This is a genomic window from Brevibacterium sp. LE-L, from assembly GCF_050214925.1.
Classification (GTDB): Bacteria; Actinomycetota; Actinomycetes; order Actinomycetales; family Brevibacteriaceae; genus Brevibacterium.
The window spans coordinates 804,927-918,788 of record NZ_CP189759.1 but is presented as its reverse complement, the minus strand read 5'-3'; the positions used below and the strand labels follow the sequence as shown (position 1 = coordinate 918,788).

Sequence of the window (113,862 nt, the reverse complement as noted above, 5' to 3'; positions counted from 1 at the left end):
GAGCAGCCCGGCCTTGTCGCCGAAGTGATAGGTCGGCGCGGCATTCGAGACACCCGCCCGCTTCGCCAGAGCCCGCATGCTGAGTTTGGCGACGCCGTCCTCGGCGATCGCCGAGGCGGTCTGTGCCAGCAGCGTCCGCCTCAGATCCCCATGATGATAAGTCACACTTCGATCGTACCCGAGCAAACTTTCCATTGAAAAGATATTTTTCGGCGCTGTGTTCCGTCACCGGCCGCGAGGTCGGGCGAAACCGGCGCCGGCAGAAGCGGAGGACGCGTCACCGCCCTGAGTGCCGTTCCTGCACGGTCCGCGCAATCCATGACAGAGCCCCGGCGAGCAGCAGGGCCAGAGCACACAGCAGGAACGTCGACGACGATCCGAGATAGGTGAAGCCGAGCCCGCCGACCACTCCGGCGATGGCGAGACCGATGTCGAAGTTCATGTTCCACGCGACGCTGGCACGACTCGGCGTGCTCACCGAGGAGAAGGCCATGACAAGGCTCGCCGACTGCATGGTGCCCAATCCCAGACCGATGATGAGCATCGCGATGAACAGCGTCCCACCATAGAGGATCACGGCGCAGACCAGACCGATCGCGGCCAAGACGAGGCCGAGGATGTTGAGCGCGAAGGGCGGGAAGCTGTCGGCCACGTTGCCGGCGACGAAGCGTCCGATCACCGCCGAGACCTGCATGCCCGCAATGAACACGGCCGCTGCAGACACCTCGTCGCCCGGCCCGAAGCCGACGATGATGCCGAAGACGATCATCCCGACAAGGAACGGCGAGAGCATGAGGACGAGGCCGAGTGCACCACCGGCCCGGCGTCCGGCCCAGCGCAGGTTCCGCTTCTCGTTGCGCCCGGATCGGACCTCGACGGCGCCACCGCCATTGTCCGAGGTGCCGGCTTCGCCCTGCCCCCGCCGAGGGGCCCGCCCGGGAACGAACTTCAGCACCGTCGGGACGGCCAGGAGCAGACAGACGCAGACGATGATGCGGAACACCGAGATCGGGATCGTCTCCACCAGCCACAGTCCCAGCGGAGCACCGACGGCGGCGGCCAGGGAGGTGATTCCACCGAAGAAGCCGAGCGCCTTGCCGATCCGTCCCGGCGTCGTCGTGGCCGGCACCGCAGCATTGGCGAGGACGACGAAGAGACCGAACCCGATGCCTCCGCAGAGACCGGCGAGGACCAGCGCCGGCAGTGCCGGGCTGACGAACAGCCCGAGGAGCTGGCCGAGGAACTGCAAGACGATCGCGAACAGCAGCGAACCCTTGAAGCCGAACACACGACCGGCCCACGGTGCGAAGGACTGGACGGCGATGACGCCGATCATCATCGTCGTGAGCACGGATCCGCCGGTGACCGTCGACAGTCCGCTGGCTGCTGCGATCGTCACCGTCGTCGAATAGGTGAAGAAGAAGGCCGAGAAGCCGAACATCGCCGTCCACACCAAGCCCAGCAATGCCGGCGTGTAGGTCCGCTGGTGATGATGTTCAGGGCTCATAGTCCGAGGTTACGACATCTGAGCCTCCCCTGCTGTACGCACAGACATGTCGACCGGCGAGCCTGCTATCAGCAGAGACGCCTCAACCGGCGAGCCTGCCGGCGGCCAACAGCGCGGGGATCACCTCGTTGCGGGTCAGGGGCGCGAACTGGCGGTCCGCGGTGTCGGCCGGCAGCGGGGAGATGGGAAACCATCCGGCCTCGGCGATCTCGGCCAGGTGCGCGATGTTCTCGACATCGAGTCCGTCCGGCAGACCGTCGTAGCAGAACACATCGCCGATGACCCGATGATCGGCCTCGTTCGCGGCAGCGGCGGTGAATGTGCCCAAGGGCTGCAGCCGAGCTGAGCGCAGATCGAGTCCGAGCTCCTCGGCGATCTCTCTGACGATGGTGTCCTCGGCGGACTCCCCCGTCTCGGGCTTCCCACCGGGCAGCATGAACGCTGTGGTGCCCGCCTTGCGGACCATGAGCAGTTCCTCCCGCTCCGGGTGGAGGAGGACGAGCGCGGAGACGCGGATATCGTTCATTCCGACCACACCCCGGAGGTGCCTCGGCGGTGGGAGTCGAGCAGGTGGGTGTCGACCATGCCCACGGCCTCCATAAGGGCGTACATCGTGGTGGGGCCGACGAATCGGAACCCCTTCTTCTTCAGTGCCTTCGACAGTGCCGCGGATTCCGGCCCGGTGGTCGGGACTTCAGCGACGGTGCGCGGGCGCGGCGTCTGTGCCGGTCTGAACGACCAGAGGAACGCGTCGAGTCCGCCGTCTTCGCGCAGTTCGATGACGCGCGCGGCATTGCTGATGCAGGCTTCGATCTTCCCGCGGTGACGGATGATGCCGGCATCGCCGAGCAGCGCATCGATCTTCGCCTCACCGAAGGCCGCCACGGTCTCGGAGTCGAAACCGGCGAAGACCTCGCGGAAGCGTTCCCGCTTCTTGAGAATCGTCAGCCACGACAGTCCGGCCTGGAATCCTTCGAGGCTCATCCGCTCGAACAGTCCCGCTTCGTCGTGGATGGGCAGCCCCCACTCGGTGTCGTAGTAGCTCAGGAGCAGCGGATCGCCGTACGCCCACGGGGAGCGGGCCAGCCCGTCCTCACCGACGACCGCTCCCCCGCTGGCGGCTGACTGTGGTTCTTCGTCCATGAGGCAACCGTATCGCGACCGACTGACGCGGCTGCCCGGAGGACCGGATCGCGAATGTCAGACCGCTCGACTAGGGTGCGGCCATGACCTCTGTGCTGTTCCTCGGATTCGGCGCCATCGGCCGCCACATCGCCCAACTCCTCACCCCCGAGATCACCGCCGGCACGCTGACTGTGACCGCCCTGGTCTCGGACATGGCCAAGCACGCCGATCGCCCCCATCACGGCGCCGAGGTGGTCGACCTCGCCACGCTCACCGCCGACCTCGGCGAACCGAGCCCGCCACCGACAGCATCGCCCATCCCGTCACCGTCGCCGTCGCCGTCACCGAGGATGTTCGACGACTTCGACATCATCGTCGAATGCGCCGGGGTCCCTGCCGCCGCCCGGTTCGGTCCCGCTGTCATCGCCGCGGGCAAGCCGCTCGTGCTCACGAGCGTCGGTGCCCTCGCCGAGGCCGCAACCCGCGCGGCGCTGCTCGCCGGGCCCGGTCGCCTGCACGTGACGAATGGAGCCATCGGCGGACTCGATGTGCTCGAAGCCGCGGCACAGGCCGGTGGACTCGACACGGTCGAGATCACCACGTCAAAGGAGGCGACAGGGCTCATCCGACCGTGGATGTCCGAGACCGAGGCCGACCGGCTCCGCGCTCTTCGCCCTCAAGACGGTCCCGTGAGCGTCTTCGCTGGCAACCCCGCCGAGGCGATCGTGAAGTTCCCTGCCAACGTCAACATCGCGGTCGCCTTGGCATGGGCCATCCGCGGCCTGCCGGGAGCCTCTGCGCACACCGGAGGCGGCCTGCCCACCGGTGCCGACTCCGGGATCGAGGTCTCTCTGCTCGCGGACTCTCTCCAGCGGGTGCGGGTCGAACTCCTCGCCGTCGCCGGCCAGACCCAATCGGCGCACCAGGTTCGGGCGGCAGGATCGGCCGGCGAGTTCGCCTTCGACATCCGTTCGACCCCGAGCCCGGAGAACCCGGCCACCAGTGGTCTCACCGCCCTGTCGGTCACCCGCACCCTGCGCCGCGCGATCCGCGCATAAGCGCTCATCCACCGCTCGGCCGCCTCGGCGAAGGTCAGCCGCTGACCCGCTCGGCCGCCTCGGTGAGGCAATGACAACGCCCGGGACCATCGACCCATAGGTCGGTGTTCCCGGGCGTTGATCTCCGCGTGAGGACATCAGACTTCACTGAGGACCTCAGCGCCGGTGTCAGTCCTCGCCGGTGGCGATGTTCTCCTGCAGCTGGAGGAATTCGACGTGACGTTCGTACTGGTCGAGCACGTCATCGATGATCTGCTCCTTCGAGAAGCCCATGATGTCGTAGCCCTGACCGGTGCCGCCGTCGAGGTAGACCTCCATGCGGTAATAGTCCTCGCCGGAACCGCGGGGGACCATACCGCCGAAGGAGGGCACGCTGACCTTGTGCGGCCAGACCTGGTAGCGGAAGGGGTACTCCCCTTCCCCGTCGACCTCGAACTGGATGAGTTCGCCGTCTTCGACGAAGATGCCTTCGTTGTCGACGCGGCCGCAGCGGGAACTGATGCCTCGGCCTTCCATCTCTTCGGCCACCTCGGTGAGGGTCGGGGTGAGCACCTTCCGTTCGAACTCACGGGCACGAGCCTCGTTCGGGAAGGACAGGACACGGCCCAGCTGACGCTGCCAGGTCTCGTGGCCGGGACCGCGGGAGCGGCGGGCCAGAGAAGCGGGCAGGCTCGTGTCGATGCTGTCGACCCGGTGTGCTTCGACCCGCAGCGCCTTGTACAGACCGATCATCACGAGGATGACGACGAAGGCGAAGGGCAGGCCCATGATCACCGTCGCATTCTGCAACGCTCCGATCCCGCCGACGAGCAGCATCGACACCGTCAGGGCGCCGGTGGACAGTGCCCAGAAGATGCGCAGACCGGCACGACCGTCCTCCTGCGGGTTGCGCAGATTGGACGACAGATTCGCCATCACCAGGGCAGCGGAGTCCGCAGTGGTGACGTAGAACAGCAGGGCCGTGATCGTCGCCAGACCGGCGATGAAGGTGAAGGCCGGGTAGCGGGAGAGCAGATCGTAGAAGCCGCCCTCGGGGTTGAGAATGACCGACTCGCCGAACTTCTTGTCACCGCTGCGGATGACGTCCAGCGCCGAGTTTCCGTAGATCGAGATCCACATGAAGATGTAGATGAACGGAATCGTCAGGGTGCCGAGCACGAACTGGCGGATGGTTCGTCCGCGCGAGATGCGAGCGAGGAAGAGGCCGACGAACGAGGCGAAGGCGATCCACCAGGCCCAGAAGAACAGGGTCCAGTCGGTCATCCACGTGCCGGTGTCCTCAAAGGCGAAGGTCTGTCCGGCCATGTTCGGGAACAGGCGGATGAAGTCGGTGACGTTGAGGACGAGCGCATTGAGCAGGTACTGGGTGTTGCCGGCCACGAGCACCCACAGGCTCAGCCCGATCGCGAGGACGACGTTGAGAATGGACAGGAACTTGATGCCCTTGTCCACACCCGACACGGCAGAGAGAGTTGCGACGCCGACGCCGACGACGACGATGCCGACCTGAGTGGCGGTGCCGATCGGAATCCCGAAGACCGTGTTGAGACCGACGTTGACCATGACGACGCCGATGCCCAACGAGGTGGCCACACCGAAGATCGTGCCCAGCAGAGCAGCGAGGTCGACGGTCTCGCCCAGTGCACCTTGGACCCGTTTGCCGAAGATCGGGGCCAGCGCCGAACGGATCGCCAGCGGCATGTTCATCCGGTAGGCGAAATAGGCCAACGCCATACCCATGAGCGCGTAGAGACCCCAACCGCTCAGTCCGTAGTGGAACAGCGCCCACACGGTGGATTCGCGAGCGGCGTCGACCGTTTCGGCTTCGGTGCTCGGCGGAGTCAGATACATCGTGACCGGTTCGGCCACGGCGAAGAACATGAGGTCGGTGCTGATACCGGCGGCGAAGAGCATCGACGCCCAGGCCACAAGACCGAACTCGGGCTTCGAGTGCTCGGGACCGAGCTTCGTATTGCCGTAGCGGGAGGCGGCGAGGTAGATGACGAAGACGAGCACGGCGAGAACGAGGAGGACGTAGAACCATCCGAACCAGTCGGAGGTCCAGCCGACGACGGCGCCGAGAACCGCCTCGGCATTCGCGGGGGCGATAAGCGCCCAGAGGGTGATCGCCAGGGTGCCGAGGGCTGCGGCGATGAATACCCGCTTATTCACCGGCGGCAGCGAGGGCTTCGCACCGCCCTTCGTCTCTCCCTTCGAGTCACCCGGCGGGGTGTCGAGTGATGCTGACATGTGTGAGCTCCTTATCCGGACGCGGTCGCGTCGTGTCATCGGACCCGGTCGAACAGCATGCTCAACCGAGCGTGATCAACGATTGTTGCGTAATGGAAAGTTCCGTCCTTGCCCGCTCCCTATGACTGGAGATGGCCAACATCGGAGGTTACCACAGAGACACATACGGTCACTTCCCAGGGTGGTCACAGCCGACTTACAGGTCGGCGGATCACACTCCGCCGCGGGCCGGTGCGAGTCAGAGGGAGACGAGGAGGAGTGCGGCGGCCATCACCACCCCAGCGCCGAGGAACGTGATGACGGTGTAGCCGAGGATGTCGCGCATCTTCAGCCCGGCGATCGCGAGCACCGGCAGCGCCCAGAACGGCTGCAGCATGTTCGTCCACTGGTCGCCGTAGGACACGGCCATGATCGCGATCGAGGGATCGACACCGAGCTGGTTGGCCGCATCGAGCATGATCGGCCCCTGCACGGCGAACTGCCCGCCGCCCGAGGGGACGAAGAAGTTGACGAGACCAGCCGAGAGCAGGGCGAGGACACCGAAGGTGGTGGTGTTCGAGATCGAGACGAAGGCAGCGGAGAACACGGCGATGAGGCCCGTGGTCGACATGATGCCGAGGATGCCGGCGTAGAGCGGGAACTGCAGCAGGATCTCGCCGACGTTCGAGGCGGCTCCCTTCGTCAGGTGGATGAGTTCGAAGGGGTTCTTCACCAGCAGCAGGATGAGCGCGAGGAAGGACCAGTTGACGATGTCGAGGGTCAGTCCCCCACCCTGAGCGAAGTGGATGGCGAGGTAGACGACGAGAGCGAGCCCGACGACGAGGGTGAGGATCCTCGAAGCATCGATGCGGTCGGCCGGGGTGACGACCTCATCGTCGGCCTCGGACTGCTCCTCCGACGTCACCGAGGCGGGCAGTTCGTAGACCGGAGCACCGGACTTCGGGGCGATGAGGAAGAAGAGGAAACCGCAGACGACGATGACCCCGAGGATGGCGAGCAGATTCCAACCGGCGAAGATCGTCTCGGACACGGGGACCGTCTGCCCGCCGAGGGAGTCGGAGAGGAAGGAGTCCGAGGTGGCCGCAGTCAGCGGACCCGAACCCGAATAGCCCATGTGCCAGACGACGAAGCCGGAGTAGCCGGCGGCGACGAGCAGCGGGAAGTGGACCTTGATGCCGCGCTCACGCGACTGCACCGCGATCTCGCGGGCCAGCAGGGCGCCGACGACGAGACCGAGGCCCCAAGTGATGAGGCTGGCGAGGGCAGCGACCACGAAGACGAAGATGTAGGAGAAGGTGGCGTTGCCGGGCACCCGCGCCAGCCATGCCAGCAGCTTCCGGACGGGACCGGTGTTGGCGAGGATGTGACCGAGCAGGAGGATCAGACACATCTGCGTCATGAACTCGAGCAGACCGGCCAGGCCCTCACCCCAGCCGGTGACGACTTCCACCGGGCCGGCGTCGGTGAAGATGAGCGCGAGGACCGCGACGATGAGGCTGAGAACGATGGCGAAGGTCAGTGCCGACGGTATCCATTGTTCGAGGAATCGGTTGATCGGCCGCATGATCCCCTTCGAAGCTGCGGCATTGACCTGAGTTGACGGCTTCGGTGCCGACATGGGGAGACCTCCCGCTGAGAGTTAGCTGTGTGCAGTCTCAGCATACAATCAGGGCGCTGTCCCACGGAACGGAACAGCGCCCTGACGGAAATCAGCACTCAATCGTGACCGGATTCGTCGGTCACCGACGACTGTCTCTCCGTCGGTGACCGGCTCCTGGCCAGTGGCTGTCAGCCAGCCAATGACCCTCGGCGGCCCGAGTCAGCGATCAGTGCTGCTTGTACACGAGCTGCTTGTTGACGAACTCGTCCATGGCCAGCGGCCCCAGCTCACGGCCGACACCGGAGCGCTTCACGCCGCCGAAGGGCAGGAATTCGCGTGAGCCTTCGGGAGCGTTGAGGAAGACCATGCCCGAATCGATCTGAGCGCCGACGCGCTCGGCCCGCTCGACATCGCCGGAGAACACCGCAGCACCGAGGCCGAACGGGGTGTCGTTGGCCAGTTCCACAGCCTCTTCCTCACTGCCGACCCGGTAGACGATGACGGCGGGGCCGAAGAGCTCCTCATAGTACCCGCGCATCCCCTTCTTCACATCGGTGAGGACGACGGGTTCGACGTAGGCTCCGCCGCCGTCGTAGCGCTTGCCGCCGGCAAGGAGGGTCGCACCCTGGCTGACGGTGTCCTGAACCTGCTCGACGAAACGGTCGGCCGCGGCCACCGAGGACAGCGGGGACAGGCGGGAGCCCTCCTCACCAGGGGTGGCGGGGGTGGACTTCTTGGCCTCCTCGGTGATGGAGGCGACGAAGTCGTCGTAGAGGTCGTCCATGACGATCATCCGCTTCGGCGAGTTGCAGGCCTGCCCGGTGTTGCCCATGCGGGTGCGGAAGAAGGTCTTCGCCGACGCCTGGACGTCGGCGGAGTCGAGGAGGATGTAGGGATCGGACCCACCGAGTTCGAGGACGACCTTCTTGAGGTTCTTGCCCGCCTCGGCGGCGACGGCGGCACCGGCGCGTTCGGACCCGGTCAAGGACACGCCGTGGTTGCGCGGATCAGGCAGGATGATCTCGGCGACCTGCTCGTTGCTCGCATAGATGTTGATGTAAGCACCTTCGGGCAGACCCGCCTCGATGAAGATCTCCTCCATGATCTGAGCCGAACGCGGGCACTGCGGAGCGTGCTTGAGCAGGATCGTGTTACCCAGAGCCAGGTTGGGGGCGGCGAACCGGGCGACCTGGTAGTAGGGGAAGTTCCACGGCATGATGCCCAGCAGCGAGCCCACGGGCTTGCGGCGGATCATCGCGGTGGCGTTCTCGGGCCCACGCAGAGGCTCATCGGCCATGAACGCCTCGGCGTTGTCGGCGAAGTACTTGTAGATCATCGAGCTCAGCTGGACTTCGCCCTTGCCCTCGGGAAGGGCCTTGCCCATCTCGAGTCGGATGACCTCGGCGAGCTCCTCGGCGCGTTCGGCGTAGATCTCCGAGACCCTGGTGAGGATGGCCGCACGCTCGGAGACCGGGGTCCGCCCCCAGTCGGTGAAGGCCGTGGCCGAACGATCGAGTGCGGCGAGGATCTCGGAATCGGAGTTGGTGGCGAACTCTTCGGCGACTTCGCCGGTCGCCGGGTTGGTCACGCGGTACATGGTGCTGGTCATGACTGTCCTCGTTTCACTTCGATGTGGGGGTCTGTGTCACCTCCCACGCTATGGCCGAATGCCGGCGGCGGCAACGCAGATCTCACCTCCTGGGAGGATTCCCAGGCAAGTCTCCGCGGCCGCCGCCGGTCTCATCCTCAGTCCTGACCTCCGTGGGTCCGGTCTCCTCGGCTCGAAGTGACTCGGCGCGGGCCGACCCCGGCCGAGGGTGACTCAGCCCGAGGACGGCTCAGCCCGAGGTCGGACTCAGCCAGCGACGCCGGTGAGTTCGTTCGTCGCATGGGGCAGCTTCTCGCTGGCCATCACCTCTCCGTCGTCGAGATCGACGATGTGGATCACCTGCTCGGCCGGATCGCTGACGTAGGCGACCTCGTCCTGGACGAAGAGAGTCGGGCGGGCCTTCTGCCATTCGACCGGTTCCTCCCATGCGTCGATGACCGGGTACTCCTCCGTCACCGAGGCGGTCGCCGGGTCGATGATCTTGAGCGTGCCGTCCGTGGTCAGAACGACACCCTCTCCCTCGGGTCCGCGGTCGAGGGAGCGGAAGCTGTAGGAGGCACCGAGGTCGACGAGCGAGAGAGTGTTCTCCTTCGTGTCCGTCACGCTCACCCGCTCCGGACGTTCGAGTTCGGCATCCTCGTCGACCTTGTAGTCGCCGAGGACGTACCTGGAGTCCTCGTCGCCGGCCTGGTTGCCGATGCGGCCGAAGTCGTCGGGGGCGTCGAGCTTCTCGAACTTCCCATCTTTGAACAGCAGGATTCCGTCTTCGCAGCCGAGGGCGATGACTTCGCCCTTCGCCGAGGCTTCGCCGTGGACGCCCGGGCACTCTTCGCTGCGAGCGATCTCCTTACCGGACTTGTCGATGACCTTCGCACCTGCGCGCTCGTCCTCGGTGCCTATCGTGTGCAGAGTCTTCCCGCCGGAGAGCCTCACCGCGACTCCGTGATGGGGCTCTTCGGCTTCGAGGACTTCCGGAGTCGGTTCATCCTCGGCGAAGTCGTCCGTGTCGAAGGTCTGAATCTTGCCGTCGCCGTCACCGAAGAGCACGGTCGACCCGTCGTGGCTGACGACGTGGCCGGGCAGCTCGGTGTCGAAGACGGTGTCGGTGAGGACGGGGTCGGCAGCGTAGCTGTGGGTGTGGTCGCCGTGCGGCTGAGTCCACACGCCGGCGTCGAAGAGGCGGAAGCCTTCGGCCACGGAGACCATGAGGTGGCGGTCATCGCCGACCGGGTTGAGCCGGTTGAACCCTTCGAGCTTCGTATCGGCGATGACGTCGAGGGTCGTCGCGTCGAGGGTCATGATCCCGCCGTCGTAGGTGGTCACGAGGCGAGGCTGGGCCGCGGCGACTTCCTGGGCGTGACCGTCGTCGGACTTCGCTGTGTCTTTGCCGTCGCCACTCGATGCCCCGCCGGAGGACTTCTCGTCCTGACCGACAGCGTCGTAGTCGGTTGTGTCATCGCCGGGCTGACATCCGCCCATCAGCAGCGCCGAGGCGACCACCGCCGTTCCGAGCAACATCTGAGATCGTTTCATCATCCGCAATCACTTTCTAGTGAGAATCAGTATCAATAGCATGTCGATACTAACCCGATCGCGGGCGGATGCGCGAAATGGGAACACTCCGACGACGCTCATCGGCCTCGGGCACGGCTATGTCCTGGGTCACTGCTACGGTAAGACCATGGCCAGTGTGACTGAACTCGTGAAGCGCTATTACACCACCGTCGACGCCGGAGACGCGGACGCCACCTCGGCGCTGTTCTCTGCCGACGCCAGCTATGACCGCCCCGGCTACCCGACGCTGGTCGGGCAGCAGATCGCGGATTTCTACCACGGTGAGCGGGTCATCGAATCCGGCTCTCACTCACTGCAGGAGATCCTTGTCGAGGGCGATCGCGCGTCCAGCCGCGGCGTCTTCAACGGTCACCTCAAGGACGGTTCGGAGACCTCGGTGGGCTTCGCCGATTTCTTCCTCTTCGACACCGACGGCCTCATCGCCGAACGCACCACGTACTTCTACCAGCCGGCCGTCTGAGACGGCGCCCCTCCGCCTGCGACTTCACAAGACAGACGTTGCCGTCGGGCCCGTCGTTCGGCGCCGAGCCCGTTCGCGGCTGTGACCGTGGCGGAGCAGACGGTCAGACTCACTGGCCGCGCGCGTCGAGGACCGCGCGCTGAATGCGATCGCGGACCGCAGCGGCCTGCGGTGTCGGGGTCGGCCTGTATGCCTGCTCCACCTGCTCGAAGACCTCGCCCATGGCCGCCGGATCGACGTCGACGGGCAGGTCCTCGATCGCGGCGAAGGCCGGACCGATGTGGTCCATGAACCCGCGGATGCCGGATGCTCCCCCGCCGAAGTGCATGCCCTCGAACTGACCGACGGCGGCCCAGCGCAGACCCAGCGAATTCTTTATCACCGTGTCGAGGTCGGGAGCGGAGATCACGCCGTTCTGGACAAGAGAGATCGCTTCCCTCATCAGCGCGTTCTGCAGACGGTTGCCGACGAAGCCGCGGATCTCCCGGCTCAGCACCACCGGCTCGCGCCCACAGCTGCGGTAGAACTCGACCGTCGCCTCGATCGTGTCCGCGGACGTCGCCGGTGCGGGCACCACCTCGACGAGCGGCATGAGATGCGGCGGATTGAACGGGTGGCCGACGATGACCCGGGCGGCCGCGTCTGCCTCGAGGTGTTCGGCGATGAAGGATGCGGGGATCGTCGACGATGACGTCGCGAGCACGGCTGCGGCGGGGGCCGACTCGGCGATCTGGGCGAACAGCTTCGGCTTGGCCTCGGGGTTCTCCGGACCGGATTCCTGCACGAACATCACGCCTGCCACGGCGTCCTCGACGGTGCCGGCGACCTCGACGGTGCCGACCTGCGAGGCCAGCTCATTGAGTGCGGAAGCCGCTGAGGTGACCTCGGCTTGGAGGTCGGCGACCACCTCGGCGAGGTCATCACGCGGGTCGAAGACCCGGACCGTGAACCCGCTGCGGGCGAAGAGGTAGGCGAAGGATCGGCCGATGGTTCCGGCACCGATGACAGCGACTGACGAACTCATGCATCCAGGCTATACCCGCCCGCCGCGCCGCACCTGCTCACCCGAGATGCCGCCGTCGCTGTGCCCGAAACGTTGCCTGAAGCGCTCACCTGCGGGTGGGCTTCGGTGGCACAATGTCACCATGACAGCGAACGCAGAACTGAGAACAGTGGACTCGGAGATCATCGCTTTGGCCGAGGACGAATACGCCGCCGCAGCCGAGACCGCGCGCATCGAGGTGCGCGAGATCCACACCGCCGACGAGGCGGCCAAGGCGTCGCTGCTGCTCGACGAGGTGTGGAACGTCGACGAGACCGGCACCAACGTGTTCGAGCCCAGCCTCATCATCGCCTTCGCCCACGCCGGAAACTATGTCTCTGCCGCCTACAGCGCCGATGACCCCGAGGAGATGATCGGCGTGACCATCGGCTTCTTCGGCCAGCCGCTGGGCACCGTCATGCATTCGCATATCGCCGGTGTCCGCCATCAGGTCATCGGGCGGGGCGCCGGTTCAGCGATGAAGCTCCACCAGCGCCTGTGGTGCCTCAACCTCGGCATCACGGAGATGACCTGGACCTTCGACCCGCTCGTGGCCCGCAACGCCTACTTCAACTTCCAGCGTCTGGGCGTGAGCATGGTCGAATACCTCGAGGACTTCTACGGGCAGATGCGCGATGGGGTGAACTCGGGACAGGCCAGCGACCGGATGATGGTCTCGTGGCCGCTCGACCGACCCGCACGGGTGGCGACGGCTGATCCCGGTTCGGCTTTCCCCTGCCTGCGCGCCGACGAGGACGGGGAGCCCCTGCTCAGCGAGGTGCCGAAGGAGACCGAGTTCGTCTCGCTCGACTTCCCCTCGGACATCGAGGATCTGCGCGGACAGGACGCGGACCTGGCCAGCCGGTGGCGCCTCGCGCTGCGGACCGCGCTGACCGCGCTCGTCGCCGACGGCTGGGTCGTCGACACCTGCCTCAAGGGCGGAACATACCTGCTCCACCACCCCTGAGGCACCCACGGCGCCCGCCCCTCCCCCAGCTGCTGGCTGGTTGCCACTCGCCGCCACTGGCTGGTTGCTGCCACTCGCCGCCGCGGGCTGGCCGTTCACCGAAAAACGGGTTGGCTGCCGAAAAACGCCTGCACGCAGGCGGGTGTCGGCAGCCAACCCGTTTTTCGACGCCTGCCGCGTAGCACGGGGCGTGTGGGCGGGGCAGCCGACGGCTCGGGCCGTCGCTGCTGTCGCGGCTAATGTCGCCGCTGCTGCTGGTGTTGCATGCCGTCGAGGCAGCGTTTGATTTCGGCGAAGACCTTCGGACGGAACAGGTCGCCGAATGTCAGATTGAAGACTCGGTAGCCGGCATTGAGCAGATTCATGTTTCGCTGATGGTTTGCCTTCGCTGCCGCATCGGGACCATCGGGATGCAGGTAATACTTGCCCACTCCATGCACCTCGACGACGACCGGAAGAGTCTCGTGCTGGAAATCGTTGCGAGCGATGAAAGCTCCGGCCGCAGTTCGGACGTCGACCTGTGGGACCATTCCCGTGATGCCGTGCTCGTGGAACCGAACCGCACACAGCGCTTCAGATGCCGCCTCGAAGAGTTCGCTCGAAATCTCCAGCGCCAGCCGCGCTCGTCGCACTCCGCGCGAACCGTTCATCAGCAGCCGCCGGATCTCCTCCCGGGTCATGCCATGATCCCTCAGCGCCTGTGAGATCAGGGGAACAGACACCTCGAGAGAATGGTCGAGAGCGATATCAGCGAGGGTGCGCCTCAGACTGGTGACCGGATAGCTGTTTCGCAGCGCGACCTCATCAGCGGGCACCGCGCGGGAGTAGACAAACAGGCCGGGATAGCTGCGGGTAGGTGCTCGCCTCGACACCTCCACCCGCTCGGCCCCGATGATGGTCGGGTCGAGACCGTGGATGAGCCCTGCCGAGATATGCGAGAAGACGTCGCCTCGAAGCAGTGAGTCGCGCCGACAGGCGATCTGAAGTCGGAGTCTCTCCGCGTCATCCCGGATATCCCCGTGGAACCTTGGGAAAGTGATCCCCTGCTCGGTGGAGAACTGCTCGAGCACTGCATGATGGGGCTTCTCACACGCGCTCAGAACCACGAACCACCCTCGACGAGCACGGTAGAGGCAGCAATCGACAGCCTCAGCGAGATGCGACCGAGGCATATCGAGGTCATCGAGCTGCTTCCTCGTCAGCACTTTGTACATGAGATAAGTATTGCGTCAAACTCCATCTAACGCAATCAAACATCATCATTACACACATACTCGCACAGCCTCACACACCCACCACCCAGCTCCACCACCAGCCCTCGGTCGGCGAAAAACTGGCTGACCGCCGAAAAACGCGGGCGCACAACTGTTTTTCGGCCATGCACCCGCGTTTCGACGAGCGGAGTCTTAGTTCTCTTCCCAGTTCTTGCGCAGCAGCTTCTTGTCGAGCTTGCCCACCGAGGTGCGCGGCATCTCCTCGACGACGTTGACCTCGTCAGGCATCTGCCACTTGGCGAAACGCGAACTCAGCGTTTCGATGATCAAGTCCCGGGTCACCTCGGCGCCGGGGTTGGGAACGACGTACGCGATCGGACGCTCGTCCCATTTCTCATCGGGAACACCGATGACGGCGGCCTCACTGACGTTCGGGTTGTCGAGGATCGCGTTCTCCATGTCGATCGACGAGATCCACTCGCCTCCGGACTTGATGACGTCCTTGAGGCGGTCGGTGATCTTGAGGTAGCCGAACTCGTCGATGGTGCCGACGTCGCCAGAGCGCCACCATCCGTCGAGGAAGCGGTCGGCGTTGTCGGGCAGCTGATAGTACGACTCGGTGATCCACGGACCGCGCATGACGATCTCTCCCATGGATTTCCCGTCCCGCGGCAGCTCGTTGCCTTCGGGGTCGACGGTCTTCATCTCGACGCCGATGATCGGCAGACCCTGCGAGCGCTTGAGGTCCCAGCGGGCCTCTTCGTCGAGTTCCATGCCGGGCTTGAGCGCCCAGTTCGTCGTCACCAGCGGCGTGGTCTCGGTGGCACCGTAGCCGTGGATGACGTCGGCGCCGGTGATCTCCTTGAACCCGCGCATCATCGACAGCGGCGGCTCGGAGGATCCGGAGACGAGGCGGACACCGCTGAGATCAGGGGCCTGCGGCAGCTTCTTCATCATCTGGAGCATCGGACCGAAGATCGCCGGAGCGCCATTGGCCAGGGTCACCTTCTCATCGATGAAGGCCTGACCGATGGCACCGAACTCCTCGGCGGCGAACTTGCCCGGCAGCACGAGTTTGGCACCGGCGGCCACCGCGTTCTGGGGGAAGCCCCAGGACAGGACGTGGAACATCGGGGTGATCGGCATGACGCAGTCGTCGAAGGTCGCGTTCAACGCGGCCAGACCGCCCATGGTGTGCAGGTAGATCGACCGGTGGGAGTAGTACACGCCCTTGGGTCGGCCCGTGGTCCCGGTCGTGTATCCGGCGTAGGCCGCGGTCTTCTCGTCGATGACCGGCCAGTCATAGGTCTCGGGCTTGTCGCCGATGAGATCTTCATAGAAGACGACGTTGTCCAGGCTCGTCTCGATCTCGCTCGCAGGCTTGTCGGTCATCACGACCCACCCCTTGACGTCGAGTTTCGGGGCCAGGGACTCGGCGACCGTCAGGAGCGTTTCGTCGACGAAGATCCAGTCGGACTTCGAATGGCTGACGACGTAGGCGAGGTCTTCGGGTGCCAGGCGCAGGTTGAGCTGCAGCATGGTTGCGGCCACGCCGGGCACGGAGAAGTAGAGCTCGAGGTGGCGGCGGGAGTTCCAGTCGAGGACACCGACCATGGACCCGGCACCGACGCCGAGTTCGCCGAGGCCGTGCGCGAGCTGCGCCATGCGCTTGAACTCGTCGGCGTAGTTCGACCGTCCCCACGATCCGTCCGAGCGGCGGTAGACGACCTCGGAGTTGCCGAAGACGGTGGCCGCATGGCGGATGAGGTTGGTGGTGTTGAGCTGGTAGCTGTCGCCCTGGGTGGACGCGATTCCTGTCAGCATGAGACTCCTTCGTTCGCGCTCTGGTCCTGCCGTGGCCCGAGGGCCGCAGCAGAGGAATGGGGTGATCACCGCTTTCAGCGGCGGGTGATCCTACCGTCGACCGCCGGGTGCCCGGTGGGCGGTCATCACCGTCAGACTATCCGTGTCGGGACAGTGGGCAACGGTTCGGACAGGAACGTTATCAAGCGGTGATGGACCCGTCCGCCCGCCGAGGCGCGGCTGTCATTCGCCGGTGAACTTCGGCGCCCGTTTGCCGACGAATGCGGCGACGCCTTCGCTGAAGTCCCTGCTCGCGCGCAGTCCCGCCTGGCCGTCGACCTCACGGTCGAAGGCGTCGTCGAGGGATGTCAGACTCGACTCGTTGATCGCCTGCTTCGAAGCGGCCAGCGCCTGTGGTGCGCCTTGAGCGAACTGGGCCGCGAGTTCCTTGGCCCGGTTGAGCTGTTCACCGGCGGAGGCAACCTCGCTGGCCAGCCCCCAAGCGTAGGCGTCGGCGGCGTGGAGCTTCTCCGCCGTCAGTGCCATCCGCAGCGCGCGGTGACGACCCGCCGAGGCGGCCACGAGAGCCGTGGCTCCGCCGTCGGGCATGAGACCGATCTTCGTGAACGGGAGCATGAGGTAGGATTCCTCGCTCATCACCACGTAGTCGCATGCCAAGGCCAGGGAGCAGCCGATGCCGGCCGCGGGCCCCGAGACCGCTGCGAGCGTGGGGATCGGTGCGTCGATGATCGAACGGATGATGTCGTTCGCTCCGGCGAGGTCGATGCTGGCATCCGTCACGGCCTCACCGCGCAGGTCGGCACCGGAGCTGAAGGCCCGGTCGCTGCCGGTGAGGACGAGGGCCCGAGAGTTCGCGGCCGCCTCGGCGACGGCTGCGCCGATGGCTTGGAACGTCTCCTGATTGAGTGCGTTGAGGCTCTCCGGGCGGTTGATGGTCACGGTCGTGACATCGCCGCTGACCTCGGTGAGAACACTGGTGGACAATGCGTCTCCTTTGTACGTATCCGGTGGTGGATCGTGTGCTTCGTGCAGCTGTCGGGGATGGCGGGGCTTCTACAGTCACACGTCCGCGAGGGGCGCATGAGCGTCATCCGCCACTTTAACGTACGTTAAGTTGATCTGCGTCACATGTCCGCGACGAATCTCCGGTGCCATGTCGGCGCGCCTCAGTTGAGCGTCGCGTCCAGCTGGGCAGGAGTGAGTTCGCGATCGGCGAAGACGAGGCGGACGGCCGCCGGGTCCGGGTTGCCTGCGTCCGGTGCCCGGTGGACCAGCTCGAGCCCGAGCTTGCGAGCCACCACCTCCGACGCGGTGTTGTGTTCGAGCAGATACGCCACGATCGGCAGCTCGGCGTCGATGTTCGTGGCCGCCGCGATCGCATCGCGTGAGACCGCAGTGGCCAGCCCCTGCCCCTGAGCTTCGGGCCGGAACCGGTATCCGAGGTTCCAGAACGCTCCGGTCGCGCGGCGGGAGGCGCCGGGTCCGGGCACACCGCGCAGCGAGCATCCGCAATGGCCGAGGATCTGCCCGCCGGACGTCCGCCTGACCATCCACGGTCCGATCCCGTCGAGCTCCCACTGCGAGTCGAGTCGGACGAGGATCGCCTCGGCTTCCTCCCGCTCCGTCATCCGCCCGCTGGGCAGGTGCCCCCACACCCGCGGGTCGGCGTCGATGGCGAAGAACTGCTCGAGATCGTCCGCGCTCGGCCGGTCGAGCACATAGTCGGGTGCTTGTCCCATCAGGACCGACTTCCCATTACGACCGACTTCCCATCAGCTCGGGCTTCCCATCAGGTCTAACTGTCTGTCAGCCCTTCAGCCCAACGCGGCTTCGAGGTCGGCCCACAGGTCTTCGAGGTTCTCGATGCCCACGCTCAGCCGGATGAGCCCCTCGGGCACGGTGACGGGTTCGGAAGGGTGCCGCCGACGGCGTTCGATGAGGGACTCCACCCCGCCCAGGGATGTCGCCGGGGTCCACAGTCGGACCGCCTCGGCGATGGCGGTGGCCTTCTCTGCGGTGTCGACGGTGAAGGCGATGATCGCACCGAACCCGCTCATCTGCTCACTCGCGCGGGCATGTCCGGGATCGTCGAGCAGCCCCGGATAGCGGGTCTCGACGACGCCCGCGTGGGCGGTGAGGCGTTCGGCGATGGCCTGAGCGTTGGCCTGGGCGCGGTCGAGACGCACGGCCAAGGTGCGCAGTCCGCGCAGAGCCAGCCAGACTTCGAAGGGCCCGGCGATCGCCCCGCGCATCGAGCGTTCGGTGTGCAGCCGCTCCCGCAGTTCGACACTGCTGGTCAGGGCCGCGCCGAGGACGACATCGGAGTGCCCGGCGAGGTACTTCGTCACCGAATGGACGACGATATCGGCGCCCAGGTCGAGCGGAGTCTGCAGCAGCGGTGTGGCGAAGGTGTTGTCGACGGTGACGAGGAACCCGCGATCACGCGCGGCCGCGATCAGCGCCGGCACGTCGGCGACTTCGAGCATCGGGTTCGTCGGCGATTCGATCCACAGCATCCCGGGCCCGGACTCGGACCCGACGCGGCCCTCCCCCGCCGAGGCGGCCGCCGCATCCGCTGCCGCCGACGTTCGCGTCGACGCTTCGTCGAGGGCGGCGATGACCGCCTCGGTGTCGGCGATGTCGACGGTGACGAGGTCGAAGCCCTGACGGTGAGCGATCTGCTCGGCCGAGGCGAGCGCTCCCTGATAGCTGTGCGTCGGGATGACGAGGGTGCCGCCGGCCGGAACCAGGCTGATGACCGCGGAGATCGCGGCAAGCCCGGAGCCGAAGACGAGCCCGGGCAGAGCGGAGTGTTCGAGCGAACCGAGTGCCTCTTCGAACGGTGACCAAGCCGGGGTGTCGAAGCGAGCGTAGGCATAGGGTGAGGCGTCGATGTCCCCGGTGCTGACGAAGGTCGAGGACAGGTCGATCGGCGGGTTCACCGAAGCACCGTCGGTGCGCGGGGGCCGCCCGGTTTCGACGACGAGGGTGTCCGGGGCGAACTTCGGGCTGGCAGCGGTTTCGGGTTCTCGGGATGTCATGTGCCCAATATATGCCCACCGCATGACCAGAAACGCAGGTGGTGCCGCGACCGTGCTTCACCGCGCCGCCTCGCCGCGGCCTGCGCGATTCCACTCAGCCGAGGCTGCTGACCATGTGTTCGAGGAGGAGCCGCGCCCCGGCGGTCTGACGTCTGGTCGGTGACCACACGGCGTGGAGTTCGCGGGAGAGGTCGACGTTGTCTTCGACCGGCAGCGGCAGCAGTCGCCCGGCCCGGAAGTCATCGCGCAGCGCCAGCTCGGACAGCACCGCCGGTGCGATCGCGGTGGCAGCGGCGATGCGCAGCGCCGAGTTCGAGCCGTATTCCCCGGCCATCCTCACTCCGCCCACGGAGTCCAATGCCGAGTCGATGACCTCCCTCGTCCCCGAGCCGACCTCACGGACGAGCAGGGGAACCTCCGCGAGCGCCTTGGCGGTGATCGGCTTCGTCCAGGCTCCGGCGAACTGCGGGGCACAGGCGATCATGAGGCGGTCACGGCCGACGACCGCGGTGTTGAGCCCCGTCGGCCGGGACACGGATTCGATGAGCCCGAGGTCGCAGGTCTGCTGGCGCACCCGGTCGATGACGGTCGCCGAGTTCTCCACGGACAGTCCGATGTCGATCTGCGGGTGCGCGGCGCGGAATGTCGTGAGGTGGTGGGGCATGAGGTATTCGGCCACCGTCAGTGAGGCGCTGACCTTGACGGTGCCGGCGCGGGCGTCCTGGATGGCTCGCGCTCCGGCGTAGAGGGTGTCATAGGCTTCGATGACCTTCGAAGCCCATTCGGCGACGGCCCGCCCCTCGACGGTGAGTTCGGTCCCGCGCGGCGAACGCCGCAGCAGCGGCACCTTGAGATCGCGTTCGAGATTGCGCAGGCTGCGCGAAGCGTTCGGCTGCGCGAGGTCGAGCTGGGCCGCGGCCTGACCGATCGACCGCGCATTGCCGCTGAGCGCAACCAGCAGGCCGAGGGCCTGGAGTTCGGGCCAGTCCTTCATCTCCGCGAGATCATGCATACCCCCATCATGCCATATCGATTTCATATGGGTTGCTTCGAAATCCCCGTCTACCGGGCCCGGAACAACGTTGACACACTGAAGTCATGAATCGAATTGCATCCCTCTTGCCCGGTCTCGCCGTCGCCGCTGCGGCCACGGCAGTCGCGTGGCCGATCTCCATGCTCCTGCCCGTACTCTCCCCACTGCTCGTCGCCATCGTGCTCGGCATCCTGCTGGGCAACCTCGTGCCCAACCTGCCCGAGACATTCATGCCCGGGCTCAACTTCGCCGCGAAGCCGCTGCTGCGTCTGGGCATCGTCGCCCTCGGTGCACAGGTCGTACTCGGTGACATTCTCGATCTCGGCTGGCTCGCCCTCGTCCTCGCCGCCGTCATCGTCGCCGCAGGCATCCTCTCCGCCCTGGCACTGGCGAAGCCGCTCAAGGTCGACCGCCCGCTGGCGGTGCTCATCGGCAGCGGGTTCGGCATCTGCGGCGCCGCGGCCGTCGCCGGCATCGAGTCGACGCTGAAGTCGAAGAAGGAGGATGTGGCCGCCGCCATCGGCCTCGTCGTCCTCTTCGGCACCCTGATGATCGCGATCGTGCCGTCCCTGTCGACGGCGATGGGCCTGTCCCCGGAGACCGCCGGCATGTGGGGCGGAGCCGCCACCCATGAAGTCGCTCAGGTCGTCGCGATCGGCGGCATCATCGGGCCCGCCGCGCTCGAGATCGCCGTCCTCGTCAAGCTCGCCCGCGTCATCATGCTCGCCCCCACCGTCGCAGTGTTCAGCTACGCCGTGCGCCGCAGCGAGGCGAAGGCGATGACCACCGGCACCGAGGCGGCCCCCGGATCGGGTGCGACCACCACGGCAGGTGCCCGCTCGGGATCGACCGACAGCGGTGCGGGTTCGGGCTCGACGACGACCACCGCGGAGAAGGCTCCGGCGCCGACCAAGCGTCCGCCGATCGTGCCGCTCTTCGTTGTCGGCTTCCTCGTCATGGCGGCCCTGCGCACCTTCGGCCTGCTGCCCGAATTCGCGGTCACCGGTCTCAACTGGGTGCAGACGGTGTGTCTGGCCATGGCGATGTTCGCCCTCGGCCGTGGAGTCCAGTGGCGTTCGCTGAAGAACCTCGGCGCCCGCCCGCTGGCTCTGGCCGCACTGGTGACGATCGTCGTCGCCCTCCTCGCCCTCGGCGGAGCCGTCCTGCTCACCTGAGTCGGGCGCCCCGTCTCACACAGCGCATCCCCATCTCGGGCCGCCGGCACCCGCCGGCGGCCCGCTGTTTGTGCCGTTATTCGGGATTTTTCGAGCGGTCGGACACACGGATCCTTTACCGGTCGGTAACGCTGGTAGTGTCTCTCAGCAAATCGCCCAGCGATGCTCAGTGTCGCTTCAGCCTTTGCGAGGACTTCATGCTCATACAGATCATCGCTCTGCTCATCTTCGTCGCGCTCTTCGCCATCGGCGCGGTCCGCGGCGTGCAGATCGGCGTGCTCATGCTCGTCGGCGCTGCCGGAACCGGACTGCTGCTCACCGACATGGTCGTCGAGGACATCATCGCCGAGTTCCCGCTCGACATCATGGTCCTCCTCGCCGGAGTGACCTACTTCTTCGCCATCGCCCAGGAGAACGGCACCGTCGATCGGATCATCGATTGGGCACTGGAGCGCGTCGGCTCCTCGGCAGTGCTCCTGCCGGCGGTCTTCTTCGTCATCACCGGCTGCATTGCCGCCATGGGTGCCCCGCTGGCGGGCCTCGTGATGATGCCCGTGGGCATGCAGGTCGCCCGCAAATACGGAGTCGACTACGCGCTCATGGGCCTAGCGATCTGCTTCGCCATCGGCGCCGGCGGCTTCGCCCCGACCAGCCTCTACGGCATCGTCACCTACAGCACCGCGCGCGGGGCCGGCATCGACCTCTCCCCCTATGTGCTCTTCGGCATCGCCGTCGTCACCTACCTCATCATGCTCGTCGTCGCCTACTTCATGTACGGACGGTCGCTGTTCGGCCGGAACTCCGCGGCAGCCGTCGCGAGCCGGGCGGGAGCCGGGTCGACCGAAGCCGGCGCTGACGGCTCCGATGACACTGATTCTGCCGGGACCGGTTCTGCCGGGACGGATGCGAGCTCACGGATCTCTCGCGGCTCCGCCTCGGCGACGAAGGTGGCCTTCGGTGAGGACGACGAGGACGAGGCGCTCTTCGGCTCCTCGAGCTCGGAGCACACCGGCGACTCCGCACCGTTCACGTTCGTGCAGATCCTCACCGTCATCTTCATGATCGGGCTCATCGGCACCGTCGTCGTGCTCGCAGCGATCGGCAAGGATCCGGACATCGGTCTGCTGTGCTTCATGTTCGGAGCGATCCTCTCCCTCGTCGACCCGAAGACCGGCAAGGCCGCGCTGCCGAAGATCGACTGGTCGACCGTGCTGCTCGTCGGCGGCATCATCACCTTCGTCGGCGTGCTGCAGAATATGGGTGCCGTCGACCTCCTCGGTCAGGGTGCCGAAGCGATCGGTTCGCCGCTCATCGCCGCTTTCGTCCTCTGCGTCGTCGGCGGACTCGTGTCCGCGTTCGCGTCGACCACGGGTATCCTCGCCGCCCTGGTGCCGCTGGCCCTGCCGCTCATCGCCGCGGGCGGGGTGCCCGGGTGGGCGCTCATCGCGGCGTTGGGTGTGTGCTCGGCCGTCGTCGACGTCTCGCCGTTCTCGACGCTGGGCGCCACGGTCGTCGCGACCGCCCCCGTCGAGGACAAGCCGCGCCTGACGCGCATCCTCGTGAAGTTCGGCATGTCGATGGTGATCATCGGGCCGGTCGCGCTCGTCGGCGGCCTGGTTGTGCCCGCGATGATCTTCTGAGGCCGAGCGCCTTTCCGCTCACTGTGAAGCGCGCGGGTCCGCCCCGACAATCAGGCTGAGCGCCGAAAAACGGGCTGGCGCCACAACCTGCCGCCGAAAAACGGGTTGAGCGCCGAGGAACGGGAGTCTGCGTGCGTGCCTCGGCACTCCACCCGTTTTTCGGCGATGGCGGCTGGCTGGCACCCTGGCAGCTCGCGGGGCAGACCCGCAGCGAGCTCAGCTCAACCGTTTACGCAGCAGCACGAACTCGAGGTCGTCGACCTTCGGCACCCCGAAGCGTTCGTCGCCGTACGGGAAGGGCTCGACTTCTCCCGTGCGTTCATAGCCGCGCCGTTCGTAGTAGGCGATGAGCTCTTCGCGTCTGTTGATCACGCTCATCGACATCGCGTGTGCGTTCCACCGTTCGACCACCCATGCCTCGGCGAGGTCGATCAGCGCCGACCCCACTCCCTTGCCCTGCCCGAGCGGGGACACCGCGAGCACCCCGAGATAAGCCTCCCCGTCTGCGGGTTCGCGCACGTACACGCTGGCCACTGCCCGGCCTTGGGCGTCGCGGACGAGCAGGATCGCGGAGTCCGCCTCGGCGAGCATGGCCTCAGCCATCGGAGCGTCGAGGCGCTGTCCGTCGAGCAGGTCGGCCTCGGTCGTCCACCCCTGCTTCGACCCCTCACCGCGGTAGGCCGAGGAGACGAGTTCGACATAGTCGGCGATGTCGGCGGCGGTGAGTTCGGCGACTTCGAACCCGGCCTCGCCCAGGTTCAGACGGTGCGCATCGACCGTGGTCGCCGAGGGGTGTGAGGACATGCGGGTGACTCCTAAGTGAGATGACGGACAGCGGCAGTCGGCGCTCGACCGCTGCCGGATACTGCACCAGGCTAGTGCCTGCCGCGCTGACAGAACTATAGTGTCAGCTGTCAGGACAATGACATTCGCGCAGTGCCACCGGCACGGACATTCGGGAGGAATGACCATGGACATCGAAATCTCCGGAGAGACCTTCACCATCGCCGAGGATGCTGCGGCCCACCGTTTCACCATCGCCCATGCCGGCAAGGTCATCGGCGCAGCCGATTACGTCGACCGTAAGGCCGGCCCTGACGACACCGCCGAAGGCACCGTGCGCACCTTCACCCACACGAATGTGTCCCCCGAATGGGGTGGACGCGGCCTGGCCGGCCAGCTCGTGCGCTATGCGCTCGAGACCAGCGCCGAGGCGGGGCTGAAGTTCCGCACCACGTGCTCCTACGTACAGAATTTCCTGCAGAAGAACACAGAGTTCGACAAGTACGTCGCCTGAGTTTCAGTTCGCACTCCGTCGACCGGTGGTCGGTCGTCGACTGATCATCAGTCCTGCGTTCGCTCGTCAGCCGGGACTCGGCGCACCGAATGAGGGACACCCTGCCGAGGCACCTCTGCCCAGAAGCTCCTTGCCGACCCCGAGGAGGAGGTCACAAGCGCATATCGACCCACTGCTTGACGCCGCTGCGGCGTTCGGCACCTGCCGTGAAGAGGCTCGGCACCGCGGAGAGCGCGACCGACGATCCCAGGATCCTCTCCGTGGGGACGGTGGGAAGCAGGGCGACCGCCGCGGCCATGTCGTTCGGGTGCTCATAGATGAAGGAACCACTGATCCGCAGCTGCTTCTGGACGATGTCGAAACTCGAAGCGCCGAGGTGGTGGTGGTCCTCCCCGACGAGCGTGACGGTCGCGAAGGGCATGAGGTGGTCGACGACGGATGCCAGAGCCTCGGGCACCCCTGCCGCGTCGATGACCGCATCGGGGGCGGGGCTGGTGCCCGGCTCAAAGGGGCGGGCACCGAGCTCGACGGCGAGGGCTCGTCGTTCGGCCTGCGGTTCGCTGATATAGGGGCGATGTCCCTGGCCGCCGAGGATCATGGTCGCCAGCAGACCCTGCGACCCGGCCCCGAGGATGAGAGGCGTCTGCGAAGACGTCAGCCCCGCTCGCCGGATCGCCGCGGCGGCGACCGTCAGCGGTTCGGCGCACACAGCGCGTTCGATCGGCACGTCGTCAGGGATCCTGTGGCAGAAGTCGCTGGGATGGTCGATGACCTCGGCGAGGAACCCGGGTTGGGTGAGCACGCCCGCGCTGAGCCGGTGCGTGCACGCCGAGGTGGTGCCGAGCCGACAGTAGCGGCAGCTGCCGCAGGTGATATTGGGTTCGAGCACCACCCGGTCTCCGACGGTCCACTCGTCGTCTCCGAGCCCCACTTCGGTGACGACGCCGATGCCTTCATGGCCGAGCCTCCACGGGAGTTCCGGCGGCGTGCGGCCGCCTGAGGCCAAAGCGTGGTCGGTGCCGCAGATGCCCACTGCGAGCATCTGTATCCGCAGATGCCTGTCGGCCACGCGGCCTCGTGGTCTCGGGCTGATGAGGAGTTCGACTTGGCCGGCAGCGGTGATCTCGGCCGATCGCATCCGGCCATCCTGCGGGACGGGTCGTTGAGCAGCATGTTCGGCCAAGTGCGCAGTCCCGTGTTCGGCACCTCTGCGCATCAGACCGTTTCGGGCTTGAGCGCGACTGTCGCGGCAGAGGCACTGCTGCGTTCGGCCCTGCGTTCGACCTGCCACTGCCGGACGAGGTAGAGCGCGATTCCGATCGAGACGAGGCAGCCACCGGCAAGGTAGGCGCCGACGAGGTACCAGGTGCCTCCGCCGAGGCCGACGAGGAATGTGGCGATGAACGGAGTGAAGCCGCCGGCGATCGCACTGGCCAGCTGGTAGCCGACGCCGGCACCGCTGTAGCGGAATTCAGGGCTGAACATTTCGGCGAACAGCGGCTGTTGGACACTGACGACCGCGTCGTGGGCGATGTTGATCAGCAGGACCGCGAAGATGACGATTGCCACCAGATTGCCGCTCTCAAGAGCGAAGAAGAAGGGGATCGCGCTGACGAGGCCGACGATTCCGCCGGTGAGGTAGACGCGAAGGCGACCGAACTTGTCGGAGAGATAGGCGAACGCCGGGATCGTCACGATTCCCAGGCCGCCGACGACGAGGGTGACGTTGAGCATGACGCTGCGGTCGAAGCCGAGCTCATCGGTCGAATACGACAGTGCGAAGGTCGTGACGATGTACATGGTCAGCAGCTCGATGAAGCGCAGCCCCACGATCTGGAAGATCTGCGCCGGGTAGCGCTTGAATGCTTCGAGGATCGGCAGTTTCGCCACCTTGTCCTCGTCGGCGTTCTTCACTCGTTCGAGGTATTCGTCTGATTCCTGGACCCCGGCACGGATCCAGAGTCCGACGAGGACGAGCACTGCGCTGAAGAAGAAGGGAATCCGCCAACCCCAGGCCAGGAACGCCTCCGGGGAGAAGTTGCTGCTCAGAAGTGCCACCAGTCCAGTGGCCAAGAGGAGTCCGACGGAATAGCCGATCTGCACACCGCTGGAGAAGAAGGCACGCAGCTTCGGCGGCGCACTCTCCACCGCCATCAGAGCAGCTCCGCCCCATTCTCCGCCGACGGCGATGCCTTGGACGCAGCGCAGAAGCACGAGCATGGCCGGCGCCAACCAGCCGACAGTTCCGTAGGTGGGCAGGACGCCGATGAGTGCGGTCGCCACGCCCATGATCGTCATCGTCCAGATGAGCATCGACTTGCGGCCGATCCGGTCGCCGAAGTGCCCGAAGATGATGCCTCCCAGCGGCCGGAAGACGAAACCGACGCCGAAGGTCGCGAAAGCGGCGAGCGTGCCCGCATGGGAACTGTAGTCCGGGAAGAAGAGTTCGCCGAAGACCAGCGCGGCGACGATTCCGTAGAGGAGGAAGTCATACCATTCGACGACCGCCCCGATGAACGACCCCGCAGCCGCTCGTCTCGCCTGCTTGAGCTCGTCCGGTCCAGATGCTGTCCGGGCGTCTGCACTCGTCATGTCATTCCCCTTCGAATGGTGGGTCCTCTTCTGTCGGCGCACCGTCTGGATGTCGCCTCTGTCACAGTGCACAGTAGCACTTTGTTCGCTGTTCGTACACATGTGCATTATGCGCACACCACTGGCCGGACGGGATGCTTCTGAGGGCCGTACCGGTTGCCCTGGCCCCGGCAGATACCCTGGAGAGGTGAAATCAGAGTCGAATTCCAATCCGCAGCCCGCGTCCGGGGACCATTACGTGAAATCGGTGGAGAAGACGCTGGCCGTCCTCCTGGCGTTCAACACCGACAGTCCGCATCTTTCCGTCACTCAGGTGGCGAAGGCGACGAGTCTGACCCGAGCCGCGGCACGGCGCTTCCTCCTCACCCTCACCGACTTGGGGTATCTCAGTTCGGATGGACCGACCTTCTCCCTCACCCCGCGGGTACTCGACATCGGTGCCGGGTTCCTCGCCGGCCTGGATCTGCCGAAGATCGCCCAGCCGCATCTCAATCAGCTCGCTCACGAACTCGACGAGTCGGCGACACTGAGCATTCTCGACGGCGATGACATCGTCTACATCGCCCGTGCCGCCGCCCCGCGCCTCCACGCCGTGACCGTCAACCTGGGCAACCGTCTGCCGGCCTGGGCCACGTCGATGGGTCGCATGCTCATCGCCGAGCTGCCCGAAACCTTCCAACAGGAGTTCCTCGAGCGAGTCGAAATCTCGCCATTCACTGACCACACCGTCTCGTCTGCGGCCGAGCTCGGCAAGGAACTGCACCGCATCCGAGCCCAGGGATGGTGCCTGGTGTCCCAGGAGCTCGATGACGGACTGCGAGGATTGGCAGTCCCGGTCCGTCGGGGTCAGAATACTCTGGCCGCGCTCAACGTCTCCCTGCACACCTCACATCTTCGCGGTCTCTCGATCGAAGACGACCTGGTACCGCACCTGCAGCGGATCGCGGTGTCAATCGCCGAGGACTTCGGCGGTCGGGCGGACTGATCCGGCGCCGACGACGCCCTGCACACGAAGGTGCCCCGCACTCATCGGTGCGGGGCACATCGGGTCCACGCCGAGCGGTCAAGGACCTCAGATCAGGGAAGTCGGCCCCGCCTCGGCAGTCGGCAGGATCATCGGTGGCCCCTCCCTCGGCGAGTTCAGGTGCGGCGGCGAGTTCAGGCCCCTCTGCGGACTCAGGCGCGGCGGCGGGCGAGGACGTCGTTGACCGCTGAGAGGTCGGCGGACTTCGTGGTCCGGATCGCCTTACGGCCGTGCTCGAGCGGAGAGTCCTCACGGGCCGAGTCACTGAGTTCCGGACGGTAGCCGAGTTCCGCGGCGAACTGTGCGGCGATCTCCTCACGGCTGCGCGCTTCAGTCTCGTACGAGCTCGCATCGGCTGCGGTGGCTTTCGGCACCGCATGCTCAGCTTCCGGAGCGTCGACATAGCTGGGCACCGGCAGAGGCGTCGGCGACCAGCCGTCGCGTGACTTCAACCGCTGCATGAACGGATCTTCGACCTTCGGGGCGGCAGCGTCGAGTGACGCGTGCACGTCTTCATCGGCAGCGGTGCCCGCCGAGGCATCAGTGCCTTCTGCCTCGAGGTCTGCACCGAGAATGTTCGACGAGTCCGCATCAACGGAGCCTTGGGCCGGCTCGCCCCCGCCTGCCTCTGCGGCGGATGTCTCAGCTGTCGTCGTGTGCTCCTCTTCGCCCTTCGGAGCTTCCTCCGTGGTGCTGTCATCGACGATCGGAATCGGTCCGGTGAGCAGGACCTGGCGTGTCGTGTGGCCTTCGCTGGCTTCCTTGCGGATGCGCACGAGTGGAATCTCGCCGGTGTCGGCTTCTTCGCGAGACTTCTTCGCCTCGGTGCTGCGGTTCGCCTTCGCTTCTGCGCTGCGGGCCATGGCAGCACGAGCCTGTGCGGCCTTCGTCGTTCCGCTCGCACCCTGCGCCGCAGCGGCGATCCGAGCGGCGGTTCCGCTCGAGACCGGTGCCGCGGGGGCGCTGCCGGCGGCGGTTCTGTCTGAGGGCGCCACCGCGGTGGCGCTGCGCTGTTCCTTCACGTTCACGGTCGGGGCCTTCGCCTCCGAAGTGGACCGCGCGGAGGTCGACCGCGCGGAGGTCGACCGCGCGGAGGCGGACCGATCCGAAGTGGCCTGCGCCGAGGTGGCCCGCGTAGGTGCGGTGCTCGACTTCGGTGCAACGGGCTTCAGTCCGCGGAGGCGCTTCTTCACCTCGAATTTGCGCAGGTTGAGGGTGCGCACGATGAGCAGGGAGACGACGGCGAGGCCGAGGAAGACGCCGGCCAAAGCGATGTGCACGACCGAGAAGAGAGCGAGGACTCCGGACACGAGGATGCCGAGCATCGAGGCCAAGAAGACCAGCGCGAAGCCCTTCACCATCGTGTTCAGCGACTTCAGGGACTCGCGCAGAGTCGTTGCTTGCTCAGTCATCGCATGTTCCTCGTCGGTTCCGCTGCTGGGATGGGAAATCTGTGGACCGTTCTCTGATCGGGTGGACTCGACCTCGCCGAGGCGACCGCCCCGATCCGTGTCCGCCGCGCCATCGCGTGGTGCGCCGCCTCGGGGGCCCTGGCCGGTGACCGGTCGCGATCCGGACGATGCCGTGGAACCCGTCGCCGAGGTGCGCGGCGAGTGAGCCTGTGGGGTGCGTCCCGCCCCGGTCTGCTGCCGGCCCGCCTGGGAGCTGTCGTTGAACACTGCGTGGACGGCGGGGTGGAGCAGGCGCACGTTGTCGGCTCCGACTCCGGCGCCACCACCGGATGCGGCCCCACCGTGTCCGGCGGGGCCACGATCGGCAGACAACGCCGAGTGGGTCTCGCCGACCGCGACAGGTAGGACGTTGAGCTGGGAGTGTTCGGCCGCCTCGGGGATGGTGTGGCTCTGTCCATGGCCGTCGATGACGGCGAAGGCAGGAGTCGAGGCCGAGAGGCTCAGGGTCGGTGCGTCCTCGCCCGGGGAGACCTCCGGGCTCGGGACCGACGGCGTTCTGCGGGGTTTGTCGTGGAAGACCTGGGTGCGTTCCGAGTGGTCGTGCCCCGGGTTCGGAGTCTCGGCTGCGACGACGGCCGCGTTGTCGGGAACCGTGTCGATTTCGGCGCGCGAAAGTTCCGTCGCGGACTTCCGAATCATTGCGGGCACAGCAACGGCGAAGACCACGACGATGGCGATGACGACGATGATGCTGGTGTCCACACTGCCACCCTAAGTTGCACGCATCGACGAAGACGTGAAGGCACTAGGTGTGTCGGTCAAACGGGCACGAAGTTCACGCAATTCTCAGGCTGGGGCGGCAGAGATTCGCTCACTGCGGTGCGGTTCCGCTCGTCCCGTGCCGGTAAGCGGCGAGCAGGCCCTGCGGGACCTCCTCGGCGAGGAGAGCGAAGGTGCGGTGGTCGCACCACTGCCCGTCGATGTGCATATAGCGTTCGCGCAGCCCTTCGTCGCGCAGACCGAGCTTGTCGACCACACGCAGGCTCGCGGTGTTCTCCGGGCGGATGTTGATCTCGATGCGGTGGAGGCCGAGGGTGAAGAAGCAGTGGTCGGCGGCCATCGCCACGGCGACCGGGGTGATGCCGCGGCCGGAGACTCGCGAATCGATCCAGTAGCCGATCTGGCCGGACAGGATCGAGCCCCAGCTCAGACCGGAGACGGTGATCTGTCCTCGGAATTCACCGCCGACTTCGATGGCGAAGGGCACGCTCTGCCCACGTTTGGCCTGTTTGTCCTGCATCCGGACCATGGTGCGGAATCCCGGCAGCTCCTGGCCCGGAGCGGGCAGGGTCGCATCCCATGGGCGCAGCCAGTCGCGGTTGAAGCGGCGGACTTCTCGCCAGGCGTCTTCGTCGCGACGTCGCAGGGGACGCAGCACGATATCGGACCGGCGGTCAGTCAGGATGACAGGCCACACGCTGCTGCCCTCGCTCTCGGGTTCGGTTGCGGTCGGCTGTGCGGCCCGGGACGGAAGGACCGTGAGCCGCGGTCCGCTCGAGACCCGCGGTCCGCCCGAGACCCGCGGTCCGCCCGAGACCCGTGGTCCGACCGGGGTCCACAGCCCGCCCGGGGACCGTGGTCAGTCCAAGGTCGGGACGAACTCGCGCAGCCAACCCTTGAGGTCATCACCGAGGTCCTCACGATCACACGCGATCTGCACGACCGCCTTGAGGTAGTCGAGTTTGTCACCGGTGTCATAGCGGGCGCCCTTGAACACGACCCCGTAGACACCGTGCCCGTTCGCGTCACCGGCGAGTTCCTGGAGCGCGTCGGTGAGCTGGATTTCGTTGCCGCGTCCGGGCCCGGTCGTCTCGAGGACGTCGAAGATCTCCGGGGCGAGCACGTAGCGGCCGATGACGGCGAGGTTCGAGGGAGCATCCTCGGCGGCGGGCTTCTCCACCAGACCGGTGACCTTGACGACTTCGTCATCGGACGTGGTCTCGACGGCGGCACAGCCGTAGAGGTGGATCGCTTCGGGCGGGACCTCCATGAGTGCGACGACGCTGCCGCCGGTCTTCTCCGCGACTTCGATCATCTTCGGCAGGATCGGGCTGCGTTCGTCGATGAGGTCATCGCCGAGGAGGACGGCGAAGGGTTCGTTGCCGACGTGCTGGCGACCCTTGAGCACAGCATGGCCGAGGCCCTTCGGGTCACCCTGACGCACATAGTGGATATCGGCGAGCTCGGAGGGGTGACGCACAGCGGCGAGCTTCTCGTCGTCGCCCTTCTTCGCTAAGGCGGCTTCGAGTCCGTCGACCCGGTCGAAGTGGTCCTCGAGCGGTCGCTTGTTCCGGCCGGTGATCATCAGGACGTCCTGGAGGCCGGCATCGACGGCTTCTTCGACGACGTATTGGATCGCCGGTTTGTCGACGACGGGGAGCATTTCCTTCGGGGTGGCCTTTGTGGCGGGGAGGAACCGAGTTCCGAGACCGGCGACGGGGATCACGGCCTTGCGAACGGTGCACTGCGCTTCATCACTCATGAAGTCATCTTAACGAATCCGCCGCCCCCGGATAGTCTGAAAGGCGTGGATCCACAAACTTCGAAGGCGCAGCTGCGGTCCCGCATCCGCTCGGCTCGCGCGAACCGCTCCCGCACCGAGGCGGCCCCGGGCTCAGCATCGACCGATTCCCGCACCGAGACGGCCCCGACCTCCCCTCCGTCCGTTGCGGACTCAGCGTGGGAAGTCATCCGCGCGGTTCCGGTGCGCGCCCTGCTCGGTTATGCGGCACTGCAGGGTGAGCCTGACCTCGACCCCGCGCTCGATCGTTTCCTTGCCTCCGGCGGGACCGTCTACCTGCCGGTGGTGACGAAGGTCGGTCAACCGCTGCTGTTCGGTGAGATCACGGGATCGATGTCACGCCTCGAGCCGCAGGGGAAATGGGGGATCCGCGAACCCGCAGACGTTGCCGAGCTGCTCACTGCCGCACAGCTGCTGTCACCCGAGGTGGGCCTTGACCTCGTGTTCGTTCCGGCGCTGGGCTTCGGCCTCGATGGGGCACGGTTGGGCAATGGCGGAGGCTTCTATGACCGTACCTTCGGACCACAGGGGGTGGCACCGCTCGGGCGGGAGGCTCGTGTTTTCGGGGTGTGCTTCGCCGAAGAGCTCGACCTGTCCGGACTCGTCGCCGAGGAGTGGGACCTGCGCATCCCTTCAGCGGTCACGGAGGACGGCACCCGCACCTTCGCCTCGTCGTGACGGCCGCCTGCGACGCAGACGACCCCGCCACGTGACAGGCGACGACCGTTTCAAGTCGACCGGCGGAGACTCCCGCCACCTCGTGAACACTGACGGCTGGGGAAACACGACCCACTCAAGCGCGTTGATGTGTGGATAAGCCTGTGCACAAACCGCACCGGTGCGCATCCGAGCACCTGACGTGCACTATAATCTTCTCGTCGAAGAAAGGTCTCGAATGCCCGTTTACTCCTATGCCTGCAAGAGCTGTGGTCACGCCTTTGATATCCATCAGGACTTCAGCGATGACTCGCTCACCGTCTGCCCGGAATGCCAGGGTCGTCTGAAGAAGGTCTTCGGCGCTGTGGGCATCAGCTTCAAGGGCTCCGGCTTCTACGCCACCGACTCCCGTTCCTCGACGTCGAGCACCGCCGGCTCTTCGAGTTCGTCGAGTGCTGACTCATCGTCGAAGGACTCCTCCGGCTCTTCGTCGAGTTCGTCCTCGCCGGCTTCGTCGGGCTCGTCGTCCGACTCGTCGTCCGCGAGCACCCCGGCCGCAGGCTGAGCACTCCCACCTTTCCCATCGCGGAGGTGACTGCCGCTCCGGCACTTGTCGCGACTCGAACACCGCTCGCGTGTGGATGACGGACTTCCATCCACAGGGTCAGGATTCGTCCTTGCCGACGCCCGCTGATCCGTCGATGCTCAGGCCATGAGCTTTCTACAGCGCATCCGCGAGACCTCGACAAGCTGGGCTCGATCGGCTCGCGTCCGACCACAGCGGATCTTCGCCGCGGTGTGCCTTGCCAGCGCATGCGCATTGATCGTCTGGATGTTCACTCCCGACGAGGCCGGTACGGCGGTCGTCGTGGCCCGGTCCGATCTGGCCCCCGGTGCGGAACTGACTGCACAGGATCTCACCCTCACGGACTTTCCTCCCGACCTTGTCCCCGACAAAGCTTTCACCGCTGTCGAGGAGGCGAAGGGCCGCCACACTTCGGCGGGCCTGTCGAAGGGTTCGCCGCTGACAGAGTCGATGGTCCTCGACCAACAGGCGCTGCCGAAGGGAAGCCGGGATCTGCTCATGCCGATCCGTCTCGCCGATGATGCCTCCGCGGCCCTGCTGCAGCCCGGGCAGCGGATACGACTCTTCTCATCCCTTCCCGACGGCGGATCGGAAGTCGTCGTCGAGAAGGTGACGATCGCACGGCTCGTTGATAAACCCGACGGAATAGCCGCCGAATCAGGGCAGCTTGTATCGGTGATCCTCAACGCAGAGGACGCCGGACGTGTTGCCGAATTCGCCGGGCTGCCGATCAGTTTCGCAATTCTGCCCCGCTGAACATCCCTCCCAGCCACACCGGCTGCGCCCCGTCGCCTCACTCATACCGGATGGCTGAGCGGCAGGTTGCCGACTGAACACGGCGTGCCGAAGAGTTCCTATCTGTGGAATGGGTCAACAATGGGGCGGTGAGACTCGCGCCGCATTTCTGCTGACAACGTGTTAACGATGTGTACTATTGGAACGTAATCGGCCAATACTCAACCGCATTTCAGCGAACACACGCCGAAAGGGTTTCTCTAATGTTTAAGGGCTTCAGAGACTTCATTCTCCAGGGGAATGTCGTCGAACTCGCGACAGCGGTCATCATCGGCGGCGCCTTCACCGCGATCGTCACCGCCTTCTCCGACAAGATCATCAACCCCCTCATCGCCGCCGTCGGCGGTGCCGAGGGCCCGGCGCTGTCTTTCCAGCTCAAGCCGGACGTTCCGGAGACGACCATCGATCTGGGTGCGGTCGTCACTGCCGCGATCAACTTCCTCATCGTTGCCGCCATCGTCTACTTCATCATCATCGTTCCGATGAACAAGCTCAACGAGCTGCGTAAGCGCGGAGTTCCCGAGGAAGAAGTTCCTCCGACCACCGAGGATCTGCTCGGCGACATCCGCGAGATCCTGCGCAACCAGACCGCTTCCGCTGCCGGACCTGCTGAGGGCCCCGCCAGTGACGGCGGACCGTTCGATCCGAACCAGCCCCCGCGTCACTGATCCGTCGGCGCACGAGAAGGGCCCGTCCACCACTTGCTGGTGGACGGGCCCTTCTTCATTCCCGAAACAGCTCGCGTCTTCCTGAGAACCTCGGGCTGAGATCTCGAGCTGATGTCCTCGCGCTGTGGTGCCCGCCCCGCGATCCGTGAACTGAGCTCCGTGAACTGAGATCATCACCGAGCAGCTATGACCAGTGGGGTGGCTTCTGCGAGCGATAGTAGTCCTTGCTGAAGCCGCCTTCTCCGGTGTCGGCCTCGTTGCGCAGCGTGGCCCGGTAGCGGCGTTTCGCCGCTTCGACCCGTTCTCTGCGCTCTGCTTCGTCCGCCGGAGGATCGTCGGACACCGCTTCGCTCGGCGCAGCCTCGTCGGGCTGCTCAGGCATCGTCGTTCTTCGACTCCGACTGTGCGCTGTCCTCGGATCCCGGCTTCGCATCTCCGGCGGACTCCGCCGCGTCATCACCGGCCGAGTCTGACGTCGCTTCGGCATCGGCACCGTCGGCCGCCTCGGCGACTTGGTCGTTGCTCGCGGTCTGGACGAGTCCGGCGGACCGGAGCTCATCGGCGCGGATCTTGCCGGTGTCGAAGGTCGGCAGGATGTCATCCTCCACGGGGCCGGTCGAACCCGAACGCGGGATGAGCACCTCGGAGCCGGTGACCTTCTTCGCCTGCGCGTGACGTTCACGGTACCGATCGACCGCTGCCTGCAGCCGGGAGTCTCCACGGGTGGAGCTGCCCTTCTGCGCGAGCGCGGTGCGCAGCAGATCCTTGATCTCCCCGTCCCCGCGCACGACCGCATCGGACTGGATCCAGTCGATCATCTCATCGAGACCCTCCGCCGAGTACTTATGCATCGGCAGTCCCGGCACGAGCTTCGGTCGGCTGCCGGTACGCCCCACGACCACCGAGGCGGCCCGGGCGGCGTTGAGCACGGCCTGCGGGCTCATCGTCTCAACCGTGGTGCGCCAGACATCGAAGATCTTCTCCGTCTCGGTCTGCGGATCGACGAACGCATCGGTCGACCACACACGCATGAACTTCCATCCGCGTCGGCTCAGCTGTTCGGGCAGCACCCGGTCACGCTGGCGCAGGCTGCGCATCGACGCATATTCGGGACCGTCGCCGGCGACGGCGATGATCATCCCGTGTTCGTCCTCCGCCGAGTTCGCCACGGCCAGGTCGATGCCGTTGTAGTGTTCATGGGCGACGACGCCGAGCTGGAGCAGACGATCGGCGATATCGCCCATCAGCGGATCGTAGATCTCGCCGTGCGGTCCGGGCTGGCTGACGCCGCCGGTGGCGATCTCTTCGAGCAGCTGCGGCAGCATGGCCGCTCCCCCGCTGAGTCTGCTGCGCTCGAAGTCGTCGGCTTCGATGCTCGAGACCAGGGTCAGTCGTTTGCGCGCACGAGTCATCGTGGCCGCGAGGATACGCCTGCCGTCGGGGCCCGAGAGCGCGCCGAAGTCGTGGATGACCCGACCGTGGACGGTGCGCCCGTAGCCGAGGGTGAAGATCACCGCGTCGCGGGACATTCCCTGCACCCGTTCGGCGTCGGTGACGACGAAGGGCTCCTTCGTCGAGTCGCTGAAGAACGCCGCCACATAGGGCAGGTCCTTCATCGCCCGCGAGATCGCCGTGGCCACCCTCTGCGCGTGATGTTGGGTGAGCGCGACGACGGCCAAAGACTCACGCGACCGGTTCCGCGCGTGCTTGAGCACGAGTTCGACGACGCGTTTGACCTCGGCATCGGGACTTTCGACCCGCCCGGTGCCGATGTCCGTGGGACCGCGACCGTCGGCGACATAGGAGAATTCGAGCCCGCTGCCCTCCCCCGTGTGCGCGGTCGGAAGCGTCGAGATCGTCGAATCGTAGAAGTGCCGGTTGGCTAGGTCGATGAGCCCGACCGGGGACAGTCGGTAGGAGTTCGACAGCCGCATCCGCGGCAGGAACTCGCCGAGGTGGTCCTGCACAGAGCGCGGATGGTTCCCATCGTCCATCCCGAAGCGGTCGACGGCGATCGAGAACGGGCGCGGGCCGAGCAGTCGGGAGTCACCGAGGGAGATGACCTGGCGGGCACGCGTGATGCCGGGGACGACGTCGACGACCGAGAGTCGCCCGGCGTCGGCGATGACCACGGCGTCGAAGAGCGGCAGTGCGGAGAACAGCTCAGGCACCGTGTAGGGACTGCCCATCCACACCGGGGCCAGGGTCGTGAGCAGCTCGGGCGCCTGGGTCGAGATCCGATTCACCGAGGTGTGCTTCGACAGCAGCTCCTGCTTGATGACTCCGGCGGCGATCGGGTCGGCTTCGATGCCGCGCTTCCAGGCCTGGGCATGGTTGTACCGCAGGCGGGAGGCACCGGCGGCAACGAAGGCGCGGTCGTTCTCCCGGAAGTCCTCGGCCACCTGGTGGAGAGCGTCACCGTCGTGTCGGCCGATCGCCGGGTCTTCGCCGGCCATGGTCTGGAGCACCGAGGCCCAGTAGGCGAGGTCGAATTCGGGGCCGACGAGGGAGTCATCGACCTTGCGCCTGCGCAGATCGGCCATGAGGTCGCTGAGGCCCTCGGCATCGAGTTCGCGCTGCAGGCGGGAGCGTTCGGGCAGTTCGGCGAGGTTCTCCGAGTCTCGGCCCATCGCCTCGGTGCGGGCCTGGAGCTCCTCGATGAGCATCGAGCCGAGATCGCCGCCGTCGGGTGTGGTTTCGAGGATCGGCGAGAGCTTGGCCATATCGGCTTCGACGCTCTGCAGGATCTCGTCGGCTTCGAGCACGCCGCGCGGAATCTGCGGGCGACCGTCGTGGCCGGCGAGGTCGGAGAGGATCACGCGTTGGGAGCGGACATCGATGAGGGCCGAGTGGAGGTCGGCCACCTCGGCCCCGGGACGGAGGAACTCGGCAGCGGACTTCTTCAGTCGGCGACGCTGCATCATGCCCATCTCGACGCCGACCTCGGTGCGGTATTCGGGCGTTCCGGTGGCCGCGATGAGGTCGTCGAGACGGTGGTCGTAGACGTCAGGGGCGAAGCTGTCGAGGGTCTTGCGCACGCGCAGCAGCACCCGGATCGCCCGAGCCCAGTCGTCGACGTTGCGACGCGGGTTGAGTTTCGCCTTCTGCAGGACAGGTTCGGTCGCCTCCACCAGGTCCGGGATCATTCGGCCGATGCGTTCGGCGACGGTGCGTGCGGCTTCGGCTTCGTCGACGGATTTGAGATCGGCACCGAACCAGACGGTGTCTTCGACGTCGAGGGTGAAAGCGCCGAGCGAGGCGAGTTCACCGAGCTTTCCGCGCAGCGCATTCCGGCGGTCTTCACTCGCCCCGAGGATGTCCTCGCCGAAGCGTACGGGTGTCTGCGGAGAATCATCGCCCGAGGTCAGCTCGGCGAGGTGCTGCATCGTTTCGTAGACGGAGACGTCCCAGGGGGCACGTCGGCGATGGAGAGACGAGACATGGTCGGCCAGCGTCGCCCGCTGTTCGTTGAGGTCGTTGAGCAGCTTCGACAGGTCGGGGCGTTCGGACTTCTCTGCCGAGCCGATGAGGCCGATGAGCTGTCTGCGGATGTCCTCCGAGCCTTTGCGGGTATCGACGGCGAAGTCGGAGAGGCCCACCTCGTCGAGGCGGGAGGAGAAACTGTCCAGCGCGTCGGAGGTCTGGGCCAGGAAGAGAACGCTCTTGCCCGTGTGGGCCAGCGTCGTGGCGACTGCGACGGCGACCTGAGTGGCGCCGGTTCCGGGCGGGGTATCGACTACGACCGAGCGACCGGAGACGGCAGCGTCGACGACGGCCTGCTGGTCGCCGTCGACGTCGATGACGAGGAACTCCTCCTGCGGTTTCCGGTCAGGAAGCGGGGTGATCGGTTCCTTGAGTGCGGCAGGGACGACATCGTCGTCGGAGGTCGATTCGGCTTCGGCGGTGTCGCTGTCGGCGTCCGCGGCCTGGCTTTCTTCGACGGTATTGCCGTCGGAGTCCGTGCCGGTGATCGTCGTGGCCGCCTGAGGGTCCGTGGCATCCGATTCGGTCACTGCGTCCGCCGCGGACTCATCGTCGGTGGAGCCCGGGGCCCGACCGGCGGCGGGTTCTGTTGATGCGACGGCGGAGTCGGTGGACTCGTCGGAGCCGGTAGTCGCCGAGTCCTCGGGGGACGCGGCGCTCAGCGGCTCGTCGGTGATCGGCACGGTCGGCTGACCGTACTCGTCTTCGTCCTCACCTGGTTCGACCGACTTCTCGTCCGCGTCACCGGGCTTCTCGCTGGAGTCGGTCAGGGTCTCAGCCGACTTGTCGTCGGCATCCGGCGTGATCTCCGTTTCCGGTTTCGCCGGGGAGTCCTTCGGCTCGGCCGAATCGTTCGGTGCCGCTTCGGCCGCCTGTGGCACGTACGAGGGTCCGCCGAGGTTCGCCCGGACGTCTTCGTCACCGGCCAGAGCCCGCAGGACGGGGTGCTGCGTGGGCAGATAGTCGGTGGAGAACGGGGTCGCGATGTTCGCGAAGGTCGAGATGATCAGACGGTGGTTGACCCGCAGTCCTGGGACACTCTGACCGAGCTCGCGGAGACGGTCGAGTGCCGGCCCGGGGTCGAATCCCTGTGCTCCCCCGGTGGCATCGATCCAGTCGTCGACGGGCACCTCGAGGTCGTACTCCTCGTGGAGATGCCGAACGAGGGCCGGGTTGATCGTGATCTCGTTGCCGAGCACGATCTCATAGTCCTCGACTCGTGAACCGCGAGGAACGAGAGTGATGTGGCGCATGACCACAGGCGCGTTGAACTTGTACTTCGCGTCCTTCTCCGTCCACGACGCGAGGCCGATGGCCAGATGGGCGGCGCGGATGCCGCGCTCATTGTCGAGCTGCTCGGCCTTCGAACGGATGGATTTCGCGCGGCGACGTGCGTCGGCGAGGATGTCGTGATCGCGGATCAGGCTCGATAGGCGGGTGGCTCGACCGGCCAGCAGCTGCGCAAGGCCGGAGGGGTGGGCGCCCGAGAGGTCGATGCTGCCGTCGCGGGAGTCCCTGAAATGAAGCATGGTGTCGCGACCGCCGAGGTGGGCGGCCTGCTTCTTCCACTCGGCAAAGACCTCTCCGAGTTCTGGGAACTGTTCGTCTGCAACGGAATCCGACACAATCCGACCCTAACGAGAAACTGCTGTTTATCAGTGCTGGCACACCGTGGAACACTGAGGTTTCTTCTACGCTACACTGGGTGATCGTGGTTGAGCACGACCACCTGGCCCCCGTAGCTCAGGGGATAGAGCACCGCTCTCCTAAAGCGGGTGTCGGCAGTTCGAATCTGCCCGGGGGCGCCAGAACCACCTGTATACGGAAGCCGGTCAGCAGGAGCGCGTCGAGTTCAACCAGCGCCGATCATCTGCCCCTGCCCGCAGGCCTGCCATCTATCACCGAGGCGGCCGATCGTTTTCGCTCGGCCGCCTCGGCGATTGTGCGCTGAGTCAACGAGTGCTCTTGCCCGATGTGGTCACCTGCGGGCAGATGCCGGGGCCCGAATTCCTCAGAGCCCGGGCTCCTGCGGAGCCTCGTGCTGTTTGCGGCGACCGTGGTCTCGCGCGACGCGCACGACCATCGTCGGGCACTGCGAGTACGGCAGAACCGATTGAGAGGTCGACCCCAGGAGGAGACCGGCGAATCCGCCGCGTCCACGCGAACCGATGACAAGAACCTCGGCCGTGTCCGAGGCCCGCACGAGCACCTCGGCGGGCTGACCGTCGAAGAGCGTCCACGTGACGTCGAGGTCCGGGAACTCCTCCGCGAGGCGCTGCTTGGCCACGACGAGCTTGTCCGCACCTTCGTTGACGAGGCGTTCGAGATCGGCGGTGCTCGGCAGCCATTCGGGACCGATGACCGTCGTCGTGATCACGGCGACGATATGCAACGGGGAACCACGTCGGACTGCCAGTCGAGCGGCCTTCCACAGCGCCGGGGATTCGGCACCGAGGGAGTCGACACCGACGACGACCTTGCCGTCGAAGCGCAGCCCCTCGATCGCCTCGGCGTCGGCATCGTAGTCTTCGACCTCGACACCGTCCTGGCGAATCGGGCGCGAGGAGGTCGGGTGAGCCGGCCGCTCGGCCCGGTCGTCCCAGCAGGCGGGCACGACAACGGTCGGGCAGGCCGAGTGCGCCGGCAGTGCACTGGAGACCGTACCGAGCAGACGACCGGCGAAACCGCCGCGACCGCGCGAGCCGACGACGGCCAGACAGCCGGTCTTCGACTCGTCGATGAGCACGCCGGCGGCATCGCCGATCTCGATGACTGCTTCTACGGGAACGCCGGCGGCCTTGACCTCGGCCGCGGCTTCCTTGAGTGTGTTCGTCACGGCCGCTCGGATCGAGCTATCGTCGATGGGCACATAGGAGACGTCGATCGCGGCCGCGGCCACGCTCGGGATCGTATAGGCCCCGACGAGGCGGATCGGCCGGTTGAGTGAACGCGCTTCCTGGATCGCCCAGGCCAGGGCATTGCGGCTGGGTGGGGAACCGTCGATTCCGACGATGATGGACTCGGGTTCGCCGGCCGGAGCCGGGTCTGGGTTCTGCGGACGGTCCTGCTCACTCATCGCAAGCTCCTCGGGTCGAAGCGAACTTCTGTTTCGTCCACCCTAGAACACATTGCCGGTGAGTACTTCACCTATGTCACATCGTTATCCGATTTCCACCACAGTGCGGACAACACCGTCCCCTATCTGGGATGATGCTGACCGTTCGCGGCACGTAGACGACCGTCGGGCGCAGCCTCGGCGAGAGACAGGCCCACGCCCCTCAGGCGGCTGCGGAGAGCTCGAGGAACGGACGCCACTTCTCGACGGGCTTCTCGATGCCGCGCATCCACAGCTGGCCCAGCCGGGGCTCCTGGGGACGGAAACTGAGCTTCCAACCGATTTCGTTCAAGGTGCGGTTGCCCTTGCGGTTGTTGCACTCTCGGCAGCAGGCGACGAGATTCTCCCAGCTGTTCGCTCCCCCACGCGAGCGCGGAACCACATGGTCGACCGTATAGGCCGGCTTGCTGCAGTAGGCGCAACGATGGTTGTCCCGGCGCAGGACGCCTCGACGAGACAGGGAGACCCGGCGATTGTTCGGCGGTCTCACATAGCGGGTGAGCAGGATGACTGAGGGCTGATCGAGACTCATGTGCTCGGATCTCACCGGGATGTCCTCTGCGGCCAGCACCGTCGCCTTACCGGTCAACACGAGCACCACGGCGCGTGTGAACGGCACGATCGACAGCGGTTCGTAACCGGCATTCAGCACGAGAGTCTTCATATCTCGCCCCTCATCTTCTTCTCTTGGGGGCCGAAACCGGCTGCCTCGGCCCCAGGAAACACAAAAGGCGCCGTGCTCATGGGCACGACGCCTTGAAAGAGGGCACGGAGACACGTATGTACTCCGCACCAGAGACTGGAGCGGCTATTCGAACTATTCGACTATGCCCCATCTGCTTTCCTTCTGATCGACGGTGCGATGCTGTCGCGTCGAACCGTACAGAGAACTCAATCTTCTCCAGAGTAACGCCGCGAACGGCTATGACCCAATTCACAGGCCCCGCGTCACGGAAACTTCTCATTTCGTTCACCGAGCTCACGTATCTCGGCGCGAAATCTTTCCGGGCATACGAAAGCTCCCCGTCCGACTCGAGGACCGTCGAGTCGACCGGGGAGCTTTCGGTGAAGAAGATCAGAGAACGCGGATGAAGGTGACGTTGCCCATCCAGCTGTAGCTGCGCTTCGAGGTTCCCGAGCCAGGCGAACCGGCATCGTACATCTGTCCGCCACCGGCGTAGATGCCGACGTGGCCGGGGTGCCAGATGAGGTCACCGGGCTTGGCCTCCGACTGGGAGACGACCTGGCCGGCACCCTTCTGCGCGCCGGAGGTGCGGGGCAGGTTCACACCGACGTGGCTGTAGACCCACGAGGTGTAACCGGAGCAGTCCCAGCCGCTCTGCGAGGTGCCGCCCATGACGTAGGGGGTTCCGACGCCCTTGGCTGCCCAGCCGAGGACCTGCTCGGCCTTGGAGCCGTCGATCGATCCGGCATCGGAGCCGGAGTCCTTGGATTCGCTCTTGTCCGAGTCGGACGAACCACTGTTGGCGGTTTCGTTGCTGTCGGAGCCGCTGGTGGAAGCGGCGGTTGCCGTCTCAGAGGGTTCCGGCTTCGGCTCGGGCTTCGGAGCGGCCTCGGCGGTGATGGACTTGCTCTCAACGCCGAACGAGTCGGTCTTCTTCTCGGACTTCTTGTCCTTCGAATCGTCACCGACCGTGACGGTCTGGTTCTGGAATTCGACCTGCTGCGTGTTCTCGGCCTCGGCGGAGACGGCTGCCTGGTCATCGGCGCCCTGTCCGGCGGCGGGCATCACAGCCGCGGTGAGCAGGCCACCGCTGGCAGCAACGACGGCTGCGCGGCGCCCGAAGACACCGGAGTTGGCGTTCAGAAGTTCAGTGAGTTCGGTCAGTGGAGTCTTGACCTTGGCATCTGCGGCGCGGCGGCCATGCTGCTTAGTTGCCACGTTTTCCCTCTCGTACCTATTGGCTTTCCGGGCCAACCGCCACTCTCGGTCCTTGAAATCTCACAGCCAGCGTGGCGTTCGGTTCTCGCTGTGAAGTCGCCATTGCGTGAACGACCTCCACAACTGTAACCAATCGGTGACCCATTGTCACGTTTCTGTCACAACTGCGAGAGGGAAACCGTGATGTTTTCCATAAAAGTCCAGGTCAGAGGCTTAAAAAGTCTTGAAACTTTCGTAACATTCTTCCGTTATACGACGTGCCCCAAGGGGTGGGGAGCCACTCCTTGGGGCACGGATCACAGTCAATTGTAACGACTCGAGACTTGTCGATCGGCGGCGTCGTTACCGCACGTTTGCCGCTTCGTCACCGCTGGTCCGGCCTTGAGCCACCGCTCGTCCTGCTGTTCTTCAACTCGAAGGCAGCTCGTGGTGCCGGACTTCGACCGCGGGGCTGGACTGCGCACTGTCAGGAGTGCGCGGTTGTGACCTGCCGTTCCGGCTACCGTGAGTCGGCCCGCCCGCCGACTCCAATCAGTGAGCCGACTCTAGTCGGTCAGTCGGTCAGCAGATCAGCTGCGGTAGGCGAAGACGTGCGAGGCCGTCTCGAGCGGCAGGTCGAGCACATCCTGTGCGCCGGGGACCTGCACGGTGATGTACTCGCCGTTGCGGGAGATTTCGACTTCGCACTCCGGCAGGACACCGGCGACCTGGAACTGCTGGAGCAGATGGATGTCGACCTGCAGCGGTTCGGCCAACCACGCGATCGTCAGCTTCTTCGCACCATCGCGACCGACGGCGGTGGCGAGGTCGATCACCTCGGTCGTCGGCGAATCCGCGCCTCCGATGACATCGAGACCCGGGATCGGGTTGCCGTAGGGGCCGGAGGAGGTTTCGGGCAGCAGCTGTACGAGCTTGCGCTCGACCTGCTCGCTCATCACATGCTCCCAACGGCAGGCCTCGTCGTGGACGAGTTCCCACTCGAGTCCGACGACATCGGACAGGAGGCGCTCTGCCAGGCGGTGCTTGCGCATGACGTCGGTGGCGATCCGGCGGCCTTCGGGCGTGAGCTCGAGGTGGCGGTCGTTGCCGACGTGAAGCAGCCCATCGCGTTCCATGCGGGCCACGGTCTGCGACACGGTGGGGCCGGAGTGGTCCAGTCGTTCGGCGATTCGAGCGCGCAATGGCACGATCGACTGTTCCTCAAGCTCGATGATCGACTTGAGGTACATCTCAGTTGTATCAATGAGGTCGTTCACTTCTGACCAGCCACTCCACTCTTCGTCTTCAGGTCGTTGCGACCATTTCAGGCGTTGTCACCATTTCGGGTCGTTGCGACCCTGCTCCGGTCCGTGCCCAGGCGAACCCGTTCGCGGCCATTGCGATCTGTCCTAATCCTATCGTGCGTTCAGCATTTCCCGTGAGTCGAGAATCCGCTCCCCCGCGACAACTCAACCGCATGCGTCTCACCCGGCGTTCGTGTAGGTGGTCTTGTGCACGGTGTAGAACTCGCGCGCGGCTCGGGCCTGTTCCCGGGGCCCGTAACTCGATCCCTTCCGACCACCGAAGGATACGTGATAGTCGACACCGGCGGTGGGCGCGTTGACCATGACCATCCCGGATTCGGCATAACGCTTGAAGTGGGCCGAATATTTCAGGGAGGTCGTGAAGATGCCTGCGGACAGCCCGAACTCGGTGTCGTTGGCCACGGCCAGCGCTTCGTCGTAGTCGGCGACTTCGATCACCGAGGCGACCGGCCCGAAGACCTCGTCGACGTTGATCGTGTCGCCGGGTTTCGTTCCCGTGACCAGCGCGGGGGCGAGGAAATATCCGCCGGTGGTCGATTCGACGAGTGTGCCTCCGGTGATCTCTCCGCCTTCGGCCCGGGCTTTATCGATGTAGGCGAGGTCCTGGTCGAGCTGCGTCTGCGAGACCACCGGGCCGATGTCCACTCCGTCTGCGCGGGCGTCACCGACGCTCAGCCCTGCCATCTTGTCCTTGAGCAGGGCGACGAATTCGTCGTGAACGTCGGCGGTGACGATGAGGTGGGACGAAGCGGTGCAGCGTTGCCCGGTCGAGAAGAAGGCCCCGTTGATCGCGGCGTCGGCGGCCGCTTCGAGGTCGGCGTCGCCGAGTACGACGAGCGGGTTCTTCCCGCCCATCTCGCACTGCACCCGGATCTGGTTGGCCGCAGCGGAGGCGATGACCGACCGTCCGACGTGTACGGATCCGGTGAAGGTGAGCGCATCGACCTTCGCCGAGGTGGTCAGAGCGTCCCCGACGACGGAGCCGGGCCCCATGACGAGGTTGAACACCCCCTCGGGCAGTCCCGCCTCGGTGAGGATGTCGGTGAGCGCGTAGGCGCTGGCGGGGACGAGCTCAGCGGGTTTGAACACGACCGTGTTGCCGAAGGCCAGGGCCGGGGCGATCTTCCACGCCGGGATCGCGATCGGGAAGTTCCACGGGGTGATGATGCCGACGACGCCGATGGGTTCGTGGGTCATCTCGGCGATGAGGCCGGGGCGGACGGAGTCGACGATCTCGCCGGTGTTGCGGATGGTCTCCCCGGCGAAGAATTTGAAGATCTGGGCGGCCCGGAGCACTTCGCCCTTGGCTTCGCCGAGTTGTTTGCCCTCTTCCCGGGCGAGCAGATCGCCGAGCTCATCGGCGCGTTCGGCGATGAGGCTACCTGCCCGATCGAGGATCGCGAAGCGCTGCTGGGCACCGAAGTCGGCCCATGCCGGCGCTGCGTCACCGGCCGCGCGGATCGCTTCGGTCACGGTGGCCGCATCGGCGCGGGCGTAGCGGCCGAGCACATCGGCCGGGTTCGAGGGATTGCGATTGAGACAGCGGTCCTCGCTGCCCACGCGGGTCCCGCCGATGAGGTTGTCGAAGACGGCATCGGAACCGTACTGGGTGGACTGGGCCATGGACACTCCTTTGTGTGGCTGGGTCGTGTGTAGCTGGGTCATGTGTAGCTGGGTCGTGGGTCGCAAGTCAGCAGCAGGGACTGCCGGGGTGCGGGCCGCGTGCCCGCGGTCAGGGGTAGAGGCGCACCGGCGTCCATGCCGAGGCCGCGGAGAGATCCCCGGGTTCGCGGCTGCCGTCGCTGCGGCGGAAGACCCACCGGTCGTGGAACCGGTTCTGCTGGCCCTGCCAGAATTCGATCTCGAACACGCGCACGCGGAAGCCTCCCCAATGGTCGGGCCGCGGTACCTCGCGACCGTCGAAATCGGTGACTGCGGCATCGTATTCGGCCTGCATCTGCTCTCGGCTGGCGGCCGGCTGCGATTGCTTGGAGACGTTCGCGCCGATCTGCGAACCACGGGGACGCACCGCGAAGTATGCGTCCGAGTCGGCGGGGTCGGCCACCTCGGCGAGGCCGCGGATGCGCACCTGTCGTTCCATGTCATGCCAAGGGAAGTTCACGGCGATCCGGGGATCGTCGGCCAGCTGCCGCCCCTTGGCGGAGTCGTAGTCGGTGAAGAAGAGGAAGCCGCGTTCGTCGAGGCCCTTGAGCAGGACGATTCGCGAGCTCGGACCCCATTCGTCGAGGGTCGACACGGTCATTGCGTTGGGTTCGCGAACGTGGTCGGCCGCCTCGTCGTACCACTGTCGGAACAGTGCCAGCGGTGAGGCGTCCGGGTGTTCGAAGACGCTGGAGTCATAGGACTTCCGGGTCTGCGGCAGGCGATCAACGGGCTCAGTCATGGTTTCACCTTACGACGCGGGACGGACACGCGTCACCGTCGGTCGGGATGCGGGGCTGGTGGGTCCGCGATCGGTCCGTGCTCGTGTTCGGGACTCAGTGAGTGACCACCTGCGTTTCAGGCTCGTGTCCGGGACTCAGCCAGTGTCCGCGTCCGTTCGTCACATGACGGACCGGTGCCGGGCCGTGACCGTGCCCGCCGTAGAATATCGAACGTGACTGCGACGAATATTGAGATCCCGAACGACCTTCTGCCCGCCGACGGACGCTTCGGGTCCGGCCCGGCCCGCATCCGCCCCGCCCAGATCGAGGCCCTGAACTCTGCCGCGGCCGAGGTGCTCGGCACCAGCCACCGACAGGCACCGGTGAAGAACCTCGTCGGCCGCATCCGCTCCGGACTGGCCGACCTGTTCAGCCTGCCCGAGGGCTACGAAGTGGTGCTCGGCAACGGCGGGTCCACCGTTTTCTGGGATGTCGCCGCGTTCGGCCTCGTCCGCAGCCGTGCGGCACATGCGACCTTCGGCGAGTTCGGCCAGAAGTTCGCGAAGGCCACCGACACCGCCCCGCACCTCGAATCCTCACTCATCCTCCAGGCCGAGCCCGGCACCGCGGCGATCCCCTCCCCCGAAGCTCTGGCCTCAGCCGGCGTCGTCACCTCTGCCGCCGAGGCCGCCAGCGGTGACCTCGCCGCTGACTTCTACGCCTGGCCGCACAACGAGACCTCGACCGGTGTCGCCACGACGATCACCCGCCCCGAAGGCATCGACGAGGACGCGCTCGTCGCCATCGACGCCACCTCTGGTGCCGGCGGCCTGGACGTCGACATCGCCGAGACCGACGTCTACTACTTCGCGCCGCAGAAGAACATGGGCTCCGACGGCGGCCTGTGGGTGGCGATCATGTCGCCGAAGGCCATCGGCCGTGCGCAGGAGATCAAGGACTCCGGCCGCTGGATCCCGACCTCGCTCGATCTCGTGACCGCGATCGAGAATTCGCGCAAGGACCAGACCTACAACACCCCGGCCGTGGCCACCCTGCTGCTGCTCGCCGAACAGATCGAGTGGATCAACGGAAACGGCGGCCTGCAGTGGGCGACCGAGCGGACTCGTGAATCCTCCGGCCTCGTCTACGACTGGGCGAATGCCGCCGAGGCCGCCCACCCCTACGTCACCGAGGCGGCCGACCGGTCCTCGGTCGTGGCCACCGTCGATTTCGATGAGTCCGTCGATGCCGCGGCTGTCGCGTCTGTGCTGCGAGCCAATGGTGTCGTCGATGTCGAGCCGTACCGCAAACTGGGCCGCAATCAGCTGCGCATCGCGACCTTCGTCTCCGTCGACCCGGCCGACGTGCGAGCCCTGCTGGCCTGCATCGACTTCGTCGTCGACGCCCTGAAGTAACTCGCCGGGGCTGCGGGGCGTCCCGGCGTTCCGGCGACGCACTTCTCGCAATTCCTCCAGTCAGCGCCATAACCTCCCGGTGCACCGGGGCGTTATGGCGCTGACTGTAGGTGATGCACTCGCTTCGGGCTCGCAGTCCTGCAGCCCGCCAGCTCGCGGGCTGCATCATCAGCCGAAGAAGTGGATGAGCAGTCCGATGCCGTAGGTGATCGAGGCCAGCAGTGCGAGCCCGAGCTCGATGCCCGCGCCGAGACCGATCGCCTTGATCGATTCCCAGCTCGAATTCCACGCGGTCTTCGCGTCCTTGAGCCGGCCGTATTCGGCGAGGAAGAGACCGAGGACGAAACCGATCGGCAACCCGAGCACGGGAATGACGAAGAACCCGATGATCGCGAGCACGCCGCCGAGCAGCACCGAGGAATTCGGCACCTGCAGGGTCTTGAGCTTCCGGCCGGTGAGAACGAGCGACGAGCTCATTCCCGCCGCGACGAGGACGGCGACGATGGCGAAGATGATCCAGGCGGTGGGCCCGCCGATGATGATCGCCCAGATGAGGACCGCGATGCCGATGAGGATCGAGCCGGGCAGCACGGGCACGATGATGCCGAGGCAGCCGACGAGGATCGCCAAGCCGACCAGCACCGAGGTGATGATGTCAGTGTTCACAAACCGTCCGTTTCCTGCGCCGAGGTGGTCCCCGGACTGCTCCGAGGTGCCCCTCGGACCGTGCCGAGGTGTCCCCGAACCGCGCCGAGGTGGTCCCCGAAATTCTATGCGACGGACCTCCGTGCCCGCCCAGAGAGTCCCTCAGGGTCGGCCGTGGTAGCTGAGATGAAGGCGGATCCGCGACTGCGGATCGCGGTGGAGCCGCAGATCCTTGGCCGTGATCATCCACAGCAGGCCCACGGCGAAGGCGATGATCCCCGAGGCCGCTCCGACGACGAGCGCCATCCGCGGCCCGAAGACGTCCGCAACCCAGCCGGCCAGGGGCGCGCCGATCGGGGTGCCGCCCATGACGACCGCCGCGTAGATCGCCATCACCCGGCCCCGGTAGTTCGCGGCCGTGGTTGTCTGCACGTAGGCGTTGGCCGAGGTCATCATCGTCAGTGAGGCGAACCCGACGAACACGAGCGAGGCGGCGAACAGGTAGTAGTTCGGCATCAGCGAGGCGACTCCGACGGCCAGGCCGAAACCTCCGGCGGCACCGAAGATGAACCGCAGTCGGGGTTTCTCCCGCCGCGCCGAGGCAAGCGCCCCGGTGACCGAACCGATCGCCATAACCGAGTTGAGCAGACCGAATCCGGACGCGTCCTTGCCGAACTCGATCTTCGCCATGGTCGCGGTGTAGATGTTGAAGTTGAATCCGAAGGTCGCGATGATGAACAGCACGACGAGCACGACCGTGATGTCCGGCCGTCGACGCAGATATTTCAGTCCCCCGAGCACACCGCCCTTGCCGCGACGCCCCGAGGGGTGCAGCCGGGATTTGTCGAGCCGGATGAGCACCGTGAGTGTTGCGGCGAATCCGAGGCCGCTGATGAGGAACACGGGGCCGGCGCCGATGACGGCGGTGAGCACTCCGGCCACGGCCGGGCCGATCATGCGGGCACCGTTGAACGAGGCCGAGTTCAGGCTCACCGCGTTCGGCAGCAGCTTCTCACCGACGAGTTCGGAGACGAAGGCCTGCCGGGCCGGGTTGTCCAGAGTCGTGAGCATGCCGAGGGTGAACGCGAGCACGTAGACATGCCAGAGCACGATGACATCGGTGATGACGAGGGCGAAGAGGATGAGGCCGATGGTGCCCAGCAGCGCTTGGGTGACCATGAGCAGACGCCGTTTGTCGAACTTGTCGACGAGGTTGCCCGCGAACGGGAACATGATGAGCTGCGGGCCCAGCTGCAGAGCCATCGTCAGTCCCAGCGCCGAGGCGTTGTTGTCGGTGAGCATGGTCAGGACGATCCAGTCCTGCGCCGTGCGCTGCATCCACGTTCCGGTGTTGGAGATCAGGGCACCGGCGAACCAGTGCCGGTAGTTCGGCTCCGACAGCGACCGGAACGTCTGGGACATCGAGTGGTTCAGCCCTCCTGGAACTCGAGTTCGCCGGAGTAGTCGTCGACGACGGCTGCCGCGGGTTCGTGGTTGGGTCTGCGCACATCGGTCTCCGAGTGGGCACCGCAGCCGGATTCGAGTCCGACCACGCGACCGTCGAAGGGCGACCAGGCATTGGCGCAGACGCCGAAGGACTTGCGCAGCGAGCCGGCGATCGGCATGAGGTAGCCGCAGCTGCCGCAGTTCGCCGATGCTCGGGAGGCGAATTCGCCTTCGGGTCCGGCGTCCGAATCCGCCCAGCGGCTGGCCGCCGCGGAGAGCCCGTCAGAGGAGAGGACGCGCTCTCGGCCGAGGCCGAACTCGAAGTTCGCGATCTGGTCGACATTGTCGGCCGAATTGTCCTCGGTCTGTTGGAAGCCCGGCTGCAGATTCGGGTCCTGGTCGAGCTTGGGCAGGGTGTCCCGCGGGCTGAGGTCTCCGGGCTCGAGGCGCTCTTCCCACGGCACCCATTCGGGGGCCGTGAGGGCATCGGGTCCTGGCAGCAGCGCGGTCTCGCAGACCGTGACCTTCTTCGCGCGCGGGGCGCGGGCGAGCACGGCCACCCACCGCCATCCGCGGTAGGTCGGTTCGGTGCACACGAAGTAGTGCGTGACCAGGCGGGTGCCCTCGGCCACGGTTCCCAGGTGTTCGCCGACGGCGGCACTGCCGGCCACCTCGGTGATGGCCGACCGAGCGATGTCGATCGCCGCGGCCAGCTGGGTGTCGAGGACGATCTTCTCCTGGCCCGACCGCGCGCGGCCGGTCTTCGCAGCGTTCGTTCCCTTACCTGCGGCGGGTGCGGCAGCGGCCGCGGTCGTCTCTGCCGCCTGTGCGGTGGCCTGTTCGACGTCGCTTTCGGCGGGCGCGGCGGTCTGCCGGGCCAGCCAATCACTGAACAGTGATGACATCAGGACTCCAAATCGTCGGCAATCGCCCGCAGCAGGCTGGCCACCTTGTTCCCGTGCGTCGGGTCCGGGTAACGGCCGTGCTGCAGTCCGTTGTTGAGGTCATCCAATACTTTGATGACATCTTCAACCATAACTGCCATGTCCACGGCCGGACGTCGGCGGGCCTTGGCAACCTTGCCGGGAGTGCTCAGCGGGCGGGCCTTGAGCACCTGTGCTCCGCGGCGGGACTCGACGACGTCGTATTCGAGGCGAGTGCCCTTCGTGACCTCGGCTCCCTCGGGAAGCACGGAGGAGTGGAGGAAGGCCTGGGAGCCGTCCTCGGCGATGACGAAGCCGAAGCCCTTTTCGGCGTCGAACCATTTCACGCGTCCGGTAGGCATGATGTCCTTTCTTCTCATCTGCCCGCTTGACTCAGCGGGCGGTGTCCCGGCTGAGGCGGGCGAGTCTGTTCTCGTCGGTACTGGTCTGGTCGGTATGGGGCGGTGCTGGTCGGTATGAGTCGGTGCCGCAGTGGCTGCGGCGGGTGTGGCAAGTGCGGCGGGGCGGTGTGCATCGGTGACCTCACATGCCGCCGCGGTGGCGGGTGCGGGACCGGGCGGGTCCACGGGTGGGGGCGGCCGCCTCGGCGAGGGTGTCAACCGCGGTGTCTGCTGCTGTGCGGGTGTCGGGCCGGTGCGGGGTTCGGAGCCGAGTTCACGGTTCCGAACTGCCCGGTCGAGTTCCTCGACCGCACCGTCCTCGCCAGGGTGTTGGCGAGCGCCGGGCGAGGTGATCGCCGCAGTCGCAGGTGAGCTGCGAGGGTGTCTCCGTCGTTCTGTGCGGTTCCCGGCCGGCCGGTCCCTGCTGCGCGATTCCTGCTGGGCGGTGACCGGTCGGGCAGGTCAGTCGACGTGTGCGCGGCTCATGCCCGGCCCCGCCTCGTCCGCGGCTTGGGGATGAGCGGTGAAATCAGCTGTGGCCCACCTCGGTCTGTCTGCGTCGGTACGCCGCTCGGACCATGGCCACACAGGCCAGAGCGATGGCGATGGGCACGAGGATCATGGGCAGGAATGTGAGGAACGAACTCGGGGTCAGCCCCATCCACGCCTGTCCGAGGACACCGATGAGGCCGAGCGCCCCGACGGCTGCGGCGACAACCGCGGCGACGACTATGGTCGTGTCGACTCGAGTGGCTGACAATGCGCGTCCTTCCTGACGGTCCGTGGGCTCAGCCCAGTTCCTGTTCTGCCCTCCATTGTACCCCTCGCGATAGACTGATCTGCGATGTCAATGACCTTCAGCCAGTGGCTGTCCCACACTGCAGATGCCGAGTTCGAGTCCTTCGTCCGGACCCGACGCGACCTCCTCCAACCCGAGTCACCGACGATCCCTGCGCTGGCCGCGGCCGCATCCTCCCGCATCGGGGTCTCCCGCGGCATCGAGGCCCTCGACGCCGAGACCCTCGAAATCTTCATTGCCCTGGCCAAGGCGGCCCGAACGGCACCGGAGATCCCGGTCGCGGACAACCCCCACTTCGACCCCGTCCGCACCGAGGCGGCTCTGCCCCGACTGCGCGACCTCGGGCTGGCCTGGCCGACCACTGAGACCGGCGCTTCGGGCGGGGACGGATCCCTGCTGGAGAAGCACCCTGTCTGGAAGATCCAGTCCGAGGCGATCACTCTGCTGCCGACCTCGGCGGCGGAATCCGCCCGCACCCACCCGTGGCAGATCGACCCGGCCACGATCGATGCGAGCACGGCTGCGATCAGCCAACCGCTCATCCACAACAGCGAACAGGCCGCCGTCGCCGAGGTGATCTCGTCCCTGCGCGGCCTCGTCGACGAGCTCGCCGCCGCCCCCATCTCCCGGCTGACCAGCGGCGGAATCTCGAAACGGGATGTGTCCCGGCTCGCCCGCACCCTCGACCTGGGGCTCGAGCAGACGATCACGCTGCTGCTGGCCGCGAAGTCTCTGCACCTCATCGGGGTCCTCGACGATGCGCTCGACCCGCAGTGGACGGCCGCCGACGATGCCGACTCCGTTCTCGCCGGCGACCGGGCCGAACTGTGGGCGGGGCTGGTCTCCGCGTGGCTTCGTGAGTCCCTCGACGTCACGCAGCTGGCGGCCGGGGCGAGTGAGAACGAACGCCTCACGGTGCTCGCGACTCCGAAGAAGGCGCTGTTCAAGGGCTACGCCCAGTCCGTGCCGGCGATGCCGCTGCTGCGCGTGACCGTCCTCTCCGTCCTCCACGACATCGGTCTGGGCATGACCCGGTCGGCGCAGTGGATCCACGCGGAGGTGCTGCGTCGGCGCCCGCTGCTGCAGGCACATGGGTCCGCCATGACCGAGGCGGTGCTCCACACATGTGTGAACCTGGGCCTGGCGACGACTCCCCTGCAGCAGCCCGACCATTTCGGGCCGAGCCGATTCGGTCTGCGCCTGGCCGCGGGGCTCGAGCGGGCGATGGTCGAGCATGCGAAGCAGGATCCCTCGATCGCGCCGCTGGGCGTCGCCGTCGAGGCTCTCGAGGTGCCCGGAGACGTCATCGCTGCGGTCACCGAGGGGCTCGGGCGGGAGGTCGATACGGTGCTCATCCAGTCCGACCTCACGGCGGTGGCGACGGGGCCGATCGAACCCCGAGTCCACCACATCCTGCGCAGGTACGCCGTCGTCGAGGCGCGTGGTCAGGGCACGGTGTACCGCATCGATGCCGAGACGATCGAAGACACGATGCAGGCGGGGCTCACCCCGGAGGAGGCGCTGAGCGAGCTCGCCGAGATCAGCGCAGAGGAGCTGCCGTCGACCTTGGACTTCCTCGTGAAGAACACCGCCTCGAAGCTGCGGCGGGTCCGAGTGGCGGGTGCCCGCGCCGTGCTCGTCGTCGATGATCCGGTCGACCTCGACGTCATCGTCTCCGATCAGACGATGCTGCCGGCCGGTCTCGAACGGCTGGCCCCGACGGTCGCGATCTCTCAGCTCGGACCGGAGCGGACGATGCACCTGCTCGAGGCCGGGGGTCATCATGCGCTGCTGCATTCGGCGGCCGGACCGGTGCGCAAGCGGAGGGTGATCACTCAGTCGGAGCCCGAGGTGAGCGTGCGGCGACGTCCGCGCGTCACGGACGGCCACCTCGGCGAATACATGCGGATTCTGCGTTCGGCCCCGGCGGGGCTGCCGGAGTCGGTGAGCACCGACGAACCGCTGGGGCACATGGATCTGCTGCGGGAGGCGGCCGAGGCGAAGAAGCGGGTGCTCATCCGGATCGCGGATTCGCAGGGCCACGAGCGCAGCATCGAGATGCTGCCGGCCACGCTCAACGCCGGGCGAGTGCGCGGAACGGTGACGTCGACGGGCGCCGAGGCGTCCCTGTCGATCGCCCGCATCGTCTCCGTCACCCCCGCAACCACCCCCTAATTGCTACCCGACGGCGGCCCAGCAACTTGGCGCGAGGTTGCTGGGCCGCCGTCGAGTAGTTCTGGGAGGGAACAATCGGGGCGGGGGACGTGTTGTCCTCTCTGGTGTCATGGCACTTCGGGAATGGGAGTTTGAATGAATGGTCCGCTGATCGTGCAGTCCGATCGGACTGTGCTGCTGGAATCGGGGCACCCCCTCGCCGTCGAGGCGGCCGTGGCGATCGCCCCGTTCGCGCAGCTGTCACGGACCCCCGAATACATCCACACCTATACGATCACCCCGCTGGGCCTGTGGAACGCCCGAGCCAGCGGTCACGACGCGGAATCCGTCGTCGACGTGCTCCTCGAGTTCGCAAAGTACCCGGTCCCGCATGAGCTCCTCGTCGATATCGTCGACATCATGGACCGCTTCGGCGTGCTCACCCTCATCGACCATCCGATCCACGGGCTCACGCTGACCTCGACGGAGACGGGGCTGCTCGACGAGCTGCACGGCCAACCCGATCTCGTCGGAAAATTCGGCAAACGCATCGATGACGAGTCTGTCCTCGTCCACCCCTCGGAGCGTGGTGAGCTCAAGCATGCGCTGCTGCAACTGGGTCATCCGGTCTCCGACCACGCCGGCTACGTCGACGGCGAAGCCCACGAGATCGCGCTCTCCGATGACGCCCACGGCGGGCAGTGGCATCTGCGCGATTATCAGAAGCAGGCCATCGACCAGTCCCTGTCCGGTGAGTCCGGCGTCGTCGTACTGCCGTGCGGAGCGGGTAAGACGATCGTCGGGGTGGCCACGATGTCCCGGGTGCAGACGACGACGCTCATCCTCGTGACGAACTCGGTCTCGGCCAGGCAGTGGAAGGATGAGATCCTGCGGCGGACGACGCTGACCGAAGACGAGGTCGGCGAATACTCGGGTTCGACGAAGGAGATCCGCCCGATCACCATTGCCACCTACCAGGTGCTCACCACGCGACGGAAGGGCTCCTACCTCCACCTCGAGCTGCTCGACGCGAAGGACTGGGGGCTGGTCATCTACGACGAGGTGCACCTGCTGCCGGCACCGATCTTCCGACTCACCGCGAGCCTGCAGGCCCGCCGTCGTCTCGGCCTGACCGCGACCCTCGTGCGCGAGGACGGTCGGGAGGATGAGGTGTTCTCCCTCATCGGTCCCAAGCAGTACGAAGTGCCGTGGAAGGAACTCGAACGGCTGGGCTACATCGCCTCGGCGGCCTGCCATGAGGTGCGTGTGCGTCTCGACGGGGGAACCCGCACCGCCTACGCCCGCGCCGACGGCGAAGACCGGTACCGGCTGGCCGCGACCTCGGACGCGAAGCTGCCGATCGTGTCCGAACTCGTCGCCGACCACCCCGGTGCGCAGATCCTCGTCATCGGCCAGTACCTTGATCAGCTCGAGGAGATCGGCGCCGAGCTCGGCGCGCCCGTCCTCACCGGGCACACCCCGGAGTCCCAGCGCCAGGAGCTGTTCCGCGAGTTCCGGTCCGGGGACATCCCCGTCCTCGTGGTGTCGAAGGTCGCGAACTTCTCCGTGGATCTGCCGGCCGCCTCGGTGGCGATCCAGGTCTCCGGAGCCTTCGGCTCACGGCAGGAGGAGGCTCAGCGGCTCGGACGGATCCTGCGCCCGAAGGAAGATCAGGGTTCGGCGACGTTCTACACCGTGGTGGCCGCCGACACCGTCGACGAACACTTCGCCGCCCAGCGCCGCCGCTTCCTCACCGAGCAGGGCTACAGCTACAGCATCGAGGTCCGCTGAGCGACGCACGCGCACCCGACCCGCCTCCGACCCCAGAACTACTTGACGACGGCCCAGCAACCTCGCGCAAGGTTGCTGGGCCGTCGTCGGGTAGCAATTGGTGGGGTCTCAGACGTGCAGTAGGTCGGTGTCCGCTGCGGTGCCTGCCTCGGACTTCGCGACGATCTGGCGGCGGGCGACGCGGCGGGCCAAGCGGGCCTCGCCCCATTTGATGAAGCCGACGCCGCCGAGGATGAACACACCGCCGAAGAGCTGGATCGGCGCCGGCATCTCGAAGAGCACAAGCCAGGCGACGATGACCGAGAACGGCACCTCGACGAGGTTGACGAACGACCCGACGGTCGCGCCGACATAGCGCAGACCGAGGATTCCGGTGACGTAGGCCCCGACGGTGAAGACAACGATCATCGCCATCGGCACGACCCACGACATCGACACTCCGCCGAAGTCCACGTCGCCGGTCACCGCGCCCCACGGCATGACGCCGACGGCCACGATGAGCGACATCGCCAGGGATCCGATGCCCATGCCCAGCCCGGTCAGCGCGACCGGCGGAATCGTGATCGTATCCTTCGCGGAGACGAGGAAATAGCTGGCCAGACACACAGCCGCGGCCATGGCCATGACGGCGCCGATGATGCTGATCGACGATCCGCGCAGGTTGAGCACGAGCAGCAGACCGACCATCGAGACGAGGACTCCGATGAACGTCACGGTCGCCGGACGGGTCCGCGTCCGCGCCCAGATCCAGAAGACGATGAGCATCGGAGCCGTCATCTCAAGCAGCAGCGCCACGGCCACGGTGAGGTGCTCGACGGCGATGAAGTAGAACCCCTGCACGCCGGCCATCGACACCAGACCGTAGGTGACGACGGTGCGCCAGTGCGTGAGCACCTCGCCCCACCGTCCGTGCAGTGCGATGAGGCTGGGGATGAGCAGCAGGACCGCGGAGCCGGCCAAGCGGATGAGCACGACCGCGCCCGGGGTCCACCCGATCGCGTACATCGTCTTTGCGATCGGCCCGGACACCGCGAAGAAGAACGCGGAGGCAAGCGTGAGCAGGAACCCTACGACGACGGTGCGACTCATTCTTGACCTCCTGAAGGGACGAAACGTTTGTGGATCGGTTGGTTCGGACGGCGGGGTTCCCCACCGAGGTGGTGCGTTGGACGAGCATCCCCTCGCCGAGGCGGCTCGACGTGGGCGTCGCCGTGCCCGTGCGATGCCCGGCCGTGCGCGTCGTTGTCGGGCACCGATGATCGTGTGGTTTCAGTATCGGCCCCGAATTTGAAATGAGTCAAATGCATTTTGGTGCTTACATGGTGTGGCAGAATGGTTCCCGCTATGGCCTTCATCTACGACATTCGCGCGAATCTCACGATGCTCGTCGACCTCCTCAACACCTCCGGGGACGTCGCCGTCGACGGCGACGAGCTGACGACAGCCGCACAACTCCGCGAATTCGCGGCTCGCCACGACTTCTCCGGGCCCCTGACGGCCACGAGGAGCGACGTCGAGGAGACGCTGCGACTGCGAGCGCGGTTCGCCGCCGCACTGGACTCGAGCATCGACGCGGAGGGCGAAGACGCGGTCGAAACGGCGACTTCGGCGGTCGTCGATGAGATCAATCTCACACTGAGCGACTCGGGTTCCGTGCCGCAATTGGTCAAACACGACAACTGGGACTGGCACCTGCACGCCACGGGCGCGCAGGCTAGTCTCGCCGACCGGGTCGCCGCCGATGTCGCCCTCGTCCTCATCGACCTCATCCGCTCCGGAGACCTCGATCGGCTGGGCCGCTGCGCCGCCGAGGACTGCCGCGCCTATCTGGCCGACTTCAGCCGCAATCGCTCGAAGCGCTTCTGCGACACCGGCAACTGCGCCAATCGCACCCATGTCGCAGCGTTTCGCGCCCGGCAGACCGAATCAGACTGAGGCACACAGCCATGTCACTGCAGCCCCTGCCGATCACCGGCCTCCGGAAACTGGCCTGCGGCTTGGCCGGCATCATCGCCACGACGAGCATGGCGGTCGGCTTCGCCCTCTCACCAATGACCGTTCTGCTGACCATCCCCGGCGAGAAGCTCAGCGCGAACCTTCCCCTCTTCGGCATCACTCTCGCGGCGACGCTCGCGTTCATCCTCATCGGGCAGGTGCTCATCCGCGCCGCGCTCGGTCGGTTCCGCACCGGGGGCAGCCTCGCACGATTCTTCCGCTATCAGCTGGCGGCCATCGGCTTCGGCGCCGGACTGGGCCTCTGCTTCACCCCTGCCACGCTGTCGGCACCACCCGGGTGGTGGGTCGCCTCCATCATCGCGGGCGTCGCACTCTGCCTTCTGTCGCTGCTGGCGTTTCGCGGCACCCGTCGCTCAGTCCTGCACAGCCCAACTCATCCGAACATCACGTTGACCGAAGGCATCGTGGTCGACCACTGGTGGGGCGCGCCCCCTCTAAGCGCGACCGCGCAGTTGGCAACCGTCCGGTTCGTCGACGAGTCCGGCCACGCGAGGTTCACCCGACACCTCATCCAGCAGAGCCCGACGGTGCTCGGCACCATGGGTCAGGTGCAGTACGACCGCCGCTTCCCCCGCCGCGTTCGGCGCTTCAGCATCCCGACCAGGCGTTCTCCCGGATAGAGTCGCACTCCCTCCGGACCGCGGCGAAGATTTCTGACCTCGAGCTGACCGCAGCCATCTTTTTCGCTGAAATCATCCCATGATTCCTGAGAACGACGACTCCGATCGGGATCGAAATCGACTTTTCTGAGAGTTTTCTTGTGAGGCAGTTCACATTCACGTTCAGGATACCTCCAGCCGACTCCCAGAAATGGCCCTCAGACTGGTCACATGACTACAGCACAGAACGATGCCGACATCGAAGCCACCCTGCTCGTTGTCGATGATGAGCCCAATATCCGCGAACTCCTGTCGACCAGTCTCCGCTTCGCCGGCTTCGACGTCGTCTCCGCCGCAAACGGCGCCGAGGCACTGCGTCTGGCCGAGCAGACCGACGTCGACCTCCTCGTCCTCGATGTCATGCTCCCGGACATGGACGGCTTCACCGTGACCCGCCGTCTGCGCCAGATCGGCATGAACGCTCCCGTCGTGTTCCTCACCGCCCGTGACGACACCTCGGACAAGATCACCGGTCTGACCGTCGGCGGTGACGACTATGTGACGAAGCCCTTCAGCCTCGAAGAGGTCGTGGCCCGCATCCGCGCCGTCCTCCGCCGCACCCGCAACCTCGAGGACGAAGAGAACGCCGTCATCGTGGCAGGCGACCTCGAACTCGACGACGACACGCATGAGGTCCGCCGATCCGGCATCCTCATCGACCTCTCCCCCACCGAGTTCAAGCTGCTGCGCTATCTCATGCTCAACACGAACCGCGTGCTGTCGAAGTCGCAGATCCTCGACCATGTGTGGGAGTACGACTTCGGCGGGGACACCGGAATCGTCGAGTCCTACATCTCCTACCTGCGTCGCAAGATCGACATCACCCCGGAGACCGACGCCGCCGGCCACCCGGTCGAGATGGAATGGACTCCGATGATCCAGACCAAGCGCGGGGTCGGCTACATGCTGCGCACACCGGAATCCAAGTAGTCGTCCAAGCAAGGACGATAGATTACATACGTGGCAAAAGAATCCCGTCCCACCCGTCCCGGCTTCTGGGAAGAATGGTCTCTGACCACCAAGCTGCTGGCCATCATGATGCTGCTCATGCTGCTCGTCCTCACGGGGACGAGCGCGTGGGTGTTGGAGAACCTGCGCGACAGCCTCGTCCAACGCACCGATGAACGTCTCATCAGCGCGTCCGAGACCCTGGCGAAGCAGGCCTACCGTGATGTGTTCCAGCCGGCCGAACTCCAGTCCGGTTCGGGCGATGACAGCGCCGAGGATGCGCCGTCGTCGACGACGATCGATTCGAATTCCTGGGATCAGCTCAAGAGCCTCCTGCCGGGAGGCTTCTATGTGCAGTTCTACAACACGGACGGCGATCCGATCCGGGATCCCGTCGCCCCGGAGCCGCAGAATCAACCGATCCTTCCGAAGATCGACGAGAAGGAAGTCTATGCCCGGGCCGGCGAGCCCTTCACCGTGGCCGGGACGAGTTCGCAGTGGCGGGCTCGGGCGATGAAGGTGAAGAACACCGACGTGCTCGTGTCCATCGCCGTGCCCTTCGACCGCGAGGTCGACAACATCAACGAACGCGCCCGCAACACGATGATCGGCATCGGGCTGCTGGCTCTGGCGATGGTCGCCGGCGTCGGCTATTGGGCGATCAACAACACGTTCCGGCCGCTGCGCGACATCGAGAAGACCGCGTCGCGGATCGCCGCCGGTGATCTCTCGCAGCGGGTGCCCAGCTATCCGCGCAACACGGAGCTCGGGCGCCTGTCGGCGGCGCTGAACACGATGCTCGGACGCATCGAGGACTCCTTCGACGGGCAGACGCGGTCGGAGAAGCGCATCCGCCAGTTCGTCTCCGACGCCTCACACGAGCTGCGCACTCCTCTGGTGACCATCCGCGGCTATGCGGAGCTGTACCGACAGGGCGCGATCACGAAGTCCGAGGACGTCGCGAATGCGATGGAGCGGATGGAGTCCGAGGCCAAGCGCATGGGTGTGCTCGTCGACGATCTCGTCGTGCTCGCCCGTCTCGATGAGCAGCGTCCCGCCGAGATCGGTCCCATCGACCTGCACAAGGTCGTCCGTGATGCCGCTGCCGATGCGGCCGCACAGGCCCCGGATCGCGACATCAGCTTCATCGGACTCGATGGTGAGGATGCGCGTCCGGTGCCGATGATCCGCGGTTCCGAATCGAAGATCCGCCAGGTCATCGTCAACCTCGCCGGCAACGCGGTGCGCCACACCCCCGAGCACGCCGCGATCGAGTTCGCCGTCGGCGTCGTCGGCCTCCCCGAGACCACCGATACCGGCGGTGCGGACAGCGGAGAGATCCGAGAAGGCGCGGCCAAGGGCCAGAACGGTCGCAGCGGGGCAAAGGAGAAACCGCGTGAGCGCGGTTTCGTCACCGGCGGGGTCCGCATCTTCCGCCGAGGCGACTCCACCGGCAGCGACCAAGCAGACACCCAACCCACCCCACAGACCGATCCGCAATCGGCCCCGCAGACCGGACCCCAGCAGGCCGCCCGACCGACAACGCCGTCCGGCGCCCAAGCGGGAGACCAGCCCGGCGCGCAGACGGGTGAACCGTCGACGGCGCAGACAGGTGCGTCGGAGCCGGCGGGCATCGTGCCCGATGTCACGGCGGCCGGCTCGATCACGGTCGATGATTCGCTGCGCGGGTTCCCCAACGGTCGGGTCCGCTTCGAGGTCCGCGACCACGGAGACGGCATCGACCCCGAGGCGGTGCCGCGGATCTTCGAACGCTTCTACCGTCTCGACGTCTCCCGGACCCGGGACACCGGCGGTTCAGGTCTGGGCCTGTCGATCGTCAAGGCGATCGTCGAGAACCATCACGGCGCGATCTCCGTGCACGAAACTCCGGGCGGCGGTGCGACCTTCCGCATCGACCTGCCCATCTCCGAATCCGGCGGCCCCACTGCGGATACACGAAAGGACGAGCGATGAGCGACAACAGCAATCCCCAGAATCCGGATGAGGGATCCACCGAGGGCCGTCGTGGGCCGAGCGCCGGCGGCCACCGGGGATCGTCTGCGGAGGTTCCGCGCACCTTTCCCAACGCGTCGCAGTCCTCCGGACCGGCCCGGGTCAGCCCACCGGTGACCCCGCCGGAACGTCGCTCCGACTACGCCCCCACTCAGGCGCAGAACCCTGTGGACGACGCTTCTCGCCGAGGCGGCTCTTCGTCCCAGCCGCCCGCCGGCCCCCAGTACGGCCCCACTCATCAGCAGGGCTCTGCGCAGCAGCAGAACTCGCCCTACCCGCAGCAGTCAATGCCCTACGGTCAGGACGAACGGCGGCCCGCCACCGGGCATCAGCCCGGCACTCAGCAGCCCGGCTATCCGCAGCCCGGCACTCAGCAGCCCGGCTATCCGCAGCCCGGCACTCAGCAGCCGGGCTATCCGCAGTCCGGCACCTATCAGCAGGCGTCCTCCCCGCAGCCGAGTTCCCCGCAGCCGAACTATCAGGAGCAGGGCGGCGGGCAGCCCCACCCCCACAGTCCTCAGTACGGGGGTGCTCAGTACGGGGATGCTCAGTACGGCGGATCGCAGCATGGTGGAGTCCCGCAGCCCGACGAACCGGGAGCCACGCAGACGAACCACGTCTACGCCGCCCCAGGAACTCTGCAGACAGGCGTCGGCTCCCAGCCGATGAACCCCTCCGGGCAGCCGGGATTCTACGGTGGACCGGGAGGCTCGGGGCCGTACGGGCCCGAGCAGCCGCCTCGGCGAGAGAAGAGGGGCCCCGGCTGGGGTGCGACGATCGCGATCGCGGCCATCGCCGCCCTCCTCGGTGGCGGTGCCGCGTTCGGCGGCAACTATGCGCTCTCGGCGCTGCAGGGCGAGGAGCCGCGCAAGGTCGCCGAACAGACGATCGAAACGCCGGACTGGACCCAGGTGGCCGAGCAGACTTCGGAGAGCGTGATGTCGATCCAGGTCGGCGCAGGCGGCCAGGTGGAGGGTCTGGGTTCGGGTGCCCTCTATGACGATCAGGGCCACGTCATCACGAACAATCACGTCGTCGCTCCTGCGGACACCCCGAACGGAGAGATCGCCGTGACGATGAAGAACGGTGAGACGACGAAGGCGAAGATCGTCGGCCGCGATCCGTCGACGGATATCGCCATCATCAAACTCGAACAGGTCCCCGACGGCGTGAAACCGTTGGACGTCGGTGATTCGAAGAAGCTGTCCGTGGGCGATCCGGTGATGGCGCTGGGCAACCCGCTCGGGCTCGCCGATACGGTGACCACGGGCATCGTCTCTGCCCTCGACCGGCCCGTGTCGACGGAGAACATCGGCGAGGATGCGACCTCGCAGGAGAAGGAGCTGACGATCACGAATGCCATCCAGACGGATGCGGCGATCAACCCGGGCAACTCGGGTGGTCCGCTCGTCAACGGCGATGGTGAGTTCATCGGGGTGAACTCGGCCGCGGCGTCGCTGAGCCAGGCCGGCGAAGGACAGCAGTCGGGGTCCATCGGCATCGGCTTCGCGATCCCCGCCAACCAGTCAGTGATGATCGCCGACCAGCTCATCGCCAACGGCAAGGCTTTGCACCCGTTCCTCGGCATCACACTGACAGACGGGCACATCAACAGCGGCGGCATCACCCGCGGCAGCGCCAAGGTGCAGTCCGTCCAGGGCGGATCACCCGCGGCCAAGGCCGGCATCAAGGACGGCGACGACATCGTCGAGGTGGCCGGAACCAAAGCGAACAACGCCATCGCCCTGCGCGCGCTCGTCCGCGCCCAGCCGGTGAACTCGCCCGTCGAGGTCACCGTGGTGCGCGGCGGTCAGGAGCAGAAGCTCGATGTGACGCTCGTGTTGAAGTAGTCGCGATCGGGTCGGGGCGGGCCGCGACTCGGGCACACGGACCTGAGGATCGCGCCGCGACTCGACCACGACGAGGGTGTGGACAGCGGTCGGCTGTCCACACCCTCTTCCTGTGCCCTTGGCGCCCGTTGACCGCGTGATGACACTGGTCTCATCCCTGCCGACCGCCGCGGGGCATCACTGACCATGAGGAGTCATCATGAGCTTCGAAGTCGACGCCGAACGCGTCCAATCCGCCGCCACCGCCACGGCAGGCACCTCCCGCAACCTCGTCTCCGAATCCGACACGATGCTGCGCAACCTGCTGGCACTGCAGGAATGCTGGCGCGGCAGCGCTGCCCAGAACTTCCAGGCCGTGATCAACCAGTGGGAATCCGCGCAGAAGCAGCTGATGGAGTCACTGAACTCCATCCACGGTGCACTCAACACCGCGGCCCGCCAATACTCCGAAGTGGAAGCCGCGAACTCGCGCCTCTTCGCTCCGTGAGAAACGACTGTTTCGCTGCGTGAGAAGCGGCTGCGCTCCCGCAGCTGAGGCCACCGCACGTCTGGTGCAGATCCCTGCCATCACGCGGTCGAAGTCTCCTTGTACTCGTGACCGGCATCTGGCAAACTATCAGCCTTTCTTAGTAGGCTGAGAGCGATAGTTCGCGGCGGTGTTGGCCAAGAATCTCCGGATGGGAGTGGATCGGCTCGGCAGCGTCGGGTCAAACCAATGCAGGAGTCGACTACGGATGAGCATCTTCCAACGGATCGCGACGATCTTCGGCGCCAAGGCCAACAAGGCTCTGGACAAGGCCGAGAACCCCAACGAAACCCTTGACTATTCGTACCAGAAGCAGCTCGAATTGCTGCAGAAGGTGCGTCGCGGCGTCGCCGACGTCGCGACCAGTCGCAAACGTCTCGAACTTCAGATCAACCAGCTCGAACAGCAGCAGGACAAGCTCTCCGGCCAGGCGCAGAAGGCCATGGAGATCGGGCGTGAGGACCTTGCTCGCGAGGCACTGACCCGCAAGTCCGGACTCACCCAGCAGATCACCGATCTGCAGTCCCAGCACGAAGGCCTCCAGGGCGAGGAGCAGAAGCTCACGCTCGCCTCCCAGCGCCTCCAGGCCAAGGTCGACGCCTTCCGGACGAAGAAGGAGACCCTCAAGGCGACCTACAACGCCGCCGAGGCGCAGTCGAAGATCGGTGAGGCCTTCTCCGGCATCTCCGAGGAGCTCGGAGACGTCGGCATGGCCGTCCAGCGTGCCGAGGACAAGACCGCCTCGCTTCAGGCTCGCGCCGGTGCCGTCGATGAGCTGCTCGCCTCGGGCGCCCTCGAAGATGTCACGGGCACGGCCAAGGACGACATCACCTCTCAGCTCGACGCGCTGTCGAGCGACAGCGATGTCGAGGTGGAGCTCCAGCGGATGCGCGAGTCCCTGCCGGCCGGTTCCGAGAAGGAGCAGAAGTCGCTCGAGGGTGAGGAGCAGCAATGATCATCCGCATCATGGGCGAGGGTCAGTACGACGTCAACAATGTCGACCAGGACCTGCTCCAGAAGTACGACAACCAAGTCGAAGCCGCCGTGGCTGCCGGTGATGAACAGGCCGCTCGGACCGCGCTTTCGGCCCTGCACGACTACGTGACCGGCAACGGTCAGCCGGTCGCCGATGACTACCTCGGTTCGTCCGAGGCCGTCATCCCCTTCGTCGACGCCACACTGGCCGAGATCGCCGAGCTGCTCACCGGTGAGGGCTTCATCCCCGATCCGGCCTGAACAGCAGAATCGTCCACCGATGCACCCGGCCCATCGTCTTCGATTGAGATGATGGGCCGGTTCTGACATACCCAGAGAGGAACTACGATGAAGAGTCGCTTCGTCAAAGACAACGGACTGACCATGCGGATGGGATGGACGATCTTCCTCAACGGGCTCATCTATGTCATCCTCATCCTCGCCATCTGGTGGATGTTCGGCGGAAGCGTCTCCGGCGTCATCATCGCCGTGCTCATCAGCGCCGGCGCCTTCTTCTTCCAGTGGTACTTCTCCGACTCGATCGCGATGAGAGCGATGGGTGCCAAGGAGGTCAGCCCCGAAGAGGCACCCGAACTGCACACGCTCGTCGATCGGCTCTGCCAACTCTCCGACGCGACCAAACCGCGAGTGGCGGTGTCGAACTCGGCCATCCCCAACGCCTTCGCCACCGGCCGCTCACCGGAGCGCTCGGTCGTGTGCGTCACCCGCGGCCTGTTGGAGAAGCTCAACCGCGAAGAGGTCGAAGTCGTGTTGGCCCATGAGCTCTCCCACGTCGCTCACCGCGACGTCACAGTGATGACGGTTGCCGGAGTCACCGGAGTCGTCGCCGCTCTGATGATGCGCGCCGGGTACTACATGAGCTTCGGGCGCTCGAACAACAACAGCAACGGCGTTCCCATCCAACTGCTGTTCATCCTCGTCGGTGCCGTTGTCTACGGTCTGTCCTTCGTCCTCATCCGCAGCCTCTCACGCTACCGCGAGCTCGCCGCCGACCGCGCCGCTGCCATCCTCACGGGTGCCCCCTCGACGCTGGCCTCGGCGCTGACGAAGCTCAGCGGAGACATGAGCAAGATCCCGGAGAAGGACCTGCGCTCTTCCGCCTCGGCGAACCACTTGGCGCTCATTCCGGCCATCAGCGGCAAGGCCGCGTTCGGTCAGCTCTTCTCCACCCACCCGTCGCTCGAAAAGCGTCTGGAACAGCTGTCGAAGATCTCCGCGCAGCTCTCCCGCCCTGAGTGACCCTCCACCGCACCACTCGCGACCACACCACCCCCGAACTAGGAGTTCCATGGGCTTCTTCGACGCACTGCTCGGCCGCACCAAACCGAAGCGCGCCAACCTCGACGACCTCTTCGCACTGCCGCCTGCCGCGCTGACCCTGCAAGCGGCCACCGGCTTCACCCCGACCGGAGTCGGCGCTGTTGCCTTCCGCCAGGTCGAAGGAGCCGCGTTCCAGTCGGCGGAGTCCGAAAGCGTCGCCCTCATCGGTTCCGACCCGGCCGCCTCGGTGCGACAGGAGAACGACGGCTATGGGTTCACCTGGCAGGTCGTGTCGGATGAGAACGCCGAGGTGGTCAACCTCGTGACGAACATCCACGCCGTGAACTCGGCGCTGGTCAGCCAGGGCTTCGACACGATGCTGCTGTGCACCACCGCGTACTTCGTCCACCCCGACGGACGCCGGATGGCACTGGTCTACCAGTACAAGCGCGGCACCTTCTACCCCTTCGTGCAGTTGGGGCCGAAGCAGCGGGACAACCCCTTGGAGATCCAGGTCAAGGGGGTCCTCTCCGGCGAGCTGCCCTTCGAAGAGGATACGTCGAACTGGTCGGCACTGTGGGACGCCCCGGGTATGAACGACACTCCAGGCGCTCCCGAGCTGCAGTAGGCATTTCAGCTGCAGTAGGCAGTCCCAGTCCGAAGGCAGGGTCCCGTCCGAGCGCTGGGTCCAGTCCGAAGGCAGGGTCCCGTCCGAGCGCAGGGTCCCTAAGGACAGACAGTTGGAGGGCGTCCCCGCGGGGACGCCCTCCATTCACATCAGAAACTAGTCTTCAGACAGGTTCGTCGGGTCCGGCTGTCTGCTCGTCAAACCGGTTCGTCGGGTCCGGCTGTCCGCTCGTCGAACAGGTTCGTCCGGCTCGTCAGGCGAGTTCGTCAGTCCTGTTCGGCACTGATCTCGATGACTTCGCCGAGAGCTTCGACGCGGTCGCCGGGGCGGATAATCGCACCGCGGCGGGTCTCGACCTCACCGTTGACGGTGACCTCACCGTCGGCGATCATGTCCTTGGCCATGGCACCGTGTTCGGCCACACCGTGGAGTTTGAGCAGCTGACCGAGCTTGATGGACTCGCCGCGGATCTCGATCGTATCCATCAGAAGTCGAATCCTCCGGAGTCGAAGCCGCCGCCGTCGCCGCCGAACAGGCCGCCGCCATCACCACCGTCGCCCCCGAAGAAGCCACCGCCGTCACCGCCGCCCATGTCTCCTCCGGCGTCGCCCATGTCTCCTCCGTAGGCACCGTCCCAGCCGCCGCCCATTCCGCCGAAGAGCATGGCGCCCATGAGAACGCCCGGCAGCAGACCGGAACCGGCATAGGAGTTGAAATAGCCGCGGTTGTATTCGGCATAGGCCGGACCGGCCTCCCAATAGGCGCGGCGGGTGTGTCCGTCACCGGTGACGACCTTGCGCACCATCGGTTCGGCACCGACAGCCACGCGTTCGGCGTCTGCGGCGCACACGGGCACGGGGCGCAGCTGGCCTCCGGCCGGAGCCCAGTCGATGTCCTCGACCGAGGGTCCGTGCTGCGGATTGAAGAAGCAGGGCGGTCGACGCACGGGAAGGGGTTCGCCTTCGACCCGGGCCCGCACGCACTTCGCGGCATAGCGGCCGTCCTCGAGCGCCTCGGTGACGTGCCGGATATCGGTGGGCTCGTCGACCTTCGCGAGAGTCTCCTTGGCGATGTCGTAGGAATCCAGCGCCTGCTTGTAGTCCTGTGCCCCACCCGTGTCGAGGTCGACTCCCGCGGTGATGAGATCGAGTTCTGCGACCTCTTCCCCGAAGGAGGTGACGTCCTCTTCGGCGGTCTTCTTCACCTGCTGAAGTTCGGCGGCGTGCAGTTCCCGCTGACGCTGCTTCTCCTTACGGTGACCGACGAAGAATACTGCCCCGAGAACCACGAGCAGCAATAGGAATACCGTACTCACGATCTATGCCTCCCCGGCTGTCTATGTCCTCGAACAGTATGCCTGACTAATCTGACAGGCGTCTGAGCCTGGGCCTGACATCCACTCAGTCCCGAACCGCGCTCAGACCAGCGCGAACACACCTTTGACCAGGGCGGCGACTCCCCCGCCGAAAGCCAACACGAGCATGCCGATCCGTGCGATCGACACGTCGATGTGCCGGGCGAGCCGATCGCCGCCGACCAGTCCTGCCACGAGCACGACCCCCAATGCGATCCAGGTGAACGGCTCCAGGTGCGGCCACACCCCACCGTGGACGATCAACTTCATCACCACCGCCGAGGCGGTTCCCACGACGAGGAACGGCTGCAGAGTCGCCGCGAAGGACCGCTGCTCCCATTTCGTCAGCACCGCATAGGCGCTGACTGCCGGTCCCCCGGCTCCGGCAGCCGCCGACATCGCACCCGAGAGCAGGCCGGCTCCCATGCGGGTGCCGATGTTCGCGGGAATCCGGCGCCCGAACCTCCCCAGAGTCAGAGAGCTGATGAGGGAGACGATGATGAGCAGACCGATGAGGATCTGCAGCGGTGGGGTGGGCAGGACCGAGGCGAGGAGCGCCCCGGGGATCGTTCCGATCACCGCGCCCAGGGCCAGGTGGCGGAAGGACGGCCAATCCACCTCGGCGAAGGTCCGGGTGAAGACCGAGAACGCGGCGACGATCCCGCAGATGTTGACGAGGATGATCCCGCTGAACGGATCGAGGAGAAGAACGAGAAACGGGCCGCTGACCAGGCCGAACCCCATCCCGGTGACACGTTGGGACAGGGCACCGAGGAAGACTGCGAAGAGGATGAGCACGACCACGGGTTCCACTCGGTCGAGTCTAGTCCAGCCCGATTCCCGGCTGATCCTCAGTCTCACCGCTGACCGCGGGGTTAGAGTATTCACCATGAATGCCAGTCCCCTCTGGTCGCGATTCAGCGCAGATCCGCGATCGTATGGGCAGGTCCGAGCCTCCGATGCCGATCGCGCGGTCGTCAGTGATGTCCTCTCGGAGGGTTATGCCCTCGGTCAGCTCGATGTCGAGGAATTCGATGAGCGCACCGAGGCGGCTGCGAAGATCAAAACGCTCGGTGAAGTCCCCGCGCTGATCGAGGACCTCGTCCTCACCGACCCTGCCGAAGTCGAACCGGGCACGCTCGACGAGACGGGCGCAGGCCCTGGCGCGTCTCGAAGAGGACCGGGTGCCGATCACGCCGGAGCAGATCGATGCAGCGGCGCAGAAGTACTATCGGGATCGGGTGCGCCGGGCCCTGCTCGGCGCCGTCGCGGGTCCCGTTGGGATCGTGCTGGCGATCTGGGCGTTCTCATCGATCGTCTCGGGGCAGGTCATCTTCTTCTGGCCGATCTTCGTCATCGTCCCCATGCTGTTGGGCGGATTGGGCCGGATCGCGCACAAGGACGAGATCATCCGCAATCGGAAGAAGGAGCTCACGCGCCGGGCCCGAGCCCACCTCGGTGACGCCGAGGCCCGACGGAAGCTCGAGCAGAGTGAGACGCCCGAGCGAGACTATGAAGCCGAGTTCGGCAGGGGGCTGCAACCGCCGCATCCGCCCCACCCGCCGTACTCCCCCGGTCAGATCTCACGTCGGGATGAGAGGCGCCGGCGCAGGTCGCGGCACCGGCATCACCGCGACAACCCTTGGGACTGAACTCAGGCAGTTCGAGGGCGACCGGCTGCGGCAACGGCGGCTGATCGCCCGATGGCCGAGGGACCTTCGCTGGAGGATCAGGTGCGTCCTAGGTCTGGAAGATTCGGATCTGCGCAAAGGCCTCCGCCTTGTGCGTGGTGAACCACATGGTGTGCGAGAAGTGACGCAGATCGTTGCTGTCGGCCTCGGTCTGCCAGTAGCCCCAGGCGGCTGCGGCTTTGCCGTGGGTGATCGCCGCTTCGAGATGACCGGTCTCGGGCACATGAGCGGACAGGGCCAGCAGCGCATCGACGACTTCGGCCCGGCCGGTGGCGGTCTCCACCGTGCCCATCCGCATGATCTGGAGGACGCAGTCGTCGGCGACCACCTCGGCGAGGGGATCCCGTGCGCCGGCGAACAGGTGCTCTTCGAAGCGGGCGACAAAAGTGTTCTTCGGGCTGTTTCCGCAGGAATCGGTGCCGGTGAAGGTCATGGGCCCAGCCTAGGCGTGCCGCGCGGGGGTGACAATGCTGCGGGCATGAAAAAGCCGTGCCGGCGCCCCTGGGGGCACCGGCACGGCCGATCGAGCAGCGGGGGCTATCAGAAGCCCATGCCGCCCATTCCACCCATGCCGTCCATGCCGGCAGCTGCGTCTGCACCTGCTCCGGCCTTTTCGGGCTTGTCGGCGACGACCGACTCGGTGGTGAGGAACAGACCGGCGATCGAGGCGGCGTTCTGCAGAGCAGAGCGGGTCACCTTGACCGGGTCGTTGATGCCGGCGGCCAGCAGGTCCTCGTAGCCACCGGTTGCGGCGTTGAGACCGAATCCGGGTTCGAGGTTGGCGACCTTGTCGGCAACCACACCGGCTTCGAGGCCGGCGTTCGTGGCGATCTGCTTGAGCGGGGCTTCGATGGCAACCTTGACGATGTTGGCACCGGTGGCCTCGTCTCCCTCGAGTGAGAGGTCGGCGAAAGCGGCCTTGCCCGCCTGGATCAGGGACACGCCGCCACCGGCGACGATTCCCTCTTCCACAGCAGCCTTGGCGTTGCGCACGGCATCTTCAATGCGGTGCTTCGTTTCCTTGAGCTCGACCTCGGTCGCGGCTCCGGCCTTGATGACTGCAACACCGCCGGCCAGCTTGGCCAGACGTTCCTGCAGCTTCTCACGGTCGTAGTCGGAGTCCGAGTTCTCGATCTCCGCGCGGATCTGAGCGACCCGACCGGCGATCTCCTCGGCGTCTCCTGCGCCCTCAACGATGGTGGTCTCGTCCTTGGTGATGACGACCTTGCGGGCGGTGCCCAGCAGATCGGTGGTCACGCCGTCGAGCTTGAGCCCGACTTCCTCGGACACGACCTGGCCGCCGGTGAGGATGGCGATGTCGGCGAGCTGAGCCTTGCGGCGGTCACCGAAGCCCGGAGCCTTGACGGCCACGGACTTGAAGGTGCCCTTGAGCTTGTTCAGCACCAGGACGGCCAGGGCTTCGCCCTCGACGTCTTCGGCGATGATGAACAGGGGCTTGTTGGACTGCTGGACCTTCTCGAGGACCGGCAGCAGATCCTTCACATTCGAGATCTTGGAGTTGACGATGAGGATGTAGGGATCCTCAAGGACAGCTTCCTGACGATCGGTGTCGGTGACGAAGTAACCGGAGATGTAGCCCTTGTCGAAGCGCATACCCTCGGTCAGTTCGAGCTCGAGTCCGAAGGTGTTGGACTCTTCGACGGTGACGACGCCTTCCTTGCCGACCTTATCGATGGCCTCGGCGATCAGTTCGCCGATCGCAGGATCTCCGGCGGAGATGCCGGCGGTCGCGGCGATCTGTTCCTTGGTCTCGATGTCGATGGCGTTCTTCAGCAGCACACCGGTGACAGCTTCCACTGCCTTTTCGATGCCGCGCTTGAGGCTGAGCGGATCAGCACCGGCTGCCACGTTGCGCAGGCCTTCGCGGACGAGAGCCTGAGCGAGCACGGTAGCGGTGGTGGTTCCGTCGCCTGCGACGTCGTCAGTCTTCTTAGCGACTTCCTTGACGAGCTCGGCGCCGATCTTCTCGTAGGGATCCTCGAGTTCGATCTCCTTGGCGATGGAGACACCATCGTTGGTGATGGTCGGTGCGCCCCACTGCTTTTCGAGCACGACGTTGCGACCGCGGGGTCCAAGGGTCACCTTGACCGCGTCCGCAAGCTGGTTGAGTCCAGCTTCGAGTCCTCGACGAGCTTCTTCGTCGAATGCAATCATCTTTGCCATAGCGGCTTAGATCCTCCCTGATGGAGTGGAGTGGGAAACCAGAGCAGTCGTCAGCGCCCGCGACGGCAGAGAGTGTGCCCGCATGTTCCATTCCACATAAGGACCACGCTCTCGAGACAACTGATGGGAACCCATCGGTTTTCACCACTACTAGATTTAGCACTCTCACCATGCGAGTGCAAATATTCGTCGCCCGCCAAGATGGACGAGAACAGTTGAGATCCGCGAGTTGTCGGCCCACGGTGAAGGCACAGAGGGCAGTTCGGCCCAGCGCGAAACGGTGGCGCGGGCCGATTGCGAGAGGCCCACTCAAAGTCGAGCAGCACGGTTTCAAACATGTGCTGTTCAACCCGAACCGTGCCGAATCGAATCTCCCGCCCTGGAGGACCCTTCCCACGCGGGCACTGAAAAGCGCCGAGCAGTTGCCTGCTCGGCGCTTTCCCCGTGCGATTGGTGCCGGTCGACCCGAAAGCCGTTCCGACGCCCCGCCGCAGCGGATCAGAAGACTGTGTTGATAGCAGTCAGTCTCAGAGGAGGGTGACGGACTCCGCCTGAGGACCCTTTTGTCCTTCTCCGACTTCGAACTGAACCTGCTGGCCCTCTTCGAGAGAGCGGTAGCCGTCCATCTGGATTGCGCTCCAGTGAACGAACACGTCCTGGTTGTCGCCTTCAAGGGTGATGAAGCCGTAGCCCTTTTCAGCGTTGAACCACTTGACGGTACCTTGTGCCATTACTTCTCCATACAGTGCAGTGCCATTGAAATCCCGTACTTCAGCCGCGATCGGGCGACCGCATCTGGAATACGGAAGCTGGCAAAACTCAACCGACCCCGCGACTTCTCTCATTGACCTCGGGAGAATAATCTCGGTGAAGCACGAATAGAACACAAGGTGCTGTGCTTGCCTAGCTGGTGCAACTCTACCGCAGGCATGCACCCCACCCCGGGCCGCTCAACACTGTTATAGATTCGTTACATAAGAGTTTTCGCCCAGTTCACACCAGGGGTTGCGGTCAAAGGACCCGACCGACCGGCTCGGACTATTCCGAGTCCCCGCCTTCGCTGGGCTCGGGGCCGCGATCGGCGATGTCCGAACAGATCACGACAGTGACATCGGCGTCGAAGTCCTCAGAGGCCTCCGTGGCCGAAACGCCCAGCGATTCGGCGACGAGCTTCGCCTGCGAGGCGTTCTCCTCGCCCTTGTAGTACACGGTCGAATCGGTGAGGTTCGTCGAATAGTTGCCGACCTGGCCGAGCTTCCAGCCCTTCTCCTCGACCGCTTCGGAGAACTTCTTCGCAGCGCCCGAGACGCCGGAGCCGTTGAGGACATCGACGGTGATCGAGTCGTCGGCGACGCTGACTTCGCTTTCGCTCGGTGAGGGTTCGGCAGAGGTCGACTCCGATGCCGCGGGGTCCTCGACCTTGGATTCGGGGTTGCCCATCGACGAGACGATGATGTTGATGGCAGCCACGACGAGGAGGACCGCGACCAGCGCGAGCACGATGACCAGCGAGATGGCGCCGATGTTCGACGACGCCGCGGACTCCTGTCGATGGGCACCGCTGCGCCGGCCGGGCTCGATCTCGTCGAATTCGTCGGTCATGTCTACCTCGAGACGCGGGCTTGGGCGCGCTCGCTCTGCCGCGTGCTGCGGATCCGGCGAAGGCGCTTGACCAGCATGGGGTCGCTGGCCAGAGCTGCAGGGTTGTCGAGAAGCGAGTTCAGGATCTGGAAGTAGCTGGTGGCAGACATGTCGAAGCGCTCACGGATCGCGTGGTCCTTGGCACCGCCGTATTTCCACCACCGCCGCTCGAACTCCAAAACGGCCACCTCGAGCTCGCTCAGTTCTGAGGTGTCGTTGTTCGACGGCATAGAGGGTGTGCTCCTTCGAGAGATGTCTGTGCTTCTATATTATCGCCCGATCGACGGGACTGAAATTCCCGGCGCGCCGATCGGGCTGTGACCTCGCTCCCCACCGGGGTGAAAACGGCGTCACCCCGCCGCCCGGCATCTGTGCGATGACCGTTGCGACGGGGTGAGGAACCGGACCTTCGCGCCGATGGAGGCGATTCAGCGGATGCGGATGTTGACCTGCTTGATCTGGGTGAAGCCCTCGAGCATGCCCTCCAGCGATGCCTCGCGGCCGAAGCCGGAGGTCTTCATTCCGCCGTAGGACTGGCCGGCCAGCTGGCCGCCGCCCTGGTTGACCTGGACCCAGCCGGACTCGATGCGGTTGGCCATGGTCAGCGCCGCATCGACATCCTTGGTGAAGACGAAGGCCGCGAGCCCGAAGTCCGAGTCGTTGGCCATATCGATGACCTCGTCGATGTCCTTCCACGGGATGACCGAGAGGACGGGGCCGAAGATCTCTTCGCGGCTGGTCTGCCAATCGTTCTTCGCCTTCGAGAAGATCACAGGGGCGTGGTAGAAGCCGGGCTCGCCGACCTCGAGGGAATCGGAGCCGTCGTAGGCGATCTCCACGCCGTCCATCGATTTGCCCATCTCGATGTAGCTGGAGACCTGGTCGTACTGCTTCTGATTGATGATGCAGCCGATGTCGGTGTCCTCGTCGCGGGGGTCACCGACCTTCATCTTCGAGACGGCATCGACGAGCTTGGACAGGAAGTCGTCGTAGATGTCCTCGTGGAGGAACAGGCGCGAGCCCATCGTGCACGACTGGCCCTGGCGGGCGAAGCGCGTCGACAGGAGCACCTGGTCGAGGGTGTCCTGGTCGTTCGAGTCGGGGAAGATGATATTCGGGCTCTTGCCGCCGAGCTCCATCGACGAATGCGCGAGACGACCGCCGGCCACCTCGGCGACGTGACGGCCGACGCTCGTCGAACCGGTGAACGAGACCTTGTCGACATCGGGGTGGACGTTGAGCGCCTCACCGATGACCGAACCCTTGCCCGTGACGACGTTGAGCACACCGGCGGGCAGGATGTCGGCGATGATCTCGGCCATCTTGAGGATCGTCAGGGGTGCGTCTTCGGCGCACTTGAGCACGATCGTGTTGCCGGCGGCGAGCGCGGCAGGGGTCTTGAAAGCGGCGATCATCAGCGGCGAGTTCCACGGCAGGATGCCGGCCACGACGCCCAGCGGCACACGCTTGGTGTACTGCAGCTGCTTGTCTCCGGCGGGCAGGGTGTTGCCCTTGATCTCACCGGCGACTCCGCCCATGTAGCGGAACAGGTCGGCCAGGGTGATCGTCTCCGGCCGAGCCTGCGTACGGATCGCGTTGCCGGTGTCGATGGCAGTCAGCTGAGCGAGTTCCTCCGACGCCACTTCGAGAGCATCGGCGCAGGCCAGAAGCTTCTTCTGGCGTTCCTTGAACGGCACGGCGGCCCACTCGGGGAAGGCCTTCCGCGCGGCCTTGACGGCACGATCCGCGTCGGCCTCCTTGCCGTTGGGCACCTTGGCGATGACGACGTTGCGGTCGATCGGGGTGATGACATCGGTGGTGTCACCGTCAGCGGCGTCGACCCACTCGCCGCCGATGAGCATCTTCCAGTTCCTGGCCTCTGGGAATTCCGGCATTTCGGTCCTTTCGTTCAACGATGAACTTCTTAGGGCGAGCATAACGTGTGCGCTCGGCGAGCAATACACCGGCTCAATAGGCGATCGCGCACACCCGATCTGCGCTTCGTGCACACTCGCGCACCTTCACCGAGGCGGGGCCGACGACCCCGGCCCCTCCCCGAGGCGGCCCGACCTCTCCCACCTTCGCCGAGGCGGCACGTCCGTTCTCGTCACTGTCCTCGTTACACTCGTGCCCATGACGTCGACACCTCCGATGACCGAGATCATGTCCCCCGATTGGGCTCAGGCCCTGGCCGGAGTGGAGGAGCGCATCCATAAGATGGGCGACTTCCTCCGCGCCGAGCTCGCCGCCGGCCGCGAATATCTGCCGTCCGGGGAATCCGTCTTCCGCGCCTTCGCCGAACCGCTGTCCCAGGTCAAGGTCCTCATCGTCGGTCAGGACCCCTATCCGACGATCGGACATCCCATCGGCCTGTCCTTCGCCGTCGACCCCGGTGTCCGGCCGCTGCCGAGATCGCTGGGCAATATCTACAAGGAGCTCGAGGCCGACCTCGGCATCGCGCCGGCACCGCATGGAGACCTGCGGGCGTGGTCCCGGCAGGGGGTGATGCTGCTCAACCGTGCGCTCACCGTCGCTCCCGGGCAGCCGGCCTCCCACCGCGGCAAGGGGTGGGAGGAGATCACGGAGCGGGCGATCGTGGCCCTGACGGAACGGGAGCAGCCGCTCGTCGCGATCCTCTGGGGCCGGGACGCTCGCAACCTTGCGCCGCTGCTGACCTCGGGCACCGCCGAGGTGGCCATCATCGAATCCCCGCACCCCTCGCCGCTGTCGGCCAGCCGCGGGTTCTTCGGTTCCCGCCCGTTCTCACGCACGAATGATCTGCTCGCGCAGAAGGGGATCGCGCCCATCGACTGGGCGCTGCCGCCTCAGGACTGATCCGCCCCGGGCTCGGGCTGCGCCTTCGTCGACACGGTCGGGATCTTCCCGGTCGTCGGGGTCTTCGCCGCACCCGGCTGGACCGAATCCATCACGGCCGTCGACGGCTCATTGCTGCGCACCGAGGCAACGGTCTTCTCCGCCGAGCTGCGGCTCTTGAGGTTCTTCAGCGGCAGCGCCAGGTAGCTTCCGAGCACGGCGCCGACGGCCAGGGCCGCATTCGCGAGGATCGCGGTGAACAGTGAGGACAGTCCCACGGCGAAGGACACGTTCTCCGAATCCGAGGCGATCTGGTAGACGGCGGTGAAGATCGACAGACCCTGGAGCAGGGTGTAGATGCCGGGAATCATGAGCACGATGGCCGGTGCTCCCAGCCGCAGAGCCAAGGGCCTCGAGAGGAATCCGGTGACGGTGGCGGCGAGGAGACTCGCGAGCACATTGTCGATGTGCAGCAGCGTCAGCGTCATCATCGTGATGTGCGAGGCCAGACCGACCAGGGCAGCGGGCAGGATGAACCGACGCCGGGCCGACATCGCCACGGCACCGGACATCGACACCACGGCGGCGGCGACCATCGACAGGATCGCTGTGACCACGTGCGGACTCGTCTTCGGCACAAGGACTTCGATATGGCTGAGCCCGATCGCCTGTCCGCACACGACTCCCAAGGCGATGCCGGAGACGATGCCGGCCAAGGCCATGAACACGCCGACCACCCGCCCGGCCGCGGTGAGAGGGAAGTTCGTCAGCGCGTCTTGGACCGCCGAATACAGCGATTGGGTCGGCAGGAGCAGGACGATGCCGGCGGCCACGAGGTACTGCGGCGAGTTGATGATGCCGATGTCGCCGGCGATCGTAGCGATGAGCGTCGCCGAGGCGGCCTGCGCCGCGGTGATGAAGAACGAGGGCAGATGGGTCCGGCCGAGCAGTTTGCCGAACTGGAAGACGACGATGGCCATGACGATGCCCAAGGGCACCGCGACCGGTCCTCCTCCGAGCAGCAGGACGAGCGCACCGACCATGAGTCCCCAGGCACCGGTGACGAACCATTGGGGAAACGGTCGCCGCTGAGACCGGATCGCGTCGAGGCGGCTGCGGGCCTCTTGGAATTCGAGACGACCGTCGACGAGGTCGGTGACGAGCTTGTGCACCGAGGCGAGCTTCGCGAAATGCGTGGACTCGCTCCGGTTGACCCGCATCACGGTCATGAGTCGGCCGTCGGAGGTCGAATAGTGCACGACCAGGGTGTTCGAGGTCAGGTCCACCTCGACGGTGGCCAGACCGCACGCGGTGCAGGCGGCGATCACGGAGACTTCGACATCACTGGTGCCGGCGCCGGCGCGCATCATCATCGCCGCGATGTCGGCGGCGAGGTCGAGGACCATCCTCGCTTCGTCCTCGCTCGGTTCGGTCGCCTGCACCGGTGCCTGGTACGGGGTGCCTTTGAGCGCGGTGACGATCGGCACCGGCTGCGTATTGGTCGTGGTGCCGGAGACGAGTTTGCCGACCGTGCGCCGGGCGACTCGCTGTGCGATCCGCTGAGACGCACCGAGGTGGTCGGTGCGCGGCTTGGACCGTCCGCTGCTGCGGTTCGATTTCGCGGCTTTCGCGGCCGCGGCCTTCGCAATGTCCTCGGGCAGGGGTTCCGGCGAGGATTCCCGCAGTTCGGCCAGGCGCTGCAGACGGGTGCGTTCGAGCAGCTCCCGCAGGGCATGGGATCCGGCTTCCGGGTTGCCGGCGACTACCGGGGACGGCGACGACCCGCGGACGGGACCGGGCGCGGTCGGTTCATCGACCCGCACCTCGGCGGTGGTGGCGTCTTCGAGATTCTCGTCGCTCACGGCTCGCAGATGAGTGTCGGGCCGTGTGGGTCGGCGACGTTCGCGGTTCCCGTCCCGGCGTCGAAGTCGAAGACTCGGCGACCGGAGACGAACACGGTCTCGGCACGCGAGTCGAGGTCGAGCGGGTCGCCCGACCAGATGACGATATCGGCGTCGCGGCCGACGGCCAGGGACCCGAGGCGGTCCTCGAGTCCGAACATCGCGGCCGGGTTGATCGTCAGGGCTTCGATGGCGACGACCGGGTCGAGTCCTTCCTTCACGGCCAGCGCGGCCTCGTGGATGAGGAAGTTGATCGGGATGACCGGGTGGTCGGTGGTCAGGGCGATGCGCACCCCGGCCCTGGCCAGGGCCGCTGCGGTGGCCAGGGTGCGGTCGCGCAGTTCGACCTTCGAACGCGAGGTCATCAGGGGGCCGAGGATGACGTCGATGCCCTTGGCGGCGATGTAGTCGGCGATCTTGTGGCCTTCGGTGCCGTGGTTGATGATCAGCCGGTACCCGAATTCCTCGGACAGGCGGATGGCCGTGGCGATGTCGTCGGCACGGTGGCAGTGCTGGTCCAGGGCGAGCTTTCCGTCGAGGATGTCGGCCAGGGTCTCCTTGACCAGGTCACGGTCGAACGGTGTGCCCTCCGCTTCGGCGTGGGCGCGTTTGGCCTGGTAGTTGCGGGCGTCGACGAAGGCGTCGCGGAGGATCTTCGCGGTGCCCATCCTCGTCGAGGGGGTCGTCTTCTTCTCTCCGTAGACGCGTTTCGGGTTCTCCCCGAGTGCGGACTTCACGGACAGGTCTTCGCTGATGAGCATCTCGTCGACGATGCGTCCCCAGGTCTTGACGAAGGCGGTGCGGCCGCCGATGGGGTTGCCGGACCCGGGTTTGATGAGGGCGGAGGTGACGCCGCCGCGCAGGGCGTCCTTGAACCCGAGTTCGGTGGGATCGATCCCGTCGAGTGCACGCAGACCGGCCCCGTTGGGATCGGTCATCTCGTTCGTGTCATCACCGGACCAGCCTTCGCCGTCCTCATGCACGCCGAGGTGGCCGTGGGCTTCGATGAAACCGGGCAGGACCCAGCGTCCTCCGGCATCGATGACCTCGGTGTCCGACGGCAGGTCGGCGGTGTCGACGGAACCGGCGACCACCTCGGCGATGCGGCCGTCGGTGACGGTGAGCGTACCCGATTCGATCGCCTCGGCGCGGTGCCCGTGCGCATCGGCGACGGGCACGATCCGTGCGTTGGTGATCACGAGATCTGTGGCGGCGGGGACCGGAACCGAACGGTACATTGTGCTCCTAGCAATGGGGACGGCGGCGTCGTCTGGCTGCGGAAACGAGTCTACGCCACTTGACGTTTCGCTCGGGTCACTCCGCCGCCCTCGTGAGTGCCCCGCGTCAGCTCCGGCGTATAGTCTTGGACAATCGTTCGAAGAGAGAAGGTTCCCTGATGCTCGAGACCATCACCTCATACGTCGCTGTCGGAGATTCGTTCAGTGAAGGGCTGATGGATCCCGACCCGCGCGGGGATGATCGGTACCGCGGTTGGGCCGACCGTCTGGCGCTCATGCTCACCGAATCCTCGATCGGCAGCCCCGATGTCTCCTATGCCAATCTCGCGATCCGCGGTCGCCTGCTCGACCGCATCCTCGACGAGCAGGTGCCGCGTGCGCTCGAGATGAAACCCGACCTGGTCAGTCTGTGCGGAGGCGGCAACGACTGCCTGCGCCCGAAGGCCGATATCGATGCTCTGGCGGCGAAGTACGAACGCGCGGTCATCGCCCTGCGGGAGGCCGGCATCGAGGTGCTCATGTGCAATGGCTTCGACACCGAGTTCAGCACCCCGCTCATCCGCGCGGTGCGCCCTCGCGTGGGCATCTACAACGCTCACCTGTGGTCGATCGCGCAGCGCCACGGCTGCCATATGGTCGACCTGTGGGGTCTGCGCTCGCTCTATGCTGTGGAGATGTGGGCCGACGACCGCATCCACCTCTCCCCCAAGGGGCATCACCTCGTGGCCGAGCAGGCCCTGGCCACACTCGAATCCGGACATTCGCTGCCGACCGAGGGCTTCGGCATTCCGGCCCGCCCGACACGGGCGATCCGCGAGGTCATGAGCGAAGAGTCCCGGTGGGCGCGGCAGTATCTGGGCCCGTGGGTCGGTCGGCGTCTGCGCGGAGAGTCCTCCGGTGACAAGCTCGACCCGAAACTGGCCGAACTCACCCGCGTCGCCGATCTCATCGAGCGGGCACGCAACTCTGCCCGGACCGACGACGTCGACGGGGCGAACGGGCCCGGCCACGCACAGGGATGAGCATCGAAGGCGAACGGATCCCCGCACTCGCGTCCGCCGGAGCCGAGCTCGCGGTCGCCGTGCGTGATTCGGGACCCGGCAGGACCGGCGCAGAGGCGGGCGCGGTCGAGTCGGAGATGAGCGTGCCGGCGTTCCGGTACTCCTATGGGGACTCCCCCGACCAGTTCGTCGAGGTCTATGGTGATCCGGCGACCGCCTCGGCGACGGTGGTCTTCGTCCACGGCGGCTACTTCCGCCCCCGCACGGATCTCGCCCACGCCCGCCCTCTGGCTCGTGCGCTGGCCGAGTCCGGGGTGCTCGTCGCCGCCGTCGAATACCGTCGGATCGGCGGGCAGCCGCACCTGCTCGACGATGTCACCGCGGCCATCGACTCGGTGTGTGCCGCACTGCCGCGCTGGGGTGCCGGCGAGCAGGCGCGGGAGAACCTCATCGTGTCGGGCCATTCGGCCGGAGGCTGCCTCGTGCTGGCGTGGGCGTCGCACCTGCCCGCGACGGGACCGCGGATCCGTCTGCGGCCCCTGGCACCGGTGACCGATCTGCTGCGAGAGGTCGCCGGCCACCTCGGCGATGGGGCCGTGCTCGACTATATGGGGGTGCGGCCGGAAGAGGATCTCGAGGCGTATCTGCGTCACGATCCGCGGTCTCGGGTCGCACTCATCCCGACCCGGGTGAACGTGCATTCGATCCACGGGGATGCCGATGGGATCGTCGATGTCGAGTTCTCTCGCGTCTTCCCTGCCGCCCTGACCGAGCTGCCCGGAGCCAACCATGCTGATGTCATCGACCCCGAGTCACCCTACTTCGCGCAGGTGAGGGACCTTCTCCTCGAGTGAGGCCCGGTCCTCAGACCCCTTCGGGGCTGATTCCGGGGCCGTTCTCGATGCCGGTGCGGATCTCGAAGAGTTCGGGGAAGAAGGTGAGGTCGAGCGCCTTCTGCAGGAAGCCCACTCCGCTCGACCCGCCGGTTCCGCGTTTCATGCCGATGATCCTCAGCACCGTGCGCATGTGCCGGTAGCGCCAGAGTTGGAAGTTCTCCTCGAGGTCGACGAGTTCTTCGCAGCTTTCGTATTCCTGCCAGTACTTCTGCGAGTTCTCATAGATGACCCGGAAGGTCTCGAGCAGCTCTTCGTCGAAGGTGTGCGCCACCGATGTGTCCCGGTCGAGCAGTCGCTGCGGGACCGGGAGTCCGCGACGGGCGAGGCAGGCGAGGAACTCATCGTAGATGCTCGGCTCCTCAAGGTACCGCTCGAGCGTCGCACGCGCTTCGGGTTCGCCGTCGAAGACCGGCAGCATGGCTCGGTTCTTGTTGCCGAGCAGGAATTCCACTGCCCGGTACTGCCAGGATTGGAAACCGGAGGCCCGACCGAGGTGGTCGCGGAACCCGATGTATTCGCTGGGGGTGAGAGTCGCGAGGACCGACCACTGTTCGGTCAGGGTCTTCTGGATGTGTTTGACGCGGGCAATGCGCTTGAGCGCGGTCTGCAGCTCGTCGGCGGCGATGAGCCGTCGGGCGTCGAGGAGTTCGTGGATGACGAGGCGGAACCACAGTTCGGTCGTCTGATGCTGGATGATGAAGAGCATCTCGTCGTGATGCTCGGGGCTGCTGACGGGGTGCTGAGCACCGAGCAGACGATCGAGGTCGAGATAGGACCCGTAGGTCATCGTCTCCTTGAGGTCGGTGTGGACCCCGGCTTCGAGATCGCGGACGTTCTTCTCCGCGGTCGACCCGGCGGTGGGAGACTCGTTCGCTTCTGTCGGTGTGCGGGTGCGATCGTCAGTGGTCGTCCGGGCCTCGTCGCCCGGAGCGGAATTCGAATCGGTCATGGGTTCCAGCATAGGGCTCAGCCGGGTCGCCGCCTCTGCGGTTCGGTGACCTCGCGGACCTCGTCGATGAGTCGCTGCCATTCCTGCGGCATCTGCCCTTCGCCGAATCGGACGGAACCGTACCGGCTCTCGATGAGGTAGGCGAAGCGGTCGGCACCGGCCGGTGGCGCACCGGACTCAGCTTGCGACCACGGCAGTTCGGCGACCGTGCGGCCGAGGTCCTCTCGACGACTGCTCGCATCGATGTCGACCTCCCACACGAGCAGCATGCCGCCGATCCCGCCCGTGCGTTCGACGAGCAGGCGACCATAACCGTCGTCTCGCCCTTGCGCAGGTTCGCTCGCGTCCCCGCGGTCGCCTCCTGCCGGGCCTCCGGCCGCGGCATCGGCCTCGCTGTCCATCACCAGCTGCTCCCTTGGTTTCCCCTGGCCGAGGCCGCGTGGGAGATGCCGACTGCTTCCCATCCGGCGACGACCGCATCGTGCACGTCGGATCCGGCACCGAACTGGTCGGCCGCCTCGGCGATGGTGAGCTGGGCGAAACCGGCGAAATCGGTCTGCTTCGTGATCTCGGACCCCGTGAGGACTGAGTACCAGACCTGTCCGGCGCTCTCCCAGGCGGGACCGCCGATGCTCGTCGCCGCGAGCGCGAAGGCACGGTTCGGGATGCCGGAGTTGAGGTGGACCCCGCCGTTGTCGGAATCGGTGGTGACGAAGTCGTCCACGTGCGCGGGCTGCGGATCCCTGCCGAGGACATCGTCGTCATAGGCCGTGCCGGGTTCGATCATCGATCGCAGGGCTCGACCGGTCACCTCGGCGGTGAAGATCCCAGCGCCGATGAGCCAATCCGCGTCCTCGGCGTTCTGCCCGGCCGCATGCTGCTGGGTGAGGGCACCGAAGACATCGGCGCAGTGTTCGTTGAGCGCTCCCGGCTGGCCGGAGTATTCGAGGTCGGCGGTGTGGCTGATGACCCCGTGGGAGAGCTCGTGGCCGATGATCGACACGGATCCGGTGAAACCGGTGAACACCTCATCGTCGCCGTCGCCGAAGACCATGAGGCGGCCGTCGAAGAAGGCGTTGTCGTAGTCCTTGCCGTAGTGGACGCTGGCCATGAGGGGCATCCCCTGACCGTCGAGGGAGTCGCGGGAGAACGCTTCGGAGAACAGCGCGTAGGCGGCGCCGAGGCCGTCGTAGGCCTCATTGACCGGCTCATCGCTCACCGGCGCTTCGCCTTCGGAGAGGACGAGGGTGCCGGGCAGGACCTCGGTGTTCTCGGCATCGTGGATGAGGCGCTGCAGCCCGGCCCGAGCCGGAGCGGCGAGCGCGGCCTCATCCTTGTCGAGGTCGGCCGGAGGGGTGTAGCGCAGACCGGCCAGGCGGAGGTTCCGGCAGCTCTCGTCGGACATCCGGCAGCTGCGGGCTGCGGCGGCGGCCCTCGGGAAGCGCTGGGTTCCACGCTCGGCGATGGCGTCGAGGAGGTAGGGCGGGATCACGCTGCGGATGCTGACGGCACTGTGAGAGATCATGATTCCAGCGTCCCACGTTCGGCACGGATTCGGTAGGGCACGGTCCGCTCTGAGGACGGGGCGAATGCCTCGTGCGAGGGAGCGCTCCGCACAGGGCGGGGTCTCCGTCGGAAAACGATGGTCGGAAAATGATGCAAACAAAGTATTGCAAAGCTTTCTTTGCAAGAGTATCTTTGCATTATGAGCGAGGAGATCACCCACCCCAACGGCGTCCGCGAGATCAGCACCTCAGCCCTCAAGGGCCTGGCGCATCCCCTGCGGATGGCGATCTACGATGCCCTGTCGGCGCTGGGGCCGCAGACGGCGACGACTCTGGCCAAGCGCCTCGGCGAATCATCCGGCTCGACGAGCTATCACCTGCGTCAGCTCGCTCGGCATCGCCTCATCCGTGAGGTCGAAGGCGAGGCGGGCGGCCGCGAGAAGTGGTGGGAGAGGATTCCCGGAGCCATGCGGGTCCCCGGTCCCGAAAGCGACTTGGATCCCTCGACCCGGACCGCTTCCCAGTACGTCAATCGGGAGCTCGTGCGCAATATGCACCGCAATTTCGAGGCCTTCGTCGACGCCGCCTACGACCAGCAGCGGATGCCGACGGCATGGGTCGAAGCCGCCGTCAGCGACACGAGCAACCTGCGCCTGACGAAGGAGCAGCTGTCGGAGATCGCCGCCGAATTCGAGAGGACCACCATGGCGCTCATCAATCGCTATCGCGGCCGCAATGATCCCGGCTCCCGCCCGGTGCAGGTCCAGTTCAACGCCTTCCCCCTGATCGATGGAGAGGAATCCCCATCATGAGCACGCTCGCCACCCCCAACCGCCCAACATTTGCCGCACACCACCGCCGCATCGTCGAACGCACGGTCACGGTGACCCGTGAACTCGTCATCGACAGCGGTGAGGACACGAGCACCGAAGCCACCGGCCTCGACCGCGTGCTCCTGCGCCTGGCGCTGTGGATGATCGAACGCCGCCGCATCCGCGCCCTGAGACCCCGCGTCGACTCCGCAGAGATGTCGCGCCGTGTCGATGCCGCCAAGCAGATCCACCTCGACCGGTACCACGGCCTGCCGTTCTGAGTCGGGCCCGGCCGAGCCCGCGGGCCCGGCTCAGTCCGCGGGCCCGACTCAGCCCGCGGCCGCCTCGGTGCCGCCGGGCGCCTCGGTGCCATCAGCCGCCTCGGTGCCGTCGGCCGGGTTCGCGCCCGGGTCGGGGTCGTCCTTCGGCGGGCAGACGACGAGGACGGCGACGATGGCGATCATGAACAGGGTCGTGAGGAACGTCGGGATCGGGATGATCGGGTCGAGGAGGACGAGGACTGCGCACACGGGCACGGCGAGGTTGATCACCCAGTGGGCGCTGGCACGGATCGCAAGCAGCCACACCCCGAGGACGAACAGGACGATCGGCACGGACACGGTGAAGGTCGCCGCCACCGGGTCGAGCGCGCTGACTCCCAGCTGGGAGTCGACCTCGATGCCGACCCCGGCGGAGAACGCACCGGCCGCGGCGAAGATGAGGTAGTGGCCGTAGCCGTAGGTCAGCGCCGCGGGCAGGCCCGTGAGCATCCGATGGTGCGGCGGCCAGAAATAGATCCACCACATGGCCGCGGTGACGATCAGGCAGAGCACGCCCAAGGAGATGAGCGGCACCAGCTCGTCGACCTCGGAAAAGGCTCCGAACACTGCGTTCGCCGAGGCGAGGAGGGATTCGCCGATGACGATGATCGTGAAGCAGCCGTAGCGGTCGGCGATGTGCTCCGGGTGAAGCGGAGTCGTCCCGCGGGTCTCGGCGACGACGGGGATCGCGAGCTCGAAGACGATGAGGCAGATCAGCACCGCGGTCGGGAGCGTCCCGATGACGGCTCCCGAAGAGGTGGGAATGAACAACCACGCCACCCACAGCACCTGCGCCACGGCGATCCCGCCGACATAGACCAGCGTGGTCGGCCGTGCAGGACCGGCCCGCCGCGATGCCCGCAGCCATTGCGAGATCATCACCACGCGCATGAGCACATAACCGGCGACGAGCAAGCGCAGATCCCCGTGGGCGAAGACCGGTTCGATCCCGGCGGCAAGCACGAGCACCCCGGCCATCTGCACGATCGTGAGCACCCGGTAGGCCCAGTCGTCGACGTCGAACGAGGTCGCGAACCACGTGAAGTTCATCCACGCCCACCAGATCGCAAAGAACACGAGCAGGTACTTTCCCACCCCCTCACCGAGGTGGCCCGCCGTGACCGCGTCCCGCAGGTGAGCCGAGGCGATGGAGACGGCGATGACGAAGACGAGGTCGAAGAACAGTTCGAGCGAACTCGCCGCCCGGCCCGGTTCGTTCGGGTCACGGGGGTGCATCGGCATGAGACGGAAGCGCGGCGGCGCCTTCTCTGTCCCCGGCGCGGTCGGCGTGGCCATCGGTCCTCCAGACGGTCGGTCGCGGTGCCCGTACAGTCTAAGACCGAGCGAATGTCGTGGAACGCGGCCTGCCTCGTCTGTGGCCTCAACTAAGCTTGTGGCGTGCTCAAACCCATCCTGTGGCCGGTGCTCGTGCCGTTCGCGCTCTTCGCCGTCGGCTTGGGTGCGATCATGCCGATCCTCGTCCTCGGTGCGCTGTCGCTGGGCTCGACGCAGGCGTTCGCCGCGGCCATCGTCGGCATCATGGGGGCTGTGTCCTTGACGGCCACGGTGCCGGCCGGAATCCTCATCGACCGCCTCGGCGATTTCCGGGCCATGGCCGTGTCCACGGCGGCCGCGATCCTCGTCCTCAGCGCCATTGTGGCGGCCTTCATCTGGGAGTCCCCGGCCTCGCTGCTCGTCTACACGGTCGCGCTCATGCTCTTCGGTCCCGTCTCCGACGTGTGGAGTCTGGCCCGACAGGCGGTCGTCGCCGAGGTGATGCCCTCGGCCGACCTCGCGAAGGCGATGACCGCGCTCGGCGGGACTCAGCGGGTGGGCAACCTCATCGGACCGATGATCGGTGCCGGCCTCATGCTCGTCTTCCCCATCTGGTCGGTGTTCGTCTTCTCCGCCCTCACCGCCGTCGCCGCGATTGTCATCATGGCCCTGCCGATCGCGCAGATCCCGGGATTCGACGATCGTCCCTCTCCCGCCTCGGCGGGTGATTCCGACCCCGAGGCGGCCCCCACCTCGGCATCGACCGAACCGGGCGACCACGACGGGCCCTCAGCCGCCTCGGCGACCGGATCCGGACGGGGGAAGGGCCCGAAGAAGGATCGCCGCCCACCCGGGGAGGTGCGGTGGAAGTCGGTGGTGCTCGTGGGCATCACGATCATCACGCTCGCGGCCGCCCGTGCCGCCCAGCCCGTGGTCATCCAGCTGTGGGGCGTCGAGATCGGACTCCACAAATCGTCGATCTCCCTGGTCATCGCCTTCGGGGCCGGGCTCGAGCTCATCGTCATGTTCCTCGGCGCGTACATCAAGGATCACCTCGGTCGGGTTGCGACCCTCGTCGCCTGCCTGAGCATCTTCGGCACCGGGTTCGTCGTCATGGTCGCGGTGCCCGATCTGACCGGGATGGTCATCGCCGCAGCCGTCATGGCCTTCGGCAACGGTCTCGGCGCGGGGGTGAACATGACGATCGGTGCGGACCTGTCCCCGGCGATCGGGCGGCCTCGGTTCCTCGGCATCTGGGCGATCTTCAACAACGGCGGCAAGCTCGGCGGACCGACGCTGCTCTCACTCATCATCACTGTGACCACCCTGCGGTTCGGGGTGCTCTTCCCGGGACTGCTCGCCTTCCTCGGCGCGGCGTGGATCCTCATCTGGGCCCGCCAGGTCGGGCTGCCCGGAAGGCGGCGACGCCTCGACCCGCCCCGCACGGGCTGAACCCGGGCGGGCTGCCTTTGAGGTGGGACGGGCGGCGCACAGGCTCGCCCCGCACAGGCTGAACCCGGGCCACGGCACCCCGTTCGGTGAACAGACTAGGCTGGTGGTGACCGGTTCAACGAAGTTCGGCTGACAGCCCGAACAGGATCAGGAGAGTCATCGATGGAAGCACTGGACGTCGGTGGATATGTGCTGGTGAGCCTGGCCGCACTCGTCTTCCTCTTCCTGCAGTCGTGGTTCGCCGCCACCGTGGTCCGCCGCGTCGTCGGCGTTCCCACCGGCTGGCCCCGCACGCTGGCCGTCGGCCTCGTCATGAGCGCCGTCGTGGCCGTGACCGTCCAGTACCTCTACCGGGCCGGGACCGGCCAGAACGTCAGCGGCCTCGACGTCTCCCCCGGAGTGGCGATGCTGTTCATGGTGCTCGCCCTCGGCTGGATCTTCGCCCTGGGCGTCGGCGCCCTCGTCATGCTCGAAGCGGCCTTTCCCACCGGGTCCCTGCCCGGCCCGCAGTCGCTGTTCTTCGGGTGGAAGTCCCGCCGTCGCCGCGCCCGCCGCTATGCCCAGGTCGTCTCCATTGCCGTCAGGCACGGGCTCGGTTCCCAGCTGCGCGGCTTCGGCGGGGATTCTCCGGGTCGGGAGGTCAAGACCGCGCGGGCGCTCAAGGAATCCCTCGCCGAAGCGGGGGTGACCTTCGTCAAGCTCGGACAGATGCTCTCAACCCGCCGAGACATCCTCCCGCCCGTGTTCGTCCGTGAACTCGAGACCCTGCAGACGCAGGTCACCCCGGAACCCTGGTCGGTCATCGAACCGGCCATCGAAGAGCGGCTCGGCCGACCGATCGGCGAAGTCATCGCGCACATCAATCCCACTCCCCTGGCGGCCGCCTCGGTGGCACAGGTGCATGAGGCGACACTGCTCGACGGTACGGAGGTCATCGTCAAGGTGCAGCGGCCGAAGGCGCTCAACCAGGTCACGCAGGATCTCGACATCATCCTGAGGCTGGCGGCATGGCTGAACAAGACGACGACCTGGGGCCGGGATCTGGGGGTGAAGTCGCTGGCAGCGGGGTTCGCGAATACGCTCGAAGAGGAGCTCGACTATCGGATCGAATTGGACAACATGGCCAGCATCGAGGCCTCGCTCAAACGGTCGGGGAAGTTCGACGTCACCGTCCCGCACGGCTACCCGCAGCTCAGCGGCGAACGCCTGCTGATCATGGACCGGCTGCCCGGTCAGCCGGTCTCACGGGCTGGGGAGCTGCTGAGCGGACTCAGCGATGCCGAGCGATCCCGGTTGGCGACGACGCTGCTGGGAGCCACGCTCGAGCAGATCATCGGTGACGGGATCTTCCACGCCGATCTGCACGCGGGGAACATCTTCATCACCCCCGACGGGAAACTGGGACTTCTCGACTTCGGTGCTGTCGGTCGGCTCGATCCGGGCACGCAGACGTCTCTGGGCCTCATGCTCTATTCGATCGATCAGAACGACAGTGCCGGAGCCACCGACTCACTCATCGAACTGCTCGGACGGCCCGACGGGCTCGATGACCGAGAGGTCGAACGCGCCGTCGGCGAGCTCCTCCTGCGCTACGGCGGAGGCACCCGTGCGACACAGGGGCAGAAGCTCTTCGACGACCTGTTCAATCTCGTGCTCGCGCATCGGTTCTCCGTGCCGGCGCCGATCAGCGCCGCTTTCCGGGCGATGGCCTCCGTGGAGGGAGCGCTGCTGACGATCGATCCGAATTTCGACGTCGTCGCCGTGTCCCGGCAGGAGGGCAACAGGCTCGTGAGGTCGAAGCTCAAAGGCACGAAGATCACCGATGAGCTTCAGCGTCGGGCGCTGCAGCTGATGCCGATGATCGACCGAATGCCCCGCCGGATCAACAAGATCACCGAGGACCTCGAACGGGGCCGGTTCTCGATGAACATGCGTGTGCTCGAGAATCCCTCCGATCGCAGCTTCCTCACCAGCCTGTTCCAGCAGCTCATCGTCGCCGTCCTCGCCGGGGCCGCCGTGGTGGGAGCGATCATGCTCATCACCAGCAATGAGGGGCCGCTGCTGACGAAGGACATCCGCCTGTATTCCTTCTTCGGCTTCGTGCTGCTCTTCGGCGGCTTCGTGCTGAGCATGCGTTCGCTCATGCTCGTGTTCAAACGCGACGCGGACGAGTAGCGCGACGACTGCGCCTCGGCTCCTCCGTCCTCGACCGAGCTTTCGGGCAGCGCCCTTCGGCACACGAACACGCACAAGCCCCGCGCTCCGCTGTTTCCAGCGGTGCGCGGGGCTTGTTCTGGTGGAGCCCCCTGTCAGACTCGAACTGACGACCTTCGCTTTACAAGAGCGGTGCTCTACCAACTGAGCTAAGGAGGCGTGCCGCAGACAGAGCGTCTGCGCCTACATGATAGTAGTCCATCGGCCGCGCCTGCCACAAAACCGCGGAGGCGACGATGGCCGGCCCCAGCCCCGGCCGGGCGGGCTAGGCTGGTTCCGGTCCGTGTCCAGTCCGGTCCCGGGCCGGAAGCCTCAGGCGATCAGCCCTTGAACTCTCCGGTCGCCTTGAGGATCTCGGCGGCCAGAGCCTGCGCGTCGCTGGTCTTGTCGGTGTGCTTGCCGTTGATGAGCACCCACGGGGCGGCTTCGACGCCGTCGTCCAGGGCATCCTGGCTCGACTTCTCGACGAACTTCTCGAAGCCCTTCTCGCTGACGCAGGACTTCACGGTCTGCTCGGAATCAGACGACAGCTTCTTCGAGGTGTCGACACCGGCCTTCTCGGCGACCTCGAGCAGCTCTTCGTCGCTGCGCCCGTCGCCGCCTTCTTCGGGCTGCTGAGCGTAGAGGGCGTCGAAGAGGTCCAGGGCCTTCTCGGGCTGGCTGTCGATGGCACACGCCGCGAGGTTCGCCGCCCGGGTCGAGTACTCGTTGCCGCTGGACATGCGGTCGAGGAACGACACCGGCTTGTAGTTGACGACGATCGATCCCTCATCGGCGAGCTTCTTGAGCATCGACGAGTTGGTCTGCTCGAAGGCCTGGCAGCCGGGGCACTGGAAGTCGAGGTAGACGGTGACCGTGGCAGCGTCCTTCTTCGCTCCGGCCTCGCTCGGCGCGGGCAGGTCCGAACTCTCACCTTCGGGCATCTTCAACGGCTGCACGAGTGCTTCGTCCTTGCCGACGGTGATTCCGTCGGCGATGTAGTTCTCGGGGTTCGCTGCAGGCTTGCTCTGCTGGAAGACGAGCACACCGACGACGGCAAGAACCGCGACGATGACGACGCCGATGCCGACGTAGAGGACCGTCTTTGCGGTTTTCTCCTTCTTCGCCTGATTCGCCGCGATCTGACGGGCGTTCGCGCGCGCCTTGTTCCGCTTATCGTCTCCGGAGCTGTTCTTCGCCATTGTTCCTCACGTTGGATCGTCTGACATCGGTGCGGCCTGGGGCCCGAACGGTTCGGGATGCCTTCCGCTCCCCGACGGCACCACTGTACCGAAACCCGTCGGGGACCGATTCCCAGAAATATTCAAGGTTCAACTACAACGTTCAACTACCTGCCGCCCGGTGAGGGCGCCTCGTCGCGGCGCACACGGCTTCGGCTCGCCCAGGCTGCATCGGCAGCACGCATCGGCTCAGCTCACACCGGGCCGGGCAGGTGATCGAAGGGGCTGATCGTCAGCGGCCACCAGGACATGGCCGCACCCGATTGAATGACCATCAGGGCGAGGATCACGAGCAGCACGATCACGGCCAGAGCGATGAGACGCCCGAGCTGATTGCGGGTGGCGCCCGAGACCAGCAGCCGCGAACCGTAACGCAGACTCGACGCTCCAGGACCCACCCACAGCACGAGGGCGCCCGCGGCTCCGGCCGTCCACACCGACCACTGTTCGGAGGCTCCGCTGGGCACGACCCCGCCGATGTCGAGGCGAGTGAGCACGAGTGCGGCGGTGGCCGCGATCGCCGGCAGGATGACTGAGGCCACGGAGGTCAGGGCCGAGGCCAGGACAGCGCCAGGCGCCGAGGCGAGCGCCCGCCCGAATCCGCCCGTCTCCAATCCGCGGTCGAACCGATACCGCTGGACCTTCCGATCCAGACGCGTACCGGTGCGTGCGGCAACCGACCAGATGAGTGCGATGAGGCAGACGACCAGAGGGCTCAACGGCATGACGGCCACACCGAGCACGATGAGGCCGAAGACGACCCAACCGCCGCTGCGCACCCGCCGATAGGTCATCGGCATCCACGGTCGGCCGCCGGGCTGCATCCCCTGGCCGCCGGGCGCAATGCCCTGACCATCGGGTCCGCCGGGTCCGGTCCACGGACCCTGACCCTGCGGCTGCATCCCCTGACCGTTCGACCCGACGAAGCCCTGTGCCTGTCCGGGTGCCAGTCCCTGTCCGGGGTGGCCGCCCTGCCCGTGCTGGGCGAATCCGGACCGACCGAGGTCGGCTCCGGCCAGCGGGGATTCCGGGCCGGCCTGGATATTTCCTTCGGGGCCGAGCGGCGCAGCGGTGCCCTGCTGGGGTTGGCCGGGCATCTGCCCGCCCCTGCCGAACTGGTCCGCCCCGTAGCCGGAGCCCGAATAGTTCGATGGTCTGCTGGCGCCGGGATAGTGCGGCTGCCCACCGGGAGTACCGGCGTACTGTCCTGGGTGCGGACCGCCCTGTCCCGCAACACCTGCGGCACCATACCCCGCGGCACCGCCCAGGACCGCGCCACCGGCGGCCGCCCCGGCCGCGCCGAATCCGGCGCCCGGCCCGTCATCGACTGCGGGCATGACCGCGGTTCCGCTCGGCGAACGCTGCACTCCCCCGCCGGCTCCTCCGCTGGGTCCCGATCCGAGCTGCGGCATCCGCCCGGATTCGATGTCGACGAGAGCGTCGAGGATCATCTGCCCCGACGGCCGGCGTTCGGGTTTCGGGTCGAGGCAGGCGGCGATGAGCGGAACGAAGTTCCTCGGTGCCCCGTCAAGATCGAATTTGCCCATGGCGACCCGACCGAGCACCGCTTCGAGGGGGCCGGAACCATAGGGGTTGCGGCCGGTCGCGGCGAAGGCCATGGTCGCGGCCCACCCCCACCAGTCGGTCTTCTCACTCGAGCTCTTGCCGTCGGCGATCTCCGGGGAGAGATAGCCGGGTGTGCCCATGACGAGACCGGTCGCGGTCACTCGCACTTCATCGGCGACCTGCGCGATGCCGAAGTCGATGACCATCGGTTCGCCGTCCATGATCATCACGTTCGCGGGCTTGAGGTCGCGGTGGATGACGCCGGCCTCGTGGACGGCGTTGAGGGCGTCGAGGAGGGCGTGGCCGAAGTGGACGAGCTCATCCTCGGCGAAGGGGCCGTTGTCGCGGACGTCATCGGACAGGGTCTGCCCGTCGACGAATTCGGTGATGATGAACGGCTGCGCGGAGTCGAGCTCGGCGTCGAGGACCTCGGCGATGCGCGGGTGGCGGATGCGCCGCAGGGTCCGAGTCTCGCGGGCAAGGCGCTTGCGCGCGGTCTCGTCGTTGGCGATGTGAGGGTGCAGGACCTTGACCGCGACCGGGTTGTTTCCGCCGTCGACACCGAGGTAGACGACACCCATGCCGCCCGAGCCGAGCTCCTCGATGAGGCGGTAGCCCCCCAGTTCCTGTTCCATCACCTGGCCAAGCCTAGTCGAGCGAGTACAGTTCATTCCAAGGACCGACACAGGAGGAGGCGCAGATGAGCACCGTCAACTCTGCCGATTCACACACCGAAACCCAGTACGGAGACAGCGATTTCGTCGTGGTGGCCAACCGCCTTCCGGTTGATCGCGACCCCGAGGACGAAAGCCGAGGATGGCGCACCTCACCTGGGGGTTTGGTCACAGCGGTGGCTCCCGTGATGAAGGCCCAGGAGGGTGCGTGGATCGGGTGGACCGGGGTGCCGGATCAGGATTTCGACCCCTTCACCATCGATGGCATGCACCTGACCCCGGTGACCCTGACAAGTGAGGATGTCCGCAGGTATTACGAAGGGTTTTCCAACGCGACTCTGTGGCCGCTCTACCACGATGTCATCGTCCCGCCCGAGTTCCACCGCACATGGTGGGATGCGTATGTGCGGGTCAACGAGCGCTTCGCGCAGAAGGTCGCCGAGGTGGCTGCGGAGTCCGCGACCGTGTGGATCCATGACTATCAGCTCCAGCTCGTTCCGCTCATGGTTCGTCGTATGCGCCCCGATGTGGCCATCGGCTTCTTCAACCACATTCCGTTCCCGCCCTATGAGCTCTTCGCTCAGCTGCCGTGGCGGGACGAGATCCTGAGGGGCCTCCTCGGCGCCGATCTCGTCGGGTTCCAGCGTCCGGCGGATGCGGCGAACTTCCGCCGTGCGGTCCGTGGTCGGCTGAACTTCACGACGAAGGCCTCGACGGTCCTCGTGCCCGAGGGCGAATCCCTGGCCGCGCATGTCGTCCGCGCCGAAGCCTTCCCGATCTCGATCGACACCCCGTATCTCGAGCAGCTCGCCGAGGATCCCGACATCGTCGAACGGGCCCGGCAGATCCGCGAGGATGTCGGGAATCCGAAGGTCGTCATGCTCGGGGTCGACCGGATGGACTATACGAAGGGCATCCGGCACCGGCTCAAGGCCTATGGGGAGCTCATTGCCGAAGGCCGGCTCAACGTCGAGGATGTCGTGCTCATCCAGATCGCGACCCCGTCGCGGGAGCGGCTCGAGCAGTACAAGATCATCCGGCATGACGTCGAGCTCGCCGTCGGGCGGATCAACGGAGAACAGGCCGATGTCGGATCGATTCCCGTCCGCTACCTCCACCATTCCTATCCGCGCGATGAGATGACCGCGTTCTTCCTCGCCGCCGATGTCATGCTCGTGACCGCTCTGCGCGATGGGATGAACCTCGTCGCCAAGGAGTACGTGGCGTGCCGGAAGAACGATGACGGGGCGCTCGTGCTCTCCGAGTTCACGGGCGCGGCCGAGCAGCTCAAGGGGGCGGTGATGGTCAACCCGCACGACATCGGCAACCTCAAGGCCGGAATCCTCGAAGCCGTGGAGATGGATGAGAAGACGCGCACGCGGCGGATGCGGCAGATGCGGCGGAAGGTCGATACGGACACCGTGAGTCTGTGGTCGAAGAACTTCCTCGCCGAGCTCGACCACATCAAACACAATCCCGAGGCCATCGTCCCCGACCGTCCCGTGGTGCAGAAGAGCCGGACCGCTCCCCCACCGGATACCCCGGCAGCGCCGTCGGATCGTGCGCAGCGGTCCGAGGACGCCGACTGGGTCTCCGAGATCTCCACCGCCCGCTAGAAGACACCTGGTGAGAATGGAAACGACAGTGCCCTCCCCTGCCCTGATGACCCCCGCCGAGGTGGATCTGCGTGAGCTCGTCACCGCCGATTCGCTGCTCCTCGCCCTGGATTTCGACGGGGTGCTCGCTCCTCTGCAGGATGATCCGGAGACGTCCCGGATGGTGCCGGCTTCGGCCGCGGCCATCGCCGAGCTGGCCCGGCTGCCGCACACTCGGGTGGCCTTGGTCTCCGGCCGTGACATCGCGACCCTGCAGCGGCTGACGCAGGTGCCCGAAGCGGTGTGGATGATCGGTTCCCACGGCGCCGAAGCCGACCTCGGCGCCGAAGCCGATCCCGGTGCGGGTTCCGAACTCGGCACGGATGCTCATCTCGACGTCGAGGCTGATGTCGGCGCGGGTTCAGCGCTCACCCGGTCCCCCGAGCTCACACCGCACGAGCAGGAGATGCTCGCGGCCATCGACGCGCACATCGCGGCCTTCGAACACGCCCTGCCCGAGGCGGGAGGCTTTTCCGATGTCCTCGTCGAGCGCAAACCCTATTCGCGCACGGTGCACACGCGCGGTGTCGCCCCCGAGGTCGCGGCGGCCCTGCACGAGCACGCCACCGAGGTCGCTGAGGAGTTCCCGGCCATCCGCGTCATCGAAGGCCACGACATCACCGAACTCGCGGTGAAGCAGGCGACGAAGGGCGACGGCATCCGGCTGCTCGCCCGCGCCGGGGCACCGAGTGCGATGGGCTACCTCGGCGATGATGTCACCGACGAAGACGCCTTCGCCGCCCTCGCCGAGCTCACGGCTCCCGCCTCGTCGCCTGTCTCATCGCCTGCAGGCGCGGGCGACGCTCAAGCGGACTCGGCAGAGCCCGCCCTCGACGCCGGCTTGACCCTCAAGGTCGGGACCGCCGCGACCGCGGCCACCTGGCGGATCGCCGATCCCGCGGCCGTCGCCGAACTCCTCGGCCGCCTCGCCCGGGGACGGGCCGAGCACCTCGGTGCCGGTCGCCACTGAACTGGATTATCCAGCCAGGGCTCGAACCACGGTCGGGCACGGCCGCCTCGGCGAGGGTCGGGTCCGATTCCGCCCGCCTGGGCGTCAGCGGCGCTGCGGGGGAACCGCGCTGGCACGGAGCACAAGGTCGGGGTCGACCGTGTAGTCGACGTGCACGCGCTTCTCACCGGCGGCGATCATCGTCCGGATCTCATCGATCGCCGACTGCGCCACAGTCGTCCAGTCATAGACGACCTGCGACAGCGGCGGCTGAACGACGTCGGCGTCCGGCACGTCGCCGACCGTGAGCAGCGACAGGTCCCGGGGCACGTCGAGCTTGAGACGCTGCGCGGCCTCGAGCAGACCGAACGACAGCGACGGAGCACAGACGATGACGGCCGTGCAGCGCAGGTCGAGGAGCTCATCGGCGGCGGCGACACCGGCCATGGCACCGCCGGCGGCCTCGACGACGGGGGCCTGATCGCGGGTGGCGGGAATGTGGAGGATGCCGGCCATCGCCTTGCGGAATCCGGCGATGCGGGCCGGTGCCGCGGAGTCGCGCAGCACCGCCAGTCCGATGCGGCGGTGTCCGAGGTGGACGAGGTGGGCCACGGCGGTGTCGATGCCGCCGGTGGCGTCGAGGTAGATGCGGGAGATCCCGTCGTCGTGGCGGGCGTTCGAGATGCGGATGAGCGGCAGTCCGCGTTCGCCGAGCATCCCGGCGAGCGCTCCGGCCGCCCCTCCGCCGACGACGATGGCGCCGGAGACCTTCGGACCGCCGTGGTCGTCGCCGAGGATCGTATCGGCCAGGGCCGCATTGCGTTCGGCGATCGCCTCGACGTGGACGACGGCGATGCGCAGGGCGAACATCCGGTTCGTCAGGATCTCTGCCAGCCGCGAATAGGGGTCGACGTTGCCGGCGGACACGGCGGGTTTGATGAGCGCGATGAGCGGCTCCCCGGTCCCGGGTCCCGCCGGCTGAGGACGTCCGATGTGCTGGGTCTCGGGGCTGTGGCCGGCGGCTCCGAGGATGGCCAGCGCCTGCTGCACCTTTGCCAGCGAAGCGGCTGAGACCGAGTCGGGGTCACGCAGGGCTCGGGAGGCGGTGGCCTTCGAGACTCCCGCGGCGCCGGCGATCTCGGAGAGGCGGACGTGCCTGTGTTCGGGCTGCGGCTGGCCCGGGTGGTGGCCGGTCATTGTCTGGCCGCCGTCGTCGAGGTGCGTGCGATGAGTCGGGGTCGGAAGACCGGAGGCACCGTCGGCAGTCCGGTCGGTGTGATGCGCAGGGTGTTGAGAGTCGCGGCGATCAGCGCATTCGACAGGCCCTCGACGTCGAGACCGAGAACCGTGGCGGGAGGGCCGGTGAATTTCATCGTCGGGGAGTCGCCGAAGCCGACGACCGACATGTCCCGCGGCACCTGCAGATGCCGGTTGCGCAGTCCGTGCAGTGCCCCGTGCAGCTGCAGAGCGGATTGGACGATGACTGCGGTGCAGGTCGCATCCTTGAGCTCGAGGACGGCCCGGGATCCGCCGGAGAACGACTTCGGCACGCGGGCGATCCAGTCCTCGAGGTCGAGGCCGAGGTTCCTCGCCGGGTGCTCGGCACGGAAGCGGCGGATGAGCTGCACGGCGAGTTCGCCGCTGTCGTTGCAGATCAGCCCGATCCTCCGGTGCCCGATCGCCTGCAGATGTTCGAACGCCGTGGTCATCCCACCGCCGAGGTCGAGGCGGGCGGCGATGATATCGGCACTGCCGCGCTCGGACTCACTGCCGGGCTCACCGCCGGGGTTGTCACCGCCGGAAGCGGACTGTTCGTCGACCCGGATGCAGGGGATCTCGGTGTGCAGACTCGTCAGGGTCGGGGTCACGAGAGCCACGGCACCGGCATCGATCGCCACCCGCAGCGGCTCCGGATCGGTCTCGACCAACGGGCGGGTGACGAGCAGATCGTGATCCTGCAGGGCTTTGGCCACCCGGGTGCAGACCTGGACCTGCCAATGTTCGGGATTGCCCGGAGCGCTCACCGCCACAAGCCGCCTCGGCGCGTCATGGAGCAGGGTCGAACGCGAGTATCCGAGCTCGTTCATCGCCTCGAGGACCTTCGTCCGCGTCGCCGCGGCAACGGCATCCCGCCTGCCGAGGACGCGAGAGACCGTGGCCAGGGACACTCCCGCCCGGGCGGCGACCTCCTCCAGCGTGACCTTCATACCTTGCAGTCTACTTTCGGCCGATGTCTGCATCTGTGCACTGTGGTCGTGCTGAGAATCACTCTACGCTTTGTCGAATAGACTGAGCACCCGACCGATCCACCCCGTAGGATAAGGGTGACTGAGCATCCCCGCCAGGTCACCGACGACCAGCTGCTCACCGATTTACCCAAAGGAGGACGTATGTCAACGGTGTCGTTGAATGGCCTCAGTCATATCTACGAGAACACGACGTCCGAATCCGTACACCCCTTCAACCTCTTCGTCGACACCGGCGAATTCCTCGTCCTCTACGGCCCTTCCGGGTCGGGCAAATCGACGATCCTGAGGATGCTCCACGGGCTCGAGACCCCGAAGACGGGCACCCTCCTCATCGACGGCGTCGACATCACCCATGCCGCCGTCAACGACCGCGACGTGACCCTGGCCCTGGAGAGCTACGCCCTCTACCCGCACATGAGCGTGCGCGACAACCTCGGCTTCGCCCTCCGGGTCGACGGACTGCCGGCCGAGGAGATCACAGACCGCGTCGAAACCGTGATGGACAAGATCGGCCTCACCGAGATCCTCGATTCCGTCCCCGGCGACCTCACCCAGCTGCAGCGGCAGACCGTGGCCCTGGCCCGGGCCGTCGTGCGCCGCCCGAAGGTGCTCATCATGGACGAGCCCGTGGTCAACCTCGTCCCCGAACAGCAGTCCGAGACGCTGGCGCTCATCAAGGAACTGCAGCAGGAGTTCGGCCTGACCACCATCTACGCCACCTCCGACCTCGAGGACGCGAAGATCCTCGGCGACCGGATCGCCTTCCTCGACCACGGTCGGCTCATCGGGGTGGAGACACCGGAACTCGCCGAGGCGATCGTGGCGTCGATCTCCGACACGGACTCCTGAACCGTGGCGGGCACCCCGACTCCCGGTGACTCCGCGGCCGGGACCGCCGCCGCGATCGCCCGTCCCCCTGCGCCGCAGATCCACACGATCCGGGATTCCAACCATGCCCAGCTGGCCGAACTGCCCTGGCATCTGCCCTTGGCCGACTGGCCGGAGACCTTGCTCGGCGGTCTGCCCCGCGGCATCTCCCGTCATGTCGTGCGCTATGTCGAGATCGGCGACGAGGTGCTCGCGATCAAGGAGACCGAGGACAAGCAGGCGGTGCGCGAATTCGACATCCTCGGTGCGCTCGGCAACCTCGATGTCCCTCTCGTCGAACCCCGCGCCGTCGTCACCGGCCGCACCACCGCGTCCGGCCAGAAGCTCAACGGCGCACTCATCACCGCGTACCTCGAGTTCTCCCTGCCCTACCGTGCCCTCTTCTCCCGGGACCTCGCCCGGGACACCGGCGATCGCCTCGTCGACGCCCTGGCCGTGCTGCTGGCCCGCCTCCACCTGGTCGGTTTCTTCTGGGGTGATGTGTCCCTGTCGAACACGCTCTTCCGCCGCGACGCCGACGCCTATGCCGCCTATGTCGTCGACGCCGAGACCGGGGAGCTGCACGATCAGCTCTCCGACGGGCAGCGGAACATGGATCTGCGGATCGCGCGGATGAATATCGCCGGAGACTTCCTCGATCTTCAGTCCGCGGGCCTCGTCGCCCCGGAGACCGACCCGCTGGCGGCCAGCGAACGCCTGTGCGAGTCCTACAACGCCCTGTGGGCGGAGCTGACCCGGGTCGAGGAGTTCAGCGTCAACGAACGCTGGCGCATCGACGAACGCATCCGCCGACTCAATGCCCTCGGCTTCGACCTCGGCGAGCTGACCGTGACGACCGATATCGACGGCATCAGCCTGCTCGTCGAACCGAAGATCGTCGAACCCAACCACCACTCCCGGCGTCTGCTGCGCCTGACCGGCATCGGCGCCAACGAGAACCAGGCCCGCGCGATGCTCAACGACCTCGATTCCTTCCGCTCCGCCCCGGAGATCGCCGAGGTCGACGAACTCGATGAATCCCAAGCCGCCCGCCGGTGGCTCGACGAGGTCTACAAACCGCTCATCCAGGCGATCCCGCAGAATCTCACCCGCAAGCTCGAGCCCGGTCAGATCTTCTACGAATTCGCCGAACACCGCCGCACCATGGCCCGCGCCCGCCAACGCGACATCCCGACGATGGAGGCCATCGCGTACTTCATCGTCGACTACCTGGCGAACCTGCCCGACGAGATCCGCTACGTCGACAGCAAGAAGTTCTGAACCCGCGCCGTTCCACAAGGTGAAACGACGAGGGCGGGGCCGCCTCGGCGGGCATACCTTGGAATTCGACGGAGGCGACGATGACGTCCCTCTCGCACCGATTCCGCCCTGGAAGGACCCCGATGACCACGAACGAGCCGATGCCCACGAACGAGACCAACCCGTCGATCACCTCCCTGTTCGACCTCAGCGGACGCACGGCCGTCGTCGTCGGGGCCGGATCCGGGCTGGGCCAAGCCAGCGCCATCGGCCTCGCCGATGCCGGTGCCCACGTCATCGCCGCCGATCTCAACCTCGGCGGCGCCGAGGACACCGCCGCGCTCATCTCCGCCCGCGGTGTCGGATCCGCTGAGGCCCGCGCCGTGGACATCACGGACACGGACTCGGTCGAATCCCTCGTCGCCGACCACGCCGATGCCCAGGCCCTCGTCGTCACTCCGGGGGCGAACGTGCGCAAACGCCTCACGGCGACCAGCGATGACGAGTTCGATCGGGTCATCGACATCAACCTCAAGGGCACGTACCGGCTGATGCGCGGGTTCGGTCGGGAGATGGCGGCCCGGGGTCGCGGCTCGATCGTCACCTACGCCTCGTTCCGGGCACTGGCCATCGAACCCGGACAGGGGCTCTACGCCGCGGCGAAGGCCGGTGTCGTGCAGCTGACGAAGACCCTCGCGAGCGAGCTCGGCGGGCAGGGTGTGCGCGTGAACGCGGTGCTGCCCGGACCCTTCGACACCCCGCTCACCCAGCAGATCAAGGCCGACGAGAGGTGGTGGGGCGCCTACGCGGACAAGACCGCACTGGGCCGGTGGGGACGCCTGCACGAAATCGCCGGGCCCGTCGTGTTCCTCGCCTCGGACGCCTCGAGCTACGTCACCGGCCATTCGCAGCTCGTCGACGGCGGGTGGATGGCACAGGACGGACGGTTCACCCCCGACGTCTGAGATCTCGCCCGTCGGGCTCGGCAGGCGTGGTTCCCGGTCGTCGGGGTCGACGTCTGAGATCTCGCCGGTCGGGTTCGGCAGGTGTCGTTCCCGATCGTCGGGATCGCGGTGTGAGATCCGCGACGATTCATGCCGCCGATGCCCGTGATCGCGGGGCTCCCGCCCGAAGAGTCATGTATTTTTATGCAAAACTATGTATATGACCGTTTCGCCTGATCCATCCACCCCGCCGACACCCACCCCCACCGGGGTGCTGCGGCAGCTGGGACGACGCAAATCGATCAGCGCCATGACCGCAGAAGCGCAGGCCGCAGCGGAGTCCGGTGAGTCCGGTGGTCTGCGTCGGACCTTCGGCGTCTTCCAGCTGACGATGATCAGCGTCGGCGCCACCTTGGGCACGGGAATCCTCGTCATCCTCGGCGAAGCCGTTCCCGTTGCGGGTCCCGCCGTCTGGCTGGCCTTCGTCCTCGCAGGACTCACGGCGCTGCTCTCGGCAGTCAGCTATGCCGAGATGGCGGGCATGGTTCCGGTGTCGGGATCGAGCTACTCGTACTCCTACGCCACCCTCGGCGAGGGTGTGGCCTGGGTCTGCGGCTGGTGTCTCGTGCTCGAATACGCGGTCTCCGTGGCCGCGGTCGCCGTCGGAGCCGCCGATTACGTCAATGAGACCCTGCGCGTCTTCGGTCTCGAGCTGCCGGCTGCGCTGACCACAGGACCCGGTCTGGCGGACAATCCCGGCGGGGTCATCAACGTCTCCGCGCTCGTCGTCGTGGCTCTGGCGACCGTGCTGCTCATGCGCGGTGCCCGAGAGTCCGGCATCGTCAACACGGTCCTCGTCTTCGTCAAGCTCGGCATCCTCGTGTTCTTCGCCATCGTCGCCTTCACTGCTTTCAAGGCCGGCAACTTCGCTCCGATGCTGCCGATGGGCGCCGCCGGTGTCACCGCGGCCGCCTCGAGCGTGTTCTTCTCCTATATCGGCTTCGACGCCGCCTCGACAGCCGGTGAGGAGGCGAAGAACCCTCGGCGTGACCTGCCGCGGGCGATCATCTTCTCCATGCTCATCGTCACCTCGATGTACGTACTCGTCGCCGTCACCGCGATCGGTGCCCGTCACTGGCAGTGGTTCGAGTCCGCACACGCCCCGCTGGTCCAGATCGTCGAAGAGATCACCGGGTCGAACATCGCCGTGCTCCTCTTCGCCGTGGCCGCGGTGCTCGCGATCTTCTCCGTGGTCATCACGGTCCTCTACGGGCAGTCGCGGATCCTGCTGACGATGTCCCGCGATGGAATGGTGCCGAAGATCTTCAGCCGCGTCTCCCAGCGCACCGGCACTCCCCTGGTCGGCACGCTCATCATCGGCGGACTCGTGGCGTTCACCGCGTCGTTCATCCCCCTGGGCGAACTCGCCGACGCCACGAGCATCGGCACGCTCTTCGCGTTCTGCCTCGTCAATCTCGCCGTCATCTACCTGCGCTTCAAGCGCCCCGATCTCGACCGGTCGTTCAAGGTCCCCTTCGGCCCGGTCGTGCCGGCGCTGGGTGCGCTGGCGTGTGCGTTCCTCATGGTCAACCTCGGCGGTCGGACCTGGATCGTCTTCGGCGTCTGGATGGCCGTCGGTGCGCTGGTCTACTTCACCTACAGCCGCCGCCACTCCGTCGTCGGGCAGCTGTCCGAGACCAGCTACCGCACCACCGTAAACCCCTAATTGCTACGTGACGGCGGCCCAGCAACCTCGCGCGAGGTTGCTGGGCCGCCGTCGGGTAGCAATGGGGAGGGTCAGGGGCGGCGGGAGCGGGCCACCTCGTAGAGGGAGACGGCCGCGGCGATGCCGGCGTTGAGCGACTCGGTGGTCGCGGCGATCGGGATCGACACGATCTGGTCGCACTTCTCCGAGATCAGACGCGAGAGCCCCTTGCCTTCGGAGCCGACGATGATGCACAGCGGGTCCCTGGTGAAAGTCAGTTCCGGCAGCTCGACGTCGCCGTCCATGTCGAGGCCGACGACGAAAACGCCTCGCTTCTTCAGCTCATCGATGGCCCGGGCGAGATTGACGACCTGGGCGACGCGGATCCGCGCGGCGGCTCCGGCCGAGGTCTTCCATGCCGCGGCCGTCATCGAGGCGGCGCGACGTTCGGGGATGATCACTCCGTGCCCGCCGAAGGCCGCGGTCGAACGCACGATCGCACCGAGGTTGCGCGGATCGGTCACGCCGTCCAGAGCCACCAGCAGCGGAGTCTCGGCGCGATCGGCCGCGTAGTCGAGCAGATCGGAGGGATCGGCGTAGTCATACGGCGGCACCTGCAGGGCGATGCCCTGGTGGATCGCGTCATCGGTGAGCCGGTCGAGATCGGGCTTGCTCGCCTCGAGCATCGAGATCCCCCGCTGTGTGGCCAGGGTGATGGCCTCACGGACCCGGTCATCGGAGTCGATGCGCCCGGACACGTACATCGCGGTGGCCGGAACGCCTTCACGCAGCGCTTCGAGCACCGAGTTGCGCCCCGCGACCATGTTCGGCCCGAGCTCCTTCTTCTTCCGCTTCGCCTGCGCCGAGGCGTTCGCGGACTTCCGGTGCTGCGCGGCCTTGTGTGCCTTGTGGTAGACGCGATCCTCGGCCTTGGGCGTCGGCCCTCTGCCGCGCAGGCTGCGCTTGTTCTTACCGCCCGACCCCTTGGTCGGACCCTTCTTCGAACCGCCGGAGCGGGGTGTGGAAGCCATGTGATTCCTATCGGATGCGTTGGGAGTCACGGGCCTGCGCCCATGACCGAAGTTCGTGGTCCTCAGCCCTCGCCGAGGTGGTAGCGGTAACCGTCGGCCGTGTCCTCGATGATGACGCCGGCCGCGGCGAGTTCGTCGCGGATGCCGTCCGCGGTGGCATAGTCCTTTGCCGCCTTCGCCTCGGCCCGCTTCTCCGCCTGTGCGGCGACGAGGGAGTCAAGCGCGGATTCGGCCTTCGCATCGGCCGCAGATGCGGTCCATGCCTCGGCGCTGGGATTGACGCCGAGGATGTCGAGCATGAGTTCGACCTCAGCGACGACCGTCGCCAGACCCTCACAATCACCTCCGGCATCGAGAAGCTTCGCCCCCTCGGTGACGGTCGCGAAGACCACAGACAGGGCTCTGGGCACACCGAGGTCGTCATCGAGGGCCGCGGCGAACTCGACGGGAACGTCGACGCTGCGTCCGGCGTAGCCGTCGGTGACGTCCGGCAGCGCGGGGGCCTGCGCGCCGAGCGTCTGGCGGGCACGCTGGAGGAAGTTCTGCAGACGCTCGAGCGAAGCCGCCGAGCGTTCCATCGCCGTGGTCGAGAAGTCGAGGATCGACCGGTAACCAGCTCCCGTGAGGAAGTAGCGCACGGCCAACGGGCTGAAGCGTTCGAACAGATCGGAGGCGAAGACCGAGTTGCCCAGGGACTTCGACATCTTGTCCCCGCCGACGTTGAGCAGGCCCGAATGCATCCAGATGTTCGCGAAGCCGTCACCGGCCGCCCGCGACTGAGCGAGTTCGTTCTCATGGTGCGGGAAGCGCAGGTCGAGTCCGCCGCCGTGGATGTCGAAGTTCGACCCCAGGTACTTCGTCGACATGGCCGAGCATTCGATGTGCCAGCCCGGACGCCCCCGGCCCCAGGGTGAGGGCCAGGAGGCGGTGATCGGCTCGGATTCCTTGTGCGCCTTCCACAGTGCGAAGTCCCGGGCGTCCTTCTTCCCCCGCAGCTCGGCGCCCTCGGACAGCTCCATGTCCTCGAGCTTCTGGTTGGTCAGGGCACCGTATTCGCTCCACGAGGCGGCGTCGAAGTAGACATCGGCACTGCCGTCGAGTGCGGGGTAGGCATGACCGGCCTCGATGAGTCGGGAGATGAGTTCGATCATCTCGGTGATGTGCCCGGTCGCACGCGGTTCGCTGCTCGGCGGGAGCACGTCGAGTGCGTCGTAGGCGGCGGTGAAGGCCCGCTCGTACTTGAAAGCGTGAGCGAACCACTCACGACCCTCTTCGGTCGACTTCGAGAGGATCTTGTCGTCGATGTCGGTGACGTTGCGGACCATCGTCACCCGGTAGCCGCTGTAGAGCAGCCAGCGACGCAGGGTGTCGAACACCGCTGCAGACCTCAGGTGCCCGATGTGCGGTTCGCCCTGCACCGTGGCGCCGCAGACGTAGATCCCCACCTGACCGTCGCGGACGGGGCGCAGTTCTTCAGTCGTGCGGCTGGCAGTGTTGTAGAGCGAGATAGTCACGCCCACAAGTCTACCGGGCTTGGTCGCTTTCCCCGTTTTCCCGCATTCGATACCAGACTGTTATGCACATCACGTGATGTACAGCACATCGCACAGTGAATTCCCAGTAAAGTGGAATCATGCAATGAAGTCCGTTGCGGGAACCTTTCTCGTATAGCGGACTTCAGACGTGCCTGCCGGTCTCACAGATGAGACTGCGAAGGCGATCCCCGGTCTCGAAGATCCGCGATCGGTCAAGAAAGGACATCATGTCGACTAAGTCATCACCCCAGAGGGAGGTCTTCGTCTCCCGCTCCGCGTTCATCTTCGCGGCGATCGGATCGGCGATCGGCCTCGGCAACATCTGGCGCTTCCCGTACGTCACCTATGACAACGGCGGCGGCGCCTTCATCATCCCCTACCTGGTCGCACTGCTGACTGCGGGCATCCCTCTCCTCTTCTTCTACTACGCCATGGGCCACCGTGCCCGGGGATCGGCTCCGCTGGCCTTCCGCATGACGCACAGAGCGGCCGAGCCCATCGGCTGGTTCGCCACCGGTGTGGCCATCATCATCGGCATCTACTATGCGGCGATCATCGGCTGGGCCGGTTCCTTCATGTTCTTCTCCCTCGGCGAGTCCTGGGGAGACGACGCGGAGGGGTTCTTCTTCACCGACTACCTCCAGATGGGCGACCCGGGCATCTCGTTCGATTTCGTTCCCGGAGTGCTCATTCCGCTCATCATCGTGTGGGTCGTCGTCCTGGGCATCCTCCTCCTGGGTGTGCAGAACGGCATCGCGGCCTTCTCGAAGATCTTCATCCCGCTGCTCATCGTCCTGTTCCTCGCCCTGGTCATCCGCTCGCTGTTCCTGCCCGGTGCTGTCGACGGCCTCAACGCTCTGTTCACCCCGGACTTCGCAGCATTGGGCGACCCAGGAGTGTGGATCGCGGCCTATGGTCAGATCTTCTTCTCCCTGTCGATCGGCTTCGGCATCATGATCACTTATGCCTCCTACCTGAAGAAGAAGACGAACCTCACCGGCGCCGGCCTCGTCGTGGGCTTCTCGAACTCCGCGTTCGAGATCCTCGCCGGCATCGGCATCTTCGCCGCACTCGGCTTCATGGCCACAGCGCAGGGCGTAGCGGTCGGCGATGTGGCGACCGACGGCATCGGACTGGCTTTCGTCGGCTTCCCGACGCTGATCTCCGAGATGCCCGGCGGAGCGATCTTCGGGTTCGTGTTCTTCGCCTGCCTCGTGTTCGCGGGACTGACCTCGCTCATCTCGATCGTCCAGGTGCCGATCCAGGCCCTGCGAGAGAAGTTCGGCGTCGGCAACAAGGCTTCGACGATCTGGGTCGGCGGAGGAATGGCGGTCATCTCGCTGCTGCTTATGCCCACGATCACCGGCCTCTACGCCCTCGACACCATGGATGCGTTCGCCAACAACATCGGCATCGTCGGCTCGGCCATCCTCGCCATCGTCGTCGTCTGCTGGATGCTGCGCATGATGCCGAAGCTCAGCGGTCACCTCAATGCGGTCTCGAGCTTCAAGCTCGGCATCACCTGGATGATCCTCATCTCGATCACCGGGCTCGTCCTCCTCTACATGCTCATCTCGCAGATCATCAACTACGCGACGAACGGCTACGAGGACTATCCGGCGCTGATCACCGGCACGTACGGCTGGGGCATGATCGCCCTCCTCGTCGTGGCAGCGATCATCCTCTCGGTCGTGAAATGGCCGAAGAAGACACTGGAGGACATGGACGTCGCGATCGCCGACTCCGTGGCCAATGAGAAGGCCGAAGACAACAAGGGAGCACTGTAATGGGCACGTCAGCAATCGTCATGATGATCATCGCCATCGTCACCGTCTGGGGCGGCCTCGGCGCCGCGATCCTGCATCTGCGCAAGCACCCGGACGAAGGATGATCCGACGCGGATGACCGCCCAGCGGTGATCCGACGGCCAAGGCGGTTCGATGCTCTGCGCATCGGACCGCCTTCGTCGTCTGCGCCCGCCTCGGCCGAGCCCTCCCTGCCCCAGCATCCGCCGATCTTCCCGACTCCAAGGCACGCAGGACCGAAGCGCTGCCGTCGGCAGGAATCTGCCCGCTCAGGGTCCGGACACACTGGTCGGACACAGCCTGCCTGGTTAGGGTGGACGTGTACGCACTCAGCGCCGGGGCCGACTGCGGCTGAACGCGGCAGCATGCCCCCGCGATTGAAGACTCAAACCACGACAGAAGGAGACGCAATGCCACAGACCGTCAAGGGCGTCATCTCCCGCAGCAAGGGAGCGCCCGTCGAGCTCACCGACATCGTCATCCCCGATCCGGGCCCGGGCGAGGTCATCGTCGACGTGAAGTCCTGCGGCGTCTGCCACACGGATTTCCACTACCGGGAGGGCGGCATCAGCGATGACTACCCGTTCCTGCTCGGCCACGAGTCCGCCGGGGTCGTCTCCGAGATCGGCGAAGGCGTGACGAACGTCGCCGTCGGCGATTTCGTCATCCTCAACTGGCGCGCCATCTGCGGCGACTGCCGCGCCTGCAAGCGGGGCGAGCCCTGGTACTGCTTCGCCACCCACAATGCTTCGCAGAAGATGACCCTGCCCGACGGCACCGAGCTCGAGGCGGCTCTGGGAATCGGCTCCTTCGCCGAGAAGACGCTCGTCGCCGCAGGCCAGTGCACGAAGGTCCCCGAATCGGATCCCGCCGTCGTCGGTCTGCTCGGCTGCGGCATGATGGCCGGCATCGGCGCAGCGATCAACACCGGTGAGGTCACCCGCGGCAAGACCGTGGCTGTGATCGGCGCCGGCGGAGTCGGCTGCGCTGCGATCGCCGGTTCGGCCCTGGCCGGAGCGAACACGATCATCGCCCTCGACATCGATGAGAAGAAACTGTCCTGGGCGAAGGATCTCGGTGCCACAGATACCGTGGATACGAAGGGCATGAGCGAGGACGAGGTCGTCGCTGCGATCCAGGAGCGCACCGGTGGCTTCGGCGCCGATGTCGTCATCGACGCCGTCGGACTCCCCGCCACCTGGCGTCAGGCGTTCTACGGTCGTGACCTCGCCGGCACCGTCGTCCTCGTCGGTGTGCCGACCCCGGAGATGGAGCTGACGGTTCCGCTGCTCGACGTGTTCGGTCGCGGCGGCAAGCTCAAGTCCTCCTGGTACGGTGACTGCCTGCCCGACCGCGACTTCCCGATGCTCGTCGACCTCTACCAGCAGGGTCGCCTGCCGCTGGAGAAGTTCGTGTCCGAACGGATCAGCATCGGCGACGTCGAGGCGGCATTCGACAAGATGGCCCAGGGCCAAGTCCTACGATCGGTGGTGGAACTCTGATGACTGCTATTGAACATCTCGTCACTTCGGGAACCTTCTCCCTCGACGGCGAAACCTTCGACGTCGACAACAACGTGTGGATCATCGGCGATGACTCCGAGGTCATCGTCATCGATCCCGCCCATGACGTCGATGCGATCGCCGAGGCGGTCGGATCCAGAGACGTCAAGGCCGTCCTGCTCACGCACGGTCACGACGATCACGTCGGGGTCGTCCGCGATTTCGCGCAGCGGGTCGGCAATCCCACCGTGTACTTCAACCCCGAGGACTACGTGCTGTGGGACATGACCTATGACAACTACCGCCCCGACGGACAGATCGCCCACGGCGACACCTGGACCGTCGGCGGCGTCCGCCTCAAGGCGCTGCACACTCCGGGCCACTCCCCCGGTTCGACGTGCTTCTTCGTCGAGACCGGTCTGCCCGCTCCCGCCTCGGCCGGGGCAGGACGGGCCGTCGGTCCGGTGCTGTTCGCCGGAGACACCCTGTTCAACGGAGGCCCCGGAGCCACCGGGCGGTCGCACTCGAGCTTCGAGACGATCATCGAATCGATCCGCGATGTGCTCTTCCCGCTGCCCGAGGCGACCGTCGTGCTCACCGGCCACGGTGAGTCGACGTCGATCGGTGCCGAACGTCCGGCACTCGACGATTGGATCAAACGCGGTCACTGAGGGGCTCGGTCTCGCTGAGGGCCTTGGTCCCAGTGAGAGTCCTGGTCACTGAGAGTCCTTGATGCTCTTGCCGCAGCACTGAAGGATGGACGCGGGTCGCGCCCCCTGACGGGGTGCGACCCGCGTCTGCGTGTTCTCGCTTCGACGGCTAGACTCGTCGGGTGCCCGAATCACAGTCTTCACAGTCCGCCGGTGCAGCGTCAGCCCCGGCCTCCGCCGCCGCGTCCACCGGTCTCAAGGCGGGGATGAAGCCCCGTCATCTGGTGATGATGAGTCTCGGTTCGGCGATCGGTGCCGGTCTCTTCGTCGGCTCCGGTGCCGGAGTGCAGGCGGCCGGTCCTGCCGTGCTCATCTCCTATGTCGTCGCCGGCCTCATCGTCATCTTCGTCATGCGGGCCCTGGGTGAACTCGTCGCCGCCGACCCGAACCCGGGTGCCTTCTCCCACTATGCGGGCAAGGCCATGGGTCCGGCAGCGGCCTTCGCCGTCGGTGCCCTGTGGTGGGTGCAGCTGTGCCTCGTCGTCGCCGCCGAGGCCACCGCGGCCGCACAGATCGCGGCCTCCTCTATTCCCGCCATCCCGCAGTGGGTCATCGCTTTGGCGATCATGCTCATCTTCACCGCCATCAACCTCACCACCTCGGGCAGCTTCGGTGAGTTCGAGTTCTGGTTCTCGCTCATCAAGGTCGCGTTCGTCGTCCTCTTCCTCGTCCTCGGCGCCGCCTACCTCTTCGGGTGGACTCCGGCCGAACCGCCGAGCCAGATCTTCGCCGACGGTTTCATGCCCACCGGCGTCCCCGGCATCGCTGCGGGTCTCCTCGTCGTCGCGTTCGCCTTCGGCGGCATCGAGATCGTCGCAGTGGCCGCGGCCGAGACCGCGAATCCCGAACGGAGCGTGAGCCAGGCGATCAAGACGATCGTGTGGCGCATCCTCTTCCTCTACATCGGCTCCGTGGCCATCATCGTCCTCGTCCTGCCCTGGACAGATGAGAGTCTGGCCGAGTCACCGTTCGTCGCGGTGCTCGAGACCGCCGGTCTGCCGTTCGTCGCCTCCCTGCTCGCTGCGGTGATCGTCATCGCGCTGCTGTCGTCGATGAACGCGAACATCTACGGTGCCTCCCGGATGTCGTTCTCGATGTCGCAGCGGTCGATGCTTCCGCGTGGGCTGGGCCGGACGAACCATCGCGGCGTGCCCGTGCCCGCGGTGCTGGCCACCTCGGCGTTCGGTTTCGTGGCCGTGGCGCTCAACTACTTCTGGGCCGCCGAGGTGCTCGGTGTGCTGCTCAACATCGTCGGCTCGACGCTCATCGTCACCTGGGTGGTGACCTTGGTTTCGCAGATCGTGCTGCGCCGTCGCGCCGAGGCGGCTGGGCGCACCCTGCCTCTGCGGATGTGGGGCTACCCCTGGCTGTCGTATGTCACCCTGGCCGGCATCGCCGTGATCATCGGGCTCGGCTTCACGGTCGATTCCGTGCGCTTCCAGATCGTGGGCACGCTCGTCTTCGTCGTCGCCCTCTACCTCGTCGGCCTCGTCGTCACGAAGAGGAACCCGACCGCGAAGGTGTGAGCCCGGCGGGCCCGACCTGCCCCACCGCCTAGGCGCGTACCGCCTAGGCGCGCGCCGCCTATGCGCGCGCCGCTGCCTCTATGCGCGCGCCGCCGTCTGTTCGTCCAGCGCCGCCAACTGCTCGTCCAGCGCCGGTGTCGGATGCCCGGATGACGCCCACCCGGTGAGCATGTCCCGTGTCTGACCTCTGTGACGGGCGAAATGTCGGCCCGCATATGCGGTGACGTCGATCGGGACGACGGTCTCCATCGTCTTCAGCACGAACCGAGCGAGGTGCCCGGAGAAGGGAACTCGCAATCCCAAACGTGTTCGGACCGCCTCGGCGGCGGCAAGCGCGGGGCGTTTCAGGTGTGATTTCAGAACCGCCCAGTCGTCGTCTCGGATGCTCAGTTCGGCGACGAAGGGGATGAACACGGCGGGCGATGCCAACACGGCGACGAGCGGCACAGGCTGGACGAGCCCACCGAGTCCGCGAGCCAGTGAGCGCACCCCATTCCTGCTCCCGGCGATGAGGAATCGCGGCAGTCCCGCCGGTGCCCAGTAGCGAACCTCGCGCCCGGCGGCGACTGTGCCGGCTTCGACGCGTTCGGACAGGAACGCCGGACCGAAGATGACCGCCTCGGCGTCGGGGAATTCCCTCTGCGCCCGCTCGAGGTCACCGTCGACCTGGCTGGTGATCGCAACGAAGCTCGGAGAGATCTCCCGAATCGCCGAGGCGACCGCCGGGTCGAGGTCGCCCGGCCGGGTGGATAAGACGATGAGATCCCAGGGAGCCGCTTCGCGCGCCCGCTCCCACCCGGTGACCGTCACCCTTCGAGTCGCCGCGACCCGATTCACTGTCCAGCCGGCGGAGCCGGAGTCGGAATCGGTCGGATCGAGATCACTCACTCGCCGCGGGTACGCGTTCCGCGGCTGGTCACCCCCGGTGCGGGAGACGACAGCGACGTCGTGGGAATCGGTGAAGAGGGCGGCCCCGGCGATGCCGATGGCGCCGGCCCCTTGGAAGAGGACTCTCATGACGGGTACACGAGGGCGGTGGCCATGGCCGCGATCCCCTCGCCGCGGCCGGTCAGCCCGAGCCCGTCCGAGGTCGTGCCGGAGACGGAGACCGAGGCCCCCACGGCCGCAGACAGTGTCTGCTGGGCTTCGTGGCGGCGACTGCCGACCTTCGGCCGGTTGCCGATGACTTGGACGGCGATGCTGCCGATCTCGACACCGGCGGACCGGACGATTCTGGCCGCCTCGGCGAGCAGTTCGGCACCCGCGGCGCCCGCGAACTCCGGGCGGTCGACGCCGAAGTGCTCGCCGAGGTCGCCGAGTCCGGCGGCAGAGAACAGCGCATCGCAGCATGCGTGGGCGGCGACGTCGGCATCCGAATGTCCGGACAGCCCAGGCTGTCCCGGCCACAGCAGACCGGCGATCCAGAGTTCGCGGTCCGGGTCGGTGGAGAAGGCATGGACGTCGACGCCGATGCCGGTGCGGGGAATGATCGCAGTCATTGCGGTCCTCCTGCGTTCGCATCGCGCATCCGGGCCAGCTGTTCGCCGAGGATGCGGTCGAGTGGGTAGGTGATCTTCAGCGCCTCCTCGTGCCCGGGCACGGCCACGACGTCGACGCCGAGGCGTTCGACCAATCCCGCGTCATCGGTCGCCGGGGCGGCCTCGGCGCGGTGGTGGGCATGGGCGCGCAGCAGGGTCGCGGTCCTGAAGCCCTGGGGCGTCTGCACCCGGCGCAGGCGTGACCGGTCGAGGTCACCGCGCAGGACTTCCGTCGGCTCCGCTCCTGCCGATTCGCTCGGCAGAGCACGCCGAACGGTGTCGATCATCGGCAGCACCGGAACGACCGCCTCGGCGCCGGATCGCACTGCCGTGTGCACGCGGGAGAACACCTCGGGCGGAGTGAGACAGCGGGCCGCGTCGTGGACGAGGACGATTTCGGAGTCTGCGGCATATTTCAAGGCGATTTGCACTGACTCGATTCGGTCTAAACCGCCTGCTACGGCTGTAATTGAAGTTTCGCATTCCGC

The 113,862-nt window shown here is 66.3% G+C and carries 102 protein-coding genes, 2 tRNA genes and 2 pseudogenes (2 of these 106 running past the window's edge); 45 read left to right on the top strand and 61 right to left on the bottom strand.

From position 1 onward, the window contains the following. The 4 genes from ACQE2J_RS04060 to ACQE2J_RS04045 all read right to left on the bottom strand — a co-directional run. Positions 1-165, bottom strand: the beginning of a protein-coding gene (locus tag ACQE2J_RS04060) for a TetR/AcrR family transcriptional regulator (RefSeq protein ID WP_426937121.1). Its footprint begins 447 nt before the window's first position; only the first 165 of its 612 coding nucleotides appear in the window; the start codon lies at positions 163-165; its stop codon lies off the left edge, out of view. 112 nt (positions 166-277) lie between these two features. Beyond that, the gene (locus tag ACQE2J_RS04055) at positions 278-1,507 is read right to left on the bottom strand and encodes an MFS transporter (protein WP_426937120.1); all 1,230 of its coding nucleotides are present in this window, start codon (positions 1,505-1,507) and stop codon (positions 278-280) included. Between the two features lie 82 nt (positions 1,508-1,589). Further along, positions 1,590-2,033: an NUDIX hydrolase gene (locus ACQE2J_RS04050; protein WP_426937119.1), complete on the bottom strand. Its 444-nt coding sequence runs from the start codon at positions 2,031-2,033 to the stop codon at positions 1,590-1,592. Then, on the bottom strand, positions 2,030-2,650 hold the full coding sequence (locus ACQE2J_RS04045; RefSeq protein WP_426937118.1) for a DNA-3-methyladenine glycosylase I: 621 nt from the start codon (positions 2,648-2,650) through the stop codon (positions 2,030-2,032). Before ACQE2J_RS04045 ends, ACQE2J_RS04050 begins: the two co-directional genes overlap by 4 nt. 83 nt (positions 2,651-2,733) lie before the next feature. Between ACQE2J_RS04045 and ACQE2J_RS04040 the strand changes: the two genes are divergently transcribed. Continuing rightward, on the top strand, positions 2,734-3,690 hold the full coding sequence (locus ACQE2J_RS04040) for an aspartate dehydrogenase domain-containing protein (RefSeq protein ID WP_425120199.1): 957 nt from the start codon (positions 2,734-2,736) through the stop codon (positions 3,688-3,690). Positions 3,691-3,858: 168 nt separating this feature from the next. On the opposite strand, the gene betT is transcribed toward ACQE2J_RS04040, so the two are convergent. The 4 genes from betT to aztD all read right to left on the bottom strand — a co-directional run bounded on the left by betT (position 3,859) and on the right by aztD (position 10,667). Continuing rightward, a complete protein-coding gene (gene betT / locus ACQE2J_RS04035) occupies positions 3,859-5,940 on the bottom strand; it encodes a choline BCCT transporter BetT (RefSeq protein WP_426937117.1) in 2,082 nt (693 codons plus the stop codon). A 238-nt stretch (positions 5,941-6,178) separates the two neighbouring features. Next, positions 6,179-7,558 (bottom strand): short-chain fatty acid transporter, encoded by a 1,380-nt coding sequence (locus ACQE2J_RS04030; protein ID WP_135539047.1) that lies wholly within the window; start codon positions 7,556-7,558, stop codon positions 6,179-6,181. 208 nt (positions 7,559-7,766) lie between these two features. Beyond that, positions 7,767-9,149, bottom strand: coding sequence for an NAD-dependent succinate-semialdehyde dehydrogenase (locus ACQE2J_RS04025; protein WP_135539049.1), 1,383 nt, complete (start codon positions 9,147-9,149; stop codon positions 7,767-7,769). 246 nt (positions 9,150-9,395) lie between these two features. Then, on the bottom strand, positions 9,396-10,667 hold the full coding sequence (aztD, locus tag ACQE2J_RS04020; protein ID WP_205683332.1) for a zinc metallochaperone AztD: 1,272 nt from the start codon (positions 10,665-10,667) through the stop codon (positions 9,396-9,398). A 55-nt stretch (positions 10,668-10,722) separates the two neighbouring features. Between aztD and ACQE2J_RS04015 the strand changes: the two genes are divergently transcribed. Next, positions 10,723-11,184, top strand: a complete 462-nt coding sequence (locus ACQE2J_RS04015; RefSeq protein WP_346763081.1) for a nuclear transport factor 2 family protein — start codon at positions 10,723-10,725, stop codon at positions 11,182-11,184. A gap of 109 nt (positions 11,185-11,293) precedes the next feature. Here ACQE2J_RS04015 and ACQE2J_RS04010 read toward each other — a convergent pair whose 3' ends face one another. Next, positions 11,294-12,208 carry a 3-hydroxyacyl-CoA dehydrogenase NAD-binding domain-containing protein gene (locus ACQE2J_RS04010; protein WP_135539051.1) on the bottom strand — a complete coding sequence of 305 codons (915 nt, stop codon included), beginning with the start codon at positions 12,206-12,208 and terminating at the stop codon, positions 11,294-11,296. Positions 12,209-12,329: 121 nt separating this feature from the next. Between ACQE2J_RS04010 and ACQE2J_RS04005 the strand changes: the two genes are divergently transcribed. Continuing rightward, the gene (locus ACQE2J_RS04005) at positions 12,330-13,193 is read left to right on the top strand and encodes a hypothetical protein (protein ID WP_135539053.1); all 864 of its coding nucleotides are present in this window, start codon (positions 12,330-12,332) and stop codon (positions 13,191-13,193) included. Positions 13,194-13,429: 236 nt separating this feature from the next. Here the strand turns inward: ACQE2J_RS04005 and ACQE2J_RS04000 are convergent, their stop codons facing one another. The 6 genes from ACQE2J_RS04000 to ACQE2J_RS03975 form a co-directional block, all read right to left on the bottom strand. Next, entirely contained in the window at positions 13,430-14,407 is a 978-nt protein-coding gene (locus ACQE2J_RS04000; RefSeq protein WP_426937116.1) for a hypothetical protein, read from the bottom strand. 192 nt (positions 14,408-14,599) lie between these two features. Continuing rightward, positions 14,600-16,231, bottom strand: coding sequence for a long-chain-fatty-acid--CoA ligase (locus ACQE2J_RS03995; protein WP_135539057.1), 1,632 nt, complete (start codon positions 16,229-16,231; stop codon positions 14,600-14,602). Positions 16,232-16,453: 222 nt separating this feature from the next. Beyond that, complete coding sequence (locus tag ACQE2J_RS03990; protein WP_426937115.1) at positions 16,454-17,215, bottom strand: enoyl-CoA hydratase-related protein; 762 nt, start codon at positions 17,213-17,215, stop codon at positions 16,454-16,456. A 182-nt stretch (positions 17,216-17,397) separates the two neighbouring features. Continuing rightward, positions 17,398-17,970, bottom strand: a complete 573-nt coding sequence (locus ACQE2J_RS03985) for a GNAT family N-acetyltransferase (RefSeq protein ID WP_135539061.1) — start codon at positions 17,968-17,970, stop codon at positions 17,398-17,400. Between the two features lie 75 nt (positions 17,971-18,045). Continuing rightward, entirely contained in the window at positions 18,046-19,272 is a 1,227-nt protein-coding gene (locus tag ACQE2J_RS03980) for a trans-sulfuration enzyme family protein (RefSeq protein WP_426937114.1), read from the bottom strand. 94 nt (positions 19,273-19,366) lie between these two features. Then, positions 19,367-20,284 (bottom strand): LysR substrate-binding domain-containing protein, encoded by a 918-nt coding sequence (locus tag ACQE2J_RS03975; protein ID WP_426937113.1) that lies wholly within the window; start codon positions 20,282-20,284, stop codon positions 19,367-19,369. A gap of 86 nt (positions 20,285-20,370) precedes the next feature. Here ACQE2J_RS03975 and ACQE2J_RS03970 point away from each other — a divergent pair, with 86 nt between their 5' ends. Together ACQE2J_RS03970 and ACQE2J_RS03965 are read left to right on the top strand one after the other, a co-directional pair. After that, on the top strand, positions 20,371-21,480 hold the full coding sequence (locus tag ACQE2J_RS03970) for a YeiH family protein (protein WP_426937112.1): 1,110 nt from the start codon (positions 20,371-20,373) through the stop codon (positions 21,478-21,480). A 197-nt stretch (positions 21,481-21,677) separates the two neighbouring features. Then, positions 21,678-23,120: an SLC13 family permease gene (locus ACQE2J_RS03965; protein WP_135539069.1), complete on the top strand. Its 1,443-nt coding sequence runs from the start codon at positions 21,678-21,680 to the stop codon at positions 23,118-23,120. A gap of 216 nt (positions 23,121-23,336) precedes the next feature. Here the strand turns inward: ACQE2J_RS03965 and ACQE2J_RS03960 are convergent, their stop codons facing one another. Next, complete coding sequence (locus ACQE2J_RS03960) at positions 23,337-23,924, bottom strand: GNAT family N-acetyltransferase (protein WP_135539071.1); 588 nt, start codon at positions 23,922-23,924, stop codon at positions 23,337-23,339. Between the two features lie 166 nt (positions 23,925-24,090). Between ACQE2J_RS03960 and ACQE2J_RS03955 the strand changes: the two genes are divergently transcribed. Continuing rightward, positions 24,091-24,417 carry a GNAT family N-acetyltransferase gene (locus tag ACQE2J_RS03955; RefSeq protein ID WP_426937111.1) on the top strand — a complete coding sequence of 109 codons (327 nt, stop codon included), beginning with the start codon at positions 24,091-24,093 and terminating at the stop codon, positions 24,415-24,417. Positions 24,418-24,568: 151 nt separating this feature from the next. On the opposite strand, the gene ACQE2J_RS03950 is transcribed toward ACQE2J_RS03955, so the two are convergent. Further along, positions 24,569-25,555 (bottom strand): zinc-dependent alcohol dehydrogenase, encoded by a 987-nt coding sequence (locus tag ACQE2J_RS03950; protein ID WP_167854393.1) that lies wholly within the window; start codon positions 25,553-25,555, stop codon positions 24,569-24,571. Positions 25,556-25,632: 77 nt separating this feature from the next. Next, a complete protein-coding gene (gene shiA, locus ACQE2J_RS03945; RefSeq protein WP_135539077.1) occupies positions 25,633-27,009 on the bottom strand; it encodes a shikimate transporter in 1,377 nt (458 codons plus the stop codon). 187 nt (positions 27,010-27,196) lie between these two features. On the opposite strand from shiA, the gene ACQE2J_RS03940 reads away from it, so the two are divergent. Then, on the top strand, positions 27,197-27,994 hold the full coding sequence (locus tag ACQE2J_RS03940) for an IclR family transcriptional regulator domain-containing protein (protein WP_240689701.1): 798 nt from the start codon (positions 27,197-27,199) through the stop codon (positions 27,992-27,994). A gap of 191 nt (positions 27,995-28,185) precedes the next feature. Here the strand turns inward: ACQE2J_RS03940 and ACQE2J_RS03935 are convergent, their stop codons facing one another. The 3 genes from ACQE2J_RS03935 to galU form a co-directional block, all read right to left on the bottom strand. Next, complete coding sequence (locus ACQE2J_RS03935) at positions 28,186-30,207, bottom strand: hypothetical protein (protein WP_135539081.1); 2,022 nt, start codon at positions 30,205-30,207, stop codon at positions 28,186-28,188. A gap of 109 nt (positions 30,208-30,316) precedes the next feature. Next, positions 30,317-30,922 carry a GNAT family N-acetyltransferase gene (locus ACQE2J_RS03930; protein WP_135539083.1) on the bottom strand — a complete coding sequence of 202 codons (606 nt, stop codon included), beginning with the start codon at positions 30,920-30,922 and terminating at the stop codon, positions 30,317-30,319. Between the two features lie 162 nt (positions 30,923-31,084). Continuing rightward, positions 31,085-31,987, bottom strand: a complete 903-nt coding sequence (galU, locus tag ACQE2J_RS03925; RefSeq protein WP_135539085.1) for a UTP--glucose-1-phosphate uridylyltransferase GalU — start codon at positions 31,985-31,987, stop codon at positions 31,085-31,087. A 45-nt stretch (positions 31,988-32,032) separates the two neighbouring features. Between galU and ACQE2J_RS03920 the strand changes: the two genes are divergently transcribed. Together ACQE2J_RS03920 and ACQE2J_RS03915 are read left to right on the top strand one after the other, a co-directional pair. Beyond that, positions 32,033-32,704 carry a 5-formyltetrahydrofolate cyclo-ligase gene (locus ACQE2J_RS03920; protein WP_425120215.1) on the top strand — a complete coding sequence of 224 codons (672 nt, stop codon included), beginning with the start codon at positions 32,033-32,035 and terminating at the stop codon, positions 32,702-32,704. A 217-nt stretch (positions 32,705-32,921) separates the two neighbouring features. Next, positions 32,922-33,062: pseudogene (locus ACQE2J_RS03915) on the top strand (FmdB family zinc ribbon protein); the annotation flags it as partial. Positions 33,063-33,076: 14 nt separating this feature from the next. Here the strand turns inward: ACQE2J_RS03915 and ACQE2J_RS03910 are convergent. Beyond that, positions 33,077-33,232 carry a hypothetical protein gene (locus tag ACQE2J_RS03910; RefSeq protein WP_425120227.1) on the bottom strand — a complete coding sequence of 52 codons (156 nt, stop codon included), beginning with the start codon at positions 33,230-33,232 and terminating at the stop codon, positions 33,077-33,079. A 163-nt stretch (positions 33,233-33,395) separates the two neighbouring features. On the opposite strand from ACQE2J_RS03910, the gene ACQE2J_RS03905 reads away from it, so the two are divergent. Continuing rightward, positions 33,396-34,025, top strand: coding sequence for an SAF domain-containing protein (locus ACQE2J_RS03905; RefSeq protein ID WP_135539088.1), 630 nt, complete (start codon positions 33,396-33,398; stop codon positions 34,023-34,025). 242 nt (positions 34,026-34,267) lie between these two features. After that, positions 34,268-34,732, top strand: coding sequence for a large conductance mechanosensitive channel protein MscL (gene mscL, locus ACQE2J_RS03900; protein WP_135539090.1), 465 nt, complete (start codon positions 34,268-34,270; stop codon positions 34,730-34,732). Between the two features lie 184 nt (positions 34,733-34,916). On the opposite strand, the gene ACQE2J_RS03895 is transcribed toward mscL, so the two are convergent. After that, a complete protein-coding gene (locus ACQE2J_RS03895) occupies positions 34,917-35,114 on the bottom strand; it encodes a hypothetical protein (protein WP_135539092.1) in 198 nt (65 codons plus the stop codon). Further along, positions 35,107-39,840, bottom strand: coding sequence for a DUF4011 domain-containing protein (locus ACQE2J_RS03890; protein ID WP_426937110.1), 4,734 nt, complete (start codon positions 39,838-39,840; stop codon positions 35,107-35,109). Before ACQE2J_RS03890 ends, ACQE2J_RS03895 begins: the two co-directional genes overlap by 8 nt. Positions 39,841-39,947: 107 nt before the next feature. Between ACQE2J_RS03890 and ACQE2J_RS03885 the strand changes: the two genes are divergently transcribed. Further along, a tRNA-Arg gene (locus ACQE2J_RS03885) sits at positions 39,948-40,023 on the top strand. Positions 40,024-40,226: 203 nt separating this feature from the next. Here ACQE2J_RS03885 and ACQE2J_RS03880 read toward each other — a convergent pair. From ACQE2J_RS03880 to pdxH, 6 genes are all read right to left on the bottom strand, one after another. Continuing rightward, positions 40,227-41,291 carry a universal stress protein gene (locus ACQE2J_RS03880; protein WP_135539101.1) on the bottom strand — a complete coding sequence of 355 codons (1,065 nt, stop codon included), beginning with the start codon at positions 41,289-41,291 and terminating at the stop codon, positions 40,227-40,229. Positions 41,292-41,493: 202 nt separating this feature from the next. After that, the gene (locus ACQE2J_RS03875) at positions 41,494-41,994 is read right to left on the bottom strand and encodes an HNH endonuclease (protein WP_425120218.1); all 501 of its coding nucleotides are present in this window, start codon (positions 41,992-41,994) and stop codon (positions 41,494-41,496) included. A 411-nt stretch (positions 41,995-42,405) separates the two neighbouring features. After that, positions 42,406-43,233, bottom strand: coding sequence for a C40 family peptidase (locus ACQE2J_RS03870; protein ID WP_425120219.1), 828 nt, complete (start codon positions 43,231-43,233; stop codon positions 42,406-42,408). 569 nt (positions 43,234-43,802) lie between these two features. Continuing rightward, positions 43,803-44,489, bottom strand: a complete 687-nt coding sequence (locus ACQE2J_RS03865; protein WP_135539106.1) for a metal-dependent transcriptional regulator — start codon at positions 44,487-44,489, stop codon at positions 43,803-43,805. A gap of 207 nt (positions 44,490-44,696) precedes the next feature. Further along, positions 44,697-46,160, bottom strand: a complete 1,464-nt coding sequence (locus ACQE2J_RS03860; RefSeq protein ID WP_426937109.1) for an aldehyde dehydrogenase family protein — start codon at positions 46,158-46,160, stop codon at positions 44,697-44,699. Positions 46,161-46,269: 109 nt separating this feature from the next. Then, a complete protein-coding gene (gene pdxH / locus ACQE2J_RS03855) occupies positions 46,270-46,941 on the bottom strand; it encodes a pyridoxamine 5'-phosphate oxidase (RefSeq protein ID WP_135539109.1) in 672 nt (223 codons plus the stop codon). 213 nt (positions 46,942-47,154) lie between these two features. Between pdxH and ACQE2J_RS03850 the strand changes: the two genes are divergently transcribed. After that, positions 47,155-48,336 carry an aminotransferase class V-fold PLP-dependent enzyme gene (locus tag ACQE2J_RS03850; protein ID WP_135539111.1) on the top strand — a complete coding sequence of 394 codons (1,182 nt, stop codon included), beginning with the start codon at positions 47,155-47,157 and terminating at the stop codon, positions 48,334-48,336. A 168-nt stretch (positions 48,337-48,504) separates the two neighbouring features. Here the strand turns inward: ACQE2J_RS03850 and ACQE2J_RS03845 are convergent, their stop codons facing one another. From ACQE2J_RS03845 to ACQE2J_RS03825, 5 genes are all read right to left on the bottom strand, one after another. Further along, on the bottom strand, positions 48,505-49,002 hold the full coding sequence (locus ACQE2J_RS03845) for a DUF456 domain-containing protein (protein WP_135539113.1): 498 nt from the start codon (positions 49,000-49,002) through the stop codon (positions 48,505-48,507). 141 nt (positions 49,003-49,143) lie between these two features. Next, positions 49,144-50,403, bottom strand: a complete 1,260-nt coding sequence (locus ACQE2J_RS03840) for an MFS transporter (protein WP_135539115.1) — start codon at positions 50,401-50,403, stop codon at positions 49,144-49,146. 8 nt (positions 50,404-50,411) lie between these two features. Further along, a complete protein-coding gene (locus ACQE2J_RS03835; protein ID WP_135539117.1) occupies positions 50,412-51,332 on the bottom strand; it encodes a DUF3027 domain-containing protein in 921 nt (306 codons plus the stop codon). Beyond that, positions 51,332-51,712: a cold-shock protein gene (locus ACQE2J_RS03830; RefSeq protein ID WP_135539119.1), complete on the bottom strand. Its 381-nt coding sequence runs from the start codon at positions 51,710-51,712 to the stop codon at positions 51,332-51,334. Before ACQE2J_RS03830 ends, ACQE2J_RS03835 begins: the two co-directional genes overlap by 1 nt. 568 nt (positions 51,713-52,280) lie before the next feature. Next, positions 52,281-52,511: a hypothetical protein gene (locus tag ACQE2J_RS03825; protein WP_135539121.1), complete on the bottom strand. Its 231-nt coding sequence runs from the start codon at positions 52,509-52,511 to the stop codon at positions 52,281-52,283. An 84-nt stretch (positions 52,512-52,595) separates the two neighbouring features. Here ACQE2J_RS03825 and ACQE2J_RS03820 point away from each other — a divergent pair, with 84 nt between their 5' ends. Next, on the top strand, positions 52,596-54,725 hold the full coding sequence (locus ACQE2J_RS03820; RefSeq protein ID WP_426937108.1) for a helicase-associated domain-containing protein: 2,130 nt from the start codon (positions 52,596-52,598) through the stop codon (positions 54,723-54,725). Positions 54,726-54,860: 135 nt separating this feature from the next. Continuing rightward, positions 54,861-56,495, top strand: a complete 1,635-nt coding sequence (locus ACQE2J_RS03815; RefSeq protein ID WP_135539122.1) for a DNA repair helicase XPB — start codon at positions 54,861-54,863, stop codon at positions 56,493-56,495. A gap of 108 nt (positions 56,496-56,603) precedes the next feature. Here ACQE2J_RS03815 and ACQE2J_RS03810 read toward each other — a convergent pair whose 3' ends face one another. Then, on the bottom strand, positions 56,604-57,584 hold the full coding sequence (locus ACQE2J_RS03810) for an EamA family transporter (RefSeq protein WP_135539124.1): 981 nt from the start codon (positions 57,582-57,584) through the stop codon (positions 56,604-56,606). Between the two features lie 255 nt (positions 57,585-57,839). Between ACQE2J_RS03810 and ACQE2J_RS03805 the strand changes: the two genes are divergently transcribed. The 10 genes from ACQE2J_RS03805 (at position 57,840) to pspAB (ending at position 67,391) form a co-directional block, all read left to right on the top strand. Beyond that, positions 57,840-58,430, top strand: coding sequence for a CGNR zinc finger domain-containing protein (locus ACQE2J_RS03805; protein WP_135539126.1), 591 nt, complete (start codon positions 57,840-57,842; stop codon positions 58,428-58,430). 11 nt (positions 58,431-58,441) lie between these two features. Further along, positions 58,442-59,131, top strand: coding sequence for a hypothetical protein (locus ACQE2J_RS03800; RefSeq protein WP_135539128.1), 690 nt, complete (start codon positions 58,442-58,444; stop codon positions 59,129-59,131). A 210-nt stretch (positions 59,132-59,341) separates the two neighbouring features. Then, positions 59,342-60,100, top strand: a complete 759-nt coding sequence (locus ACQE2J_RS03795; RefSeq protein ID WP_135539130.1) for a response regulator transcription factor — start codon at positions 59,342-59,344, stop codon at positions 60,098-60,100. Positions 60,101-60,130: 30 nt separating this feature from the next. After that, entirely contained in the window at positions 60,131-62,092 is a 1,962-nt protein-coding gene (locus ACQE2J_RS03790) for a sensor histidine kinase (RefSeq protein ID WP_135539132.1), read from the top strand. Next, positions 62,089-63,981: a trypsin-like peptidase domain-containing protein gene (locus tag ACQE2J_RS03785; protein ID WP_135539134.1), complete on the top strand. Its 1,893-nt coding sequence runs from the start codon at positions 62,089-62,091 to the stop codon at positions 63,979-63,981. Before ACQE2J_RS03790 ends, ACQE2J_RS03785 begins: the two co-directional genes overlap by 4 nt. A gap of 199 nt (positions 63,982-64,180) precedes the next feature. Continuing rightward, the gene (locus ACQE2J_RS03780; RefSeq protein WP_135539135.1) at positions 64,181-64,468 is read left to right on the top strand and encodes a WXG100 family type VII secretion target; all 288 of its coding nucleotides are present in this window, start codon (positions 64,181-64,183) and stop codon (positions 64,466-64,468) included. A 247-nt stretch (positions 64,469-64,715) separates the two neighbouring features. Further along, positions 64,716-65,462, top strand: coding sequence for a PspA/IM30 family protein (locus tag ACQE2J_RS03775; RefSeq protein ID WP_426937107.1), 747 nt, complete (start codon positions 64,716-64,718; stop codon positions 65,460-65,462). Further along, complete coding sequence (gene pspAA, locus ACQE2J_RS03770) at positions 65,459-65,743, top strand: PspA-associated protein PspAA (protein WP_135539139.1); 285 nt, start codon at positions 65,459-65,461, stop codon at positions 65,741-65,743. The genes ACQE2J_RS03775 and pspAA overlap by 4 nt, the downstream gene beginning before the upstream one ends. 87 nt (positions 65,744-65,830) lie before the next feature. Further along, complete coding sequence (htpX, locus tag ACQE2J_RS03765) at positions 65,831-66,742, top strand: zinc metalloprotease HtpX (RefSeq protein WP_135539141.1); 912 nt, start codon at positions 65,831-65,833, stop codon at positions 66,740-66,742. A gap of 49 nt (positions 66,743-66,791) precedes the next feature. Further along, a complete protein-coding gene (gene pspAB, locus ACQE2J_RS03760; protein ID WP_135539143.1) occupies positions 66,792-67,391 on the top strand; it encodes a PspA-associated protein PspAB in 600 nt (199 codons plus the stop codon). Between the two features lie 266 nt (positions 67,392-67,657). On the opposite strand, the gene ACQE2J_RS03755 is transcribed toward pspAB, so the two are convergent. From ACQE2J_RS03755 to ACQE2J_RS03745, 3 genes are all read right to left on the bottom strand, one after another. Beyond that, a complete protein-coding gene (locus ACQE2J_RS03755; RefSeq protein ID WP_135539144.1) occupies positions 67,658-67,876 on the bottom strand; it encodes an RNA-binding S4 domain-containing protein in 219 nt (72 codons plus the stop codon). Next, the gene (locus ACQE2J_RS03750; protein WP_135539145.1) at positions 67,876-68,706 is read right to left on the bottom strand and encodes a hypothetical protein; all 831 of its coding nucleotides are present in this window, start codon (positions 68,704-68,706) and stop codon (positions 67,876-67,878) included. The genes ACQE2J_RS03755 and ACQE2J_RS03750 overlap by 1 nt, the downstream gene beginning before the upstream one ends. Before the next feature lie 102 nt (positions 68,707-68,808). Beyond that, on the bottom strand, positions 68,809-69,558 hold the full coding sequence (locus ACQE2J_RS03745; RefSeq protein WP_135539147.1) for a TSUP family transporter: 750 nt from the start codon (positions 69,556-69,558) through the stop codon (positions 68,809-68,811). On the opposite strand from ACQE2J_RS03745, the pseudogene ACQE2J_RS03740 reads away from it, so the two are divergent. Then, positions 69,536-69,787: pseudogene (locus ACQE2J_RS03740) on the top strand (DUF1707 SHOCT-like domain-containing protein); the annotation flags it as partial. The gene ACQE2J_RS03745 and the pseudogene ACQE2J_RS03740 sit on opposite strands and share 23 nt — an antisense overlap. Before the next feature lie 142 nt (positions 69,788-69,929). Beyond that, positions 69,930-70,397 (top strand): hypothetical protein, encoded by a 468-nt coding sequence (locus ACQE2J_RS03735; RefSeq protein ID WP_426937541.1) that lies wholly within the window; start codon positions 69,930-69,932, stop codon positions 70,395-70,397. An 88-nt stretch (positions 70,398-70,485) separates the two neighbouring features. On the opposite strand, the gene ACQE2J_RS03730 is transcribed toward ACQE2J_RS03735, so the two are convergent. The 6 genes from ACQE2J_RS03730 to ACQE2J_RS03705 form a co-directional block, all read right to left on the bottom strand. Then, positions 70,486-70,869 carry a hypothetical protein gene (locus ACQE2J_RS03730; RefSeq protein ID WP_135539150.1) on the bottom strand — a complete coding sequence of 128 codons (384 nt, stop codon included), beginning with the start codon at positions 70,867-70,869 and terminating at the stop codon, positions 70,486-70,488. 107 nt (positions 70,870-70,976) lie between these two features. Beyond that, entirely contained in the window at positions 70,977-72,620 is a 1,644-nt protein-coding gene (gene groL / locus ACQE2J_RS03725; protein WP_135539152.1) for a chaperonin GroEL, read from the bottom strand. A 527-nt stretch (positions 72,621-73,147) separates the two neighbouring features. Next, the gene (locus ACQE2J_RS03720) at positions 73,148-73,351 is read right to left on the bottom strand and encodes a cold-shock protein (protein WP_025780447.1); all 204 of its coding nucleotides are present in this window, start codon (positions 73,349-73,351) and stop codon (positions 73,148-73,150) included. Between the two features lie 307 nt (positions 73,352-73,658). Beyond that, the gene (locus ACQE2J_RS03715; protein WP_135539154.1) at positions 73,659-74,222 is read right to left on the bottom strand and encodes a LytR C-terminal domain-containing protein; all 564 of its coding nucleotides are present in this window, start codon (positions 74,220-74,222) and stop codon (positions 73,659-73,661) included. 2 nt (positions 74,223-74,224) lie between these two features. Then, positions 74,225-74,491 carry a DUF3263 domain-containing protein gene (locus ACQE2J_RS03710; RefSeq protein ID WP_135539156.1) on the bottom strand — a complete coding sequence of 89 codons (267 nt, stop codon included), beginning with the start codon at positions 74,489-74,491 and terminating at the stop codon, positions 74,225-74,227. A 198-nt stretch (positions 74,492-74,689) separates the two neighbouring features. Continuing rightward, positions 74,690-76,156, bottom strand: a complete 1,467-nt coding sequence (locus ACQE2J_RS03705; RefSeq protein ID WP_426937106.1) for an aldehyde dehydrogenase family protein — start codon at positions 76,154-76,156, stop codon at positions 74,690-74,692. Positions 76,157-76,394: 238 nt separating this feature from the next. On the opposite strand from ACQE2J_RS03705, the gene ACQE2J_RS03700 reads away from it, so the two are divergent. Next, entirely contained in the window at positions 76,395-77,096 is a 702-nt protein-coding gene (locus tag ACQE2J_RS03700) for a uracil-DNA glycosylase (RefSeq protein WP_426937105.1), read from the top strand. Here ACQE2J_RS03700 and ACQE2J_RS03695 read toward each other — a convergent pair. Then, entirely contained in the window at positions 77,087-78,937 is a 1,851-nt protein-coding gene (locus ACQE2J_RS03695; RefSeq protein WP_426937104.1) for a threonine/serine ThrE exporter family protein, read from the bottom strand. The genes ACQE2J_RS03700 and ACQE2J_RS03695 overlap by 10 nt on opposite strands. Then, positions 78,934-80,214, bottom strand: coding sequence for an amidohydrolase (locus tag ACQE2J_RS03690; protein WP_425119910.1), 1,281 nt, complete (start codon positions 80,212-80,214; stop codon positions 78,934-78,936). Before ACQE2J_RS03690 ends, ACQE2J_RS03695 begins: the two co-directional genes overlap by 4 nt. A gap of 158 nt (positions 80,215-80,372) precedes the next feature. On the opposite strand from ACQE2J_RS03690, the gene ACQE2J_RS03685 reads away from it, so the two are divergent. Both ACQE2J_RS03685 and ACQE2J_RS03680 read left to right on the top strand, forming a co-directional pair. Beyond that, on the top strand, positions 80,373-81,236 hold the full coding sequence (locus ACQE2J_RS03685) for an SGNH/GDSL hydrolase family protein (RefSeq protein WP_426937103.1): 864 nt from the start codon (positions 80,373-80,375) through the stop codon (positions 81,234-81,236). After that, positions 81,233-82,069: an alpha/beta hydrolase gene (locus ACQE2J_RS03680; RefSeq protein WP_426937102.1), complete on the top strand. Its 837-nt coding sequence runs from the start codon at positions 81,233-81,235 to the stop codon at positions 82,067-82,069. The genes ACQE2J_RS03685 and ACQE2J_RS03680 overlap by 4 nt, the downstream gene beginning before the upstream one ends. 10 nt (positions 82,070-82,079) lie before the next feature. Here the strand turns inward: ACQE2J_RS03680 and ACQE2J_RS03675 are convergent, their stop codons facing one another. From ACQE2J_RS03675 to ACQE2J_RS03665, 3 genes are read right to left on the bottom strand one after another with little or no spacing between them, the layout of a single operon-like run. Then, complete coding sequence (locus ACQE2J_RS03675; protein ID WP_426937101.1) at positions 82,080-83,060, bottom strand: tryptophan 2,3-dioxygenase; 981 nt, start codon at positions 83,058-83,060, stop codon at positions 82,080-82,082. Between the two features lie 17 nt (positions 83,061-83,077). Continuing rightward, entirely contained in the window at positions 83,078-83,461 is a 384-nt protein-coding gene (locus ACQE2J_RS03670; RefSeq protein ID WP_426937490.1) for a protealysin inhibitor emfourin, read from the bottom strand. Next, entirely contained in the window at positions 83,461-84,585 is a 1,125-nt protein-coding gene (locus ACQE2J_RS03665; protein ID WP_426937100.1) for a M4 family metallopeptidase, read from the bottom strand. The genes ACQE2J_RS03670 and ACQE2J_RS03665 overlap by 1 nt, the downstream gene beginning before the upstream one ends. A 180-nt stretch (positions 84,586-84,765) precedes the next feature. Here ACQE2J_RS03665 and ACQE2J_RS03660 point away from each other — a divergent pair, with 180 nt between their 5' ends. Beyond that, the gene (locus ACQE2J_RS03660) at positions 84,766-85,377 is read left to right on the top strand and encodes an ArsR/SmtB family transcription factor (RefSeq protein ID WP_425119905.1); all 612 of its coding nucleotides are present in this window, start codon (positions 84,766-84,768) and stop codon (positions 85,375-85,377) included. Further along, the gene (locus ACQE2J_RS03655; RefSeq protein ID WP_426937099.1) at positions 85,374-85,658 is read left to right on the top strand and encodes a hypothetical protein; all 285 of its coding nucleotides are present in this window, start codon (positions 85,374-85,376) and stop codon (positions 85,656-85,658) included. The genes ACQE2J_RS03660 and ACQE2J_RS03655 overlap by 4 nt, the downstream gene beginning before the upstream one ends. A gap of 48 nt (positions 85,659-85,706) precedes the next feature. On the opposite strand, the gene ACQE2J_RS03650 is transcribed toward ACQE2J_RS03655, so the two are convergent. Beyond that, the gene (locus ACQE2J_RS03650) at positions 85,707-86,993 is read right to left on the bottom strand and encodes a low temperature requirement protein A (protein ID WP_426937098.1); all 1,287 of its coding nucleotides are present in this window, start codon (positions 86,991-86,993) and stop codon (positions 85,707-85,709) included. Positions 86,994-87,095: 102 nt separating this feature from the next. Between ACQE2J_RS03650 and ACQE2J_RS03645 the strand changes: the two genes are divergently transcribed. Further along, positions 87,096-88,424, top strand: a complete 1,329-nt coding sequence (locus ACQE2J_RS03645) for an MFS transporter (RefSeq protein WP_426937097.1) — start codon at positions 87,096-87,098, stop codon at positions 88,422-88,424. 162 nt (positions 88,425-88,586) lie between these two features. Next, positions 88,587-90,599 carry an ABC1 kinase family protein gene (locus ACQE2J_RS03640; RefSeq protein ID WP_426937096.1) on the top strand — a complete coding sequence of 671 codons (2,013 nt, stop codon included), beginning with the start codon at positions 88,587-88,589 and terminating at the stop codon, positions 90,597-90,599. 122 nt (positions 90,600-90,721) lie between these two features. Here ACQE2J_RS03640 and ACQE2J_RS03635 read toward each other — a convergent pair. From ACQE2J_RS03635 to ACQE2J_RS03625, 3 genes are all read right to left on the bottom strand, one after another. Next, positions 90,722-90,797, bottom strand: a tRNA-Thr gene (locus ACQE2J_RS03635). A 161-nt stretch (positions 90,798-90,958) separates the two neighbouring features. Further along, positions 90,959-91,819 carry a DsbA family protein gene (locus tag ACQE2J_RS03630; RefSeq protein WP_426937095.1) on the bottom strand — a complete coding sequence of 287 codons (861 nt, stop codon included), beginning with the start codon at positions 91,817-91,819 and terminating at the stop codon, positions 90,959-90,961. Between the two features lie 233 nt (positions 91,820-92,052). Beyond that, the gene (locus ACQE2J_RS03625; protein ID WP_426937094.1) at positions 92,053-94,059 is read right to left on the bottom strand and encodes a serine/threonine-protein kinase; all 2,007 of its coding nucleotides are present in this window, start codon (positions 94,057-94,059) and stop codon (positions 92,053-92,055) included. A 65-nt stretch (positions 94,060-94,124) separates the two neighbouring features. Here ACQE2J_RS03625 and ACQE2J_RS03620 point away from each other — a divergent pair, with 65 nt between their 5' ends. Together ACQE2J_RS03620 and ACQE2J_RS03615 are read left to right on the top strand one after the other, a co-directional pair. Further along, entirely contained in the window at positions 94,125-95,714 is a 1,590-nt protein-coding gene (locus ACQE2J_RS03620) for an alpha,alpha-trehalose-phosphate synthase (UDP-forming) (protein WP_426937093.1), read from the top strand. 16 nt (positions 95,715-95,730) lie between these two features. Beyond that, a complete protein-coding gene (locus ACQE2J_RS03615) occupies positions 95,731-96,723 on the top strand; it encodes a trehalose-phosphatase (RefSeq protein ID WP_426937092.1) in 993 nt (330 codons plus the stop codon). An 84-nt stretch (positions 96,724-96,807) separates the two neighbouring features. Here ACQE2J_RS03615 and ACQE2J_RS03610 read toward each other — a convergent pair whose 3' ends face one another. Next, on the bottom strand, positions 96,808-97,899 hold the full coding sequence (locus ACQE2J_RS03610; protein ID WP_426937091.1) for a substrate-binding domain-containing protein: 1,092 nt from the start codon (positions 97,897-97,899) through the stop codon (positions 96,808-96,810). Next, the gene (locus tag ACQE2J_RS03605) at positions 97,896-98,909 is read right to left on the bottom strand and encodes a LacI family DNA-binding transcriptional regulator (RefSeq protein WP_426937090.1); all 1,014 of its coding nucleotides are present in this window, start codon (positions 98,907-98,909) and stop codon (positions 97,896-97,898) included. The genes ACQE2J_RS03610 and ACQE2J_RS03605 overlap by 4 nt, the downstream gene beginning before the upstream one ends. A gap of 117 nt (positions 98,910-99,026) precedes the next feature. Here ACQE2J_RS03605 and ACQE2J_RS03600 point away from each other — a divergent pair, with 117 nt between their 5' ends. The 4 genes from ACQE2J_RS03600 (at position 99,027) to ACQE2J_RS03585 (ending at position 103,748) form a co-directional block, all read left to right on the top strand. Then, the gene (locus ACQE2J_RS03600; RefSeq protein ID WP_426937089.1) at positions 99,027-99,800 is read left to right on the top strand and encodes an ABC transporter ATP-binding protein; all 774 of its coding nucleotides are present in this window, start codon (positions 99,027-99,029) and stop codon (positions 99,798-99,800) included. Between the two features lie 3 nt (positions 99,801-99,803). Then, the gene (locus ACQE2J_RS03595; protein ID WP_426937088.1) at positions 99,804-101,099 is read left to right on the top strand and encodes a DUF4032 domain-containing protein; all 1,296 of its coding nucleotides are present in this window, start codon (positions 99,804-99,806) and stop codon (positions 101,097-101,099) included. A gap of 122 nt (positions 101,100-101,221) precedes the next feature. Continuing rightward, positions 101,222-102,043: an SDR family NAD(P)-dependent oxidoreductase gene (locus ACQE2J_RS03590; protein WP_426937087.1), complete on the top strand. Its 822-nt coding sequence runs from the start codon at positions 101,222-101,224 to the stop codon at positions 102,041-102,043. A gap of 199 nt (positions 102,044-102,242) precedes the next feature. Continuing rightward, entirely contained in the window at positions 102,243-103,748 is a 1,506-nt protein-coding gene (locus ACQE2J_RS03585; protein ID WP_426937086.1) for an amino acid permease, read from the top strand. A gap of 71 nt (positions 103,749-103,819) precedes the next feature. Here ACQE2J_RS03585 and rlmB read toward each other — a convergent pair whose 3' ends face one another. After that, positions 103,820-104,758: a 23S rRNA (guanosine(2251)-2'-O)-methyltransferase RlmB gene (gene rlmB, locus ACQE2J_RS03580; protein WP_135539198.1), complete on the bottom strand. Its 939-nt coding sequence runs from the start codon at positions 104,756-104,758 to the stop codon at positions 103,820-103,822. 62 nt (positions 104,759-104,820) lie between these two features. Then, complete coding sequence (gene cysS, locus ACQE2J_RS03575; protein ID WP_426937085.1) at positions 104,821-106,272, bottom strand: cysteine--tRNA ligase; 1,452 nt, start codon at positions 106,270-106,272, stop codon at positions 104,821-104,823. Between the two features lie 248 nt (positions 106,273-106,520). On the opposite strand from cysS, the gene ACQE2J_RS03570 reads away from it, so the two are divergent. The 5 genes from ACQE2J_RS03570 (at position 106,521) to ACQE2J_RS03550 (ending at position 111,836) form a co-directional block, all read left to right on the top strand. Then, positions 106,521-108,080, top strand: coding sequence for a sodium-dependent transporter (locus ACQE2J_RS03570; protein WP_426937084.1), 1,560 nt, complete (start codon positions 106,521-106,523; stop codon positions 108,078-108,080). Continuing rightward, positions 108,080-108,184 carry a methionine/alanine import family NSS transporter small subunit gene (locus tag ACQE2J_RS03565; RefSeq protein ID WP_135539204.1) on the top strand — a complete coding sequence of 35 codons (105 nt, stop codon included), beginning with the start codon at positions 108,080-108,082 and terminating at the stop codon, positions 108,182-108,184. Before ACQE2J_RS03570 ends, ACQE2J_RS03565 begins: the two co-directional genes overlap by 1 nt. A 324-nt stretch (positions 108,185-108,508) precedes the next feature. Then, a complete protein-coding gene (locus ACQE2J_RS03560; RefSeq protein WP_426937083.1) occupies positions 108,509-109,600 on the top strand; it encodes an S-(hydroxymethyl)mycothiol dehydrogenase in 1,092 nt (363 codons plus the stop codon). Then, entirely contained in the window at positions 109,600-110,271 is a 672-nt protein-coding gene (locus ACQE2J_RS03555; protein ID WP_426937082.1) for an MBL fold metallo-hydrolase, read from the top strand. Before ACQE2J_RS03560 ends, ACQE2J_RS03555 begins: the two co-directional genes overlap by 1 nt. Positions 110,272-110,516: 245 nt before the next feature. Further along, a complete protein-coding gene (locus ACQE2J_RS03550; RefSeq protein WP_426937489.1) occupies positions 110,517-111,836 on the top strand; it encodes an amino acid permease in 1,320 nt (439 codons plus the stop codon). Positions 111,837-111,914: 78 nt separating this feature from the next. Here ACQE2J_RS03550 and ACQE2J_RS03545 read toward each other — a convergent pair whose 3' ends face one another. The 3 genes in view from ACQE2J_RS03545 to ACQE2J_RS03535 are tightly spaced (each overlapping or abutting the next) and all read right to left on the bottom strand, a layout consistent with a single transcriptional unit that may run on beyond the window. Then, positions 111,915-112,853, bottom strand: coding sequence for a hypothetical protein (locus ACQE2J_RS03545; protein WP_426937081.1), 939 nt, complete (start codon positions 112,851-112,853; stop codon positions 111,915-111,917). After that, positions 112,850-113,335: a 2-C-methyl-D-erythritol 2,4-cyclodiphosphate synthase gene (gene ispF / locus ACQE2J_RS03540; RefSeq protein WP_135539211.1), complete on the bottom strand. Its 486-nt coding sequence runs from the start codon at positions 113,333-113,335 to the stop codon at positions 112,850-112,852. The genes ACQE2J_RS03545 and ispF overlap by 4 nt, the downstream gene beginning before the upstream one ends. Beyond that, positions 113,332-113,862: the 3' portion of an IspD/TarI family cytidylyltransferase gene (locus ACQE2J_RS03535; RefSeq protein WP_240689724.1), read on the bottom strand. 168 nt of this gene lie beyond the right edge of the window; only the last 531 of its 699 coding nucleotides appear in the window; its start codon lies off the right edge, out of view; the stop codon is at positions 113,332-113,334. The genes ispF and ACQE2J_RS03535 overlap by 4 nt, the downstream gene beginning before the upstream one ends.

Coding starts and splice junctions, on each gene's coding strand:
- ACQE2J_RS03570 (WP_426937084.1), top strand. CDS start 106,521: ATGTCGACTAAGTCATCACCCCAGAGGGAGGTCTTCGTCTCCCGCTCC.
- groL (WP_135539152.1), bottom strand. CDS start 72,620: ATGGCAAAGATGATTGCATTCGACGAAGAAGCTCGTCGAGGACTCGAA.
- ACQE2J_RS03650 (WP_426937098.1), bottom strand. CDS start 86,993: ATGGCCACGCCGACCGCGCCGGGGACAGAGAAGGCGCCGCCGCGCTTC.
- ACQE2J_RS03800 (WP_135539128.1), top strand. CDS start 58,442: ATGTCACTGCAGCCCCTGCCGATCACCGGCCTCCGGAAACTGGCCTGC.
- ACQE2J_RS03655 (WP_426937099.1), top strand. CDS start 85,374: ATGAGCACGCTCGCCACCCCCAACCGCCCAACATTTGCCGCACACCAC.
- ACQE2J_RS03680 (WP_426937102.1), top strand. CDS start 81,233: ATGAGCATCGAAGGCGAACGGATCCCCGCACTCGCGTCCGCCGGAGCC.
- rlmB (WP_135539198.1), bottom strand. CDS start 104,758: ATGGCTTCCACACCCCGCTCCGGCGGTTCGAAGAAGGGTCCGACCAAG.
- ACQE2J_RS03830 (WP_135539119.1), bottom strand. CDS start 51,712: ATGCCTACCGGACGCGTGAAATGGTTCGACGCCGAAAAGGGCTTCGGC.
- ACQE2J_RS03955 (WP_426937111.1), top strand. CDS start 24,091: ATGGACATCGAAATCTCCGGAGAGACCTTCACCATCGCCGAGGATGCT.
- ACQE2J_RS03550 (WP_426937489.1), top strand. CDS start 110,517: ATGAAGCCCCGTCATCTGGTGATGATGAGTCTCGGTTCGGCGATCGGT.
- ACQE2J_RS03975 (WP_426937113.1), bottom strand. CDS start 20,284: ATGCATGATCTCGCGGAGATGAAGGACTGGCCCGAACTCCAGGCCCTC.
- ACQE2J_RS03715 (WP_135539154.1), bottom strand. CDS start 74,222: ATGACCGACGAATTCGACGAGATCGAGCCCGGCCGGCGCAGCGGTGCC.
- ACQE2J_RS04030 (WP_135539047.1), bottom strand. CDS start 7,558: ATGTCGGCACCGAAGCCGTCAACTCAGGTCAATGCCGCAGCTTCGAAG.
- ACQE2J_RS03835 (WP_135539117.1), bottom strand. CDS start 51,332: ATGTCATCACTGTTCAGTGATTGGCTGGCCCGGCAGACCGCCGCGCCC.
- ACQE2J_RS03755 (WP_135539144.1), bottom strand. CDS start 67,876: ATGGATACGATCGAGATCCGCGGCGAGTCCATCAAGCTCGGTCAGCTG.
- ACQE2J_RS04000 (WP_426937116.1), bottom strand. CDS start 14,407: ATGTACAAAGTGCTGACGAGGAAGCAGCTCGATGACCTCGATATGCCT.
- ACQE2J_RS04005 (WP_135539053.1), top strand. CDS start 12,330: ATGACAGCGAACGCAGAACTGAGAACAGTGGACTCGGAGATCATCGCT.
- ACQE2J_RS03960 (WP_135539071.1), bottom strand. CDS start 23,924: ATGTCCTCACACCCCTCGGCGACCACGGTCGATGCGCACCGTCTGAAC.
- ACQE2J_RS04045 (WP_426937118.1), bottom strand. CDS start 2,650: ATGGACGAAGAACCACAGTCAGCCGCCAGCGGGGGAGCGGTCGTCGGT.
- ACQE2J_RS04040 (WP_425120199.1), top strand. CDS start 2,734: ATGACCTCTGTGCTGTTCCTCGGATTCGGCGCCATCGGCCGCCACATC.
- ispF (WP_135539211.1), bottom strand. CDS start 113,335: ATGACTGCGATCATTCCCCGCACCGGCATCGGCGTCGACGTCCATGCC.
- ACQE2J_RS04025 (WP_135539049.1), bottom strand. CDS start 9,149: ATGACCAGCACCATGTACCGCGTGACCAACCCGGCGACCGGCGAAGTC.
- ACQE2J_RS03880 (WP_135539101.1), bottom strand. CDS start 41,291: ATGAGTGAGCAGGACCGTCCGCAGAACCCAGACCCGGCTCCGGCCGGC.
- ACQE2J_RS03775 (WP_426937107.1), top strand. CDS start 64,716: ATGAGCATCTTCCAACGGATCGCGACGATCTTCGGCGCCAAGGCCAAC.
- ACQE2J_RS03615 (WP_426937092.1), top strand. CDS start 95,731: ATGGAAACGACAGTGCCCTCCCCTGCCCTGATGACCCCCGCCGAGGTG.
- ACQE2J_RS04015 (WP_346763081.1), top strand. CDS start 10,723: ATGTCGATACTAACCCGATCGCGGGCGGATGCGCGAAATGGGAACACT.
- ACQE2J_RS03670 (WP_426937490.1), bottom strand. CDS start 83,461: ATGGACAGCGAGGCCGATGCCGCGGCCGGAGGCCCGGCAGGAGGCGAC.
- ACQE2J_RS03605 (WP_426937090.1), bottom strand. CDS start 98,909: ATGAAGGTCACGCTGGAGGAGGTCGCCGCCCGGGCGGGAGTGTCCCTG.
- ACQE2J_RS03860 (WP_426937109.1), bottom strand. CDS start 46,160: ATGGCCCAGTCCACCCAGTACGGTTCCGATGCCGTCTTCGACAACCTC.
- ACQE2J_RS03810 (WP_135539124.1), bottom strand. CDS start 57,584: ATGAGTCGCACCGTCGTCGTAGGGTTCCTGCTCACGCTTGCCTCCGCG.
- htpX (WP_135539141.1), top strand. CDS start 65,831: ATGAAGAGTCGCTTCGTCAAAGACAACGGACTGACCATGCGGATGGGA.
- betT (WP_426937117.1), bottom strand. CDS start 5,940: ATGTCAGCATCACTCGACACCCCGCCGGGTGACTCGAAGGGAGAGACG.
- ACQE2J_RS03610 (WP_426937091.1), bottom strand. CDS start 97,899: ATGACCGGCCACCACCCGGGCCAGCCGCAGCCCGAACACAGGCACGTC.
- ACQE2J_RS03995 (WP_135539057.1), bottom strand. CDS start 16,231: ATGCTGACAGGAATCGCGTCCACCCAGGGCGACAGCTACCAGCTCAAC.
- galU (WP_135539085.1), bottom strand. CDS start 31,987: ATGAGTGATGAAGCGCAGTGCACCGTTCGCAAGGCCGTGATCCCCGTC.
- ACQE2J_RS03625 (WP_426937094.1), bottom strand. CDS start 94,059: ATGGAACAGGAACTGGGGGGCTACCGCCTCATCGAGGAGCTCGGCTCG.
- ACQE2J_RS03905 (WP_135539088.1), top strand. CDS start 33,396: ATGAGCTTTCTACAGCGCATCCGCGAGACCTCGACAAGCTGGGCTCGA.
- ACQE2J_RS03590 (WP_426937087.1), top strand. CDS start 101,222: ATGACCACGAACGAGCCGATGCCCACGAACGAGACCAACCCGTCGATC.
- ACQE2J_RS03840 (WP_135539115.1), bottom strand. CDS start 50,403: ATGTCCCAGACGTTCCGGTCGCTGTCGGAGCCGAACTACCGGCACTGG.
- pdxH (WP_135539109.1), bottom strand. CDS start 46,941: ATGACTGAGCCCGTTGATCGCCTGCCGCAGACCCGGAAGTCCTATGAC.
- ACQE2J_RS03720 (WP_025780447.1), bottom strand. CDS start 73,351: ATGGCACAAGGTACCGTCAAGTGGTTCAACGCTGAAAAGGGCTACGGC.
- ACQE2J_RS03585 (WP_426937086.1), top strand. CDS start 102,243: ATGACCGTTTCGCCTGATCCATCCACCCCGCCGACACCCACCCCCACC.
- ACQE2J_RS03665 (WP_426937100.1), bottom strand. CDS start 84,585: ATGATCTCTCACAGTGCCGTCAGCATCCGCAGCGTGATCCCGCCCTAC.
- ACQE2J_RS03820 (WP_426937108.1), top strand. CDS start 52,596: ATGTCAATGACCTTCAGCCAGTGGCTGTCCCACACTGCAGATGCCGAG.
- ACQE2J_RS03545 (WP_426937081.1), bottom strand. CDS start 112,853: ATGAGAGTCCTCTTCCAAGGGGCCGGCGCCATCGGCATCGCCGGGGCC.
- ACQE2J_RS03815 (WP_135539122.1), top strand. CDS start 54,861: ATGAATGGTCCGCTGATCGTGCAGTCCGATCGGACTGTGCTGCTGGAA.
- ACQE2J_RS03785 (WP_135539134.1), top strand. CDS start 62,089: ATGAGCGACAACAGCAATCCCCAGAATCCGGATGAGGGATCCACCGAG.
- ACQE2J_RS03555 (WP_426937082.1), top strand. CDS start 109,600: ATGACTGCTATTGAACATCTCGTCACTTCGGGAACCTTCTCCCTCGAC.
- ACQE2J_RS03895 (WP_135539092.1), bottom strand. CDS start 35,114: ATGCCTGAGCAGCCCGACGAGGCTGCGCCGAGCGAAGCGGTGTCCGAC.
- ACQE2J_RS03805 (WP_135539126.1), top strand. CDS start 57,840: ATGGCCTTCATCTACGACATTCGCGCGAATCTCACGATGCTCGTCGAC.
- ACQE2J_RS03660 (WP_425119905.1), top strand. CDS start 84,766: ATGAGCGAGGAGATCACCCACCCCAACGGCGTCCGCGAGATCAGCACC.
- ACQE2J_RS03730 (WP_135539150.1), bottom strand. CDS start 70,869: ATGACCTTCACCGGCACCGATTCCTGCGGAAACAGCCCGAAGAACACT.
- ACQE2J_RS03980 (WP_426937114.1), bottom strand. CDS start 19,272: ATGACATCCCGAGAACCCGAAACCGCTGCCAGCCCGAAGTTCGCCCCG.
- pspAB (WP_135539143.1), top strand. CDS start 66,792: ATGGGCTTCTTCGACGCACTGCTCGGCCGCACCAAACCGAAGCGCGCC.
- pspAA (WP_135539139.1), top strand. CDS start 65,459: ATGATCATCCGCATCATGGGCGAGGGTCAGTACGACGTCAACAATGTC.
- ACQE2J_RS03700 (WP_426937105.1), top strand. CDS start 76,395: ATGACGTCGACACCTCCGATGACCGAGATCATGTCCCCCGATTGGGCT.
- ACQE2J_RS03875 (WP_425120218.1), bottom strand. CDS start 41,994: ATGAAGACTCTCGTGCTGAATGCCGGTTACGAACCGCTGTCGATCGTG.
- ACQE2J_RS04010 (WP_135539051.1), bottom strand. CDS start 12,208: ATGAGTTCGTCAGTCGCTGTCATCGGTGCCGGAACCATCGGCCGATCC.
- ACQE2J_RS03640 (WP_426937096.1), top strand. CDS start 88,587: ATGGAAGCACTGGACGTCGGTGGATATGTGCTGGTGAGCCTGGCCGCA.
- ACQE2J_RS03710 (WP_135539156.1), bottom strand. CDS start 74,491: ATGCCGTCGAACAACGACACCTCAGAACTGAGCGAGCTCGAGGTGGCC.
- ACQE2J_RS03630 (WP_426937095.1), bottom strand. CDS start 91,819: ATGGCGAAGAACAGCTCCGGAGACGATAAGCGGAACAAGGCGCGCGCG.
- ACQE2J_RS03705 (WP_426937106.1), bottom strand. CDS start 76,156: ATGCCGGAATTCCCAGAGGCCAGGAACTGGAAGATGCTCATCGGCGGC.
- ACQE2J_RS03685 (WP_426937103.1), top strand. CDS start 80,373: ATGCTCGAGACCATCACCTCATACGTCGCTGTCGGAGATTCGTTCAGT.
- ACQE2J_RS03985 (WP_135539061.1), bottom strand. CDS start 17,970: ATGGGACAAGCACCCGACTATGTGCTCGACCGGCCGAGCGCGGACGAT.
- ACQE2J_RS03565 (WP_135539204.1), top strand. CDS start 108,080: ATGGGCACGTCAGCAATCGTCATGATGATCATCGCCATCGTCACCGTC.
- ACQE2J_RS03675 (WP_426937101.1), bottom strand. CDS start 83,060: ATGACCGATTCGAATTCCGCTCCGGGCGACGAGGCCCGGACGACCACT.
- ACQE2J_RS03780 (WP_135539135.1), top strand. CDS start 64,181: ATGAGCTTCGAAGTCGACGCCGAACGCGTCCAATCCGCCGCCACCGCC.
- ACQE2J_RS03965 (WP_135539069.1), top strand. CDS start 21,678: ATGCTCATACAGATCATCGCTCTGCTCATCTTCGTCGCGCTCTTCGCC.
- ACQE2J_RS04050 (WP_426937119.1), bottom strand. CDS start 2,033: ATGAACGATATCCGCGTCTCCGCGCTCGTCCTCCTCCACCCGGAGCGG.
- ACQE2J_RS03950 (WP_167854393.1), bottom strand. CDS start 25,555: ATGCGATCGGCCGAGATCACCGCTGCCGGCCAAGTCGAACTCCTCATC.
- ACQE2J_RS03560 (WP_426937083.1), top strand. CDS start 108,509: ATGCCACAGACCGTCAAGGGCGTCATCTCCCGCAGCAAGGGAGCGCCC.
- ACQE2J_RS03690 (WP_425119910.1), bottom strand. CDS start 80,214: ATGTACCGTTCGGTTCCGGTCCCCGCCGCCACAGATCTCGTGATCACC.
- ACQE2J_RS04055 (WP_426937120.1), bottom strand. CDS start 1,507: ATGAGCCCTGAACATCATCACCAGCGGACCTACACGCCGGCATTGCTG.
- ACQE2J_RS03795 (WP_135539130.1), top strand. CDS start 59,342: ATGACTACAGCACAGAACGATGCCGACATCGAAGCCACCCTGCTCGTT.
- shiA (WP_135539077.1), bottom strand. CDS start 27,009: ATGACGAGTGCAGACGCCCGGACAGCATCTGGACCGGACGAGCTCAAG.
- ACQE2J_RS03620 (WP_426937093.1), top strand. CDS start 94,125: ATGAGCACCGTCAACTCTGCCGATTCACACACCGAAACCCAGTACGGA.
- mscL (WP_135539090.1), top strand. CDS start 34,268: ATGTTTAAGGGCTTCAGAGACTTCATTCTCCAGGGGAATGTCGTCGAA.
- aztD (WP_205683332.1), bottom strand. CDS start 10,667: ATGTTGCTCGGAACGGCGGTGGTCGCCTCGGCGCTGCTGATGGGCGGA.
- ACQE2J_RS03970 (WP_426937112.1), top strand. CDS start 20,371: ATGAATCGAATTGCATCCCTCTTGCCCGGTCTCGCCGTCGCCGCTGCG.